The sequence below is a fragment of the Pseudomonas sp. Marseille-Q1929 genome, from assembly GCF_017316265.1.
In the GTDB taxonomy this organism is placed as follows: Bacteria; Pseudomonadota; Gammaproteobacteria; order Pseudomonadales; family Pseudomonadaceae; genus Aquipseudomonas.
Map to the genome: position 1 here is coordinate 1 of NZ_JAFLWU010000020.1, position 103921 is coordinate 103921.

Annotated in this window: 93 protein-coding genes, 1 tRNA gene and 3 pseudogenes; 52 read left to right on the forward strand and 45 right to left on the reverse strand. The window is 60.2% G+C overall.

Annotated features, from left to right (window positions below; translation table 11 throughout):
* Positions 1–112: 112 nt before the first annotated feature.
* Positions 113–1768, reverse strand: a pseudogene (locus J1G37_RS29045) (ATP-binding protein); the annotation flags it as partial.
* 109 nt (positions 1769–1877) lie between these two features.
* Positions 1878–2486 carry a LysE family translocator gene (locus J1G37_RS19970; RefSeq protein ID WP_207044820.1) on the reverse strand — a complete coding sequence of 203 codons (609 nt, stop codon included), beginning with the start codon at positions 2484–2486 and terminating at the stop codon, positions 1878–1880.
* 112 nt (positions 2487–2598) lie between these two features.
* Between J1G37_RS19970 and J1G37_RS19975 the strand changes: the two genes are divergently transcribed.
* The 5 genes from J1G37_RS19975 to solA all read left to right on the forward strand — a co-directional run bounded on the left by J1G37_RS19975 (position 2599) and on the right by solA (position 7488).
* Positions 2599–3462 (forward strand): LysR family transcriptional regulator, encoded by an 864-nt coding sequence (locus J1G37_RS19975; protein ID WP_207044822.1) that lies wholly within the window; start codon positions 2599–2601, stop codon positions 3460–3462.
* A gap of 126 nt (positions 3463–3588) precedes the next feature.
* Positions 3589–4068 (forward strand): DUF3757 domain-containing protein, encoded by a 480-nt coding sequence (locus J1G37_RS19980; RefSeq protein WP_207044824.1) that lies wholly within the window; start codon positions 3589–3591, stop codon positions 4066–4068.
* A gap of 533 nt (positions 4069–4601) precedes the next feature.
* On the forward strand, positions 4602–4964 hold the full coding sequence (locus J1G37_RS19985) for a hypothetical protein (protein WP_207044826.1): 363 nt from the start codon (positions 4602–4604) through the stop codon (positions 4962–4964).
* A 70-nt stretch (positions 4965–5034) separates the two neighbouring features.
* Positions 5035–6294 (forward strand): hypothetical protein, encoded by a 1260-nt coding sequence (locus J1G37_RS19990; protein ID WP_207044830.1) that lies wholly within the window; start codon positions 5035–5037, stop codon positions 6292–6294.
* Between the two features lie 30 nt (positions 6295–6324).
* Positions 6325–7488 carry an N-methyl-L-tryptophan oxidase gene (solA, locus tag J1G37_RS19995; protein WP_207044833.1) on the forward strand — a complete coding sequence of 388 codons (1164 nt, stop codon included), beginning with the start codon at positions 6325–6327 and terminating at the stop codon, positions 7486–7488.
* Positions 7489–7526: 38 nt separating this feature from the next.
* Here the strand turns inward: solA and J1G37_RS20000 are convergent, their stop codons facing one another.
* The 5 genes from J1G37_RS20000 to J1G37_RS20020 all read right to left on the reverse strand — a co-directional run bounded on the left by J1G37_RS20000 (position 7527) and on the right by J1G37_RS20020 (position 12507).
* Positions 7527–8153, reverse strand: coding sequence for a glutathione S-transferase (locus tag J1G37_RS20000; protein WP_207044835.1), 627 nt, complete (start codon positions 8151–8153; stop codon positions 7527–7529).
* Between the two features lie 188 nt (positions 8154–8341).
* Entirely contained in the window at positions 8342–10399 is a 2058-nt protein-coding gene (locus J1G37_RS20005) for a methyl-accepting chemotaxis protein (protein ID WP_207044838.1), read from the reverse strand.
* Between the two features lie 367 nt (positions 10400–10766).
* On the reverse strand, positions 10767–11066 hold the full coding sequence (locus J1G37_RS20010; protein ID WP_207044840.1) for a DUF3144 domain-containing protein: 300 nt from the start codon (positions 11064–11066) through the stop codon (positions 10767–10769).
* 11 nt (positions 11067–11077) lie between these two features.
* Positions 11078–11791: a tRNA (adenine(22)-N(1))-methyltransferase TrmK gene (locus J1G37_RS20015; protein ID WP_207044842.1), complete on the reverse strand. Its 714-nt coding sequence runs from the start codon at positions 11789–11791 to the stop codon at positions 11078–11080.
* A 5-nt stretch (positions 11792–11796) separates the two neighbouring features.
* Complete coding sequence (locus J1G37_RS20020) at positions 11797–12507, reverse strand: FadR/GntR family transcriptional regulator (protein ID WP_207044844.1); 711 nt, start codon at positions 12505–12507, stop codon at positions 11797–11799.
* 340 nt (positions 12508–12847) lie between these two features.
* Between J1G37_RS20020 and J1G37_RS20025 the strand changes: the two are divergent.
* The 3 genes and pseudogenes from J1G37_RS20025 to J1G37_RS20035 all read left to right on the forward strand — a co-directional run bounded on the left by J1G37_RS20025 (position 12848) and on the right by J1G37_RS20035 (position 16285).
* Positions 12848–14210: pseudogene (locus J1G37_RS20025) on the forward strand (MFS transporter).
* Between the two features lie 19 nt (positions 14211–14229).
* The gene (gudD, locus tag J1G37_RS20030) at positions 14230–15555 is read left to right on the forward strand and encodes a glucarate dehydratase (RefSeq protein WP_207044846.1); all 1326 of its coding nucleotides are present in this window, start codon (positions 14230–14232) and stop codon (positions 15553–15555) included.
* A gap of 214 nt (positions 15556–15769) precedes the next feature.
* Positions 15770–16285, forward strand: a complete 516-nt coding sequence (locus J1G37_RS20035; RefSeq protein ID WP_207044848.1) for a hypothetical protein — start codon at positions 15770–15772, stop codon at positions 16283–16285.
* Between the two features lie 24 nt (positions 16286–16309).
* Here J1G37_RS20035 and J1G37_RS20040 read toward each other — a convergent pair whose 3' ends face one another.
* Both J1G37_RS20040 and J1G37_RS20045 read right to left on the reverse strand, forming a co-directional pair.
* A complete protein-coding gene (locus tag J1G37_RS20040) occupies positions 16310–17632 on the reverse strand; it encodes a hypothetical protein (protein WP_207044850.1) in 1323 nt (440 codons plus the stop codon).
* Positions 17633–17719: 87 nt separating this feature from the next.
* Entirely contained in the window at positions 17720–18223 is a 504-nt protein-coding gene (locus J1G37_RS20045; protein ID WP_207044852.1) for a hypothetical protein, read from the reverse strand.
* Positions 18224–18471: 248 nt separating this feature from the next.
* On the opposite strand from J1G37_RS20045, the gene J1G37_RS20050 reads away from it, so the two are divergent.
* Together J1G37_RS20050 and J1G37_RS20055 are read left to right on the forward strand one after the other, a co-directional pair.
* On the forward strand, positions 18472–19497 hold the full coding sequence (locus J1G37_RS20050; protein ID WP_207044856.1) for an alpha/beta fold hydrolase: 1026 nt from the start codon (positions 18472–18474) through the stop codon (positions 19495–19497).
* Between the two features lie 31 nt (positions 19498–19528).
* Positions 19529–20923: a PLP-dependent aminotransferase family protein gene (locus J1G37_RS20055; RefSeq protein ID WP_207044860.1), complete on the forward strand. Its 1395-nt coding sequence runs from the start codon at positions 19529–19531 to the stop codon at positions 20921–20923.
* Here J1G37_RS20055 and panB read toward each other — a convergent pair.
* Entirely contained in the window at positions 20911–21726 is an 816-nt protein-coding gene (panB, locus tag J1G37_RS20060) for a 3-methyl-2-oxobutanoate hydroxymethyltransferase (protein ID WP_207044863.1), read from the reverse strand. The two genes, J1G37_RS20055 and panB, sit on opposite strands and share 13 nt — an antisense overlap.
* A 164-nt stretch (positions 21727–21890) precedes the next feature.
* Here panB and J1G37_RS20065 point away from each other — a divergent pair, with 164 nt between their 5' ends.
* From J1G37_RS20065 to J1G37_RS20080, 4 genes are all read left to right on the forward strand, one after another.
* Positions 21891–22043, forward strand: coding sequence for a DUF2986 domain-containing protein (locus tag J1G37_RS20065; protein WP_207044865.1), 153 nt, complete (start codon positions 21891–21893; stop codon positions 22041–22043).
* 82 nt (positions 22044–22125) lie between these two features.
* Positions 22126–22401 carry a metal/formaldehyde-sensitive transcriptional repressor gene (locus J1G37_RS20070; RefSeq protein ID WP_207044868.1) on the forward strand — a complete coding sequence of 92 codons (276 nt, stop codon included), beginning with the start codon at positions 22126–22128 and terminating at the stop codon, positions 22399–22401.
* Positions 22398–23300, forward strand: coding sequence for a CDF family Co(II)/Ni(II) efflux transporter DmeF (gene dmeF / locus J1G37_RS20075; protein WP_207044871.1), 903 nt, complete (start codon positions 22398–22400; stop codon positions 23298–23300). Before J1G37_RS20070 ends, dmeF begins: the two co-directional genes overlap by 4 nt.
* 33 nt (positions 23301–23333) lie before the next feature.
* Entirely contained in the window at positions 23334–23513 is a 180-nt protein-coding gene (locus J1G37_RS20080) for a DUF1289 domain-containing protein (RefSeq protein ID WP_207044874.1), read from the forward strand.
* Between the two features lie 3 nt (positions 23514–23516).
* Here J1G37_RS20080 and J1G37_RS20085 read toward each other — a convergent pair whose 3' ends face one another.
* A complete protein-coding gene (locus tag J1G37_RS20085; RefSeq protein ID WP_207044877.1) occupies positions 23517–24314 on the reverse strand; it encodes a DNA/RNA non-specific endonuclease in 798 nt (265 codons plus the stop codon).
* A 94-nt stretch (positions 24315–24408) separates the two neighbouring features.
* Positions 24409–25626, reverse strand: coding sequence for an MFS transporter (locus J1G37_RS20090; RefSeq protein WP_207044880.1), 1218 nt, complete (start codon positions 25624–25626; stop codon positions 24409–24411).
* A gap of 121 nt (positions 25627–25747) precedes the next feature.
* On the opposite strand from J1G37_RS20090, the gene J1G37_RS20095 reads away from it, so the two are divergent.
* From J1G37_RS20095 to J1G37_RS20135, 9 genes are all read left to right on the forward strand, one after another.
* Complete coding sequence (locus tag J1G37_RS20095; protein ID WP_207044883.1) at positions 25748–26386, forward strand: TetR/AcrR family transcriptional regulator; 639 nt, start codon at positions 25748–25750, stop codon at positions 26384–26386.
* 133 nt (positions 26387–26519) lie between these two features.
* Positions 26520–28382 (forward strand): DUF3857 and transglutaminase domain-containing protein, encoded by a 1863-nt coding sequence (locus tag J1G37_RS20100; protein WP_207044886.1) that lies wholly within the window; start codon positions 26520–26522, stop codon positions 28380–28382.
* Positions 28383–28483: 101 nt separating this feature from the next.
* Positions 28484–28723: a hypothetical protein gene (locus tag J1G37_RS20105; RefSeq protein WP_207044888.1), complete on the forward strand. Its 240-nt coding sequence runs from the start codon at positions 28484–28486 to the stop codon at positions 28721–28723.
* A 512-nt stretch (positions 28724–29235) separates the two neighbouring features.
* Positions 29236–29631, forward strand: coding sequence for a ParB N-terminal domain-containing protein (locus J1G37_RS20110; RefSeq protein ID WP_207044891.1), 396 nt, complete (start codon positions 29236–29238; stop codon positions 29629–29631).
* Positions 29632–29794: 163 nt separating this feature from the next.
* Positions 29795–30913, forward strand: coding sequence for a cysteine synthase family protein (locus J1G37_RS20115; protein ID WP_207044894.1), 1119 nt, complete (start codon positions 29795–29797; stop codon positions 30911–30913).
* Positions 30914–30917: 4 nt separating this feature from the next.
* Positions 30918–32087: an MFS transporter gene (locus J1G37_RS20120; protein ID WP_207044896.1), complete on the forward strand. Its 1170-nt coding sequence runs from the start codon at positions 30918–30920 to the stop codon at positions 32085–32087.
* 2 nt (positions 32088–32089) lie between these two features.
* Positions 32090–32992, forward strand: a complete 903-nt coding sequence (locus J1G37_RS20125; protein ID WP_207044899.1) for a hypothetical protein — start codon at positions 32090–32092, stop codon at positions 32990–32992.
* The gene (locus J1G37_RS20130) at positions 32982–33716 is read left to right on the forward strand and encodes a hypothetical protein (RefSeq protein ID WP_207044902.1); all 735 of its coding nucleotides are present in this window, start codon (positions 32982–32984) and stop codon (positions 33714–33716) included. Before J1G37_RS20125 ends, J1G37_RS20130 begins: the two co-directional genes overlap by 11 nt.
* Positions 33717–33731: 15 nt before the next feature.
* Positions 33732–34946 carry an ATP-grasp domain-containing protein gene (locus J1G37_RS20135; RefSeq protein WP_207044905.1) on the forward strand — a complete coding sequence of 405 codons (1215 nt, stop codon included), beginning with the start codon at positions 33732–33734 and terminating at the stop codon, positions 34944–34946.
* A 236-nt stretch (positions 34947–35182) separates the two neighbouring features.
* Here J1G37_RS20135 and J1G37_RS20140 read toward each other — a convergent pair.
* Together J1G37_RS20140 and J1G37_RS20145 are read right to left on the reverse strand one after the other, a co-directional pair.
* Positions 35183–35258: transfer RNA gene (locus tag J1G37_RS20140), tRNA-Asn, on the reverse strand.
* 50 nt (positions 35259–35308) lie between these two features.
* Entirely contained in the window at positions 35309–36205 is an 897-nt protein-coding gene (locus J1G37_RS20145; protein WP_207044908.1) for a LysR family transcriptional regulator, read from the reverse strand.
* A gap of 101 nt (positions 36206–36306) precedes the next feature.
* Here J1G37_RS20145 and lldD point away from each other — a divergent pair, with 101 nt between their 5' ends.
* A complete protein-coding gene (gene lldD / locus J1G37_RS20150) occupies positions 36307–37443 on the forward strand; it encodes an FMN-dependent L-lactate dehydrogenase LldD (protein WP_207044910.1) in 1137 nt (378 codons plus the stop codon).
* A gap of 291 nt (positions 37444–37734) precedes the next feature.
* The gene (locus J1G37_RS20155; protein WP_124525796.1) at positions 37735–38661 is read left to right on the forward strand and encodes a GGDEF domain-containing protein; all 927 of its coding nucleotides are present in this window, start codon (positions 37735–37737) and stop codon (positions 38659–38661) included.
* A 21-nt stretch (positions 38662–38682) separates the two neighbouring features.
* On the opposite strand, the gene J1G37_RS20160 is transcribed toward J1G37_RS20155, so the two are convergent.
* From J1G37_RS20160 to J1G37_RS20190, 7 genes are all read right to left on the reverse strand, one after another.
* Positions 38683–39483: an iron-containing redox enzyme family protein gene (locus J1G37_RS20160; RefSeq protein WP_207044914.1), complete on the reverse strand. Its 801-nt coding sequence runs from the start codon at positions 39481–39483 to the stop codon at positions 38683–38685.
* A 45-nt stretch (positions 39484–39528) separates the two neighbouring features.
* Positions 39529–41991: an EAL domain-containing protein gene (locus J1G37_RS20165; RefSeq protein WP_207044917.1), complete on the reverse strand. Its 2463-nt coding sequence runs from the start codon at positions 41989–41991 to the stop codon at positions 39529–39531.
* 71 nt (positions 41992–42062) lie between these two features.
* Complete coding sequence (locus tag J1G37_RS20170; RefSeq protein ID WP_207044920.1) at positions 42063–43865, reverse strand: ABC transporter ATP-binding protein; 1803 nt, start codon at positions 43863–43865, stop codon at positions 42063–42065.
* On the reverse strand, positions 43858–44460 hold the full coding sequence (locus J1G37_RS20175; protein WP_207045012.1) for a DsbA family protein: 603 nt from the start codon (positions 44458–44460) through the stop codon (positions 43858–43860). The genes J1G37_RS20170 and J1G37_RS20175 overlap by 8 nt, the downstream gene beginning before the upstream one ends.
* Before the next feature lie 36 nt (positions 44461–44496).
* The gene (locus tag J1G37_RS20180) at positions 44497–45438 is read right to left on the reverse strand and encodes a rhodanese-related sulfurtransferase (protein WP_124525801.1); all 942 of its coding nucleotides are present in this window, start codon (positions 45436–45438) and stop codon (positions 44497–44499) included.
* Positions 45439–45539: 101 nt separating this feature from the next.
* On the reverse strand, positions 45540–45833 hold the full coding sequence (locus tag J1G37_RS20185; RefSeq protein ID WP_200431301.1) for a BolA family protein: 294 nt from the start codon (positions 45831–45833) through the stop codon (positions 45540–45542).
* A gap of 6 nt (positions 45834–45839) precedes the next feature.
* Positions 45840–46358 carry a DUF2059 domain-containing protein gene (locus J1G37_RS20190; protein WP_124525803.1) on the reverse strand — a complete coding sequence of 173 codons (519 nt, stop codon included), beginning with the start codon at positions 46356–46358 and terminating at the stop codon, positions 45840–45842.
* Between the two features lie 182 nt (positions 46359–46540).
* On the opposite strand from J1G37_RS20190, the gene J1G37_RS20195 reads away from it, so the two are divergent.
* Positions 46541–47923 carry a class II fumarate hydratase gene (locus J1G37_RS20195; RefSeq protein WP_207044922.1) on the forward strand — a complete coding sequence of 461 codons (1383 nt, stop codon included), beginning with the start codon at positions 46541–46543 and terminating at the stop codon, positions 47921–47923.
* On the opposite strand, the gene J1G37_RS20200 is transcribed toward J1G37_RS20195, so the two are convergent.
* From J1G37_RS20200 to pap, 3 genes are all read right to left on the reverse strand, one after another.
* The gene (locus tag J1G37_RS20200) at positions 47920–48876 is read right to left on the reverse strand and encodes a DMT family transporter (RefSeq protein ID WP_207044924.1); all 957 of its coding nucleotides are present in this window, start codon (positions 48874–48876) and stop codon (positions 47920–47922) included. The two genes, J1G37_RS20195 and J1G37_RS20200, sit on opposite strands and share 4 nt — an antisense overlap.
* Before the next feature lie 207 nt (positions 48877–49083).
* Positions 49084–50268, reverse strand: coding sequence for a thiolase family protein (locus J1G37_RS20205; protein ID WP_207044926.1), 1185 nt, complete (start codon positions 50266–50268; stop codon positions 49084–49086).
* A 91-nt stretch (positions 50269–50359) separates the two neighbouring features.
* Positions 50360–51877, reverse strand: a complete 1518-nt coding sequence (gene pap, locus J1G37_RS20210) for a polyphosphate:AMP phosphotransferase (RefSeq protein WP_207044928.1) — start codon at positions 51875–51877, stop codon at positions 50360–50362.
* 141 nt (positions 51878–52018) lie between these two features.
* Here pap and mnmC point away from each other — a divergent pair, with 141 nt between their 5' ends.
* A complete protein-coding gene (mnmC, locus tag J1G37_RS20215; protein WP_207044930.1) occupies positions 52019–54007 on the forward strand; it encodes a bifunctional tRNA (5-methylaminomethyl-2-thiouridine)(34)-methyltransferase MnmD/FAD-dependent 5-carboxymethylaminomethyl-2-thiouridine(34) oxidoreductase MnmC in 1989 nt (662 codons plus the stop codon).
* On the opposite strand, the gene J1G37_RS20220 is transcribed toward mnmC, so the two are convergent.
* Positions 53990–58840: an NEL-type E3 ubiquitin ligase domain-containing protein gene (locus tag J1G37_RS20220; RefSeq protein ID WP_207044933.1), complete on the reverse strand. Its 4851-nt coding sequence runs from the start codon at positions 58838–58840 to the stop codon at positions 53990–53992. The two genes, mnmC and J1G37_RS20220, sit on opposite strands and share 18 nt — an antisense overlap.
* A 297-nt stretch (positions 58841–59137) precedes the next feature.
* On the opposite strand from J1G37_RS20220, the gene J1G37_RS20225 reads away from it, so the two are divergent.
* The 4 genes from J1G37_RS20225 to J1G37_RS20240 all read left to right on the forward strand — a co-directional run bounded on the left by J1G37_RS20225 (position 59138) and on the right by J1G37_RS20240 (position 64266).
* Positions 59138–60910: an N-acetylglutaminylglutamine amidotransferase gene (locus J1G37_RS20225; protein ID WP_207044936.1), complete on the forward strand. Its 1773-nt coding sequence runs from the start codon at positions 59138–59140 to the stop codon at positions 60908–60910.
* Positions 60911–60913: 3 nt separating this feature from the next.
* Positions 60914–62647 carry an N-acetylglutaminylglutamine synthetase gene (gene ngg / locus J1G37_RS20230; protein ID WP_207044938.1) on the forward strand — a complete coding sequence of 578 codons (1734 nt, stop codon included), beginning with the start codon at positions 60914–60916 and terminating at the stop codon, positions 62645–62647.
* A 147-nt stretch (positions 62648–62794) separates the two neighbouring features.
* Positions 62795–63979 carry an osmoprotectant NAGGN system M42 family peptidase gene (locus J1G37_RS20235; RefSeq protein WP_207044940.1) on the forward strand — a complete coding sequence of 395 codons (1185 nt, stop codon included), beginning with the start codon at positions 62795–62797 and terminating at the stop codon, positions 63977–63979.
* Positions 63980–64038: 59 nt separating this feature from the next.
* Positions 64039–64266, forward strand: a complete 228-nt coding sequence (locus tag J1G37_RS20240) for a YheU family protein (protein ID WP_003192759.1) — start codon at positions 64039–64041, stop codon at positions 64264–64266.
* A 5-nt stretch (positions 64267–64271) separates the two neighbouring features.
* Here the strand turns inward: J1G37_RS20240 and csrA are convergent, their stop codons facing one another.
* Positions 64272–64466, reverse strand: a complete 195-nt coding sequence (csrA, locus tag J1G37_RS20245) for a carbon storage regulator CsrA (RefSeq protein WP_207044942.1) — start codon at positions 64464–64466, stop codon at positions 64272–64274.
* 191 nt (positions 64467–64657) lie between these two features.
* The gene (locus tag J1G37_RS20250; RefSeq protein ID WP_207044944.1) at positions 64658–65473 is read right to left on the reverse strand and encodes an SDR family oxidoreductase; all 816 of its coding nucleotides are present in this window, start codon (positions 65471–65473) and stop codon (positions 64658–64660) included.
* A 299-nt stretch (positions 65474–65772) separates the two neighbouring features.
* Here J1G37_RS20250 and J1G37_RS20255 point away from each other — a divergent pair, with 299 nt between their 5' ends.
* Positions 65773–65925, forward strand: a complete 153-nt coding sequence (locus J1G37_RS20255) for a DUF3309 family protein (RefSeq protein WP_015885095.1) — start codon at positions 65773–65775, stop codon at positions 65923–65925.
* Between the two features lie 54 nt (positions 65926–65979).
* Here the strand turns inward: J1G37_RS20255 and J1G37_RS20260 are convergent, their stop codons facing one another.
* The 5 genes from J1G37_RS20260 to J1G37_RS20280 form a co-directional block, all read right to left on the reverse strand.
* Positions 65980–68067: an LTA synthase family protein gene (locus J1G37_RS20260; RefSeq protein ID WP_207044946.1), complete on the reverse strand. Its 2088-nt coding sequence runs from the start codon at positions 68065–68067 to the stop codon at positions 65980–65982.
* A gap of 428 nt (positions 68068–68495) precedes the next feature.
* The gene (locus J1G37_RS20265) at positions 68496–68687 is read right to left on the reverse strand and encodes a PLDc N-terminal domain-containing protein (protein ID WP_003172956.1); all 192 of its coding nucleotides are present in this window, start codon (positions 68685–68687) and stop codon (positions 68496–68498) included.
* A 67-nt stretch (positions 68688–68754) separates the two neighbouring features.
* Positions 68755–69285: a hypothetical protein gene (locus J1G37_RS20270; protein ID WP_207044947.1), complete on the reverse strand. Its 531-nt coding sequence runs from the start codon at positions 69283–69285 to the stop codon at positions 68755–68757.
* A 42-nt stretch (positions 69286–69327) separates the two neighbouring features.
* Positions 69328–69843 (reverse strand): ankyrin repeat domain-containing protein, encoded by a 516-nt coding sequence (locus J1G37_RS20275; RefSeq protein WP_207044949.1) that lies wholly within the window; start codon positions 69841–69843, stop codon positions 69328–69330.
* Positions 69844–69951: 108 nt separating this feature from the next.
* Positions 69952–71778 carry a long-chain-acyl-CoA synthetase gene (locus J1G37_RS20280; protein ID WP_207044952.1) on the reverse strand — a complete coding sequence of 609 codons (1827 nt, stop codon included), beginning with the start codon at positions 71776–71778 and terminating at the stop codon, positions 69952–69954.
* Between the two features lie 354 nt (positions 71779–72132).
* Between J1G37_RS20280 and J1G37_RS20285 the strand changes: the two genes are divergently transcribed.
* Positions 72133–72411 carry a DUF3509 domain-containing protein gene (locus J1G37_RS20285; RefSeq protein ID WP_010208870.1) on the forward strand — a complete coding sequence of 93 codons (279 nt, stop codon included), beginning with the start codon at positions 72133–72135 and terminating at the stop codon, positions 72409–72411.
* Positions 72412–72469: 58 nt separating this feature from the next.
* Here J1G37_RS20285 and J1G37_RS20290 read toward each other — a convergent pair whose 3' ends face one another.
* The 4 genes from J1G37_RS20290 to aroC form a co-directional block, all read right to left on the reverse strand.
* The gene (locus J1G37_RS20290) at positions 72470–72739 is read right to left on the reverse strand and encodes a helix-turn-helix transcriptional regulator (protein ID WP_207044956.1); all 270 of its coding nucleotides are present in this window, start codon (positions 72737–72739) and stop codon (positions 72470–72472) included.
* Positions 72740–72946: 207 nt separating this feature from the next.
* Positions 72947–73474, reverse strand: coding sequence for an acireductone dioxygenase (locus J1G37_RS20295; RefSeq protein WP_207044959.1), 528 nt, complete (start codon positions 73472–73474; stop codon positions 72947–72949).
* The gene (locus J1G37_RS20300; protein ID WP_207044961.1) at positions 73471–74631 is read right to left on the reverse strand and encodes an MFS transporter; all 1161 of its coding nucleotides are present in this window, start codon (positions 74629–74631) and stop codon (positions 73471–73473) included. Before J1G37_RS20300 ends, J1G37_RS20295 begins: the two co-directional genes overlap by 4 nt.
* A 10-nt stretch (positions 74632–74641) precedes the next feature.
* Complete coding sequence (aroC, locus tag J1G37_RS20305) at positions 74642–75733, reverse strand: chorismate synthase (RefSeq protein WP_016976377.1); 1092 nt, start codon at positions 75731–75733, stop codon at positions 74642–74644.
* A 142-nt stretch (positions 75734–75875) separates the two neighbouring features.
* Here aroC and J1G37_RS20310 point away from each other — a divergent pair, with 142 nt between their 5' ends.
* Together J1G37_RS20310 and J1G37_RS20315 are read left to right on the forward strand one after the other, a co-directional pair.
* The gene (locus J1G37_RS20310) at positions 75876–76838 is read left to right on the forward strand and encodes an alpha/beta fold hydrolase (RefSeq protein WP_207044963.1); all 963 of its coding nucleotides are present in this window, start codon (positions 75876–75878) and stop codon (positions 76836–76838) included.
* A 98-nt stretch (positions 76839–76936) separates the two neighbouring features.
* Positions 76937–77743: a hypothetical protein gene (locus J1G37_RS20315; protein WP_207044965.1), complete on the forward strand. Its 807-nt coding sequence runs from the start codon at positions 76937–76939 to the stop codon at positions 77741–77743.
* A gap of 64 nt (positions 77744–77807) precedes the next feature.
* On the opposite strand, the gene prmB is transcribed toward J1G37_RS20315, so the two are convergent.
* The gene (prmB, locus tag J1G37_RS20320) at positions 77808–78716 is read right to left on the reverse strand and encodes a 50S ribosomal protein L3 N(5)-glutamine methyltransferase (protein ID WP_207044967.1); all 909 of its coding nucleotides are present in this window, start codon (positions 78714–78716) and stop codon (positions 77808–77810) included.
* Positions 78717–78954: 238 nt separating this feature from the next.
* Here prmB and J1G37_RS20325 point away from each other — a divergent pair, with 238 nt between their 5' ends.
* From J1G37_RS20325 to J1G37_RS20345, 5 genes are all read left to right on the forward strand, one after another.
* Entirely contained in the window at positions 78955–79545 is a 591-nt protein-coding gene (locus J1G37_RS20325) for a cysteine hydrolase family protein (RefSeq protein ID WP_026136688.1), read from the forward strand.
* A 136-nt stretch (positions 79546–79681) separates the two neighbouring features.
* On the forward strand, positions 79682–80002 hold the full coding sequence (locus J1G37_RS20330; RefSeq protein ID WP_207044969.1) for a hypothetical protein: 321 nt from the start codon (positions 79682–79684) through the stop codon (positions 80000–80002).
* A 75-nt stretch (positions 80003–80077) separates the two neighbouring features.
* A complete protein-coding gene (locus J1G37_RS20335; RefSeq protein WP_032888029.1) occupies positions 80078–80635 on the forward strand; it encodes a Smr/MutS family protein in 558 nt (185 codons plus the stop codon).
* A gap of 77 nt (positions 80636–80712) precedes the next feature.
* Positions 80713–81258: a GTP cyclohydrolase I FolE gene (folE, locus tag J1G37_RS20340; protein WP_003442011.1), complete on the forward strand. Its 546-nt coding sequence runs from the start codon at positions 80713–80715 to the stop codon at positions 81256–81258.
* Between the two features lie 99 nt (positions 81259–81357).
* On the forward strand, positions 81358–81729 hold the full coding sequence (locus J1G37_RS20345; protein WP_207044970.1) for a glutathione S-transferase N-terminal domain-containing protein: 372 nt from the start codon (positions 81358–81360) through the stop codon (positions 81727–81729).
* 125 nt (positions 81730–81854) lie between these two features.
* On the opposite strand, the gene J1G37_RS20350 is transcribed toward J1G37_RS20345, so the two are convergent.
* Genes J1G37_RS20350 through J1G37_RS20360 form a run of 3 tightly spaced genes read right to left on the reverse strand, consistent with a single transcriptional unit; the run spans position 81855 to position 84782 of the window.
* On the reverse strand, positions 81855–82169 hold the full coding sequence (locus tag J1G37_RS20350; protein WP_207044972.1) for a hypothetical protein: 315 nt from the start codon (positions 82167–82169) through the stop codon (positions 81855–81857).
* Positions 82166–83488 (reverse strand): acyclic terpene utilization AtuA family protein, encoded by a 1323-nt coding sequence (locus J1G37_RS20355; protein WP_207044974.1) that lies wholly within the window; start codon positions 83486–83488, stop codon positions 82166–82168. Before J1G37_RS20355 ends, J1G37_RS20350 begins: the two co-directional genes overlap by 4 nt.
* A 1-nt stretch (position 83489) precedes the next feature.
* A complete protein-coding gene (locus J1G37_RS20360) occupies positions 83490–84782 on the reverse strand; it encodes a citrate:proton symporter (RefSeq protein WP_124529506.1) in 1293 nt (430 codons plus the stop codon).
* A 125-nt stretch (positions 84783–84907) separates the two neighbouring features.
* On the opposite strand from J1G37_RS20360, the gene J1G37_RS20365 reads away from it, so the two are divergent.
* Positions 84908–85804, forward strand: coding sequence for a LysR family transcriptional regulator (locus J1G37_RS20365; protein ID WP_207044978.1), 897 nt, complete (start codon positions 84908–84910; stop codon positions 85802–85804).
* Positions 85805–85911: 107 nt separating this feature from the next.
* On the opposite strand, the gene J1G37_RS20370 is transcribed toward J1G37_RS20365, so the two are convergent.
* Both J1G37_RS20370 and J1G37_RS20375 read right to left on the reverse strand, forming a co-directional pair.
* Positions 85912–86514, reverse strand: a complete 603-nt coding sequence (locus tag J1G37_RS20370; protein ID WP_207044981.1) for a glutathione S-transferase family protein — start codon at positions 86512–86514, stop codon at positions 85912–85914.
* Positions 86515–86524: 10 nt separating this feature from the next.
* Positions 86525–87691, reverse strand: a complete 1167-nt coding sequence (locus J1G37_RS20375; RefSeq protein WP_207044984.1) for a PLP-dependent aminotransferase family protein — start codon at positions 87689–87691, stop codon at positions 86525–86527.
* An 81-nt stretch (positions 87692–87772) separates the two neighbouring features.
* Between J1G37_RS20375 and J1G37_RS20380 the strand changes: the two genes are divergently transcribed.
* The 3 genes from J1G37_RS20380 to J1G37_RS20390 all read left to right on the forward strand — a co-directional run bounded on the left by J1G37_RS20380 (position 87773) and on the right by J1G37_RS20390 (position 90370).
* On the forward strand, positions 87773–88207 hold the full coding sequence (locus tag J1G37_RS20380) for a MarR family transcriptional regulator (protein ID WP_207044988.1): 435 nt from the start codon (positions 87773–87775) through the stop codon (positions 88205–88207).
* 177 nt (positions 88208–88384) lie between these two features.
* Positions 88385–89731 carry an NCS2 family permease gene (locus J1G37_RS20385; protein ID WP_207044991.1) on the forward strand — a complete coding sequence of 449 codons (1347 nt, stop codon included), beginning with the start codon at positions 88385–88387 and terminating at the stop codon, positions 89729–89731.
* Positions 89732–89743: 12 nt separating this feature from the next.
* On the forward strand, positions 89744–90370 hold the full coding sequence (locus tag J1G37_RS20390; RefSeq protein ID WP_207044994.1) for a LysE family translocator: 627 nt from the start codon (positions 89744–89746) through the stop codon (positions 90368–90370).
* Here the strand turns inward: J1G37_RS20390 and J1G37_RS20395 are convergent.
* Together J1G37_RS20395 and uraH are read right to left on the reverse strand one after the other, a co-directional pair.
* Entirely contained in the window at positions 90309–95546 is a 5238-nt protein-coding gene (locus J1G37_RS20395; protein WP_347402353.1) for a DUF6543 domain-containing protein, read from the reverse strand. The two genes, J1G37_RS20390 and J1G37_RS20395, sit on opposite strands and share 62 nt — an antisense overlap.
* A 145-nt stretch (positions 95547–95691) precedes the next feature.
* Entirely contained in the window at positions 95692–96045 is a 354-nt protein-coding gene (gene uraH / locus J1G37_RS20400) for a hydroxyisourate hydrolase (RefSeq protein WP_207044997.1), read from the reverse strand.
* A 386-nt stretch (positions 96046–96431) separates the two neighbouring features.
* On the opposite strand from uraH, the gene puuE reads away from it, so the two are divergent.
* The 8 genes from puuE to J1G37_RS20440 all read left to right on the forward strand — a co-directional run bounded on the left by puuE (position 96432) and on the right by J1G37_RS20440 (position 103672).
* Positions 96432–97358: an allantoinase PuuE gene (puuE, locus tag J1G37_RS20405; RefSeq protein WP_207044999.1), complete on the forward strand. Its 927-nt coding sequence runs from the start codon at positions 96432–96434 to the stop codon at positions 97356–97358.
* A complete protein-coding gene (uraD, locus tag J1G37_RS20410; protein WP_207045001.1) occupies positions 97355–97870 on the forward strand; it encodes a 2-oxo-4-hydroxy-4-carboxy-5-ureidoimidazoline decarboxylase in 516 nt (171 codons plus the stop codon). Before puuE ends, uraD begins: the two co-directional genes overlap by 4 nt.
* 41 nt (positions 97871–97911) lie before the next feature.
* A complete protein-coding gene (gene alc, locus J1G37_RS20415) occupies positions 97912–98907 on the forward strand; it encodes an allantoicase (protein ID WP_207045003.1) in 996 nt (331 codons plus the stop codon).
* Positions 98908–99034: 127 nt separating this feature from the next.
* On the forward strand, positions 99035–99538 hold the full coding sequence (locus J1G37_RS20420; RefSeq protein WP_207045004.1) for an ureidoglycolate lyase: 504 nt from the start codon (positions 99035–99037) through the stop codon (positions 99536–99538).
* A gap of 51 nt (positions 99539–99589) precedes the next feature.
* Positions 99590–100876 (forward strand): urate hydroxylase PuuD, encoded by a 1287-nt coding sequence (locus J1G37_RS20425; protein ID WP_124529482.1) that lies wholly within the window; start codon positions 99590–99592, stop codon positions 100874–100876.
* Between the two features lie 226 nt (positions 100877–101102).
* Positions 101103–102449, forward strand: coding sequence for a nucleobase:cation symporter-2 family protein (locus tag J1G37_RS20430; RefSeq protein ID WP_207045006.1), 1347 nt, complete (start codon positions 101103–101105; stop codon positions 102447–102449).
* A 45-nt stretch (positions 102450–102494) separates the two neighbouring features.
* Positions 102495–102890: a hypothetical protein gene (locus J1G37_RS20435; protein ID WP_207045009.1), complete on the forward strand. Its 396-nt coding sequence runs from the start codon at positions 102495–102497 to the stop codon at positions 102888–102890.
* Positions 102887–103672: an outer membrane protein OmpK gene (locus J1G37_RS20440; protein WP_124529478.1), complete on the forward strand. Its 786-nt coding sequence runs from the start codon at positions 102887–102889 to the stop codon at positions 103670–103672. The genes J1G37_RS20435 and J1G37_RS20440 overlap by 4 nt, the downstream gene beginning before the upstream one ends.
* Before the next feature lie 108 nt (positions 103673–103780).
* On the opposite strand, the pseudogene J1G37_RS29055 reads toward J1G37_RS20440, so the two are convergent.
* A pseudogene (locus J1G37_RS29055) lies at positions 103781–103921 on the reverse strand (patatin-like phospholipase family protein); the annotation flags it as partial.

Sequence of the window (103921 nt, forward strand, 5' to 3'; positions counted from 1 at the left end):
TACTTTCCCTACCACCGCACTGTTAATCTTTTTTTTTTTTACGCAACACACCCCCCTCCGACAACTCCGCTATCCCCTCCGCCGCCAGCGCCAAATGGGTAAAAAAAACAACATTCACCCCGCCCGGCAAGCCCACGTCCGTCACCAGCAGATCAATATGCACATCCGAGCGCAGCAGTTTCAGCCCCGCCGCGCTGTCCGCCGCTTCGATCACGGTGTAGCCCAATTCGCCGAGCACATCCGCCAGCAACATGCGTACGGTGGATTCGTCGTCCACCAACAATACGGTTTCGCCGTGTTGGGCGACTTCAATCGGGGCTTGCCCTGGCGTCAGTTCGTCCCCCGGCGCCGCGCCGTGGTGGCGTGGGAGGTAGAGGGACACGCAGGTGCCCTCGCCCACTGCGGACTGGATATGCACCTGCCCGCCCGACTGTTGGGCAAACCCGTAGATCATGGACAGGCCCAAGCCGGTGCCTTGGCCGATGGGTTTGGTGGTGAAGAAGGGTTCAAACACGTGGGCCATGACGTCTGGCGACATGCCGGTGCCGGTGTCGCTGACGCTCAGGCGCAGGTAGGGGCCTTCGGCAAGGTCGTGGGCGCGGGCGGTGTTGGCATCGAGCCAGTGGTTGCTGGTTTGCAGTTGGATGCGGCCGCCTTCGGGCATGGCGTCGCGGGCGTTGATGCACAGGTTGAGCAGGGCATTTTCCAGTTGGCTGACGTCGACGAAGGCGGTCCAGGTGTCAACGGCGCCCAGGGTTTCGATCTGGATGCCGGGGCCGGCCGTGCGTTGGATGAGTTCGGCCATGCCGTACATCAGGGTGTTGACGTTGGTGGCGCGCGGTTCCAGAGTTTGCCGGCGGGAGAAGGCCAGCAGGCGTTGGGTGAGGACGGCGGCGCGTTTGGCCGAGCCTTGGGCGGCGACCATGTATTTGTCGACGTCGCTGAGGCGGCCTTGGCTGATACGGCGGTTCATCAGTTCGAGCGCGCCGGAGATGCCGGCGAGCAGGTTGTTGAAGTCGTGGGCGAGGCCGCCGGTGAGTTGGCCGACGGCTTCCATTTTCTGTGATTGGCGCAGTTTTTCTTCGGCCTGCATCAGCATGGCGGTGCGTTCGGCCACACGCTGTTCGAGGGTTTCGTTGAGGGCGCGCAGTTGGGCTTCGGCGTCGCGCAGGGCTTCGTCGGCGATGGTGCGCTCCAGCAGGTCGGCGGCTTGGCGGGCGAGGATGTCGAGCAGGCGCAGGTCGCGTTCGGACGGTTGGTGCGGCGCGCTCCAGTGGGTGGAGATCATGCCGAGCAGGCGCCCGTCGCGCGAGCGCAAGGGGGTGGTCTGGGCCGAGCGGATGCCCGCGCGGCGGAAGGCGATCAAGTCTTCGGTGCCGGCGATGTCGGCCCATTCTTCGAAGTCGGGAATGATGGCGCGCTGGCCCAGTTGCAGGGCCATGGTGCAACTGCTGTAGGCCATTGGGCTCACCCATTGCCAGAATCCTACGGCCTCAGGCGGCAAGCCCCGCGAGCACAGCAGTTGCAGTTCGCCGCCATGGCCCGAGGGATGGCCTTGGGGACAGAGCAGCTGCATGGTGCCGAATTGCGAGCCGGTGATGGACACGGCGGCGTCGACGATCTTGCCATAGAGGGCTTCGAGGTCTTGCTCGCCGATCAGGTCCAGGCTGATGCGGTGCAGGAACTCGATGTCCGACAGCGCGGTTTCCGAGTCGCGGGAAGATCCACGGGGGAAGGCGGCCGGGAAGGCGGTGCGTAGGGTTTTCATGGGGGGGGCTCCGGGGAGCTGGCATTGAGCTATTAGCAGGTTATCAGCAAAGCTGTGACCACGCGAAACAGGGAGACGTTCGGTGGTGACAGCTTTCTTTTACCCCTCCTCAACTATGAATCGGCAACGCCAACCCAAACACCACAAAAAACCCACCACACGCCTTATTGAACCGCCGCCCGGTCCGCGCCAACCACGGCCGCACGCGGTGGGCAGCGCTGGCCACCATGTATTCAACGCAAAACTCCACCACGGCGTAGGTCAGCGCAATCGCCGCCGTCTGCGCGATAAGGTTCCTGTGGGGGTCGAGAAACGGCGGAATAAACGCCGTAAACAACAGCAACGCCTTGGGATTTGAAAGGGCCGACACCAACCCTTGGCGGAACAGCGACCAGCGCCGCAGGCTTGGCACGCCGGCCATCTCCAGGCTGACGGGCGCGGATCGCCACAGCCCGAAGCCCAACCACACCAGATACAGCCCGCCCCCAATCTTCAAGGCCGTGAACCAGCCGGCCGACGCCTGGATCAACGCGCCCAGGCCCAACGCACACAGCGACAGCACCAGGGCAAAGCCGAGCACGCCGCCGCTGATGGTGAACAGCGTCCGGCGCCGCCCGTGAATCGCGCCGTGGGTCAACGCCAACAAGGCGTTGGGCCCCGGCACGACCGCGATGCCGCAGCAGGTAATCAGGTACAGCAACCAGGTGTCGAAGGGCATTATCAGGTCCGGTAGCGGTTGATTTAAGCCTGCATATTGCGAGGGAACAACGACCCTGAAAAGCGCATAATTCACAGCACAGTCATTCGATTAACGAATAGAGGTCAGCGCGATGCCTTCCAGCGATTTGCAGATTGATTGGCTCAAGTGTTTTGTCGCGGTGGTGGACGCTGGTTCGCTGTCGGGTGCGGCCCATGAGGTCAACCGATCGCAGTCGGCCGTGAGCATGCAGATGAAAAAACTCGAAACGGCGCTGGGGCGGCCCTTGTTGAACCGAGGCCCACGCCACCTGCAACTGACCGATGACGGCCAGACGCTGCTGGGCTATGCGCGACGTATGCTGGCGCTGCATGCCGAGACCCAGGCGGCGTTTCATGGGGAGGCGTTGACGGGGCGCATCCGCCTGGGCGTGGCAGAGGACTACGCCGCCAAGTACCTCACGCCGCTGCTCAAACGCTTTGCGCCGCGCCACGCGGGGGTGGACATCGAACTGACCTGTGAACAATCGACCGCACTCATCCCACGGTTGCGCAGCGGCGATCTTGATCTGGCCCTGGTGTCCAGGGACTCGCCGCAAAGTGGCACGTTTCTGTTCCATGAGCCGATGGTCTGGGTGGGGTCGCCGCAGTTTGAACTATGGCGACGCGACCCGGTGCCCATCGCCGTGTACGAAAGCGCCAGCCTGGCGCGGCGCTATGCGGTGAACTCACTGGCCCAGCAGGGCCGCCAGTTCAAGGTGGTGTACAACAGCTCCAGCCTGGCTGGCCAAGTAGCAGCCGTTGAAGGCGGACTGGCGATTGCCGCGATCACACAGTGCACCGTGCAGGCATCGCTTCAGGTCTTGGGCAGTGAGCATGGTTTGGGAAATATCGAGCCTATGGAAGTGTCGATTCTACGCAGCCGAGCCTCGCGGGGGTCCAAGGCGGTCAATAGCCTGCATGCCTTCATCATCAGTGCGCTGAGGCAGCAGGCGTGAGGCGCAGGCCAGCGCTACAGCACCACAATGGTTATTCTGAATCCATCTATAGAACTGTCAGATGTGACAGTAGCCATCTCGGTCACCGCCGCTCAGAGTGAAGTGCCGTCAACCGAGGAACTTGCCATGCCCACCTTTCGCTCGTTCTCACCCTCCCTCGCCACAGCCGTCAGGGCTGCGCTGTATCCAGCGGTGTTGGCCGGCCTGGTCGCCTGCACGTCCAGCGACAATGCCCCCAGCGTCGCCAACATGTGCCCGGGCATAGGAAGCATCCATCAGACCAAGGAGGCGCAAGGCTATAGCTACTCTGCTATCGCGCCGGGCAGCGGATGGCACGGCGAGAACCCGCTTGCAGAAGAGCACTACCTCAAGGGGATGAAGTTTGAATCGGCAGCTATCCGTACGGGTCAGGCAAGCCCAGGCCAGCCAGAGTATTACTTCGTGGCCTGCGATTACGAAGGCCCGGAGCAATTTGCGTTTTTAAGGATGTCTCAGCGTTTCCCGGTACTCCCTCGTGGGACAGGGGCAAACTGGGACGAGGGCAACGTCTGCCGGAGAGCTTCGGTGACGGACTGCCCATTCACGGTTTTCGGCCCGGCGCCATGATTGACAGCGGCACGGTGCAGCCGCTGCGCTATTTCGGACAGTTCCCCGTAACAAGTACGCCGCCGCAATTATTCAATTCGCGCACCTTATCAATGGGCACGCTGTAGCTACCATCGGTTGCCTGGTTGTATTCAAAAACGCTGGGAAGTGTGTTGGTGTTCGCCGGTTTTGGGCTGCCGCCACCACAGGTTTGCCGAAGTGTGCACATATCGCCTTGCCGTTCCGTCCATCCCCACCCGGAGCATGTGGCGTAGGCCTGGCTTTTGGACCATGCGTCTTGGCACGCCTTATTGTGCGTCTCTCCAAACCCGAACGCCTGGGAGGTCATTAGCACCCAGGGTATTGCACCTGCTGCCAGCAAGCATTTTACGTTCTTCATAGCTATCCACTCCGCTAATTACGAGCAACGTCTTCCTGGTCAGGGTATTGATGATCCCTGCCGGCATCTCTACAACTAATTGGAAATTCGTCGCGGCTGAAACTGCCCCCATACCCTGCTAACCTGCGGCCCTTGCCTTCAACTGGAGCTTTCCGTGGCCCTATCAAAACGCGACAGCGCCCGCATCGAACGCGACTTGGTCGCCGCGCTCACCGACGCCTGCGAAACCGCCAAGGCGCAAATCCCGGGCTTCGATTGGCTGACCCACACCGTCAACTACGCCGACTTCCCCCAGAGCCTGGTCATCACCTGGGTCTTCGACACGCGGGCCAGCAAGGATCACGCCCTGGCCACAGGTTTGGATGCACACATCCGCGACCTCACTGCCATCGCGCTGCACGCCGCCGATATCCCGCCCGTGCCGCTGAAGCGTTGCGTGCAACTCGACTCGGAAGAGGCGTGCCACGCCCAGCACGGCGGCAACTGGCGCTTGCGCCTGACCCGCGCAGCCAACTAGAGCCCGCCGCCCAACTGCTGGATAATGCCCTGCCCTGTCTCTCGCCTTTTTGATACGGAAATCCCGCCCCATGAAGTTGCCGTTTTCCGCCGCTGCCCTGACCACCGCCCTGCTGCTGCCCACCCTCGCCCACGCCGCCGATGCCGTGCTGACCGACACGCTCAAGGCCTTCACCCGCTGCGATGCGAGTTTCTTCAGCAGCCTGAACACCCACCGTGACGCCTGGCAGGCCTATGCGCCGCTCAAGCAGGAGAAAAACTTCACCTGGATCGCCGTCAGAAACCGTACCGACCACAACGCCAATCGGGTGCCGATCAGCGCACCGCCCATCGCGGGTTTGAAGCTGTTGTCTTACAGCGACGAAGTCACCGACCTCGGGCCGCTGGGGCTGTTTTATTACTGGGGCTTTATTGTCGACGGCGGCGTGGACGAGGTCGCCAAGCGCCTCGCACCGCTGCTGGAACAGCCCGGGGCGCTGCAAAAAGGCGAAGGGGAATACACCCGCAGCGAGCTCAAGGTGGGCGACGGCTGGCAGCTCATCAAACCGCAACCGGGCAAGGCCCCCGGCATACGCCAGGTGGAACGTGTGCTGATCGTCGAGCCGGAGGGCAAACACGGCACGCAGTCGCGGGTGAGTTGCTCGGTACAGGGTGGCGTCAACGCCGGGCTGTTGGCGCGGTTGCGGCCAGACATCGCGCCGGTGGACTACCCGCGCACGCAGGCCGAGACGAATATCAGCGATGTCGAGGTGCCGACCAACGTGCGCCAGCAGCTTGGTGCACCGCTGCTGCAACCGAAATTCAAGACCCTGAGTTACACCTACCTGTCGAAGAAAGGCGACGGCAGCAAAGACCTGCCGACCTCGGTCACCTTCAAGGCCGAGGGTGGCTTGCTGGTGAAGAACGAGGTCTACGGCCAGACTTTCAACGTGGACCGCCTGACTCAGGCAGACCTGATCCAGTTGAAATCGAAAATGAACGGCGTCGGCGATGGCCGGGTGCTGCAAACCCGTGAAGCCGAGCTGAAGGTACCGGCCAGTTGGGCGCCGGGGCAGACGCTGACAGCTCGTTTGCGCATGGTCAACCTGCCCGCCCGCGCCACCGACAAGCCCATCGAGACGTCGCTGACCTGCACCGTCGGCGCGCGCATTCCGGCACGCCAGGTGTTTGCCGCGCTGACCGGCGACGCGATCAAACTGGCCTGCGACCAGGGTGACTACACGACCGCACGGGTGTTTATCGAAGACCTGGGCGTTGCCCTGACGCTGGAATCGACGTCGAGCCAGACGCACTATGTGAACGAATACACCGCGTTTGACGTGGTTCGCTAGTCAACCCAGCCTCTGAAGCGAGTATCAACCTTGGAACGATATGAAGCGCTCGTCATCGGCCTTGGCGCCATGGGTGCCGCCACGGTGTACCAACTGGCCAAAGCCGGCGTAAAGGTCGCCGGCATCGACCGTCATCACCCGCCCCACACGCTAGGCTCAAGCCATGGCGACACGCGCATCACCCGCCTGTCGGTGGGCGAAGGCGCGCAGTACGTGCCGATCGTGCGCAACTCACACCGCATCTGGCGCGAGCTGGAGGCGTTGTCGGGGGAGGCCTTGTTCGAGCAGTCGGGGCTGTTGGTGTTGACGTCCCACGCGGATTTCGACCCCAGCGATGCCAGCGACTTCACCCTGCGCACCATTGGCCTGGCGCAAACCTACGGGATCGCCCATGAGGTGCTGGACGCCCAGCAGATCCGCCAGCGCTTCCCGCAATTTGCCCAGGTCGCGGACAACGCCATCGGCTACTACGAGCCCGAAGGCGGTTTTGTGCGGCCCGAGCGGTGTATCGAGGTGCAACTGCGGCTGGCCGAGCAACACGGCGCAACGCTGTACAAGGGCGAAACCGTGACCGATATCCGCTCGGATGCGCACGGCGTCACGGTGACCACTGACCAGCGCACCTTGCAGGCCGACAAGTTGGTGGTGAGTGCGGGCAACTGGGCCGGCGGTTTGCTCGGGGCGCCGTTTGACCGGCTGCTCAGCGTGTATCGCCAACAATTGTTCTGGTTCGCGACCGAGCCCGACGCGCAACTGGTGGGGGCCTCACCGACGTTTATCCTCACCCATGGCCCGGACCAGACCAACTACGGTTTCCCGGCCTTGCCTGGCGAGGGCAGCTTGAAAGTGGCTACGGCGCAATATCACACCGCTTCGACCCCCGAGACGCTGGACCGCAGCGTCTCACCCGCGCAGCAGCGGGAGATGTATGAGCAACAGGTTCAAGGGCGAATTGCCGGGCTCACGGCCGAGGTGGTCAAGTCGGCGGTGTGCGCCTACACAGTGACGCCGGATCATCACTTCATCATCGACGCGCACCCAACCTTGCAGCACACGCTGGTGGTGTCGCCCTGCTCGGGGCATGGCTTCAAGCATTCGGCGGCGCTGGGCGAGGCGTTTGCGCAGTGGTGCATGCGCGGGGAGAGTGACCTGGATCTATCGTCGTTTTCGTTGCAGCGTTTCGAAGGGCAGTAATTGCGGGGAATGGGGGCACACTTGCCCCCTGAACGGCCTTACTTGGCGAACGCGTACTCACCGCCCTGCTCTACCGCTTTGCGATAAGCCGGCCGCGCCTGGAATTTCTGCACCCACGCCGCCAGGTTCGGATACGCCTGCAACTTGCCCTGGGCCCCGGCGACTTCGCCGATAAAGCTCATCTGGATATCTGCACCACTCAACTCATCCCCAACCAGATACGGCGTCTGTCCCAGCACGTCGTTCAAGTAACCCAGGTAGTTGGCCACTTCCGACTCGATCCGCGGATGCAGCGGCGCACCTGCGTCACCCAGGCGGCCGACGTAGAGGTTGAGCATCAACGGCAGCATGGCCGAACCTTCGGCGAAGTGCAGCCATTGCACGTACTGATCGTAAGTGGCGGTGGCCGGATCGGGTTGCAGACGACCTGCGCCATGGCGGCGGATCAGATAGTCGATGATCGCAGCAGACTCGATCAGCACCTGGCCGCCGTCCTCAATCACCGGGGACTTGCCCAGCGGGTGGATGGCCTTGAGTTCCGGCGGGGCGAGGTTGGTTTTCGGGTCGCGCTGGTAACGCTTGATCTGGTACGGCAGGCCGAGTTCTTCGAGCAGCCAGAGGATGCGTTGCGAGCGGGAATTGTTGAGGTGATGGACGGTGATCATGGCAGGGCTCCGCAGGGCGAATGAAAGGGAGTGCAGCAGGAGACTACGCTATCTACCGGCCATTGAAGATCTAAATGTGGGAGCTGGCTTGTGTGGGAGCGGGCTTGCTCGCGAATGCGGTGTGTCAGTCAATACATCGGGTGACTGAACCACCGCCTTCGCGAGCAAGCCCGCTCCCACAGGAGATCTCAGCCCAGCCGGAATCGTGCGGTGTTGTCACTTAGGGCCTGGCTGCCCTTGCTCAGGGTGTCCGCCGCACGGTTCACCGCTCGCGCACCATCGAGCAAACGCCCCGCCGCCTGGTCCACTTGCTGGATATTGCCGCTCACTTCGTCCGCCGTCGCGGCCTGTTCTTCGACCGCTGTGGCGATTTGCGCCAGGGTGTCGGTGACGTTCTGCACCGCGCCGGCGATCTCGCCCAGGCGTGTGCCGAGCCCGGTGACCGACGCCGCGTCCGTCAGCGCTTGTTCGCACGCGGCGCCCATCAGGGTGACCGCCTGGCTCACCGTCGCACGCAGGCTGTCCACCGTGCCGGCGATCTGTGCGGTGGAGGCCTGGGTGCGTTGCGACAGGCTGCGCACTTCATCCGCCACCACGGCGAAGCCGCGCCCCTGCTCGCCGGCGCGGGCGGCTTCGATGGCCGCGTTGAGCGCCAGCAGGTTGGTCTGCTCGGCGATGCCGCGAATGGTGTCCACCACCGATTGAATCTGCTGGCCCTGCTGGCTGACTTGCTCCAGGGCGTTGGCGGTGTCCGTCAGGCGCCCGTTGAGTTGCTGGATGCTGGCCGTGGTGCGTTGGCTGTCACGGCTGCTGTCTTCGGCGATGCGCCGGGTCTGCTGGGCGCTGCCCGACGCTTGTTCGCAGCTACGGGCGACGCCCAGGGAGGTCGCGGCCAGTTGGGTGGCAGCGGCGGCAATCTGGCTGATTTGCTGTTGCTGGTCTTCGACTTCGTTGAGAGTGCTGCCCGATTGCGCATTGAGGGTGAGCACCGCCGAGCCCAACTGCTGCGTCTCGTGATTGACCCCCAGCAGGCTGGTGCGCAACTGCACCACGGCGACGTTCAGCGCGGTGCTGATGGCCGCCAGTTCGTCACGCCCCTGCACCGCCACTTCCACGCAGAGGTTGCCGTCACGCAGCGACTCCGCCAGCGTGGTGATGCCACTGGCGCTGCGGCGGATCGAGGCTTGCAGGCACATGAACAGGTACAGCGCCGCCAACGCCAGCAGGCTGAACGTCGCGGCCACGGGCACGATCTGCTGGAGGGAACGATCGTGGTAGTGGCCGAGGCGCGCGTCCAGGGACGTCAGCGACTGGTTGCGCAGGGCACCCAGGCTGCCGAGCATGGCATCGACACTGCCTTCGAAGGCGGCCGTGTCGAGCTTGATGGTGCCGCCGAACACGCCGTCATCAAGGACCTTGAGCTGGTTGTCGAGGGTTTGCAGGCTGTTGTCATATTGCGCGGTCCATACCTCCATGCCCGCGTACTGCTTGGCCTTGAGCGACGCGGCGGCCTTGACCAACTGGTCGCGCGCGTCGCCGATGCGGCCGCGCAGGTCGCGCATCTGCAAGCGGCTTTGCAAGGTGAACTGCCCGGACGCGATAGACGATTGCCCCACACTGGCCATGCGCCCGACACGCTCGATCAGGTCAGGGGTGTGCTGGGTGGAAATCTGCATCAGCAGGTAGGTTTCCAGCCAGGGATCGAGGATCAGGCCAGTGTCCAGGGTCACCTGCTCGCGCAGGGTTTGCATGGCCGTCAGGGCCGAGGTGAAGCGGTCATAGCCGTCCGGCCACCAGCCCACGGTGCGCAGGGATTGGGAATCCATGCCTTTGACGGTGGCCTGCAACGCCTCGAAGCGCGCGAGGATGTCGGCGCTGGCGTGCTGGGCTTTCAGCGACTCGCCCAGGGTTTGCAGGTTTTGCAACAGCAGCGGGTAATTGGCATCGACCTTGTCCATCGCCGCCTTCGCCGCCGGGGTGGGTGCGTGCAGGATGTCGGCGGCTTTCCAGCGCGCGGCCAGGTTGCGCTGGGCGGTCAATTGGCCGTCCAGCGCATCCAGGGCCAGCAGTTGGCGAACGCCGGACTGCTCGCTGGAGATCACGCTCAATTTGGCGCGATAGTCCTGCCCGATCATCCACAGGCTGCCAGCCAGGGGCAGCATGAACAGGAGGAACAGGATCTGGAACTTGCGCGCAAAACCAAAACGGCCGAGCAGGCGGATACCGGGTGATAAAAGGCTGTGCATGTCCGACCACTCCCCAAAAACGACCCAGGCGGTGCACCGCTGGGCAAAGCCTTGAAATGACTAACGGCAAAACGCCATGTCATTGATTAGCTTGGCTCTAGCAAGATACGGGCCGTGGGTAGAGAGGCAGGAGATAGGCGGGGCTGCACGCTGATAGCGCACGGAACACGCCCTGAAATGGGGCAAAAGCACTCAACACTGCGGGCCAACCTGTAACCATTTGGCGCCGCTCGGACAAACACCACAAATCTAGATGTGGGAGCGGGCTTGCTCGCGAAAGCGGTGGATCAGTCAGCACACCTGCAACTGACACACCGCGTTCGCGAGCAAGCCCGCTCCCACATTTTTTGGACTTCATCAGGCCCGCTTACTCTGGTGTCTTGGCGAGCATGTACCGGTCGAAATTGTTGATGTGATCATCCAGATTATCCTCAAGCATCATCCGGTACTGATCGCAGAAATACTTCAACATCGCCTCCCGCGCCTCGGCCATTTCCGCGCCGGACTTGAAGTTGCGCGCACTGGCCCAGGCATTGAAGCGGGTGGTGCCAAACATCATCGAGGCGCTGATCTGGCCAAGGTTTTCCTCAGCCTTGAGTTGCTCGTTGGAGAGTTCGATATGCGCGTCTGCGCGGTCATAAAAAGCTGGGTCGGTGGCGTCTGCCATTGCGGGAATCCTTATTGAATAACGGTCTGTTCGGCCAGCAGCGCGGTGATCCAGCGGGCCTGTTGGGCGATCTCTTGTAGCGTCGTCTCGGGTACTGCCTGGCGCGCCTGTTCAAGGCTGGCGAGGGTCTTCTGTTTCTGGCGCAGCATGCGTTGCCACTTGGCCAAAAATGCCGGGCTGCGCGCCTGCATTTGCAGCGGGCCAAAGTACAGTTGCTCGGCACTGTACTGCACCTGCTCGCTGCGCTCGGCAACGATGATTTCGTAGTAGAAACGGTTTTCGTGCAGCAACTCTTCAGTGAGGATGGCGTAGCCGTTGTCCATCAACCATTGGCGCAGCGGTTGCTCGCCGCCATTGGGTTGCAGGATCAACCGCTCGTGGCTGCTGAGATGCGCCTTGCCACTGTCGAGGATGTCGCGGATGGTCTCACCGCCCATGCCGCAAATACTGATTGCAGTGATGCGGTCTTGCGCTTCGATGGCCGCCAGGCCGTTGGCCAGGCGCACCGTGACGTGCTGCTCCAGGCCGTTGTCACGCACCGTGCGTTGGGCGGCATGAAACGGCGTGGTCGCCACTTCGCCGGCCACCGCCGCGCTGATCGCACCCCGGCGCAGCAAGGCCACCGGCAAGTAGCCATGGTCGGAGCCGATATCGGCCAGGCGCGCGCCCAAGGGCACGTTTGCCGCCACGCGCTCCAGGCGCGCGGATAAAGTGTGTTGGTTCAACTGCCCTACTCTCCCGAAAAACGATCGCGGCTATTGGTCAAGTGCAGCACCATCGCGGCGCGTGCAGCGTCCGGGTCCTGGCGCTTGATCGCGTTGAAGATCGCCTCATGCTCCAGGTGCGCCAATTGCCCCAATTGGGCGAAGTCCGCGCCACCGCGTTCGGCGGCCTTGACCTGAGTGCGCGGAATCATCGCATTGCCCAGGTGCAGCATGATTTCACTGAAGAAGGTATTGCCGGTGGCTTCGGCGATCAATTGGTGGAAGCGTTTGTCCTCTTCCACACAGCTGTCGTTGTTGGCCAGGGAAGCCTGGTAGTCGCTCAGCACTTCGCGCATGCGCGCCAGTTGCTCGTCGCTGCGGCGCTGGGCGGCCAGCGCCACGGCTTGCACCTCCAGGCCCAGGCGCAACTCCAGCATGCTACGCACGCTGGCCAGCGTGTCCACATGCAGGCGCAGCCCGGACTGCGCTTGCGGCGCCAAGACAAAGGTGCCGATGCCGTGGCGCGTCTCCACCAACCCCGACGCCTGCAACTTGGACAGTGCCTCGCGCACCACGGTGCGGCTGACACCATGCTCGGCCACGATGGTGGATTCGGACGGCAGTTTTTCACCGGGCTGCAACTGCCCGAGCAGGATGCGCTGGGTCAGCGCTTCAACCACACCTTGGGCGAGGTTGCTGGAGCGTTTACGCACAGTAGGCGCGCTTTCAATGGGCATCGTGACGGGTCCACGGGGTTGGGCTGGGAGGGAGCTTAACACCCTGCCCGGAGGTGACGCTGGGTTGATTGAAAAGGCGATCAACTTGTATGACAACCAATCTGACAACCCACCCTTTCGATTTTCAGGCTCATTGCTTTCCCGCGAATCATCTACCTGCTGAAAACCCATAAAACCCCATTAAAAACAGCGTAAATAACCAAAATAGGCAATCATCTTCTGGCCTTATAAGAACAAAATCGCCTACCACCGCATTGCAGACCGCAGAAAACCACTTGTATGATGTCTATCAACAAAACACGCAAACCCGCATAAAAATAATCAGGGGGAGTTTTGAATTGTGAACAATTCAAACCATGCATCTGCCGCACCAGACAATGATTCCACCCCTCACGCGCGCCGTGAGCAAAGTGAAGAGCCATGTGCTCCCACTGTTCGTGATCATGTTCATCCTCAACTACATCGACCGGGTCAATATCGGCTTTGTGCGCACGCACATGGAACACGACCTGGGCATCGGCGCGGCGGCGTACGGCTTTGGTGCCGGGCTGTTTTTCATTGGCTACGCGCTCTTCGAAGTCCCCTCCAATATGTTGCTGCAAAAGGTCGGCGCACGGATCTGGCTGACCCGCATCATGTTCACCTGGGGCATCGTCGCCACGCTGATGGCGTTCATCCAGAACGAAACCCACTTCTACATCCTGCGCTTCCTGCTGGGCGTGGCCGAGGCGGGTTTCTTCCCCGGCGTGATCTACTACTTCACCCGTTGGCTGCCCGCTGCCGAGCGCGGAAAGGCCATCGCGATTTTCCTCAGCGGCTCGGCGGTTGCGTCGCTGATTTCCGGGCCGTTGTCGGGCGCGCTGTTGCAGATCGAGGGCTTCGGCTTCCACGGCTGGCAGTGGATGTTTGCCATCGAAGGTTTGGCCTCTGTGGCGCTGGGGTTCTTTGTGTGGTTCTGGCTAGACTCCAAACCCCACGACGCCAAATGGATGACCCGCGAGGAACAGGACGCGCTGGTCAACGCCATCGACCGCGAACAGCGCGAGCGTGAGGCGCTGACGACGGTCAAGCCGACCCTCGGCAAGCTGCTCAAGGATCGCCAGATCCTGCTGTTCTGCGCCCTGTACTTCTGCATCCAATTGACGATCTACGCCGCCACCTTCTGGCTGCCGAGCATCATCAAGAAGATGGGCGACCTGAGTGATGTGCAGGTGGGGTTCTTCAACTCGATCCCGTGGCTGATCTCGATCATCGCCATGTACGCTTTCGCATCGCTGTCGAGCAAGTTCAAGTTCCAGCAGGCCTGGGTCGCGGCGGCGTTATTGATTGCGGCGGCGGGCATGTTCATGTCCACCACCGGCGGGCCGGTGTTTGCCTTTGTGGCGATCTGCTTTGCGGCCATCGGCTTCAAGTCGGCGTCGTCGCTGTTCTGGCCGATCCCCCAGGGCTACCTGGATGTGCGCATCGCGGCGGCGGTGATCGCGCTGATCAACTCCATCGGCAACCTCGGCGGCTTTGTCGCGCCGACCACCTTTGGCTTCCTGGAACAAACCACCGGCTCGATCCAGGGCGGCCTCTACGGCCTGGCCGGCACCTCGGTGCTCGCCGCGATCCTGGTGTTTTTTGCCAAGACTTCGCCCTCTGCCGTGCTGGCGGCGCCAAGCGCCGTGCCCACCGGCGCTGCCATCAGCAAACCTCTCTGAGCCTCACTAGGAACCTGCCATGAACACGCCCGTCGTCACACACTTTCAAGTCATTCCCGTCGCCGGCCACGACAGCATGCTGCTCAATCTCAGCGGCGCCCACGGCCCGTATTTCACGCGCAATATCGTCATTCTCAAGGACAGCAGCGGCCACACCGGCGTCGGCGAAGTGCCCGGCGGCGAACGCATCCGCGAAACCCTGGAAGACGCGCGCAGCCTGGTGATCGGCCAACCCATCGGCCAGTACCAGCGCATCCTCAACCAGATGCGCAGCACCTTTGCCTCGCGGGACTCGGCCGGGCGCGGCCTGCAGACCTTTGACCTGCGCATCACCATTCATGCCGTCACCGCCATGGAGGCGGCGCTGCTCGACCTGCTGGGGCAGTTCCTCGAAGTACCGGTGGCCGCCTTGCTCGGCGAAGGGCAGCAGCGCGATGCGGTGAAAATGCTCGGTTACCTGTTCTACGTCGGCGACCGCAACGCCACCGACCTGGCCTACCGCAACGAGGCGGATGCCGATGACGACTGGTTCCGCCTGCGCCACGAGAAGGCACTCACCGCCGACGCGGTGGTGCGCCTGGCCGAAGCCGCCAAGGCCAAGTACGGCTTCAACGACTTCAAACTCAAAGGCGGCGTGTTGAGCGGCGACGCCGAAATCGAAGCCGTCACCGCCCTGGCCGAACGCTTCCCCGATGCGCGCATCACCCTCGACCCGAACGGTGCCTGGTCATTGAAAGAAGCCATCCGCCTGTGCCGCGATCAGCACCATGTGCTCGCCTACGCCGAAGACCCGTGCGGTGCGGAGAACGGTTATTCCGGCCGCGAAGTCATGGCCGAATTCCGCCGTGCCACCGGCCTTAAAACCGCCACCAACATGATCGCCACCGACTGGCGCGAAATGGGCCACGCGATCCAGCTGCAATCGGTGGACATCCCCCTGGCCGACCCGCACTTCTGGACCATGCAAGGCTCGGTGCGTGTCGCGCAGATGTGCCATGAGTGGGGCCTGACCTGGGGCTCGCACTCCAACAACCACTTCGATATTTCCCTGGCGATGTTCACCCAGGTCGCCGCTGCCGCGCCGGGCGACATCACCGCCATCGACACCCACTGGATCTGGCAGGACGGCCAGCGCCTGACCCGGGAACCGCTGAAAATCGAAGGGGGTTACGTGCAGGTGCCGAGCAAGCCCGGACTGGGAGTGGACATCGACATGGACGCCGTGGCCAAGGCGCACGAGCTGTACAAAGGCATGGGCCTCGGTGCGCGGGATGACAGTGTGGCGATGCAGTTTCTGGTTCCGGGGTGGACGTTCAACAACAAGCAGCCTTGTCTGGTGCGGTAACCCCCCTGAGAACACCGCTGCACGCTGTGGGAGCGGGATTGTGTGGGAGCTGGCTTGCCTGCGATGCGGGCACCTCGGTATGTCGGCAATACAGAGGTGATGCTATCGCAGGCAAGCCAGCTCCCACAGTTGATCTTCGTATGATCACACCCTCGCTTTGCGTAGAATGCGACGCCTCGTCATCAGGACCGTCTCATCCCAGGAGGGGTAACGCATGCAACCCGACACCACGATCAAAAAACTCAAGCTCAAGGACCAACTGCGCAGCGAGCCTTCCAAGGCCTGGGCGCCAGTCGAACAAGCCCTCGCTTATCTTGTGCTGATGACCCCCATCCTGTTGTTTGCCGAGTACTTTGGCATCACCGACACGTTCAAGATGAATTTGCTCGTTGGCGGCGCCATAGGTGCAGTCATAGGCTCGACTTTCAACTTCTTCAGCAGCATGGCACTGTCCCAATGGACCGTGCCCGGCCAGGTCGATCCAGAGGCCGTGCGCAGCGCCATGCCTGCCCTGAAATACGTCGAAAGACAGCCGGGGGTGTACCAGCCGAAGAGGCCGCTGTTCAGCCTGTTTCATCGTTACCAGTCCGAGCGCATCACCCTGCAAGCCATGGGCGCTAGCACGCTGATCAGCGGCCCTTACAAGCAGTTGAAACAGCTCTCGGCATTGGCCCTCGATGGCGCACAATCCCCAGCATCCGATCACACGCCGCCTACTGTGCAAGGCTGATGGTTTGTCGAAGATCAACAGCGCTCAGGACATGAAATTTCGCATCAACTTGAACAGATTGCCAGGCATGAGCCAGCGTGTGCCTGGCGGGTCACGGCGTTCCGCGCTGAAGTCCATGACGGCTTCACGGGCAAGAGACTGCGACGCCTGATCATCAGAGGGAGCAGCGGGCTTGATCAGGCGGCCGGTTGATGGCTCAAGCATATAGCCCTCGGCCTTGCCTAGTTCGGTGAGTGACCAGACGCCGTTGGTTATCACCCGGAGCGCCATGGAGGGCGCAAGTCTTATGTCCTTGTGTGTGGTGCGAATGACATGTTCGTCGATCACAGCGTGTTGGAAGGTGGAGAACTCGCTGCCAAGTGGTGGTTGATCTGCGCCCTCATTGGAGAATTTGTTCACCATCCGCTCCAGAAAGGGTATGCCGCCGACATTCATGAACGTGCCGTGACCGGGGTCCAGAACGTATCGTAAAAAGCCCTGATCGATACGAGTACTGCTCATTGCCGAACTATTCAGTATGCGTGAGGCGACTTCACCGCCCTCTGGTTTGAAATCGTATGTCACCTTATAGCCGTCCGAGTCATAGCTGCCAGTGTTGGAACTCCCGAGCTGACGACCATCGCTGTAACTGCGATAGGTCGCGAGAGCCCTCATCAGCCGGTCGACGTACTGAAGATCCGCACCTTCAGCTTGGGCATAAGCATACATATCCGCGATCAACGCACGATCATCGCGGTTGAGAAACTCGCTGGCACTTTGCAGGGTATTAAAAATCGTCGCAGGCGGAAGGGCCACCGGCGGCTCGCTGCCGCCAAACACGCGTGAAATCAGGATTTCATGGCCGCCAACGGGTACAACCTTCAAACTCGAACCTGCTGGAGCGCCCTTCGGCTGCATCGTTTCCCAGGCTGCACGTCGCTCATTGATGGTGAAGGGGCCGCCATCGTCGTGAGCAATCAGATTGAGTTGATCGCGCGTCAGACCGTTAAAGGGGTTGCTGTCAAAGCCGTTGACAAAGTCCGTCGCTTGCCGTGCCCGCTTCAGGAGTTCATGGTTATTGGTATCCGGGATCTCCGCATCGTGTTGCGCCTTGTTGGCGAAATACTTGCCGTCTGTTATCGGCTCAAGCAACTCACCACTCTTGTGACCCACACGCGTTTCAGCCCGCGTTGCCGCATCACTTAATTGACGAGCCAGGATAGAGACGGTGGAGGTATCGCTATTGTGGGTAGACGTGGTCGCACCAACCTTGCTTTCATAAACCGTGGCAATGGGTGACGCAGCACTGATGGAACCACTTTGCGCGTGATTGTTAGATACCAGAGTATTTGCATTGATATTGACCATAAACATCCACCTTGCAAAAGCGCACGGGTGATTGGGCGACATGAAAGACACTCGCGATCAAATCGACCGCGAGCGCTCTACACTTCACTAATAGCGATATCGATACGTCACTGAATCGACGCCAGCAGGGCGGGCATAAGGGGGCGAGCCACCCAGTACATGGTGCCGGATATCAACAATCGAACCATGACCGAAAGGCTGATCGTTAAAATCCGTCAATTCCCCCGACGAATTCGGGCGAATCTCCCTGCAGTCGCGATCAGAGCTAAAAGGGCGGTAGTAGCAAAGTTCTACCCTCTCGTTGAGCGTTTGAGGGTAGTAAGTTGTACTCCATCGAATCCCCAACAACTGTCTGGGCACCAAGCGTGCTTCTGCGGGAATATCCTGGGCAAGAATGCTGAACCTGGAGAATCCGACGCTCGGCGAAACATTGGCATTAGACAATATAAGCACTTGGCCAGGCGCTATCGTTTTCGAAACAACGCCGTCGGCGGCAAAACTTGAATCATTGTTAACAACCATTAAAACAACAAAACAGGAAAGCAGAGGCCTTCCAACCTTGTTAACGCGGGAAACTATGAAGTCATTCATAATCATCACCAATAATTAACGGGCTGAACACCCAAGGATCAAATCAATCAACCTGTAAGAACCACGCCACCACTCTTGCATGAATTAACAACCCCCAACACCCACCCACTTCCTAAAATAACGAACGACAACTCCGTCATACTTAAAAGTAGGAATACGCCAGAAACGTCCTAGTCCCCCGCCCCCTCTACCAAAACCGTTGATTTCCAGTCATCATCCGCGCCTCACTTTCAAGGACGATAACAACAGTGAAAAACGCCCTTTGCGCCTTGCTCTTGATTGGCCTCGCCACACCCGTATTCGCCGACAACACCGCCATCGGTTTCCAGAACATCACCCTCCCCGACGCGCAGAACAACCGCTCGTTGCAGATGGTCGTCTGGTACCCGGCCACCACCAAAGCCACACCGGAATTGATCCGCGACGATGCCGTGTTCTACGGCGCCCTCGCCGTACCCGACGCTCCCCCGGCCCGTGGCAAACATCCGCTGGTGGTGATGTCCCACGGCAATGGCGGCAATTGGGGCAACCAGGTGTGGCTGGCCAGTGCACTGGCTCACAAGGGCTACATCGTCGCGGCGGTCAACCACCCCGGCACCACCAGCAAAGACCGCAGCCCTGAAGCCGCCGCGCAGTTGTGGCAGCGGCCCAAGGACCTGAGCCGGGCCATCGATGCGGTGCTCGCACAGCCGCAGCAGTTTGGCGCGGTCGCCCCGCAGCGGATTGCCGCTATCGGGCACTCCCTCGGTGGCTGGACCGTGCTGGAGATCGCCGGCGCGCGCTTCGACCCCGCGCTGTTCGCTAAGGATTGCGCGGCCCACGTGCTGCTGTCCGGCTGCATCGCCTATCAGAAGATGAACCCTGACAGCATCCAGATGGCGGCGGACTTGCGCGACAAGCGCGTCACCGCCGTGGTGTCCCTGGACCTGGGCCTGTCACGCGGCATGACCGACGCCAGCCTCGCCGCACTGCCGGTGAAGGTGCTGGTGCTGGCGGCAGCGGCGAACGGGCCGGACCTGCCCGCTGAATTGGAGTCTACGGACCTGGCCAAGCGTCTGCCCAAAGCAACGACACAGTATTTGAAGATCGACGACGCCACCCATTTCAGCTTTATGGCGATCTGCAAACCCACGGGCGAGGCGCTGATCGAAGAGAGCTCGCCCGGTGACGGGATGATTTGTCACGATGCCAAGGGCGCGCGGCCACGGGAAGTAATCCAGCAGCAGGTTGTTGGGTTGATTACCGACTTTCTGGCACAGCCTGCTGGCAAGTAGCAACGGATCGGCTTGACCAGCGCGAGGCCCCATGGACAAGACCAACAAAGCGCCCTTCGCCTACCAAGCCGTCTACCGCTACCTCGTCGAGTTGATCGAGACGGCCCCGGCGCAAGGCGTGCAAAAGCTGCCATCCCTGCGCCAACTGGCCCAGCGCCTGGGGGTGTCGGTCTCGACCACCAAGTACGCCTATGCATTGCTCGAAGATGAAGGGCGCATCTGCGCCAGACCCAAGCAGGGTTATTTCACTCGGTTGGCGCCAATTGTTGCAGTGAATGAACGCTTACCCAGCCTGCTAGACCAGGTGTTCGCCAGCGCCCGTCAACCGGGCATGCTGGCCCTGAGCAGCGACGCACCGGCCATGTTGCTGTCGCTGGAGAACCCATTGCTGATGATCGAGCGCGAACTGGCTCGCCACTACCCGCGCTCACCCACCCCGCTCTTCCTGCCGTTCGGTGAAGCCGAATTACGCGCGGCGCTGGCCGAACGCTACACCCGTTCCACTGACGACTATTGGCAGGCGGATCAGGTGTACATCGGCGCGGACCTGCACAGTGTGCTGGCATTGTCCCTTCGCGCGCTGAACCTGGAGGGCAGCGTGGCGCTGGTGGAATCACCTTGTTCGTGGGCGATCCTGCGCCAGTTGCAGGCGGCCCGGATTCGTGTGATCGAAATGCCGCTCGACGCCGACGGGCGCTTTGACCTCGGCGCACTGGATGACGCGCTCAACCACGAACCCATCCGCCTAGCCGTGCTGTCCTCGACGGTGAACACGCCCCACGGCAGCGTGACACCGGCCGAAGAAAAACAACAGATCTGTCACTGGCTGGCGCAACGGGCGATCTGGCTGTTCGAAAACGACACGTACGGTGAGCTGTACTTCGCCGCACAACCGGCCCGTTACCGCGACTTTGCCGACCCACAGAAGCTGCTGGTGTTCTCCACCTTCGACAAGGTCATCGGCGCGGAAGCGCCCTACGGTTACGTGCTGTGTCGCGGCCACGCGGCGCCGTTGCAGCAGCAGTTCCGGGAGCGCGCATTCCGCCTCTCGCCGAGCCGCCAGAAAGCCATCGCCAAACTGTTCAGTACCCGGCGTTTCGACCTGCATCTACAGGCCCTGCGCGCCCTGCTGATGGAACGCATGACGCGCTTGTGCAGCCTGCTGGATGAACACGGCGCGGGCCAGTTCCATGTGATCCCGCCGCAAGGGGGCGCGTGTTTCTGGTTGAAGGCCACGCATCCGGTCGACATGCGCCACGTGTTCGAACGCCTGCTGGCCCAGCAGATCGTCATCGCCCCGGGGGAACTGTTCAGCCAGCAAGGCGCCTGGACACATCACCTGCGCCTGAGCTTCACCCTCGACTGGAGCAAGGATATTACCCGCGCCGTGCAGCACCTGGCGCAGGCCATCCATCACAGCCCATAGCAGTGCCGCGCCTCGGGGAAACGACCGTGGCGCACGTCGTCGGCATATCGCGCGCAGGCATCGCGGATCACCGCGCCCACGTCGGCGTACTGCTTGACGAAGCGCGGCAGATGCTCACCGCCCAGGCCCAGCAGATCTTCAGTGACCAGCACCTGGCCGTCGCAAGCCGGTGAAGCACCGATGCCAACGGTGGGCATTGGCGAGTCCAGGGTGATCTGCCGCGCCACGCCTTCGGCAACCCCTTCCAGCAGCAGGCTGAAGGCCCCGGCTTGCAGATTCGCGCGCGCATCCGCGGCAATCACCGCGCCGGTCTCAGCCGTGAGGCCCTGGGCCTTGAACCCGCCCATCACGTTGACGAACTGCGGCATCAACCCCACATGCGCCATCACCGGAATGCCGCGTGCCACCAGAAACTCGACGGTGCCCGCCAACGCCTGGTTGGCTTCCAGCTTGACCGCATCGCAACCCGTGCGCGCCAGCACCTGGGCGCAATTGCGAAAGGCTTGCTCGTTGGATTCCTGGTAACTGCCAAACGGCATGTCGGCGATGACACAGGCCAGGCGCGTGCTATCGACCACCGCACGGGTGTGGCCGATGATTTCTTCGAGCTGCATGCTCAAGGTCGATGGCCGGCCGTAACCGACCATGGCCGTGGAGTCGCCGATCAGGATGAAGTCCACCAGCGGGTCGATCAGCGCGGCGATGGCACTGGAATAGGCGGTCAAGGACACGATTTTCTGCTGGCCCTTCATCGCCACCAGTTGCGGGACGGTCATGCGTTTGGTGCGGGTGTGGATGCTCATCGGTGTCTTCCGTTAGCGCAGGGATTCAGGCGTTACGGGGCCCGATTATTGGCAAAACCAGAGGCGATTCAATGCACAGATCGGCGCTAAAAAGCGACCCAGGGAAACGGCCACGGTTTTTTAAGCTGGTATCATTCGCGCCTTCACCCGCCGGATAAAACCCCATGAATCGTCAGAAAAAACTGCAGCAACTGTTCAAGGCCAAAGCAAAGAAGGCCAACGCCAAACTGGCGCCCAAATCCAAGGACAAATACATCAGCAAAGCCGACCGCCTGAAGCTGGCTGAAGAAGCAGCGCCGGCAGCGGAACAAGAGTGACCCAAGCCGCTTCGCCGCACCTTGTGATAGGGGGGAGGGGTATGCAATGATCGCCTCCTTCATAGGTAGGGGGGGTATATCCATGGGCCACGTATCCGCAAACAAAGACAGCCTGATCAAGCGGGTAAAACGTATCGCCGGGCAGATCCAGGCCCTTGAACGCGAGCTGGAAGCAGACGCCGACTGCGCCAAGACCCTGCACCTGGTCGCCGCCACACGCGGCGCGATCAACGGCCTGATGGAAGAAATCATCGAAGACCACGCCAGGGCGCACGTGGCCGACCCGAGCCTCTCCGAGGAAGCACGCAGCAAGGGCGTCGAAGAGTTGCTTGAAGCCATCCGGCGCTACTCCAAATGAGCCTCGCCAATAGCCATACCCACGAACACGTGTTCCTCGGCTCATCCCACGATGAAAACGCCCGGCGCACCTTGTGGGTCGTGTTGCTGACAGTGGCGATGATGGTGGTGGAAATCGCTGCCGGTGCAATCACCGGTTCCATGGCCCTGCTCGCCGACGGTTTTCACATGGCCACCCATGCCGGCGCCTTGGGTATTGCTGCCGCTGCGTACGCCTATGCCAAACGGCATGCGAACAGTCCGCGCTACAGCTTTGGCACAGGCAAGGTCGGCGATCTCGGTGGCTTTGCCTCGGCGTTGATCCTGGCGTTGGTGTCGCTGGGAATTGGCGTGGAGTCGGTGATGCGCCTGCTCGACCCTGCCGAGGTGCAGTTCGGCACCGCCACCCTGATCGCCGTGGTCGGTCTGGTGGTCAATATCGTCAGTGCGCTGCTCTTGGGCCACGGCCATAGCCACGATCATGATCACGATCACCACCACAGCCACGACAACAACCTGCGCTCTGCCTACGTACACGTCATCGCCGACGCACTGACCTCCGTACTCGCCATTGCCGCGTTGCTGGCCGGGCGTTACCTGGGCTGGGTGTGGCTGGACCCGGTGATGGGCATTGTCGGCGCCATCGTCATTGCGCGTTGGGCCTGGAGCTTGATGGGCGTGACCGCTGGCGTGCTGCTGGACCGCACCGATGAGCACGTCGCCGCCGAGATCCGCGAATTGGTTGAACAGCCTGGCGACGCGCGGATCACCGACTTGCACGTCTGGCGTGTCGGGCCAGACGCCCATGCGGCAATTGTCAGCGTGGTGGGCAGTGCGACGACAGATGCCGAGTGCATCCGCGAACGCCTCAAGCCGGTTCACGAAGTGAGCCACCTCACCGTCGAGTTTCGCGCCGTGTAACAACGGCTACTTATTCCAACCCCAGGTGAAACCTTGGCTAAAGATATCGAAAACCCCTGTATCTCCATCTGTCAGCTCAGCGGCGATCTTTGCGTCAGTTGCGGGCGCACCAAGGATGACATCCGTAAATGGAAAAAGATGAAACGCCCGGAGAAAATGGCCGCCGTGCAACGGGCGACCCAGCGTTTGAAGGCGCTGAAAAAGGCCAAGTAACCGTCAGCTACGGCCTACCGAACCCGACACCGGAAGGTTGCCGAGCAACTTGAGCCCGGTGTTTTTCACAAAGGTGTCGTAGTCCATCGGCTTCTGGATGCGGGTTTCGGCGTTGGGCAGCACGTAGGCCCAGGCGCGCTGGGACGAGGCGTCGTACACCAGCTTGAACAACCGCGTCGGCACCCACACCCGGTTGTCGCCGATGGTGCTGTAGCCGGCGTCGAACAGCGGGCCGGTGAACACATACACATCGCCGCCGGCACGCACGGCAAACTTGCGCACATCCGCCTCAACCTTGCTCCAGATCTTGCGGTTGTTGGTGGGGTCCTGCGGCACCATGTTCGACAACGCAAACGACTGGGCCATGGCATTGGCGTTGGGCGCGTCGGCGGCCGGGGATTGGTGGCCACGGTCCACGGCCGGGTGCTGGCTGCGGTAGTCGCTCAACTCGGCGCGGCCACTTTTGGGAATGCGCGGGTCGGCGTAGAACTGGTTGGTGCGCTCCTCGCCCTTGGCGTCTTTCAATTGCGCGGCATTCAGGCGTTCGACTACCACCAGCGGAGTCTTGCTGGCCTGCGAATAGAGCACTGCAAAATGATCGGAGCACAGCGCCAGGGGCTTCATGGCGGCAGGCACCGTGGCGGTGTTGATCGGTTTTGCGGCGGGGAACAACTCTGTGCAACTGTCGAATGACAGCTGTTTTTGTTGCTGGGTATAGAGGTCTGACTGACTGCGGGCATTCGCCCCGGCGGAAAGCAAAACAAGGGCTGACAGCCCAACGGCAATTTTGCGTAGGTACATGGGTTAAATCTTCAGAAGAGAGTCAAGCGGCAGGCTCCGGCGAGCGGAGCCAAGTGGATGATATTGCAGGGATTACTGACTACAGGATGTCAGATTAGTGCCCGACGGCTGCAGGTTTTCCCGCACCCCGCGCGCCCGGCTTGAATCCATGGCTGCGAGCGCCCCAGGCCAGTGCAAATGACAGCACGATCAATAGCAACATCGCCCACGGAAACGACGTCGCGCCCCAGGTCTCCAGCAACACCCCACCCGCCACGCCACTGGCGGCAATCGCGCTGTTCCACGCCACCACATTCAGCGACAGCGCGACGTCAGCGCCCTCTCCCGCCGCGTCGGCCAGGGCGGTTTGCAACAGTGTCGCGGCGCCGCCGAAGCTCAGGCCCCACACGGCGACACCGAGGTAAATCACCTGGGGCAGGTTTCCGAGTAGACCCAACGCCACGCTGACCGCCGCAAACGTCACCAGGCTGACCAACACCGTGTTGCGTAACAATGGCTCGACTAGCCGCGCAGTCAGCCAAATCCCCGCCAACGCGGCCACCCCAAACACCAGCAGCACCCCATCCACTCGCGCCGCCAGGCCTGCTTGCGCCACAAACGGGGCGATGTAGGTGTACAGAATGTTGTGCGCCAGCATCCAACTGATCACCACCGCCAGCACCGGCCGCACGCCCGGCGTGGTCAGCACCTGACCCAGGGACACACGCTGATGCGCGGCCTGCGGTGGATAGTCCGGGACCTTCACCAACACCCAGACGATCAGCCCCAGCGTCAACGCCGACATCAAGCCGAATGTGGTGCGCCAACCCATCAACCCACCCAGCCACGTGCCCAGCGGCACACCCAGCGACAGCGCGATCGGCGTGCCGACCATCGCCAGTGCCAGCGCCCTGCCCTGCTGATGCGGCGCGACCATGCGCCGGGCGTAACCGGCCAACAGGCTCCAGGCCAATCCGGCCGCGACACCGGCAAAAAAACGCGCGACCAGGGTCACGCCATAGTGGGACGACAGCGCCGTAATGGAGTTGAACAACAGGAAACCGACGATGGTCAGCAGCAGCACATTACGCCGGCGCCAACCACGGGTCGCAATGGTCATGGGGATCACCGCGAGCACCGAACCCAGCGCATACGCGGTGACCATCTGCCCAGCCATCGACGGCGAGACCGCCAAACCCTCGCTGATCAATGGCAGCAGGCCCGCAGGCAAGGTTTCGGTGACGATGCAAATAAAACCGGTCATGGCCAGGGCGAGCAAGGCGCCGATGGGCAGGCGTTCGGATGACGCGGATAAGCTGAGTGAGGGGGTCACGGGAAACTCCTTGGAGGAACTTAGATACTGATCGATACAAATGTTGCAGGCGCCGACAGCACGTTGTCAACGACTTATGTATCGACTAGTATTTATCTCGCTTCCCCACCGGAGACCGCAAATGGCACAAATGGGCCGCCCCCGTAACTTCGACCGCGACCACGCCGTGGAACAGGCCATGCACCTGTTCTGGCAACACGGTTACGACGCCACTTCCCTCGCCCAGCTCAAGGCTGGCCTGGGTGGTGGCATCTCCGCGCCGAGTTTTTACGCCGCGTTCGGCTCCAAGGAAGCCTTGTTCGACGAATGCGTGCAGCGCTACCTGGCGACCTACGCCCAAGTCACCGAATGCCTGTGGGACGAAACCCTGCTACCGCGCCAAGCCATCGAGACCGCATTGCGCCAGTCGGCGCGCATGCAGTGTGAAGACGGGCATCCCAAGGGCTGCATGGTGGCGCTTGGCGTCATGACTGCACCAAGCCCCGAGAATGCGCGGGTGGCGGATGCGCTGACGCAATCCCGGGTGCGCACGCGGGCGGGAATAGTGACCTGTGTTGAGCGTGCGATCCGCGACGGGCAATTGCCCGATATGCCGAGCGGCGCAGCGATGGCGGCGGTGTTCGACAGCTTTTTGCAGGGCGTTTCGATCCTGACGCGCGATAACGTGCCCCATGCCGTCATTGACGCGGCGATTACCCAACTGCTGTTGACCTGGGACGTCGCAGCCGCGGTTGTAGCGCCACGCATCAAGCAGTCCTGATGGGCTGACAACCCGTAAAAAACCAGCAGGCCCTTTGCCACCCCTATATAGTAACGCTTCGCATTAAGCGGATTACCCAAGGAGCGCGCGCCCTCTTATCAGACGGCACGCGTCACCGTTCAGAAGGATCTTTATGCAAGGCTTTACTCTCTTCCCGGCACGCCTGTTCGGCGCGCTGGCCGTGGTCGTTTGCGGGCTGTTCACTGCACAGGTGCAGGCCGACGACACCGACCACTCGCTCACCATTGAAAAAAACACCCAGTCTTATGTGGTCAACGCCGATGGCAGCTTTGTGCTCGACGTGGAAATGATCGCCAAGGTCAATGAAGAGCGCGCAATCAAATTGCACGCCCAGCGCCCCCTGGCCTTCAACCGTACGCTGGAAACCCTGAAGGTAGTCGAGGCCTACACCCAGAAAGCCAACGGCCGTAAAATCCGCGTGCAACCCAAACAGATCAAGGAACAGCAGGAGCAGGCTTCGGCGGATGCGCCGATGTTCCAGGATTCGCGGGTCAAAGTCGTGATCTTCCCGGATGTGGCCGTGGGCGACCGCCTGGTCTTGCGTTATCAGCGCCAGCGCAACAAGCCGTTGTTTCCCAAGCAGTTCGAAGACATGAACGCGCCGGATTTCTACCACACCGAGCAAACCAGCTTTTCCTACGATATGCCGGCGAACCTGCCGCTGTACGCGGACGCCAAAGGCTACAAGGCATCCACGCCTGCAGCGGCGCCCGGGCGCAAGATCTATCGCTGGGACCTACAACCCACCGAGAAATCCCGCATAGAAAACGGCGCTGTTGCCTACACCGACTACGGGCAATTCATGGCCGTATCGACGTTCGCAGACTACAAGCAATTTGCCCAAGCCTACGCGGCCCGGGCCCAGGTTGAAGTGACGCCAGCCATCACACAACTGGCCAAGGAGCTCACCGCCCAACTCGACACGCCCCGCAGCAAAGCCCTCGCGCTAAGTGACTGGGTGCGCAAGAACATTCGCTACGTCGCCGTGTACGTCGGCGCCGGCGGCGTGGTGCCACACCCGGCGCAGGCCGTGCTGGACAACCGTTACGGCGACTGCAAAGACCATGTCGCCCTGCTCGAAGCCCTGCTCAAGGCCGTAGCCATCGAAAGCTCGCCCGCCCTGATCAACTTCGGCAATGCCTATGCCCTGCCAACCGTGCCGACACTGGGGCTGCTCAACCATGCCATCACCTACGTGCCAAGCCTGGACCTGTACCTGGACTCCACCGCCACACCGCTTGCGGCCGGCTACCTGCCGATCCCGGAACTGGGCAAACCGGTGCTGCTGACCCAGACCGGGGTACTGGAACGCACGCCGATCAGCCAACTGAACAAGGTCGATAACACGCTGACATTCAACGTCGCCGACAGTGGTGCCGCCGACTTCAACAACAGCTCCACCGTGGAAGGCTGGGGCGCTGAGTTCAATCGCTTCGTGTTCAAATCGATGCCCCCAGCCGACATGAAACAACTGACGCAGCAAATCCTCAGCATGTACGGCCAGTCCGGTGGTGGCGAGGTCGAAAGCGACTCGCTGGAAGGCAACGCGCCGACCTTCAAGTCCGTGATCAAGGGCCACACCGACAACCTGGTCAATCTCCCTGGACCCACCGGCGTACCGACCCTCTCCAGCCTCGCCGGCGGCATCTCCCAGAACGTGTTTGCGTTTATGGCCGAGAAGGAACGCACCCAGAACTTCACGTGCCTCTCAGGGGAAATCTCGGAGCAGGCGCGCTTCGACTTCCCCAAGACGGTAAACATTCTGGCAGTACCCAAGGCGGTATCACTCAAGCAAGGCGGCTTCGATTACCAGGCCACCTACGCCCAGGATGGCAACGGCGTGGTGGTCACCCGCCACTACCAGTTCAACCACACCGACGCGCAATGCAGCCCGCAGGACTTCATCGCGATGAAGCCGGCGATTGAAGGGATGGTGAATGATCTGAAAAGTCATGTGATTGTGCAAACACTGTAGGAAAGGTTACAGCCCCTGCCTAAGTGATGCTTAACAGTGAGGGGATCGGCGTCACCGGTTGCACGTTCAGGCGCCGGGGTCGCCCAGTCACGATCATTGAGATGGATATCAAATTGATCGATACCCTACGCGCCTCGCGCGAGGGCCACCATTTCCACGAAGCCTGGGCTGCGCGCCTAGCCCTGACATTGCTGGTCCCAAAGGGTGGCTTGATTGGCATTGCCGTCGAGAGACTATCACCCGTCGATCAAGCGGGCGACGACGATGCCACAGCCAAAATCGCTGACTGCGAAAGCACGGCAGCCATATTTAATATTTCAATAATATTGAATTACCTGTAGACATGGAACGTTAATTTGAAGACATTTAATCTCTGATATATAGCACCTGACATGGACGTCGGAAAATGACCGCATCAACTATAAATTCTCTCTCCCAGCTTCATATCCCCTTACGAGGAAACAGATCTTGTTTGCCTCTCCTTCTTTGCAGCAAGAAGGCTTCGTTGCCTTATTTACGCGCCATAAATTCTTAGCAGCGACTTGTCTCGCTTTTGCTTTGTAATATCTTAGCGGATCCGAAACACGCAACTTTTCCGCGCAGGCGACTTATTTCCACACACATCAACACTTTTAAATCTATTGCAGTCATGGTTATTTCATGGCGTGAAATCCAATTGACAGATGGGTAGCATAGGACGCTAAGAGAGAAGCGTCTGTCGATACCCAGTATCACTCTCTGCTCCAAGCCAAAGCCAGTTGAGGTAGGCCTGAGAATATCCATCGCACTGACACATGTGCGAAAGGCTCGTAAAAATTATTTACAATGGATGCTAGCGAAAGGAGATCATGGAATGATTGTTACAGATGTAAAACTCGTGGATATACATTTTTTACGCCCGCATGAAGGCATCGACGAAGCTAACCTCACATCGCTTACAGAGAAGATCCATAAAAATGGCGCCTGGGATACTCCTATAATCATTGACAAGGAAAGTGGGATAATTATGGATGGGCATCATCGCTATAATTTCGCTCTTACGTCAGGTTTGTCCCGAGTTCCATGTTATGAGATGTCATACTCGTCAGAAAAGGTAAGGGTCTATGACTGGAAAACCGGCCTCCCTTTTGCATACCAACAAATCTTCAAATCTGTCGAGTCTGGAAAAATCTTTCCTCCTAAAACCACTCGCCACGATTTTTCTGAACAATTTGCCACCGTGAACATCGAACTAACTCGGCTTTATTAGGCATCGGCTGACGCAGAAAGGAAGGCGTAATGACCACTGCCCGAGCGCAACAACTTAGCAACTATAAATACTTACCATAAATAATCAGGTCATTCGACACTATGATTATTGAACCGTCTAGACTTTAAAAACCCCGAAGCATATGGAAATCACGAGGTGTTTTATGTCGTTTGCTAAAAAGAACATTATTGATGGACTAACCGTTACTCCGCTCGTCACACTCTCAAAAATCAACAAAGCAATGGGTACAAACGTCATTGTCAAACTGGAAAAAAACAACCCTGGTGGAAGCATCAAGGATAGAGCCGCTGCTTACATTATCGAGGAGGCCGAGAAAAAGGGCCAACTCAAGCCTGGCGGCACGATCATTGAATCGTCTTCAGGTAACTTTGCAATCAGCCTGGCTATGATCGGTGCGGTGAGTGGATATCGGGTTATTGCACTTGTAGACCCTAAGGCCACCGAAACCAATAAAGCACTCATGAAAGCCTACGGCGCTGAGGTCATTACTGTAACGGAAAAAGACGATACCGGCTCTTATCATAAAACCAGAATCAAATTAGCCAATGAATTATCAAGGGAAATCCCTGGCAGCTATCGACCTGACCAGTGTTTTAATGTCCTCAGTTCGTTAGCGCATTACCACTCAACTGCAAAAGAGATCCATGAACAAACTTACGGGCAAATCGGAGGCGTGGTGTGCGCCGTCAGTACAGGAGGCCAGATTGGAGGCATATCCGAGTACTTCAACGAGTGCCTTCCTGACGTCAAGGTTACCTGTGTGGACGCATATGGTTCCGCCGTATTCGGCGGGCCATGCCATGCTTATAAAATCCCTGGAGTTGGACTTGGCTGGACACCAAGGAACATAAACGACGTTTCAAAAATCGATTACTTCTATCGTGCAAAAGACGAGTCCTCCTACATGGCTGCCCGCCTACTGTGCCGCCATGAAGGGATTTTGGTCGGCGTCTCCTCGGGTGCCGTTCTTCTGGCAGCACTTAGTTTATCTTTACGCATCGGGAGCCATAAACCTGTTGTGGCCATTCTGGGCGATAGCGGGGAAAGATATTTGGATACTCTTTACAATGACGCCTGGCTTAAAGACAATAACATTGATACAGGGCTTGAACTTCATAAATTACAGGCGCTCGTTGAAACCATGGACAGCCCTGTAGAATCACCTGATATAGAGAGCAATTACAGGGATGATTTGATCAGCATCCTGGAAGTCCCTGACACGACGATCACTCACTTTAACATGCTGGAAGGCCGACATTGAACACATGAACAATCATATTGTCTTCGCCGTGAGCTTTATCCTGTCCTTTGTTAACTTTATGATTTTCTACAGCTACCCTTTCAAGCTAGAGGAACTAGGCATAGAAAATGGGGTGGTCGGGTTAATTGTGGGAGGCGCGACTGTCCTTACCCTGATAATGAGGCTCGTGTCAGGTGTACTCATAGATCGCATTAGACCGAGATGGGCATTATTTATTACTGCGCTTCTATACTGTGGCTCTTTACTTCTCATAAATTTTAACTGGGCCTCATCGGTTATCATGGGGCGGTTGGCGCAGGGGGCTCTCTTGGGAGGGATGTCTACACTACTCATGTATTATTCAATTGCATTCAGTAATAATGCAGTTGAGAAATCAAAAAACGTTTCAATGATCACGTTTTTCAACGTTCTACCTACGTGCCTTGCACCATTTGTAGCGCTTAAAATCACCCAGACCTGGGGTGGGGGGAGCGTTGCACTGGCCGCATTAGTGCTATTTCTGACCTGCCTGCTGTTTACATTTTTGTTGGATATTCAACAGGCCTATGTTGGCGTGCCATCAGCCGCTGACAGCACCCTACCAGCAAAAGGAATAGCACATGTCATTGCAGACCCAAACATAAGAACAGCAATTATAATATTGGCACTGGTATACGTTATAAGCGGAACCACGGTTACTTTTTTGCCATTCTTTCTTATTAAAAAAGGCATGAAAGATCCCTCTTGGTATTTTCTAGCGTTCACCATCTGCATGATGTTACCTAGACTTTTGTTGAATAAATATCTACCAAAGGACAGCCGATTCCCAACGCAAATTCTAACGGTTTGCGTGGCTTCTGCCATATTCGGAACGCTTTCGAATTACCTGTTGGCAGGCAACAGTCTTGTGTACATCGGGGCAGTTTGTTGTGGAGTGGCTCTTGGGCTTATCTACCCTGCAGTCATGTCATACGTTGTCTGTAGCGTAGATCAGCCGCTGATGGGAACCTCATCCTCCGTCGTTGCTGCCTCTGCAGATATTGGTGTTATTGCTGCTAATGTTGGCTTGGGCATTGCCAGTGTTGCCTTCGGTGAAGACACTGCGATGATATTGCCAATTTGTACATCCTGTATAGCCTTAGCATTTATTGCCTCCAGGGTTTGGGCGCAGAATTCCATTCAAAGGGAAGCTTAACTATGAAAACTGTTGTATTTTTGTCCGACTACGAAGACGAAATTGAATATCAAGCGGTATTTGAAATCCTCTCGAAATGGGACATCAGAGGCATTACAGCTAAGCCACGTGAAGTCTGCATAACAAATGGAGCCGAAGGGTCTTCTTTTCTTTTTCGCGGCGCCCCCCTGCTACCAGACCTCGTGGTCGGGTACGCGTATGAAGATGATTTGATTACAGCCATGAAGTTAATGAAATTATGGCAGATGATGGGCGTTACAGTCCTAAACGATGGCGAAACACTATTTTGCGGGCAAAACAAGGATTTATCTTCGGCAATGCTTAATAGCAACGCAGAAGTGCGGCACTTGCCATATTATAAATTCCTCGAATTACCTTCGGAAAAAACACTTCATTCTATTGGCTTTCCATTGGTTGCCAAACCTGTGAACGGCGCCTGCGGCCGTGGATTATTTAAGCTTGATTCATATGCAGAATTTTGCGATTGGTTCAAGGAGCATGAACACCTTATAAAGGACTACTATGTTCAGCCCTACATTCAAAAGAAAAACAACGAAGACTTTAGAGTTGTAGTTGTTAACCATGTCGCTAAATATGCATACTCGCGACGTGGTGCAAACGGCAGCTGGATTACTAATCTCATGAAGGACGGTACTGGCAAGACGTTCACTATTGACACATTGCCTCAGGAGCTTGTTCTGATGGCGGAGAAAAGCTCTATCGCAGCGAAGTCACTGTTTTGTGGTGTTGATATAGCGATGGACACGTCAGGAGCCCCTTTCATCATTGAAATAAATACCTGCCCCGCGATTAAAATTAGTCGATATATTCCAGGCGCCGATACGCTTGTTGAACAAGCATACGCCGAGTTTATTCGCCAAGTGTTGATTGATCATGACATTTGAGACTTTTCAAAGTAACCCGGAACGTGATGCAATCATGCACGCCCTTATCACAGGGTGGGCTAAATCTCGGGGAGGATCGCATGTTTCGGTCACGCACGGGAGTGGAATATCTCATTGCATCTTTAAATACCCTATAGGCAAAAGAGCCCGTGACAGAGAGACATTTTGTTGGGGAGGGCTTGAACTTGTCGACTCTGTTACTGAATTTCACCAGAGCAAACATCATTTCCTGAGTGTTTTCGCTGTTGACGTTAAAACCCATGAGCGCCTCCTGAAGAATGGATATGATATCGTTGCACGGGAAACGCATATGTATAAGCCGATCTCGAAGAATGCGCCCTCCCCTTGCGGTGCGGTCAATCGAGTACTCAGCCAGGAGGAGGCTGACTGGTATAACGTTCAAAAAGGATCGACATTTATCCAGCCTGAGCATATTGCTGATCCGGACGTATACGACTTTTATACCCGTGAACGGGGCATTATGACATCCCATGCGAGAGCGATTCGTGTCGGAACTTTCTTGGTTGTTGATGACGTTCAAACACACCCGGACTTTCGCAGAAAAGGACTTGCCTCCGATTTACTGGCAACCATCACTTCTGTCGCTCAACAGAACCAAATGTGCGCGCTAACCCTTATTTCAAGCGATGAGGGGCTACCGTTATATTCCCGTGACAATTATGAAAAAGGTCTTTCTCTAACCGTTTACAGCTCATCGCATTAACAGAAGGAGACAGTGATGAATATCATAGCACTTGAAGCATTAACTTTTGGCCTCGGCCGCTTGGCTGAGGCCTCACAAAAACATGGCTGTTCGCTCACGCTTTTCACACGTGACAAAACAGTATATGACTATGAGCTATCCTTGCTCGACGAGCGTAATATCAAGGTTGTTGAAATCGACACATTCGATGATCATGCCGTCATTGAAATGATCAGAAATGAGAAGGACGTCGTCGCATTACTCAGCTCAACGGACACTTGGAGTTTGCACTGCCTTGACGTGAGTAAAAGTCTAGGATTACCCACTCAGAACGCAGAGGCAGTCCGAATAGCCCGAGACAAATACCAGCTGCGTAATCGCCTCTATGAAGCTGGCCTGTCTTCTGCCAAAAGCCAGTTGGTGGATCCTGGAAAATTTGATAATGAGTCAGTCAATAAAAACATCAGCTATCCGTGCATAGTTAAAGATACTGCTGGAACTGGCAGCCAGAACGTATGGATCGCTTATAACAAGGAGGACCTGCTAAAAACTCTTGATAAGGCTGCTCAAGAAGTCCTTCGTGGCCAGATCGCCATTGAACCCTTCTTTTCGGGTACGCTCTATAGTCTTGAAACGCTTAGTTGGAAGGGTGAGACACGTGTAATTGCGTTGACGAGCCGGATCACCTCTCAAGAACCTTATTTCCGTGAGGAGGCTTTCTCATCACCTGTCACTATCAACCCTTTGATAAGCGCTGCGCTGGAGAGATGGATTGATAATGTCCTGAGAAGTATCGGATATGGTAATGGCTTTGCGCATACGGAGTTCATGATAACCGACACGGGTTTTGAGGTAATCGAAATCAATCCTCGCCTGGGCGGCGTGCAAATCGGTGAGGCGCTGTGTCAATCTTTTGATATTAATATTTATGAAGCTTGGATTGAGATGGCGCTGAATAAAAGACCCGCTCTTATGGATGCACCACTTAATATTCACAAGGGGATTGGCCAGTTAATTATTTATGCCACGAAAACGGGCGAGTTTTCCCATATCGAAGGACTCGACAGATTGAGTGCTCATCCCGGAAGCCCACGCTTTTATCCAACAGCTTACCGTGGAAAGTCAATAAGCACCGTTGTCGACCAACGAGCCAGTATCGGAATACTTTTGGCTGAAGGTGAAACTTCAGAAATTGCGTTGCTTAATGTATTCGCAGCAAGGAACAAAATACGAGTCGTTATGAAGAGTTAAAATCCGATTTCAGACCATGTAGAAACTCAGACTTAATCTGACAGTTATGGAGTTTGCGGTCGTGACTGTCAGGTCAAATTCACAAGATCTACCTGCAACTGCTCGATGCTTTGGTAGGCGAGGTTTATGCCTCGATCTCAGCATACGGCTTCATGCTGTTCACGCTGTGCGCTTCGATCACCCCGGCCAAATCCAAGGCAAAAAAAAGCCTGCATCTCTGCAGGCTTTTCTCTATCTGGCTCCACGACCTGGACTCGAACCAGGGACCCAATGATTAACAGTCATTTGCTCTACCAACTGAGCTATCGCGGAATTCGCCGTATGTTACTGATTAAAAAGAAGAAGTCAAGCTTCTTAAGCCATTAGAGCGGATGAGCGGTCAGAAGGGCCTGCTCTTTGGCCAAATCCAGCCAGGCCCGCGCTGCTGGCGGCAGGTGGGCGCTGGCGCGCCAGGCCAGGGCGATGTGCCAGTCGGTGTGGGGCTCGTCGAGGGGGATCAAGGCGATGCCATCGTGTTGATGCTTGTAGGCCAGCATGCGCGGCAGGAAGGCGACGCCCAGGCCTGCGGAGACCAAATCGACGATAAAGTCGATCTGCCCGCTGCGGGCGGCGACGCGTGGGGTCACGCCTTTGCGCTCGCAGGCGGCGAGGATCTTGGCATTCAGGGCGAAGCCGGCCTCGAACAGGATGAACGGTGAATCGGAAAGGTCAGTGAAATCGATGCGTGTGCGTTGCGCCAGCGGGTGGCCCACGGGCAACACGGCCATCAAGGGTTCGTTTCGCACCGGCTGGTAATCAAAGCCTTCATCCACCGGTAACAGCAGGGCCGCCAGGTCCACCTCCCCCGCCTCCAGGCATTCGCGCAGTTTTTTGCTGCCGTATTCGGTGAGCTCTATCTCGATGTCCGGGTAGCGGCGGCGGTAGGTCGCAAACATCGCGGCGAACAGCACGCCGCAACCGACCGGGGGCAAGCCGATGCGCAGCACGCCACGCTTGAGGCCGCGCAAGTCGTTGATCTCGGCCAGCAGATCGTTGTGTTCGGCGAGCAACACCAGGGCGCGGCGGTAGGTCATTTCACCGGCGGCGGTCAGTTCGTTGCGGTGCCCAAGACGATTGAGCAGCGGCATGCCCAGTTCGTCTTCCAAGGTCTTGACCGCCTTGCTGACCGTGGATTGGGTCAGGGACACCACCTCAGCCGCCTGGGAAAAACCGCCCTGGCGCACCACTTCGACAAAGGTACGCAGCGTTCTGAGGTTCATCGGTATTCCTTTAGCGACTGGGTGCTAGTTGAAAAAGTTGTTTTTATCATGCCAGAGCTTTGCTTATCGTGAACCCCCTTTTACCTGTGGAGTTCAGGCTGATGATTATTTCGTCCGCTTCCGATTACCGTGAAGCCGCCCGACGCAAGCTGCCGCGCTTTCTGTTCGATTACATCGACGGTGGCGCCAACGCTGAGCACACGATGCGCGCCAACGGTTCGGACCTGGCAAATATCAGCCTGCGTCAACGCATCCTGCGCAATGTCGACAACCTGAGCCTCAAGACCACGCTGTTTGGCCAGGAGCTGGCGTTGCCGGTGATCCTCAGCCCGGTGGGCCTGACGGGCATGTATGCGCGTCGCGGCGAAGTGCAAGCGGCCAAGGCGGCGGCAAACAAGGGGATTCCCTTCTGCCTGTCCACGGTGTCGGTGTGCCCGATTGAAGAGGTCGCAGCGCAAAGCCCGCAGGCGATCTGGTTCCAACTCTATGTGCTCAAGGACCGCGGCTTCATGCGCAACGCCCTGGAGCGGGCGCAAGCCGCCGGGGTCACCACGCTGGTGTTCACCGTGGACATGCCCACCCCTGGGTCACGCTACCGGGATGCGCACTCGGGCATGTCCGGCCCCTTCGCCGCCTCGCGGCGCATGCTGCAGGCAGTGACCAAGCCGCAATGGGCGGTGGATGTGGGGTTGCTGGGCCGCCCCCATGACTTGGGCAACATCTCCAAGTACCTGGGCAAACCCACCCATCTGGAAGACTACATCGGCTGGCTGGCCAACAATTTCGACCCATCGATCAGCTGGAACGACTTGGAGTGGATCCGCGATTTCTGGAAGGGCCCGATGATCATCAAGGGCATCCTCGACCCGCAGGACGCCAAGGACGCCGTGAGTTTCGGCGCGGATGGCATCGTGGTCTCCAACCATGGCGGCCGGCAACTGGACGGCGTGCTGTCCACCGCCAAGGCGTTGCCGCCGATTGCCGCGGCCGTCGGTGATGACCTGACCGTATTGGTGGACTCGGGCGTGCGCTCCGGGCTCGACGTGGTACGCATGCTCGCCCTTGGGGCCAAGGCGTGCCTGCTGGGGCGTTCTACTGTCTACGCACTGGCCGCCGACGGCCAGCACGGGGTGGAGAACCTGCTGGATATCTTCGCCAAGGAAATGCGCGTAGCCATGACACTGACCGGCGTGACCTCGATCGATCAGATCGACCACACGACGTTGGTGGGTCAGTAGCCAAATAACCGGCGCCACTCTTTAAATCTGCACTGAAGTGCCAAATACAGCTGATTGATTTAAAAGGAGTTTTATAAAAATAAAACATTTGGCATGAATATCGCTCTAACGTTCTTCAAGCAGGTTAGGCGATGACAAGACGTGTGGCAGTGCCCAGGGGTTATAACCCTCTGCAAAGCGGTTTAAACTGTTTCCCAATGTTTTACAGAACTGAGGGAACAGTACAACGCATGGCACTCGCCACTCTTATCGAGCCTGTAAGACAGTTAAGTGCTTAGAGGCTGATCGTTTATGAAAACACCGACCCAGACCCACGCCATCGACTTCGACAGTGCCAAGTTGCAACGCCTGGGTTTTGGTCAACCGTCCGTTCTGGCACGCCGCCCCACCACGGTCGCCCAGCTGCGCCAGCAGTTGAGCATGCACTTGCAGACCAGCCTGGAGCCCGAACGCATCCTCGGCCTGTTCTTCCGCGAGATCCAGCGCCTGGTGCCCCTCGACGCTCTCCAGTACCGCCACGAAGCCAGCGACCTGCGCCTGGAGTTCGGCCATCGCGGCCATCATTCGGTGAGCTACGCGTTGAGCCATGAAGGTGAGCACCTGGGTGAGCTGGTGTTCCGCCGCAACCAGCGCTTGCAGGAAGAAGAACTGAGCCAGCTCGAATCCCTGCTGGCCACCCTGCTCTACCCGATGCGCAACGCCTTGCTCTATCGCGCAGCCACCCGCAGCGCCCTGCTCGATCCCCTGACGGAAACCGGTAACCGCATTGCCATGGACCAGACCCTGCAACGGGAAATCGACATGGCACGCCGGCACCTGACCCCGCTGTCATTGCTGATGCTGGACATCGATCACTTCAAGGTCATCAACGATACCCACGGCCATACCGCCGGCGACAGCGTGCTGCGCGCCGTGGCCCAGGCCATCAAGAACCAGCTGCGCAACGTCGATATGGTGTTCAGGTTTGGCGGGGAAGAGTTTCTGATCCTGCTGTCCAACACTGGCCGGGATGCGGCAGCGATGGTCGGCGAGCGCCTACGCCAGGCGACACAAGCCCAGGATTATTGGGCGGATGGGGAAAGAATCGAATTGACCGTCAGCCTTGGCTGCTCGACCCTGCTCGCCGCAGAATCGGCCGAAAGCCTGTTGCGCCGGGCCGACAGCGCCTTGTACGTAGCCAAGCGCGAAGGCCGCAACCGCTTGGCAATGGCGGGGTAAACCCCGCCATCACGGGTCACATCACGCTTCGCTGGCGACGCGCACCTGGCGCTCACGCACCGCCGCTGGCGCTTTCTCTTTCTCCAGGCGCATGCAGCTTTCCAGGAACAGGTACATGTAGTCGTAGCTCTTGCACACCGCCTGGCGCAGCTCTGCCTGCAAGGCCTTGGTCGGGTTCATGCCGGCCAGGGTGCAGATGATTTCCAGCGCTTCCCACGGGTGGGCGTCATCGTACTGGGCATGCATCTTCAGCCACTTCATGGCGCGCTTGCGCTCTTCCTCGGGGAAGGCGGCCGCGTAGACACCGGTAGAACACACCACGGCAGACCACTCCCCGGTCGCCCCCTCAATGGCGTAGTTGGTCGCGGCCACGGCCACGATCAGCGAGTCGGCGGAGCTGGTGTGCCAGCACCAGTGGCTCAAGGCGTGCAGTTCCGGCGGGACGTTCTGCGCCTGCAACTCCTCGAGGCTGACGCCATGGGCACGGGCCCAATGCACCCAATAATCGGCGTGGTTCAACTCCACGCGAATATTGCGCATCAGCCAACGCCGCGCCATATCCTCCCCAGGATGGCGGGCAAACTTGGTCTTGGTGAGGTTCTGTGCCATGTACAAGGCAAACTGTTCAACAACGGGCCAGCCACCGATCAGGTAGTGACGCATGGTCTTGGCGCTGAGCGTGTTATCGCGCATGCGCTGGTACAGTTCGTGTTCGACAACGCGACGCTTGCTCTCGCTACAGTCCTGGATCAATTGCTGCGCCCAGGCGGGGTAACTCGAGGCTTCCATTAGCGGGCCGGTTCTGTTGAATGTGTCGATCACTATAAGGCTCCTTTTTAAGTGTGATAGTACAGACCAGCAGAGGTTTCAGCGGAATGTGCCGGGCGCCTTGAACAGCAAAGGCTGCGGCCGCACAGGTCGACACTGCAAGCTGTCAAAGGTAAACAATTGCGGGCGCTCGATCAGATAGCCCTGAGCGTAGTCCACACCTATCTCAAGTAGAGCCTGTTCGATATGCGGTGTTTCAACAAATTCGGCAATTGTGCGCTTACCCATGACGTGGCCGATGTGGTTGATCACTTCGACCATGGCGCGGTTAATCGGGTCGTCCAGCATATCCTTTACGAAACTTCCATCGATCTTCAGGAAGTCTACAGGTAAATGTTTGAGATAAGCGAATGAGGACATTCCGGCACAAAAGTCGTCGAGCGAGAAGTGACAACCTAACGCTTTGAGTTCATTAATAAAGCGAATAGCGCTGCCCAGATTGGCAATAGCGCTGGTTTCGGTTATTTCAAAACAGATCATCGCTGGCGGAATACTGTAAGCCGCGAATTTCTCACGTAAAAAGCCGAGAAAGTCGTCATCGCCAATCGTAATGCCTGACAGGTTGATCGCACACATCGCCATCGGCCGCCCCGGACGCTCGCGCATGCAGTTGGCGATGATCTTGAACACGTTCTCCACCACCCAACGGTCCAGCGACGTCATCAGGCCGTAACGCTCAGCGGCCGGAATAAAGCTGTCGGGCAGAATAATGCGGCCCGCCTCATCGTGCAGGCGCAGGAGGATTTCAACATCGCCAGTGCCCCCATCGGTATGCCCCAGGGGTGAGATTTCCTGGGCGTACAGGCAAAAGCGGTTTTCTTCCAGGGCCATATGCAGGCGTTGCACCCAAGCCATCTCGCCAAAACGCAGGGACAGCTCCGAGTCATCGGCATGGTAGACCTGCACCCGGTTACGCCCCTTCTCCTTGGCCATGTAGCAGGCCATGTCCGCCGCCCGCAGCGAGGTCTCCAGGGTGGTCGGCACGTGCGAAATATGCACCAGGCCAATGCTCACGGTGGTCATGAACGGCCGGCCCTTCCACACAAAATGCAGGCTTTGCACGGTATGGCGCAGGCTCTCGGCGATTTTTTCCGCCACGGGCGCCGGGCAGTTTTCCAACAGGATGCCGAACTCATCGCCCCCCAGCCTGGCCAACGTGTCGCCTTCGCGCAGGTCCGATTGCAGCAGCGCACAGATATGCCGCAGCAATTCATCACCGGCCGCATGCCCGCAGGTGTCGTTGACCAGCTTGAATTGGTCCAGGTCGAGGAACATCAACGCGTGCCGTGGGTTTTGCTGACGGCCAACGTGGTGCAACACCTGCTCCAGGCGGAACTCGAACTCACGGCGGTTGGCCAGGCCAGTCAAGGCGTCGTGGGTGGCCTGCCATGAAAGGTTGGCGATGTACTGGCGTTCCTGCGTCATGTCGTGCAGCACCAGCACCGCACCGCTGACCTTGCCGGCGCTGCGGATCGGTGCGCCGACCAGCGTCACCGAGACCGTGCTGCCGTCCAGGCGCTGGATCAGCTTGGAATGCTCGCTGCCGCCACTGAGCTGGCCCTTGATGATGTGTTCGATCAGGGTAAAACCATCGGGCTCGGCGTTTTCATCGAGCAGATTGAACAGCGCAGCCAGGGGCAGGCCTTGGGCCTGGGCCGACTTCCAGTGGGTCAACGCCTCGGCTGCCGGGTTCATGTAGGCGATGGCGCCGTCAACGTCGGTGGTGATCACGCCATCGCCAATCGACTCCAGCGTAATCTGCGCCCGCTCTTTTTCCGCCTGCAACGCGTCGGCGAACGCATGGCGCTGGGTCAGCAGTTTGCGCGTGCGCAACAGCGCCAGCGCGATCAGGCCCAAGGCGGTGGCCAGGTTGGTGGTCAACAGCAGCCGCAGGATCATCCGCGAGCCTTCGCCCAAGGCATCGCTGAAAGCCTTGGCGGCCGGGGTCACGCCGTCATTGATCGCAATGATGCGCGCCTTCCATTGCCGCACGTCATTGGCGCTGACGTGATCGGAGCGGATCGAGCGGTGCATCTCCTGGGCCAGGTCATCCAGTTGCACCAGGTAACCGTCGCCCACGGTCCACAGTTCGATGGCTTTTTCCAGGTAGCTGAAATGGCGGAAGTTGAGGTACAGCCAGATCAGGCTGGAGACATCGTCGGGGTGGTTGCCGCCCTTGAGGATGCCCTGGCGGGCCGCGGCGATATCCGGGGTGGAGTGGTCGAGGGCGATGCGCAACTCATGCCCGCCCTGGGGCACGGCGATGGCCTGCTGGTACTTGAGGAACGTGGCTTCGTCGCGGTTATCGGCGTAGAGGGTCAGGTAGTAGATGGCGTCCTTCTGGCCCTTGGACCACAAGCTTTCGCCTGCTACGTAGCCGCGCACTGCTGAAAGCACGTAGAGACTGACGCAGCCCAACAATGCCTGGAACAGCACGACGGCGATAAAGGGCCACACAATGCCCAACAGCCGAGGCGTTCCGAGAGTCCGCTTTTGCTTCATGAAGTCCCTTGCACATGCACTGCTTGATACGCACGCGAACATCCGCTTCCGTTAGCACAGCCCAGTTCAAATCAACGTACTTGTTGCAAATGCCCATAGAGCTTGGCGTACAACCCACCCTCGGCAATCAGCTGCTGATGGTCGCCGTCCTCGGCAATGTGACCGCCGTCAAACACTAAAACTCGATCTGCCTGCTTAACCGCCGACAAGCGGTGGGCGATGATCAGTGTAGTACGCCCACTGAGAAACCGCGCCAGCGCCTGGTGCAGGTTGTACTCGGTGGCCGCATCGAGGGCCGAGGTCGCCTCATCGAGGATCACCACTTTCGGCTCCGCCAACACCATGCGCGCAATCGCCAGGCGTTGCCGCTGCCCACCGGAAAAACGCACCCCGGAACGCCCCACCACACTGTCCAAACCCATCGGCAGAGCCTTGACGGTAGCATCCAGCTGGGCAATTTCCAGTGCCTGCCAGCAGGCTTGATCGCTGCGGGTACGGCCCATGGTCAGGTTGGCGCGCACGGTGTCGTTGAACAAGGCCGGGTGTTGCAGCACCACGGCGACGTTCTCGCGAATCGTCTCCAGGCCGATTTCCTGCTGGGTTGCACCGCCAAAACGGATGCTGCCGGCCTGCGGCGTGTAAAGCCCGAGCAACAGTTGCACCAGGGTACTTTTGCCGCCACCGCTGGCACCGACAATCGCGACCTTCTCCCCCGGCGCAATGGCCAGGTTCAACTGGTCGAGCACCAGGTCTTCGCCATAGCCGAAATCCAGGCCGCGTACTTCGATGCCGACGGTTTCATGCCCGGTGAACGGGTCTTCACCCCCGGCGTATTGTGGCTCGTCGGCCCGCGCCAGCAGCTCGTTGATCCGCGTCAGCGCACCGCCCGCCGCGTAGTAGGCGTATTGCAGGTTGAGCAGCTGTTCCACCGGGCCGATCATGAACCACAGGTAGCTGAACACCGCGAGCATCTGGCCGATGGACAGGTCGGAAAACAACACCGTGAGCATTGCCGCCGCACGGAAGATGTCGATGCCGAACTGGAACAGCAAGCCGCTGGCACGGCTGGAGGCGTCGGTTTTCCATTGCGAATGGATCGCGTAGTCACGCACTTCCTGGGCTCGCTGGCCCAGGCGCCCGAGGAAAAAGCCCTGGCGGTTGCCCGCGCGCACTTCCTGGATGGCATCGAGGGTTTCGGTCAGCGCCTGGGTAAACCGCGAGGTGCTGTCGTTCTCCAGCTTCTTCAGGTGTTTGACGCGCTTGCCCAACTGCACGGTGGCGTAGATCACCAACGGGTTGAACAACAGGATCAGCAGCGCCAACTGCCAATGCATCCACACCAGGATCGCCGAGGTGCCGACCAGGGTGAGCATGGCCACCAGGAAGCGGCTGAGGGTTTCGCCGACGAACTTGTCGAGGGTGTCCAGGTCGGTGACCAGGTGCGTGGTGACCGTGCCGCTGCCCAGGCTTTCGTATTCACCGAGGGAAATACGCTTGAGCCGTTCGATCAAGCGCACCCGGATGCGATACACGATGTCCTTGGCCAGCCGCGCAAACAGCCGGGCCTGCACCACGTTGAACACCAGTGCGCCGCAGCGCAGGCACAAGGTCACCAACAGCATCAGGCCGATATACCCAGCGGCTTTCTGCCAACCCAGCGGCAGCGCGTGGTTCATCACCTTCAGCGCGGCATCGCCATGGCCCAGCAGTACTTCGTCCACCAGCAAGGGCAATAACAGCGGAATGGGCACGCTGCACAGCGTCGCCAGCACGGCAACGCCATTGGCGATCCACAGGGATTTCTTGTGACGCAGGGCCAGGCGGCGAATTTCCGCCCAGGTCAGTCGATCAGTGCGTTGAGCGGGTTCATGCACAGGCTGCTCGCTCCAGCCATCGACCCAACAGCGGCGAGAGCTCCGACAGCGGCTGATAACCGTTGGTCAGCAAGGCCAGTTGACCATTGCGCTCAGCCAGCAGCGTCGGGAAACCGGCGATGCCCAAGTCCTGCACCCAGGTGAAATCGGCGGCGGTCGCGGCGTGCTGCTCGGCACGGTCGAACGCGCCGGCAAACTCGATACGCGGGATGCCCGCCTGCTCGGCCAGCTCCACCAGCACGCTGGCGACGGTCACGTCGCGGCCCTCGACATAAAACGCGCGCTGGATCAGCCCCAGCAAGGTCCACGCACAATCCGGCGCCAGGCTGCGCGCGGTGACAATGGCGCGGCACGCAGGCTCGGTGTCGTAGACAAAACCGTCGGGCAGCGCGCCTTCGCGCTTGAACGGCTGGCCGGTGGCGTCGGTGACGGCCTGCCAGTGTTCAAGGATATAGCGTCGAGTCGTCGGCTCCAGTGCCGCACCGCTGCCAGTGCGCAAACCGCCCACCACCAGGTGCACGTCCACACCGCCAGCGCGGGCCTGCTCCACCAGCGCTTCGGCCACCGGGGCAAACCCCCAGCACCAGGAACACATCGGGTCCATTACATAGAGCAGGCGCGCGGACATGGCTCAGGCCTCGGAAGGTGATTGCTTATAGTTGAAGCCAATCGGGTGCGGCATATTGCGGGCCTTGGCCAGTTCAATCTGCTTCTGCCGGTCGATTGCGCTACGGCGGGTCTTCTCCGGCAGCTTATCCCAGCAATGTGGACAGCTGATGCCAGCGGCGTAGTGTTCGGATGCGCGGTCTTCGGCGCTGATCGGTGTGCGGCAGGCATGACATTGATCGTAGTCGCCTTCACTCAAGTCGTGGCGCACGGTCACGCGATTGTCGAAAACAAAGCAGTCGCCCTGCCACTTGGTTTCTTCCTGCGGCACCTCTTCGAGGTACTTCAGGATGCCGCCCTTGAGGTGGTAGACCTCATCGAAGCCTTCGCTGAGCATGTAGCTCGACGCTTTTTCGCAACGAATGCCACCGGTGCAGAACATGGCGACTTTCTTGTGCTTGGCCGGGTCGAAGTTGGCTTTGATATAGTCGGGAAATTCGCGAAAACTGGTGGTTTTCGGATCAATCGCCCCTTCAAAGGTGCCGATCGATACTTCGTAGTCGTTGCGGGTGTCGATCAACAGCACTTCCGGGTCGCTGATCAACGCGTTCCAATCCTGCGGATCAACGTAGGTGCCGACTTTTTTGTTGGGATCGACGCCTTCGACGCCCAGGGTCACGATTTCTTTCTTCAGCTTGACCTTGGTGCGGTAGAACGGCTGGTCGTCGCAATACGACTCTTTGTGGTCGATATCGACCATGCGTGGGTCGTTCTTCAGCCAGGCCATCAGGCCATCAATGCCTTCGCGGCTACCGGAAACGGTGCCGTTGATGCCTTCTTCGGCGATCAGCAAGGTGCCTTTGATGCCGTTATCGACCATCGCCTGCAGCAGGGGCTCGCGCAGGGCGACGTAATCTTCGAGGGTGACGAACTTATACAGTGCCGCCACGACAATCGGTTGAGTCATGGGTGTTCTCTCCAGGTGGCTACCCTCGTAAAGGGTGAACCGGATGCAAAAAAAACGCGCCGGCTAAGCGGCGCGTTGCGGATTCTATCAGGGATAACCCGTCAATGTCCGCCAGCGCAGGTCGGCGAGGCCGGGGCTGCGTCGATTTTCGCCCATTCTTCAGGCGTGTAGGTATGCAGCGCCAGCGCATGAAACTCGCTCATCAGGTCACCCAGGGTGGCGTAGACCGTCTGGTGGCGCTTGACGCGATTAAGCCCTTCGAACTGCGGGCTGACCAGCACGGCCTTGAAGTGGGTCTGCAACCCACGGCTGTGCATGTGGCTTTCGTCCAGCACGCTCAAATGCTGCGGGCTCAAGGCGGCGAGCGCCGTTTCGATACGCTGTTGCATGGTCATTCCTGCTTACTTCTTCTTGGCCGGTGCGGCGGCTTTTGGCGCCAGCTCGTTGGTCATATCGTCCAACAGCTTGTTCACCACCGGCACGGCGCTTTCCAGCTTTTGCTGGGTCATCTGGGCCGATTGCTGGGTCAGTTGCGGCATTTTTTCCAGGACTTTCTTGCCCAGTGGCGACTGGTAGAAGGCAACCAGGTCCTTGAGTTCGGATTCGCTGAAATTGGTGGTGTAGAGCTTGACCATGTCCGGCTTCAGCTTTGGCCAGCCGATCGCCTGGTCCAGGGCAGCGTTGGCCTTGGCCTGGTAGCTGTCCAGTACGGACTGCTTGGCGGCAGGCGCCTTGGTCTGTTCGAAACGCTGGGCGAACATTTGCTGCACTTGCATGTACACCGGGGTACCCAGCTTGTCGGCATGGGCCAGGGTAAGGAAGGCTTCGGCACTGGCGTTGTGGCTGGCGGTATCGGCAAGAACCTGGCCGCTGGCGCAAACCAGAGCAACCGCGGTACAGATGGCACGAAGACGAGTCATCGAGTTTCCTTTTCTAGCAGGCGAGGTAAGACCCCAAGGGCGCCCATTCTGCGCCTAAAAAACCTCGCGGCTCAACCCCGGGGCTTGCCGGGCAAAGATTGACCGATGAAAAGTCTTTCTAGGGAACCCAGCAGGCCAATCACGACCTAAACTGCGCAAACCGCTATCAAGGAGAGTGCCCGATGAGCCGTATCGAAACCGACAGCCTGGGAGAAGTCCAAGTCCCGGATGACGCTTACTGGGGCGCACAGACCCAACGTTCGCTGGTGAATTTCGCCATCGGCGAGCAACGCATGCCCCTGGCGGTATTGCACGCCCTGGCCCTGATCAAAAAGGCCGCCGCGCGGGTCAACAGCCGCAACGGCGACTTGCCCGCCGATATCGCCCGCCTGATCGAACAGGCCGCCAACGAAGTGCTTGCAGGCCAGCATGACGACCAGTTCCCGCTGGTGGTGTGGCAGACCGGCAGCGGCACCCAGAGCAACATGAACGCCAATGAAGTGATTGCCGGCCGCGCCAACGAGCTGTCGGGTAAACCCCGCGGTGGCAAGAGCCCGGTACACCCCAACGACCATGTGAACCGCTCCCAGAGCTCCAACGACTGCTTTCCCACCGCCATGAGCATTGCCGCCGTGCAAGCGGTGCACCAGCGCCTGTTGCCGGCGATTGCCACACTGTCCGGCGGCCTCGCCGAACAGGCAGCGCAGCACATGAAGCTGGTGAAGACCGGCCGCACCCACATGATGGACGCCACGCCGATCACCTTCGGCCAGGAACTCTCGGCGTTTATCGCCCAGCTCGACTACGCCGAACGTGCCGTGCGCAGCGCCTTGCCCGCCGTGTGCGAGCTGGCCCAGGGCGGAACGGCGGTAGGTACCGGGCTGAATGCACCCCATGGCTTTGGCGAGGCGATTGCCTCCGAGCTGGCGGCGTTGTCGGGTTTTCCTTTCGTCACCGCGCCAAACAAGTTCGCCGCCCTCTCCGGCCATGAGCCGCTGGTAACGCTGCACGGCGCGCTGAAAACCCTGGCGGTGGCGCTGATGAAAATCGCCAACGACCTGCGCCTGCTAGGTTCTGGCCCGCGAGCCGGGTTCGCCGAGGTCAAGTTGCCGGCCAACGAGCCCGGCAGTTCGATCATGCCGGGCAAGGTCAACCCGACCCAATGCGAAGCGCTATCGATGCTGGCCTGCCAGGTGTTGGGCAATGACGTGACCATCGGCATCGCCGCCAGCCAGGGGCATTTGCAGTTGAACGTGTACAAGCCGGTGATCATCCACAACTTGCTGGAATCGATCCGCCTGCTTGCCGACGGTTGCAACAACTTCCAGGAACATTGCATCGCCGGGCTTGAGCCCGACGCCACGCAAATGGCCGAGCACCTGGAGCGCGGGCTGATGCTGGTGACGGCGCTCAACCCGCATATCGGCTACGACAAATCCGCCGAGATCGCCAAAAAAGCCTACGCCGAAGGGCTGACGCTGCGTGAAGCAGCGCTGGCGCTGGGCTACCTCACCGATGCCGAGTTCGACCAGTGGGTACGCCCGGAAAACATGCTGGGTGCTTAAGACGCCATGCGTAACCGCCGGGCCTTGAGCCCGGCCATCAACGACGGCGCCAGCGCCACGGTCGCCGACCCCAGCACCACCACCAACGCCCCGGCATAGCCCAGGGCGTTGATGTCTTCGGCCTGCACAAAGTCTGGCCACCACCAGGCTGCCAAGGCCACCGCGACAAAAGTCACCAACGGTGTGAGCGCCAGGGTCGCGCTGACCCGCGAGGCTTCCCAATGCGCCAGTGCCTCGGCAAACGCGCCATAGGCCACCAGCGTATTCATGCAGCAGGCCAGCAACAGCCAGCCTTGCAGCGGGCTCAGGTCCAGGGCTTCCAGCGGATGTGCCCACGGCGTCAGCAGCACCGCGCAACACAGGTAGATCACCATCATCACTTGCAGCGAGTTCCACACCGTCAGCAACTGCTTCTGGCCGAGGGCGTAGAACACCCAAATGGTAGTGGCCAGCAGAATGGTCAGCACGCCAGCGGTGTAAGCGCCAAGGGACGTCAGCAACTCCTCCAACCGCTGATTGAAGAACAAGCCAAAGCCACAGATCAGCACGATCAGGCCGACCACCTGCCCCAGGCTGAAACGCTCCTTGAACACAAACACGCTGGCGATCATCAGAAAGATCGGGCCCATCTGCACCACCAGTTGCGCGGTGCCGGGGCTGAGCATTTTCAGGCCCACCAGGTACAACACATAGTTGCCCACCAGGCCGCACACGGCCATGCCCACCAGCCAGCCGCCCTTGGGCCCCAGCACGTTGAGACGGGGCAAGCGTTTGCTCAGCGCCAGGTAGACGAACAGGCAACCGCCGGCGACGGTCAGGCGAAACCAGGTGACGGTGATCGGGTCCATCACCTGCAGCACCTGCTTGAGTTTGATCGGCAGGATGCCCCAGAGCAGCGCGGTCAACAGGGTCAGGAGAAAACCATAGACCCAGCGGCCGGAAGAGATGTGCATGAGTGCCCCAGAAGCCAGAGGAAGTGGAGCGGGCATTCTAGGTGGACGAAGGGGTACCTTGGCGAGCGATTTTTTCCAGCACACCACAAATCAAATGTGGGAGCTGGCTTGCCTGCGATAGCATCACCTCGGTACATCTGACTCACCGAGGTGTCTGCATCGCAGGCAAGCCAGCTCCCACACTGACCTCATTTTCCCCAGTGGGGTTTAGCGTACCGCTTCGAACAGGCCCGTAGCGCCCATGCCGCCGCCCACACACATGGTGACGATCCCGTAACGCAACTTGCGCCGCTGCAGTTCCCGCACCAAATGCCCCACCTGCCGCGAACCGGTCATGCCGAACGGGTGCCCGATGGAGATCGAGCCACCGTTGACGTTGTACTTCGCGTTATCGATCTCCAGGCGATTACGCGCATACAGGCACTGGGACGCAAACGCTTCATTCAATTCCCACAGGTCAATATCCGCCACCTGCAAGCCCTTGGCCTTGAGCAACTTGGGCACCGAGAACACCGGGCCGATGCCCATCTCGTCCGGCTCACAACCGGCGACGGTAAAGCCACGGAAAAACGCCTTGGGCTTGAGGCCCAGTTCCAGGGCTTTTTCCAGGCTCATCACCAGGGTCATCGAGGCGCCGTCGGACAATTGCGACGAGTTGCCCGCCGTCACCGAACCGTCTTCGGCGAACACCGGCTTCAAGCCCTGCAGGCTGGCCAGGGTGGTGTCCGGGCGGTTGCAGTCGTCGCGATCCACCACCCCGTCAAGGATCTGCACCGCGCCGGTGTTTTTGTCCTCGACCTTGTACTTGACCGCCATCGGCACGATTTCATCGTCGAACAAGCCATCGGCCTGAGCCTGGGCGGTGCGCTGCTGGCTTTGCAGGGCGTACAGGTCCTGTTCTTCGCGGCTGACGCTGTAGCGGCGGGCGACAATTTCGGCGGTCTGCCCCATCGGGAAATAAATACCCGGCACCTGCTCCTTGAGCAGCGGGTTGATCAGGTTGTCGGTGTTGACACTTTTCATGGTCAGGCTGATGGATTCCACACCACCCGCGACAATGATGTCGCTGCACCCCGAGGCAATCTGGTTGGCCGCAATCGCAATCGCCTGCAAGCCCGATGAGCAGAAACGGTTGAGGGTCATGCCGGCCGTGCCGGTGCCCAGTTGCGACAACACCGCCACATTGCGCCCGATGTTGTAGCCTTGGGCGCCTTCGTTGGAGCCAGCGCCGACGATGCAATCCTCCACCGTCGCCGGGTCGATGCCGTTGCGGCTGAGCAGCGCGTTGACGCAATGGGCCGCCATGTCATCCGGGCGAGTCTGGTTGAACTTGCCGCGAAAGGATTTGGCCAGGCCGGTTCGCACGCTGTCGACGATCACTACTTCACGCATGGGCTACCTCGATCTTGTCATGGTTGGGAGATGGATCGAGCATAGATCCAGCTGATTCCAACCGCGACGATCATTCACCCCATAGATAGCCCTACTTCTTCTTGCCTTTCTTATCGTGCTTGTCGGACTTCTCGAACGCCTCCTCCAGCGCCAGGTTGATGGTGCGCAACACCTTGACTCGCGCCCAGCGCTTGTCGTTGGCCTCCACCAACGTCCACGGCGCGATCTCAGTGCTGGTGCGGTCAACCATATCGCCGACCGCCGCACGGTAGTCGTCCCACTTGTCGCGGTTGCGCCAGTCGTCTTCGGTGATCTTGAAGCGCTTGAACGGGATGTCCTCGCGGGCCTGGAAGCGTTCCAGTTGGGTCTGCTTGTCGATGGCCAGCCAGAACTTGACCACAATCACACCGGCGTCGCGCAGCTGTTCTTCGAAATCATTGATCTCGCCATAGGCGCGCATCCAGTCGGCCGGCGTGCAGAAGCCTTCGATACGCTCCACCAGCACGCGACCGTACCAGGAACGGTCGAACACAGTGAACATGCCCCGCGCCGGGATCTTCTGCCAGAAGCGCCACAGGTACGGCTGGGCGCGCTCGTCTTCACTCGGCGCGGCAATCGGCACGATGTGGTACTGACGCGGGTCCAGCGCCGCCGCCACCCGGCGGATCGCACCGCCCTTGCCCGCCGCATCGTTGCCTTCAAACACCGTGACCAGCGCGTGCTTTCGCATGCGCTTGTCGCGCATCAGGCCGGACAAGCGCGCCTGCTCGGTAATCAGTTGTTCTTCGTAATCATCCTTTTCCAGGCGCTGGTTCAGGTCGAGGCTGTCGAGCAGGCTTTTCTTGTCCACCGACGCAATCAGCGGCGCCGGGTTCATCCCGCTGGCCTTGCCCTTGGGTAGCTTCAGGGCATTCTGGATGCCTTCCAGCAGCAGCTTGCCCACGGTAAGGCTGCGGTAGTGCGCATCCACGCCTTCGATCACATGCCACGGCGCATAGTCGCGGCTGGTGCGGCGCAGCACACGCTCGCCAAAATGCACAAACTTGTCGTAGGTCTCGGACTGCTGCCAGTCCAGCGGGCTGATGCGCCAGCTGTGCAACGGGTCGTCGGCCAACGCCTTGAGCCGCGCCTTCATTTGCTTTTTGGAAAGGTGGAACCAGAACTTGAAAATCAGCGCGCCTTCATCGCAGAGCATCTTTTCCAGGCGCTCGGCACCGGCAATGGCCTGGTCCAGGCGCGCGTCCTTGATCTGCCCATGTACGCGGGCTTGCAGCATCTGGCTGTACCAGTTGCCGAAGAACACCCCCATGCGGCCCTTGGCGGGCAACTGGCGCCAGTAACGCCAGGCCGGTGGCCGCGCCAATTCTTCGTCGGTCTGCTGGTCGAAGGTGCGCACTTCGATCAGGCGCGGGTCCATCCATTCATTGAGCAGCTTGACGGTCTCGCCCTTGCCGGCGCCTTCGATGCCGTTGATCAGGATAATCACCGGGAAGCGCTTCTGCTGTTGCAGCTCGTATTGCACTTCCAGCAGGGCCTCGCGCAGGGCGGGCACCTCGGCGTCGTAGGTGTCTTTGTCGATGGCGTGACCGATTTCGGCGGATTCGAACATGGGCAGCTCCGTTTCAAGATGGCTCAAGACTAGCGGATTGGGCCGCAACACGCGGCAGGAAATTCCACCGGCGCTTGCCGTGGGTCAATTCATTCCCCATTGATCGGCTAGAATGGCCGCCTTGCCTTTACCGAGCCGCCCATGAACCCCGTATCCCACGCCCAGCTCGACTGGGACGACCAAGGCCGCCCGCACTCGCGGGTGTTCGACGATGTGTACTTCTCCGACCAGTCGGGCCTTGAAGAAACCCGCTACGTGTTCCTCGAACAGAACCGTTTGCAGGAGCGCTTTGCCGCACTGCCAGTGGGCGGGCGCCTGGTGATCGGTGAAACGGGGTTTGGTACCGGCTTGAATTTCCTCTGTGCCTGGCAACTGTTCGAGCAGCACGCGGCGCGCGGTGCGCGGCTGCATTTTGTCAGCGTGGAAAAGTACCCGCTGAGCCACGCCGACCTGCAACGCGCCCTCGCCCTCTGGCCCGAGCTGCAACCGTTCGCCGAGCAGTTGCTGGCGCAGTACATCGCCATCCACCAAGGCTTTCAACGCCTGGTGCTGGACAACGGCCGCGTCACCCTGACCCTGTTGATCGGCGACGCCCTGGAGCAGTTGCCGCAACTGGATGCACAAATCGATGCGTGGTTCCTCGACGGGTTTGCCCCGGCCAAAAACCCCGACATGTGGACCGCCGAACTGTTCGCCGAACTGGCGCGCCTGGCCGCCCCCGGTTCGACCATCAGCACCTTTACCAGCACCGGCTGGGTACGCCGCCTGATCAACGCTGCCGGGTTCAAGATGAAACGCACGCCGGGCATCGGTCACAAATGGGAGATCCTGCGCGGTGAGTTCCTCGGCTGGCCCTCGGACGCCCCCGCGCCGCTCGCTGCAAAACCTTGGTTTGCAAGGCCTGCAGCGACTGAAGGCGAACGCCACGCGATCGTCATCGGCGGTGGCCTCGCCGGTTGCGCTACCGCCGCCAGTCTCGCCGCCCGAGGCTGGCGCGTCAGTGTGTTGGAGCGGCATGCACAGTTGGCCCAGGAAGCTTCCGGCAACCCCCAGGGCGTGTTGTACCTCAAGTTGTCAGCCCACGGCACGGCGTTATCACAGTTGATCCTGAGCGGTTTCGGCCACACCCGGCGCCTGCTGGAGCACCTGCATCGCGGTATCGATTGGGATGGCTGCGGTGTGCTGCAACTGGCGTTCGATGCCAAGGAAGCCGAGCGCCAGGCCCGGTTGGCCGAGGCCTTTGCGCCAGAGTTATTGCACCTGCTGGACCGCGACCAGGCCCAGCAACAAGCCGGCATCCAGCTGGAACAGGGCGGCTTGTTTTTCCCTGAGGGCGGTTGGGTCCACCCGCCTGCCCTGTGCCAATGGCAAGCGGCGCACCCGTCGATCGACGTGCTCACGCACCACAATGCGGTTGAGCTGCAACGGGTCGATCAGCAGTGGCAGGCCCGTGACGGCGACACCTTGCTCGCCAGCGCCAGTGTCGTCGTGCTGGCCGGCGCCGCCGACATCAAGCACTTTGCCCCCAGCGCCGATTTGCCCCTCAAGCGCATTCGCGGGCAGATCACCCGGCTACTGCAAACCCCGGCGAGCCAGGCACTGGCCACAGTGGTCTGTGCCGAAGGTTATGTCGCCCCGGCGCGCCTGGGGGAACACACCCTCGGCGCCAGCTTCGACTTCAAAAGCGACGACCTCACGCCCACCGCTGCCGAGCACGCGGGCAACCTGGAGATGCTGCGGGAAATCTCCGAGGATTTGCTGCACCGCCTGGGCGCCGACGCACTGGCTCCCGAGCAGTTGCAAGGCCGCGCCGCCTTCCGTTGCACCAGCCCCGACTACCTGCCCATCGTCGGGCCGCTGGCCGCGCGCGAGGCGTTCGATCATGCCTACGCCGTGCTGCGCAAAGACGCCCGCCAAGTACCGGACGCGCCCTGCCCCTGGCTGCCCGGGCTGTATATCAACAGCGGCCACGGCTCACGCGGGTTGATCACCGCTGCGCTGTGCGGCGAGCTGCTCGCGGCCTGGCTGGAAAACGAGCCGTTGCCGCTGCCGCGCAGCGTGGCCGAAGCCTGTCACCCCAACCGCTTTGCCTTGCGTGCATTGGTTCGCGGCTCACCGCCCGCGCGTTGAGCAGGACGGGAGACGCACCTCGGATCGGCTTATTTCCTCCTCCGTAAGGCGCCGGATCTCTGCCGCTTCGACTTTGTCCTTTTCTTCCATGATCGTGTTCGCCTGCCTGATCATATCGGCATCAGAGAAGGGTGGGTCTTGGCTCTCCAGCACGTCCAAACGGTCATGGAACGGCTCGAACAGGGTTTCAAACCGAGCCGCAAAGGTTTGCTTCAAATACGCTTTCCAGTAGGGCAACCGAGTGATGTACGTCAACAGCTCCGGAGAGAGCTCGGCGCGCCTCACGGCGGCGTCAGCGGCGGCCAAGTCTGACGGCTCCACTCCCGCCAGTGCCTTCTGATGCAGATCCTTGGGTTGGCCCGGCAGCTGCAGGCTGCTCGCCAGGCGTGTGCGAAAGAAAAGACTGACCTGCACGCTGTCCAACAGGGGATTTTTACGGCTGTGGGCCAAGGCAAAGCTCTCGACTTGGCTCAAGCGAAAGAACTTTTTGGCTGTCTCGAGCAACTGTCTCGCATTGACCTGCCCCCCCGTAGCCAAATGCGAGCCTTCGTGGATTTCGACCAGTACTTCAAGGTCACTGAAAATGGCAGCAGCGGCGTCATCACAATTTATCGGCATTGCCGCCCGGTAGAACACCTTGTCACGCAAGTCAGCATCTGCCGCCGTGGCATTGAGCACCCGCCAGACGCGCCGTTCAAGGTCGGCACGAACCTGGGCGGCGTCTGCCGTGTCCTTCAATCTGGCCAGTAGCGTGAAGAACGCATCACGGTATGGCTCTTCGTTCAAGGCTCTCCAAGTGGCCTCCCTTTGCGCGTACTGGGTGCTCGTGCCCCCCTTGGCAGTCAACCAGGTTTCACGCGCCACCTGTTCATTCATACGATCAATATCATCTGCCAGGTACCCCATACCCTGGCCTGTACGCTTGCGGTAAGCCTCCAACAAGCTTTGGCTGGCCGTCGATAGCGGGTTGTTGCCCAGGTTGATCGCCTGGCCATAGCGGCGAGGCATTTCGGCTAGCCACTCGGGCAACTCCTTTATCTCGTTGCCGCGCAAATCAAGACGCTCCAGATACGGCAGACGCCTGACGCCCTCGGGGAACCCGCTCAGGCGGCAATCGCTGAGCAACAACTCGCGCAGCTCGAACAGATGGCTGACATCAGGGGGGTCGATCAAGGGGTTGCCGGCCAGGTTGAGAGACGTCAACGTGCGCATCTGCGCGAGCGTCTTGCTCATCGTCTCGGTCATTTGCAAGGTGTTCCGAGCCAGGTTCAAGTGTTCCAATGCAGGCATCGAGGACAACGCGTCTGGCGCTTGCGAAAGCAGGTTGTCTGCCAACTCAAGCCCCTTCAAGGTGTTGAAGTGTTTCAGAAAGGGCGTCGGGTCACGGCTCAGCTCCATGTTTCGTAAGGACAGCCACTGCATACGGTCAAAGTTCACCTGCGCGGGCAATACAGGGAAGTCGCCGAACACCATGCGATCCAGCTTGAGGCCAGGCACATTACGACCTTGATCATCCTGCAACTGCGACTGCCCATGCCAGGCACGCTTGAGCGCAGCCATTACCTGGGAGCGGCTCAGGCGCAACTGCGTCGGTGGCAGGCCATCGGCAAGTGGGGCGACGCGTGCCGTGCCCCACGGTCGCAAAGCCTTACGCAACGCTGCGAACTGTTGCTGCCATGCCTTGACCGCCCTGGCCCGGCTGATAGGGCCCATTCCCGCACCCTCCAGCACCGCCGACACGTGTGCATCATCCAATAAGGGATAGAGCCTCTTCACCTTGCGCACCAGCGTCCGGGCAAACTCAGTGGTGGTCTGCGACACACCCAACTGGGCCTGTACGCAACTCGGCGTCTCCTCGGGACTGCTGCGCTCGGGCCATAGGTAACGCGCAACGCGACCCCGCTCATCCTGTGACTTGAAGCGCAACTGACTGCGCAAATGGCCAACCGCCTGTTCGCCCTTGAGGTTCATCGCCTGGCGTTGCGCCGGCGACAAGCAATCCACGACCGCCTGCAACAAACCGTCTGCCCCAGTCACCTGTGTGTTCAGGCTGGCGCCCTTCTCATCGAAGGCTTGGAAGCCTTTGTCGCTACGAACAATGCTGCGGCGCACCGACGCCGTCGAGGGCCCGACCTGTTCCAAGACCTTACCGGTCAAGCTGCCCTCGTAGACATGCAACAACAAGTCCGGCGGCCATTGACTCAAGCGAGCAAGCATGCCGAAGATCAACCGCCGGGTCGAAGCACCGGCCAAGGGAGGCCAATACAACCCCATCAGCGCCTGATCTTCGGCCATTCGGTCCAGTACCTCACGCGCACTCTGCTCCAGCGACAGCGACATACGCTGTTGCTGGATCAAGTATCGACGGTCCAGGGAGGACGCATCGGCCCTCAGCTCCCTGGCGACACGCAGGGGCAGTTGCGAAAATCGGGCACGCAACGGTGCCATCTCATCATCAATGGTGCCCTTGTATTCGTCATACAACTTGTCATACAGCCGGCGGTGTCGGTCGTTGACCGTGTCCAACAGCCGGCGCTTGAGCAATGCCGGGGCCTCTTCGAGGGTGCTGGTTTCACCCAGCAAGGTGCTGCGCTCATCGTCCGACAAGGCCGCCAGCAGGGTGTCGAATACCTGGCCATCCCTGAGCTGTTGTTCGGTGATATGGATGCTTTGGTCTTCGTAGTCGAAAGGCGCGAGGTCGGGGTGGCTTTCCAGCAGGTTGTCGCGACTGTCCAGCAATTCGAAAAAGCGCTCCTTGGGCCAGCCCGGCATCAGCGGCAAGGCCAGGATCTGGGTACGCGCGGTTCGCGGGTCGAGTGCGTCCTCCTTGGCCAAGGCATCGGCGAAGTCGAGGACTTTCTGGTGCAGCTTGAAACGCGCCACGGTGTCCTGGAAGCGCTCCGGTAATGGCGCATGCTCCAGCGCCAGGCGCTGCAAGTCGGCCAGGTCGGTCTCGTGGATGGCCGCGATATATTGCAGCGCCTCGGACGGTACATCCTCCAGGGCTGGATCGATCCGACGCAAGGCATAAATCGGGTCTGTCCATTCCTCCGGGCGCTCGAAGACATGCTGCCAGCCCCCCTTGAGGTTGTGCCTCAGCGGTGGCCGATAAGCCGTCGAGCGCGTGGGGTGTTTCAGGCGCCACTCAGCCAGGCTGGCGTCATAGCCAATGGCATACGCCGCGCCGTTGATCCGGATATAGGAATGGCCATTCACCTGATGCACACCGCGAGCGTTGGCGACCCACGGCTCAGGCAGCCCGCCCGGTCGGCGGTAATAACTGAGCTCGGGCCGCCATAAACGGGAACGATCACCCGACAGCTCCACCGCCTCGAACTTGTCAAAATACGCACTCGACGACGTCTGGCTATGCGTGAGCGAGCCCACCACACGCCCCCCCACCGCAAACGCGATAAAGCTGGCGATATTCTGCGCTACCGCGATCAAATGCTTGAGCGCATCCGCATGATCACCGTGGCTCCAGTCCTCCAGGCCGTCGTACACGTCCCCCAGCAGTTGGCCGACAGCCACGCCCAACATCAATTGACCCAGCACGGGTACGAAAAAACCTGCGGCATTCAAGACCTCCAGGCCGGCGCCGAAGTAATCCAACAAGCGTTGATAGCGCGCGTCCTCATCCACCTGCGCGGTCGGCACGGCCAGCACCCGAACGTCGAGCTGAATTTTGCCGAGACAACTGCAAAAGAAAAAATCGTTTAGGTTTCCCTCGGGTTTTATGGCCTGTAACGACCCCAGCCTCGGATCCTGTTTGAAGTTGCTGAGAAAATTCGCACGCTCCAACTCGTCCAGGTAGCATTCAAAAAACTTCAGGTAGGACGCCTGCTTCAAGCTCGACGTCAGATACGTCTTGAAATCCTCGAGGGATTTATACTCGTACCAGCGCCGCTGAGGTTCGTTGGGCATATAGACCATGAACTCGTCGGCAGCGAACTCCTCCAGCGTGTCCTTGGAGAACACCAACACGCCCCATATGCAAGCCTTGGATATTTTCAAGCCTTGCCAAATCAGGGGTTTAGTATCGGACTTGGCGTTGACGAGCGACTCTACCGTCGGGGTGTTCCTGATCAGTTTGAGCAGGCCGGCGTAGTTCGCTGGTTTAATGTGGTTCTTGGCCCGAGCGATGTGCAAGTCAATCAACATATCGGCTCGCATGCCGTGGCCCACATCAACCTCCGCCTGGGAGTGGCCATCCGCGGGCGAAATCAGATCGAAGGCCGTCAAGTCGAAGGTTTCGAGAATATGTTTTTGGTAGGCCCCCCCCAGGTCCAGGTCCCGGCAATACCCGACAAATTGCTCCGCGGTAATGCCGCTGGCGACGGACTTATCCTTTGCGTAGTAAATGGCGGCATCCTCTGACAAACCATCAGGCCCAGCCTCGTCCTCGGAAAAATTCTGCATGGCCGCCAACACCAGGCTGGACTTTTCCACAGAGGCCGACTTTATCGGCAGGCCCGTGATGTGCATTGACCCAATCGTTTGGACTCGGGTCCACTGCAGGTAATCGTGGCGCACATCCAAGCCCTTGTGCCCTTTCTGGGCCAGGTACTCATTCAGCTTGTCGATGCAGAACGTGTCCAACGGCTCGAGTCGCTTCAAGCGACTCTCGAGATTACGCCGAGCGGCTTCGCTGCGCCGGTAATCCTCTTCAAGGGCGTCGAGCACTGATGACGGCGCTTTTACCAGCCAATGCGCCAGCGTCTTGTGTAGCACCTGTGCCTTGTCCAGGTCGCCGGTCAAATCCAGTAGGGCGCCGTCCAATTCGTCCCGGGTCATCGGGGCGGTCAGCGTATATAAATCCGGTGTAGCGGTCATCGCAACCATCCTTAATGCAGTGAGTGATGACTCACTACGTTAAGCGCACAGCCCATAAATTCAGATTCGAATAACGGGGCAATCCAACCCTTGAACGCCGCAAAATTCGCATTGAACCCACACCGGATTACCGCCACTGCCCTACAGCACGCGCCACTTGCTAAGGGCCTGCGGCCATTTGCCTTATAACTTATCGGTCTAAAACTCCCCGGATAGCCCCGTGTCAGTTTCTGGGTACGCGCCCTTTGGGCGTATTGAGTGTTACCCCTCCCCAACGGAAAAACCGGTAAGGAATTTATGTGCGGATTAGCTGGAGAATTACGTTTCGATGCCCAACCTGCCGACCTGGCTGCGATTGAGCGCATCACCCATCACCTGGCCCCCCGTGGCCCCGACGCCTGGGGTTTCCATGCCCAAGGGCCGGTTGCATTGGGCCACCGGCGCCTGAAAATCATGGACCTGTCGGACGGCTCGGCCCAACCGATGGTTGATGCGCATCTGGGCCTGTCGTTGGCCTTCAACGGTGCGATCTACAACTTTCCGGAATTGAGAGAAGAGCTGGAAGCCCTGGGCTACGCCTTCTACTCCGGCGGCGACACCGAAGTGCTGCTCAAGGGTTATCACGCCTGGGGCGAGGCGCTGCTGCCCAAGCTCAACGGTATGTTTGCGTTTGCGATCTGGGAGCGTGATGCCCAGCGCCTGTTTATCGCCCGTGACCGACTGGGCGTAAAACCGTTGTACCTGTCGCGCACCGGCCAGCGATTACGCTTTGCCTCAGCGTTGCCAGCGCTGCTCAAGGGCGGCGATATCAACCCGCTCCTCGACCCGGTCGCCCTCAACCACTACCTGAACTTCCACGCCGTGGTGCCTGCACCGCGCACCTTGCTGGCAGGCATCGAAAAACTGCCACCGGCGAGCTGGATGCGCATCGACGCCAGCGGCAAGACCGAGCAGAAAACCTGGTGGACCCTGCCCTACGGCCCACATGAGGATGAGAAAAACCTCACGCTGGAAGACTGGACCGACCGCGTCCTCGACAGCACCCGCGAAGCGGTGGCCATCCGCCAACGTGCGGCAGTGGATGTGGGCGTGCTGCTCTCCGGTGGCGTCGACTCAAGCATGCTCGTCGGCCTGCTGCGGGAAGCCGGCGTGCAAGACCTGTCGACCTTCTCCATCGGTTTTGAAGATGCCGGCGGCGAGGCCGGCAACGAGTTCCAATACTCCGACCTGATCGCCAAGCACTACGGCACCCGTCACCACCAATTACGCATCGCCGAAAGCGAGATCATCGAGCAACTGCCGGCGGCGTTCCGTGCCATGAGCGAGCCGATGGTCAGCCACGACTGCATCGCCTTCTACCTGCTGTCGCGGGAAGTGGCCAAGCATTGCAAGGTGGTACAGAGCGGCCAGGGCGCCGATGAACTGTTCGCCGGTTATCACTGGTACCCGCAGGTGGACGGCGCCAGTGATCCGTACGCGTCTTATCGTGAGGCGTTTTTCGACCGCAGCTACGACGACTACGCCGCCACGGTCGCGCCGAAATGGCTGACGGCCAATGACGCCGCCGGTGACTTCGTGCGCGAACATTTCGCCATGCCCGGCGCCGACGCTGCCGTGGACAAGGCCCTGCGCCTGGACAGCACGGTGATGCTGGTGGATGACCCGGTCAAACGGGTGGACAACATGACCATGGCCTGGGGCCTGGAAGCACGCACGCCGTTCCTCGACTACCGCCTGGTGGAACTGTCGGCCCGTGTGCCGGGCAAATTCAAATTGCCCGACGGTGGCAAGCAAGTCTTGAAAGAGGCCGCGCGGCGCGTGATTCCCAGCGAAGTCATCGACCGCAAGAAAGGCTACTTCCCGGTGCCGGGCCTCAAGCACTTGCAGGGCGATACCCTGAACTGGGTGCGCGACCTGCTGCTGGACCCGAGCCAGGATCGCGGCCTGTTCAACCCCACCATGCTCGACCGCCTGCTCACCGACCCGCAAGGCCAACTGACCCCGCTGCGTGGCTCTAAATTGTGGCAACTGGCGGCGCTGAACCTATGGCTCAGCGAACAAGGAATCTGATCGATGAAACCTCTCGCAGCGGCCTACAGCCAACGCTTGCTCAAGGGTCAGGCGCCGTCCTACGAGCGCCTGCAAGCCCGGCTGGCCGAAGATGGCAGCCCGTTGAGCGCAGACCCCATTGCCGTGCACTGCGGCTGGGGGCGGTTACTGATCGGGCATACTTTCCCAGACCCGGCGAGCCTGGCCCAGGAACTGCTCAACGAGCAGCCCGGGGAACGGGATATCGCGCTGTATGTGGCGGCGCCCCAACAGATCCTGGGCATCGACCCGCAGCAACTGTTTCTCGACCCCTCCGACACCTTGCGCCTGTGGTTCACCGACTATCGCCCGGCGACCCGCGTGTTTCGCGGCTTTCGTATCCGCCGGGTGCAAAGCGAGGCCGATTGGCTGGCCGTGAACCAGCTCTATCAGGGGCGCGGCATGCTGCCTGTGGACGCCGAACGCCTGACGCCGCGCCATCAAGGTGGTCCGGTGTACTGGCTGGCGGAAGACGAAGACAGCGGCGCGGTGATCGGCAGCGTAATGGGCCTCAATCACCAGAAAGCCTTTCACGACCCAGAAAACGGTTGCAGCCTGTGGTGCCTGGCGGTCGATCCGCAATGCACGCGCCCCGGTGTGGGCGAAGTGCTGGTGCGTCACCTGGTGGAACACTTCATGAGCCGTGGCTTGAGCTACCTGGACCTGTCGGTGCTGCACGACAACCGCCAGGCCAAGAACCTTTACGCCAAGCTCGGTTTTCGTGCACTGACCACCTTTGCCATCAAGCGCAAGAACGGCATCAACCAACCGCTGTTCCTCGGCCCTGGCCCGCAAGCGGGGTTCAATCCCTATGCGCGGATCATTGTCGAAGAAGCCCATCGGCGCGGCATTGATGTGCAGGTAGATGATGCCGACGCGGGTCTGTTCACCCTCAGCCACGGCGGGCGCCGCGTACGTTGCCGCGAATCGTTGAGCGACCTGACCAGCGCCATCAGCATGACCCTGTGCCAGGACAAGAGCCTGACCCACAAAGCGCTCAAAGCGGCTGGCTTGAAACTGCCGTCGCAGCAATTGGCGGCCAGCGCCGATGACAACCTGGAATTTCTCGACGAACACCAGCGCATCGTCGTCAAGCCGCTGGATGGCGAGCAAGGCCAAGGCGTCGCGGTGGATTTACAGAGCATCGAAGAGGTGCAGCAAGCGATCGAGGCGGCTCGGCAGTTCGATAACCGCGTGTTATTGGAAAGCTTTCACGAGGGGCTGGACCTGCGCATCCTGGTGATCGGTTTTGAGGTGGTCGCCGCGGCGATCCGGCGCCCAGCCGAAGTGACCGGCGATGGTCATCACTCCATCGGCGCGTTGATCGAAGCCCAAAGCCGTCGCCGCCAGGCCGCGACCGACGGCGAAAGCAAAATCCCCCTGGATGCCGAAACCGAACGCACCCTGCACGCGGCGGGCTACGACTACAGCAGCATCCTGCCACGCGGCCAGACCCTGGCCGTGCGCCGCACCGCCAACCTGCACACCGGCGGCTGCCTGGAAGACGTCACCGCGATCCTGCACCCCACGCTGGTGGACGCCGCGGTGCGCGCCGCCCGCGCCCTGGACATCCCCATGGTGGGCCTGGACCTGATGGTGCCCGCTGCCGACAGACCCGAGTATGTGTTTATCGAAGCCAACGAACGGGCCGGACTGGCCAACCATGAACCGCAGCCGACGGCTGAGCGGTTTGTGGATTTGTTGTTTCCTCACAGTTAAGCCACTGCTTGAGAGGTGGGTTGCCTGACCTGGCCTCATCGCGGGCAAGCCCGCTCCCACAGGTTGATCGCATTCCCATGTGGGAGCGGGCTTGCCCGCGATGAGGCCTTTGAAGACACCACCCCCTTAAAGCCAACAGGAGTCTTTATGAGCCAAACCATCCCCGAACCCGACCTCAACTACCTGCAAAAAGTCCTCCTGGAAATGCTCGCCATTCCCAGCCCCACCGGGTTTACCGACACCATCGTGCGCTACGTCGCCGAGCGCCTGGAAGAACTCGGCATCCCCTTCGAAATGACCCGGCGCGGCACCATTCGCGCCACCCTCAAGGGCCAGAAAAACAGCCCCGACCGCGCCGTGTCCGCCCACCTCGACACCATCGGCGCCGCCGTGCGCGCGATCAAGGACAACGGCCGCCTGACCCTGGCGCCGGTGGGCTGCTGGTCCAGCCGTTTCGCCGAAGGCAGCCGCGTCAGCCTGTTTACCGACAACGGCGTGATCCGTGGCAGCGTGCTGCCGTTGATGGCCTCCGGGCATGCGTTCAACACCGCCGTGGATGAAATGCCGGTGAGCTGGGACCACGTGGAACTGCGCCTGGACGCCTACTGCGCAACCCGCGCCGATTGCGATTCCCTGGGGATCAGCGTCGGTGACTACGTGGCCTTCGACCCGTTGCCCGAGTTCACCGACAGCGGGCACATCAGTGCCCGTCACCTCGACGACAAGGCCGGCGTGGCCGCCCTGCTCGCGGCGCTCAAAGCCATCGTCGACAGCGGTGCGCCGTTGCTGATCGATTGCCACCCGCTGTTCACCATCACCGAAGAAACCGGCAGCGGCGCTGCGGCCGCCCTGCCCTGGGATGTCAGCGAATTTGTCGGCATCGATATCGCCCCGGTCGCCCCCGGCCAGCACTCCAGCGAGCATGCGGTGAGCGTGGCGATGCAGGATTCCGGTGGGCCGTATGACTATCACCTGTCCCGGCACTTGCTGCGCCTGGCGGCGGACAACGAACTGCCGGTGCGCCGCGACCTGTTCCGTTACTACTTCAGTGACGCGCACTCGGCCGTGACCGCCGGCCACGATATCCGCACCGCACTGCTGGCGTTTGGTTGTGATGCGACCCATGGCTACGAGCGCACCCATATCGACAGCCTTGCGGCCTTGAGTCGTCTGTTGGGGGCGTACATTCTCAGCCCGCCAGTGTTCGCCAGCGATGCGCAACCGGCCCAGGGCTCATTGGACCGCTTCAGCCATCAGCTGGAGCACGAGACGCAGATGGAGAGCGACACACGGGTGCCGTCCGTGGACAGCCTGGTCGGTCAAAAAACCTGAGGCTGGCAACCTGGAGCCCGGCGCAGTAGCATCGCCGGGATTCTAAAGCCGAGGCTTGTATGCTGATTCCCTACGACGCACTTGAAGTCGACACCCTGACCCGCCTCATTGAAGATTTCGTCACCCGCGACGGCACCGACAATGGCGACGACACGCCCCTGGAAACCCGCGTGCTGCGCGTACGCCAGGCGCTGACCAAAGGCCAGGCACTGATCGTGTTCGACCCCGAAAGCGAGCAGTGCCAGTTGATGCTCAAGCACGACGTGCCCAAGCATCTGTTCGATTGAATGGTTTACGGGTTGGTGGCGGGGGCTTCGGCGGCTTGGCGTTCGAGGATTTTCTGATACACCTCGGCGCGGTGCACATTCACCCCCGCCGGGGCCTCGACACCGAATTTCACTTGGGAGCCGTTCAGCTCGATGATGTGCAAGGCGATGTCATCGCCGATGGAAATGGTTTCGCCTATAGCGCGGCTAAGTACCAGCATGGCGGTTGTCCTTTAAGAGTGACAGGACCTTGACCATGCGCGATTGCGCGGGAGTACAGCAATGGCTTGCGGCAAAATCAGGCCGGACCTACATCACCCGGTAATTTCCCTGACAGACCACACCCCAGCCTGCGGGCGCGGTTTTGTGTGGGAGCGGGCTTGCTCGCTCCCACACAAGCCCGCGCCGACCTTCAGACTTTGGTCGCCTGCGCCTTGGCCCGCATCTTATCGGCCATGGTGGTCATTTCGTCATACAGCAGCTGCGGATTCTTCTGCTTCAACGCCCACGCCATCCGCCCCTGCTCATGGGGCAGAATCATGAATTCGCCTTCAGCCACTCGCTGGTAGATGTAGTCGGCAATATCCGCCGCCGAAATCGGTGAGCTTTCCAGCAGCTTGCCGACCTGCGCCTTCATCGCGGGCGTCGGCCCACGGAACGAATCCAACAGGTTGGTCTGGAAAAACGACGGGCACACCACGTGCACCCCGACTTCCTGTTGCTTGAGCTCCACCAGCAGGCTTTCCGACAGGGCCACCACGCCGGCCTTGGCCACGTTGTAGTTGCTCATGGCCGGTCCTTGCATCAGCGCGGCCATCGAGGCGATGTTAATGATGCGGCCCTTGCTCTTTTCCAGCAGCGGCAGGAACGCCTTGCAACCCTTGACCACGCCCATCAGGTTGATCGCGATCTGCCAGTCCCAATCCTCCAGGGACAGTTCGGCGAAGAAACCGCCCGAGGCCACGCCGGCATTGTTGACGATCACATCGATACCGCCGAGCTTCACTTCGCAGGCCTGGGCAAACGCCGTGAGCTGGCTGTAGTCGCGTACGTCGCAACGCTGGACGAAGCCATCGCCACCCGCCTCGCGCACAAGCTTGAGGGTTTCTTGCAGGCCGGGCTCGCTGACGTCCGACAAGGCCAACTGCCAACCCTCGCGGGCCCAGCGCAGAGCGATTTCGCGACCCAGGCCGGACCCGGCGCCAGTGATCATCATGCGATTTTGCATAGGAAGTTGCCTTGTGGTTCACGGAAGAGGTGATCGGCAGTGTAGCGAAGGTTTTTCCCACACCCACGCCCCATAAAGTTGCTGAATGCCCCAGGCAAACCCGCGGCCGGGTCGGAGCATGGCGCACTGCACAAGTTCAATAACTTTCAACTAAGGCAGCGGATTAAAAGAAATAAGCCCGTGTGCAAAAAGCTTTAAAAAAACTTGGAATTTTCTCCCAAGGGCACCAGTCGGAGTTATTAAGCCGTCTGTGATTAAACCTGCAGACCTATTGCTCAATAACCAGAAGGTACAAAACCATGAGCCTCATTCTGATCATTATCCTGATCCTCCTGCTGGTCGGTGGCCTGCCCGTCTTCCCACACTCACGCAATTGGGGTTATGGCCCGTCGGGTATCCTTGGTGTGGTTCTGGTGGTCTTGCTGGTGCTGTTGTTGCTCGGCCGGATATAAACGGCAGGCAAAAAAAGAGGCCCTCTAGAGGGCCTCTTTTTTATTACCGGTTAGTTAGTCCGGCTTGCCATCTACCACGCCAGCGGTGTTATCCAGCAGGCTCTTGGTAGCGGTCTGCAGGAACGACTCAAGTTTCTGCTTGAGTGCCGCCTCGTCCGGCGAATCCGCGATCACTTTACCGCTCGGGTTGGCACCCAGTTCGTACTGCCACAACTTCGGTGGCATTTCCTTGGGCAGTACCAGGATGCGGTCGTCGGTGACCAGCGCCACAGTCTGGTCGCTGCCCGACGGCTTGATCACGCCAAAACCCTTGTCGCCTTCCGGCAGGTTCAGCAGGTCACGACCCCAGCACTGGTGCAGGGTGTCGCCACCGAGGCGGCCCATGATGGTCGGCACGATGTCGATCTGGGTGCCCACGGTGTGGTCACGCTCGCCGAACTTCTCCTGCACGCCCGGTGCAATCATCAGCATCGGCACGTTGAAGCGGCCCAAGTCCATCTCGGTGATCTGCTGTTCGTTGCCAAAGCCGTGGTCGCCCACGATGACGAACAGGGTTTCCTTGAAGTACGGCTCTTTGCGGGCCTTTTCAAAGAACTGGCCCAGGGCCCAGTCGGAGTAGCGCATGGCGGTCAAATGCTCGTTGAGGCTGCCACGGTCAGTGACTTTCTCCACCGGCAATGGCGTCGGCAACGCGTACGGCGTGTGGTTGGACAGGGTTTGCAGCAGCGCGTAGAACGGCTTGCCGCCTTCGCGGGCTTTCAACTCTTCCAGGCCACGGTTGAACATATCCTGGTCAGACACGCCCCACGTCGGGTCGGAGAACACCGGATCGACGAAATCGTTACGCCCGATGAAGTTGGTCATGCCCTGGTTGCTGAAGAAGCCCGACTGGTTGTCCCAGGCGAAGTCGCCGTTGTAGACATATACGTCGTCAAACTTGCGCGCGCTGAGCAACTGCGGCAGGCCCGACAGCTTGTGGCTGCCTTCCGGCGTCTGCATCAAGTACTCGAAGGCCGGCAGGTTCGGGAAGCAAGCCATGGTGGCAAACATCCCTTGGTGGGTGTGGGTGCCGTTGGAGAAGAAACGGTCGAACAGCAAACCTTCCTTGGAAAGCTTGTCGAAGTACGGCGTGATATCGCCCGGACGTCCCAGGGCGCCCACCGAGTGACCGGCGAAGCTTTCCATCAGGATCACGACCACGTTCTTGATCGGCAGGGTTTTCTCGGCCGGCGGCGTGAACTCGCGGCGCACGGCGGCGGTGTCGGTATCCACCAGTTTCTCGGTCGGCAGCACCAGCATGTCGCGCACGACCTGGGTTGCCAGCGGTTGTTCCAAGGTGGCTTTCCAGGTGTTGTCACGGTGCTCGGAGAAACGAGCCTTGGCTGCGCCGATCAACGACAACGTGCCATTAAGGCCCAGTTGGTTGGCGAAGTTGGAGTCGGTGGTGTACACGTCACCCCAACGCAGCGGCGGGCCCTGGCGCAGGGTGCCACGGGCGGCGACCACGGCGATCAACAGGCAGACCACAAACACCGCGATGCGCGAATACCACGGTGCCACTTGGCGGGTGCTGATGGTGCCACCGCTGAACGGGCCACGCGGGCGCGTCGCACGGTCGGCGCCTTTGAATGCGATGCTCAGGATCAGCGTGCCCACGGCCCAGGCCAGCAGGTAGCGCACCACCGGGAAACCGTACCAGAGCATGCTCATCACGGTTTTCGGGTCTTCCTTCACATACTGAAAGACCAGGCCGTTGAGGCGCTGGTGGAACTCACGGTAGAAGTCCATCTCCATCAGGCCGAGGAACAGCGCGATGCTGGACGCAACGGTCAGCCAGACACGGAAGAACCCGCGCGCCGCCATGGCCCGTACGCTGAACAATGCCAGCAGCAACGGGATCAGCAGGTAGACCACCAGGCGAATATCCAGGCGCAGGCCATTGCCGAACGCTTCCAGGAAGGTCGAGGCCGGCGTGTCGAGGATCATTTCACGGTTGTAAACCAGCAGCGCCAGGCGCAGCAGGGAGAACATCACCATCATGACCAGTGCGCAAAGCAGCGTGTACGCCAGATGGGATTTGACGGTCGGTTGCAGCAGGCGATTTGAAGCTCGCTGCTGATTCAGGGCGTCCGGGTTTGCCATGTCGTTTTAGGACCCATTGGAAGTTTAAGTTGCGAAATATTGCAGCGGCATCCTGCCCACGCCCAAGCGTGTAGGAACAGGGGGTCAGCGCGTTGGCGCAAATGGTGCCCGAGGAATGCCATCAGCGCTATTGATTACTGAGGAAAAAACCTTCTTTGTGGTGGTTTTCTCGGCCCGAGACAGAGCCTTCTTACGTGGAAGTAAAGCGAGGGAATTGTCCGAGATGGTGTGTGAAAATTCCGTGTAGCGAATATTTCGACACACAAATCTTATGGCTGCACACAAACCAGTGTGGGAGCCGGACTTGTGTGGGAGCTGGCTTGCCTGCGATGCGGGCACCTCGGTCTATCAGTTACACCGAGGTGATGCCATCGCAGGCAAGCCAGCTCCCACATTAACGGTGGTCACATCAGATTGATGTGGACGGCTCAGATCCGCACGTTACCTCGTGGCCCGGCGATGGCCCAGATGATCAAGCCCAACACCGGCAACAACAGGATCAGCAGAATCCACAGCACTTTGGCGCCCGTGCTCGCGCCGCTTTTGAACACGTTGATGATCGCCCAGATATCCAGCGCGAGGATGATCAGCCCGATCAAGCCATTAAAAGTGGAACCCATGGTGTCGCTCCTAAGTGAGGGCATGCACTTGTAGGATAGTCAGCCCTGACCGGGGTTCCTTTTTATTTCAGACGTGTAGGGCGATTCGCAGCGCTTCCAGCGATGGCTCGGCGTTGATGCCCAGTTCAGCGCACAATTCCAGCACGCGCGGCAGGTCTTTGCCGTAGACCAGCACGGCCTGAATCTCGTCATCCAGCAACTGGCTGAAGTTGAGCAACGTGTAGCCGCCGTCTTCAGGGCTGAGAGCGCTCATCTGGATCTGGATGCGGTTCAACGCGGTGAGGTCTTCGGTCTTGGCCAGTTGCTTGGGCTTGAGGTTGAACGCCACGCCGGGGCCGAAAGAAGCGACAATCTGCGCAAACAGGTCGCCGTAGGTGTCGGCCTGGAACAGCACGGTGTCCGGCAGGCTGCCGACCACGACCCACTCACCCAGTGGAATCGGGAACGTGTCGTCGTAGTTGATATCCGGGTTGCCCACCAGAAACGCCGCCGGGTCCGCGTAGGCCTGGGCCGCTTCATCGGCGATGCGCGCCACTTCGTCCTCGCCCATGACGCCGGCGCTGATTTTGCTGATGAGTTCGACGAGGGCGGTTTTCATGGGGGATGGTCCTGTGGCGGGCGGTTTTTAAGGGCGCGTAGCCTACACCAGTTTCTGCAACTGCGCCGTCGTATCCGCCGCGCCCATGGTCAATGCCGCGGCCAGTGCCGTGGCACCCTGGGCATCGGCGGCCTTGAGATTGGCGCCCTGGCCGAGCAAGTAATCGACCATCTCGACACGGTTGAACATCGCCGCCAGCATCAAGGCAGTACGCCCATCGGAAGATGCGGCATCCACCGGCGTGCCGCCTTCGATCAGGGCCTTGACCACGTCCAGGGTGCCTTTGAATGCAGCGCCGGCAATCGGCAGTTGGTTCTTGTCATTGGCGATCAACGGATCGGCCTTGAATTCCAGCAGTACTTTTACCGCTTCGGCATGGCCGTGGTAGGCGGTGAGCATCAGCAAGGTGTCGCCATTGTGGTTGCGCAGGTTGACCGGCAAGCCTTTGGCCAGCAGTGCGGCGAGCATAGCGGCGTCGCCCCGGCGCGCAACGTCAAAGACCTGCTCGGCAAACTCGGCGGCTTCGTCTTCGGTCATTTGTTTGGCTTGGTCTGACATGTGGGGGCTCCTTGGCGATGGCTATATAGGCGCCTAGTGTCGCGATGGAGTTCCCCACTGTCATGGCTTTTTTGCCAAAAGCGGCCATAGGCAGAATCAATAACGCGACTAATAGCGGAACTGGCCGCCCTGGATCTGCGCCAATAACTGCCCCGTCACCGGCACATAGCAGTCCGAGCCCGGCAACCAGGCGTAGACCGGGTCATTCCCGGCTTTCTCCGGGTCGAACGCCTCTTCCTTAAGCTTGACCTTCTGGTACTTGAAGGTGCCCGTGGTCTCCATTTTCACCTTGATCCGCAGGAACAGCGGCACCGCATAGTGCGGCAACTGGCCGTGGGCGAACTGCAACAGTTCACGCATGTCCAGCGAAGCCAGGGACTCACTCGGGGTGATCGCGACCATGCCGGCGCGGCCGTTGGTGTTTTCGATTTCCACCCCGTAGGCCACCACTTCGGCGATCTGCGGGTGTTGCATCAGGATGTTCTCGACCTCGGTGGTGGACACGTTTTCACCCTTCCAGCGATAGGTGTCCCCCAAACGGTCGACGAATTGCGCGTGGCCAAAGCCGATACTGCGCAACAAGTCGCCGGTGTTGAAGTAACGATCGCCCTTTTCGAACACGTCGGTGAGGATCACCTTGCGGTTCTTTTCCGGGTCGGTGTAGCCGTCGAACGGGGATTTTTCGTCGATTCGCGCCAGCAACAGGCCCTGACCGCCCGTCTGCACTTTGCGCATAAAGCCATCACTGCCACGGATCGGCTCGCCGTTGTCGTGGGCGTAGTCCACCAGTGCCCAGTGTTGCAGGCAAAAGCCGATGGTGTTGTCGAAATTCAGTACGTTGGTGAAGCCGATATTGCCGTCGCTGGCGGCATACAGCTCGCAGATATGGTCAACGCCATAGCGCTGCTTGAACTGCGCCCACACCCCGGGGCGCAGGCCATTGCCAACCATCTTCGTCACGCGGTTGTCACGGTCGCTGGCGCTGGGCGGCTGGTCGAGCAGGTAACGGCACAATTCGCCGACATAACCCAGGGTGGTCGCGTTGAACTTGCGCGCATCGTCCCAGAACTGGCTGGCGCTGAACTTGCGCCGGATGGCAAACCCCGACGCGCCGACAATCGCCGAGCCCCAGCACACACACAGGCCGGTGGCGTGATAGAGCGGCAAGGTGCAATAAAGGACGTCGTCCGGGCCCATGTCCAGGGCGATGCTGCCGAAGCTGACGGCGGTCTTGGTCCAGCGCCCGTGTTTCATGATGCCGGCCTTGGGCAGGCCTGTGGTGCCGGAGGTGTAGATATAGAAGCACGGGTCATTGAAGAAGATCTGCGCGGTGCTGGCCGGGTTGTCCACCGGGCATTCGGCACTGGCGGCGATCAGGTCGGTGTAACCCGCAGGCACCTCACTGGCCTGCTGTTCGGCAACGAACCACGTGCGTTCGGCCGGAATCGCCACCTGATCGCGCACGGCCTCGTAGGACGCCACCAATTCCGAGCCCACCACAATCGCCACCGGGTTCACCAGGTTCAGGCTGTGCACCAGGGTGCCCTGGGTCTGCGAGGTGTTGACCATGGCGCAGATGCCACCGAGCTTGGCCACCGCCAATACATTCAGCAGCAGTTCAGGGCGGTTTTCGATAAACATCGCCACCACATCACCTTTGCGCACGCCCTGGGCCTGCAGGTAATGGGCGATGCGGTTCGCGCGCTCATTGGCTTCGCGGTAGCTGAGCACACGGTCAGCGTATAAAAGCGCGGTGCCATCAGGGTTGCGCAGGGTGGCCTGCTCGAAGTGCCAGCCCAGCCCGCAAGGCTGGGCCGGGTCGGTGACGTTGGCAGCACGCATGCCGCGCACCACCCGTGGCAGGGCGCGAACAATGGCGGGCACCTTACGCAGCAGCATGCGCCAGGTGATCATGTCGTTTTGCAGATGGCTCATGGAGGAACGTCCTTTTTCTTATTCTTCGTTATGCCTTGCAGGAAATTACGTCAGCCCTTGTTCACCTGTACACGCGGGATTTGAAAAGTTTTGTATCCCGATGGACTGCCGCAGAAAAACGGAATTTAGCCGTTCCAAGGCAGTCTGCATGTGTAGCGGCGCGGCAAACCACTTGGCTGAACAGCGCAAAATGCAGGATGCATGATGGCCATTCATGCAATTTGCACGAAAATGAAAATCTAATAATTTTATAAGCAATTGATTTATAAGGTTATTTTTATAATCGACTAGATGGCACAATCACTGCACCTATCACTCCATGCTTGCCAACTTGAGCCAACGGAGCTGATAGACATGAGCCTGATCCAAGATAAATTCGCCTCAGTATTCTCCAACTACGATGTCACCACCCAGCCTCGCCCAGACGGCGGCATCCTGTTGACCCTGCGCAACAGCGAAGGCAAACAGGTCAAGCGCTCGATCTCTTACCAGCAACTGCATACCGCCGACCAACTGACGTGGGTGATCAGCGCCATCCGCCGCGACCTGGCCGAGCAAGCCAGCGACCTGCCACAAATTTCGATGCTGCAAAGCCAAAACCGCTTTGCCCTGCCGACTTATCATTCGGCTTAAACACCGCACACAAAAAAGGGCCGCAACGCCATCAAGCGTTGCGGCCCTTTTTTATGGGTCAACAGAGTCCCTGGCGCGCCGCTTCATTCATCGCCTGCACACGGTTGCTCACCTCCAACTTGCCGTAGATATTGCGCAGGTGGAATTTCACCGTGGCCTCGGACGTCGCGCGAATCTGGCTGATCTCCCAGACAGTCTTGCCATTCGACGCCCAACGCAGGATCTCCAGCTCTGTCGGCGTCAGGGACTTGCCCGCCAAGCTCAGGCGTCTTCTGATAGCGTTGGGCACGGTATACAGCGGCGGGTGCAACTCCTCTGCGCCTCTCATTACTTCTCTCCTTATATCGGCGGATGCCATGACACCTTCGGATTTTTCCGATTGACAGGTGATATAAACATTGGCGCCGGAAAGAGTTGCATAACGAATGGTATTAAGGAGTAAGGCCCGCAATAAACAGCTGAGCCCTACAGTCAAATAGGGATCTTCCCACAACAACTTCCAACTCGCCGGGATTGAACATCCAAGAACTTGTGCTTAATCGTCCAAACCAGGAAAACCAAGGGCAATTACGTCGTCGGTGAGCGCAGCATCCCCTGTAGCCGTATTAAACAGGTGCAGCGTAACAAAGTGCGGGTTCTCACCGATATCGATCCAATGGGGCAAGCCCGCCGGGATCAGCAACACATCGTTTTTCTCACAACGTACGGCATACACATAGTCCTCCACGTGCAAGGCAATCAACCCCTGCCCGGCGATAAAGAAGCGCGCATGGTCCTCGCTGTAGCGCCGCTCTTTGAGGAGTTGCGCACGCGCGTGGTCTTTTTGCAGATCAGCGCCCGTGACGCTGAACACGTCTACGTTGTCGTAACCGAGACTATCGATCTGCACCTGGTACGCGGCGATCATGTCAGCAGCGCTGGCGCCCTTCTCGATCGGGCTCGGCTGCCAGCGCTCGAAGCGCACGCCATGCTCAGCCAGGGTCGCGACGATGTCGTCGAGATGGGTCAGGACCTTGTTCGGAGTGTCCGGTGTGGCCACGTGGTAGACAGCGACATAACTCATTGCACGGTTCCTTTATTGGGCTCTTGCAATCGAAGGCCAATGATAATGGCGGCGGCGAGTGCCGCGATGCTGGCGATACTGAAGGTCAGGGTCGGCCCCAACAGGTTCCAGCTGTAACCGGCGTACAGCGCGCCCAACGCCCCGCCGGTGCCGGCCAGTGCGGCGTACAGGGCTTGGCCCTGGCCCTGTTGTTTATCGCCGAAACTGCGTTGCACAAAGGCAATCGCCGCTGCATGAAAACTGCCAAAGGTGGCGGCGTGCATCACCTGCGCCAACAGCAGCACCCAGAAAAATTCGGCAAACGAACCCAGCAACAACCAACGCACAGCCGCCAGCAGGAAGCTCGCCAGCAGCACCCGGCGTATCGAAAAGCGCGTGAGGATGCGGCTCATGCCCAAAAACATCAGCACTTCCGCCACCACCCCCAGCGCCCACAACAGACCGATCAGGCCACGGCTGTAGCCCAGGTGTTCAAGATGCAGGGTGAGAAAGGTGTAATACGGGCCATGGCTCATTTGCATCAGTGCCACGCAGGCATAAAACGCCAGCACGCCGGGGCTGCGCAGTTGCTTGAGAAAGCCATCACCCGCCAGGCGGTTGCCGTGGGTGGCGGGTTGCGCATTCGGCACCCACAGGCTGGCACCGATGATGCCGGCCATGATCACCACAACCACCACCGGGTAGATATCCAGGCTCAGCCAGTCGAACAGGCGCCCCATGATCACCACGGTGAGGATAAAACCGATGGATCCCCACAGGCGGATCTGGCTGTAGCGCGACGTCTGTTTTTGCAGGTGCGCCAGGGTGATCACTTCAAACTGCGGCAGTACCGCGTGCCAGAAGAAGGCGTGCAGGGCCATCACCAGGGCCAGCCAGGCGTAGGTCTGGCTGACGAAGATCAGCGAGAAACTCGCCAAGGTACACACCGCGCCAAAGCGCACGATGACCAGGCGCCGGCCGGTGTAGTCGCCGAGCCAGCCCCACAGGTTGGGCGCCACGCAGCGCATCAGCATGGGGATGGCCACCAGTTCGCCGATGCGCGCGCTGGAGAACCCCAGGTGGTCGAAGTACAGGGCCAGGAACGGCGCCGTCGCCCCGAGCAGGGCGAAGTAGAACAGGTAGAAGCTGGAGAGGCGCCAGTATGGAAGGGCTGTCACCGCCGCGCCGTCACAGCTGGCCCAGCACCGGAGTACTCACACGCACATCGGCGTTTTGCCCACGGTTGCGCAGCAGGTGGTCCATCAGCACGATGGCCATCATCGCCTCGGCAATCGGCGTGGCACGGATGCCGACGCACGGGTCATGGCGGCCTTTGGTGATCACATCCACCGGGTTGCCATGCACGTCGATCGAACGGCCCGGCGTGGTGATGCTCGACGTGGCCTTGAGCGCCAGGTGCGCCACGATCGGCTGGCCGGAGGAAATACCGCCAAGAATGCCGCCCGCGTTGTTGCTGAGGAAACCTTCCGGCGTCAGTTCATCGCGGTGCTCGGTACCGCGCTGGGAGACACAAGCGAAGCCGGCGCCAATTTCCACACCTTTCACCGCGTTGATGCTCATCAGCGCATGGGCCAGTTCGGCGTCCAGGCGGTCGAAGATCGGCTCGCCCAGGCCCGGCTTCACGCCCTCGGCCACCACGGTGATCTTGGCGCCGACGGAATCCTGGTCGCGGCGCAACTGGTCCATGTAGGCTTCCAGTTCCGGCACTTTGTCCGGGTCGGGGCTGAAGAAGGCGTTGTCTTCCACGCTGTCCCAGGTCTTGAACGGGATCTCGATCGGCCCCAGCTGGCTCATGTAGCCACGGATCACGATGCCCTGGGTGGCCAGGTATTTCTTGGCGATGGCACCGGCGGCCACGCGCATCGCGGTTTCGCGGGCCGAGCTGCGGCCACCGCCACGGTAGTCGCGTTCACCGTATTTGTGGTGGTAGGTGTAGTCGGCGTGGGCCGGGCGGAACAGGTCCTTGATCGCCGAGTAGTCCTTGGACTTCTGGTCGGTGTTGCGGATCAACAGGCCGATGGCGCACCCGGTGGTGCGGCCTTCGAACACGCCGGAGAGGATCTCGACTTCGTCGGGTTCCTGGCGCTGGGTGGTGTGGCGGCTGGTGCCGGGCTTGCGGCGGTCGAGGTCACGCTGCAGGTCTTCCAGGGACAGCTCGAGGCCGGGCGGGCAGCCGTCGACAATGGCGACCAACGCCGGGCCATGGCTTTCGCCCGCGGTGGTGACAGTGAACAGCTTGCCGAAGGTATTGCCGGACATGCAGGGCGCTCCGTGAAATCAGTTGTAATCACTCAGGGGTGATAACCAAGCGCGCCAGTATACGCGGGCCAACCGACTAGTTCATCCTCGAAACCTTCCGGGTAGACATTGGTCGAACCGGCACCTCCCTGATGATGGCGCGATGATGCTTCGAGTTTTACTGCTGGCCCTCACCCTGTTTACCGCCGTGGCCCACGCCGCCTCCCCCGTGGTGCTGCAACGGCCCATCAGCCTGGACACCGGCAGCGGCGAGCTGTTTGGCTCGCTGCTGCTGCCCCAATCCGACAAACCGGTGCCGGTGGTGCTGATCATCGCCGGCTCCGGGCCCACCGACCGCAACGGCAACAGTGCCGACGGCGCGCGCAACGACAGCCTCAAGCGCCTGGCGTGGGTACTGGCCCGGCACAACATCGCCAGCGTGCGCTACGACAAGCGCGGCGTGGCCGCCAGCCTTGCAGCCACGCCCGATGAGCGCAACCTCACGCTCGACGCCTACGTTGCCGACGCCGTGGCCTGGGGCAAACTGCTCAAGGCTGACAAACGCATGGGCCCGCTGGTGGTGCTCGGCCACAGTGAAGGTGCGCTGGTGGCGGCCCTCGCCGCGCCGCAACTGCAACCGGCCGGGGTGATTTCCCTGTCCGGCAGTGCACGCCCGGTCGATCAGGTCATCCGCCAGCAACTGGCGGGTCACCTGCCCCCTGCCCTGTTGCTGCGCAGCAATCAGATCCTCGATCACCTCAAGGCCGGTCAAGTGGATGCGGATGTACCTGGCCCGCTGCTGGGTATTTTCCGACCAAGCGTGCAGCCGTATCTGATCAGCCTGTTCCGTGCCGACCCCTCGGCGGCCTTTGCCAAGCTGGATATGCCGGCGCTGATTATCCAGGGCACCAACGATATTCAAGTGGGCGTAGGCGATGCGCAGCAACTGAAGCAGGCCAAACCCGATGCACAATTAGCGCTGATTGAGGGCATGAACCACGTCATGCGCATCGTGCCCAAGGATGTGCAACAGCAATTGGCGTCCTACAACGACCCGCAATTGCCCCTCGCTGCCGAGTTGGGCAGCCGCGTGGTGCGCTTTATCGACGGACTTCAGCCCCGTTAAGCGACAATTTGTCTCTAGTCCTGCGCAAAGCGGCCGATAAGCCCAGTGTCGCAGCAAAAAAGCTGTCGGCTTGCTGGGCTAGGACAGGATCGCGCCGCATGACAACCACAGAAGCAACACCGGAACCCACCGCCGACACCCCGGCTGAAAAAACCGAGGCCGTCGACGCGGCGCCCCTTCCGTGGGCGGAGGTCCAGCCCGAGCATTTCAAGATGCTGCGCCTGGCGCCCCTGGCCACCGACCGCGCCACCGGTGTGCGACCGCTGCGGTTCGTGCAATTCGGCTATGCCGAGCGCAATGACAGCCACCACAGCCTGCTGCGCATGGTCATCCAGTTGCCAGGGCAGCGCGTGCGGCGCGAACAGAACCACTTGGACGTGTGGGTCGATCACGATAAACACCGCGTGCATTTCGGCCCGGGCAACAGCCTGGAAATCGAGCCGGCCAACCGCGGCATCGGGCGTTTCCTCGTGGCCCAAGGGGCGGCGTGGGCGAAGAAAAAGTGGGCCAGCTACCGCATCGACGGCGTGGACCTGTCCAACAAAGACGCCCTGAACGAAGCCACGCGCCTGCGCCGCGATCACTTCTTGCGGGTCCACGGCTTTGATGTGGCCTACGCCGACGTGCAGCACCTCAAGGGCAACGTGCAGCCGGGCAAGGTCGGGGATGTGCTGGAAAACTGGAACACCGAAAAGGTGCAGTTTGTCGAGATCCTGGAAGCGGCGCAGATGCTCCAACAGGCCGAGCAGAACCTGGCGGAACAGGAAGTGAAGCTGCGCAAGGAAGAGGAAAAGGTCACCAAGTTCAAACGCGAGGACAGCGGGCTGCGCTTTACCATTACCTGCCTGGTGGCGTTTACGGTGTTTCAGGCAGGGTTGTTGATCTGGATTGCTACACACAGATAACAGGTTGAATGCAGTCAATGTGGGAGCTGGCTTGCCAGCTCCCACACTGACCCAGTTCCTACCGTTACACCTTCGCCGCAAATACCGCCTGGTGCTGGCGACACTGCTCCGCCGTCAACATGAACACCCCGTGCCCACCGCGCTGGAAGTCCAGCCAGGCAAAATCCACCTCTGGGTACAACGCCTCGACGTGCACCTGGCTGTTGCCCACTTCCACAATCAGCAAACCCTTCTCGGTCAGATGGTCCGCCGCCTCGGCCAGCATGCGCCGTACCAGGTTCAAGCCATCATCACCGCAGGCTAGGCCCAACTCGGGTTCGTGCTGGTATTCGTCCGGCATGTCGGCAAAATCTTCGGCATCCACATACGGCGGGTTGGACACGATCAAATCGAAGCGCTGGCCCGGCAGGCCGTCGAAGCCATCGCCCTGCACGGTGTAGACGCGTTCATCGACGCCATGACGCTCGATGTTCTGGTTGGCCACTTCCAACGCTTCAAAGGACAAGTCCCCCAGCACCACTTCGGCGTCCGGGAACTCATAAGCGCAGGCAATACCGATGCAACCCGAGCCAGTGCACAGGTCGAGAATGCGCGCCGGCGGCTGGGCCAGCCAAGGTTCGAAGCGGTTTTCGATCAGTTCGCCAATCGGTGAACGCGGGATCAGCACGCGCTCGTCAACGATAAACGACATGCCGCAGAACCACGCTTCTTTCAACAAGTAGGCGGTCGGAACACGCTCATGGATGCGCCGGTGCAACAAACGCTGCACGTGGGAGATTTCTTCTTCTTCCAGGTTGCAGTCCAGGTAGCTATCAGCAATTTCCCACGGCAGGTGCAAGGCACCGAGCACCAATTGGCGGGCTTCATCCCAGGCATTGTCGGTACCATGGCCAAAAAACAGGTCTTCCCCATGGAAACGGCTGACAGCCCAACGGATGTGGTCGCGCAAGGTGCGCAGGCGGGAAGTGATCACGGGGGCAGACTCCTGAAAAAACGACCGGCGATTCTAACAGCCTTCGCCTGTACCGACGATGTACGAAACTTCGTCGCCACCCGTCGGATTTCATCCAAATTGCCAGCATTCGGTTAAACGCGGCGCCCACTTGACAAGGCTGCACGCCAACAACGGCGTACCTTACGATAGTAGCGATTCACAGAACCGCTCAGCCAGTGGACAATGTCGCAAAAGCCCCCCTCACAGGAGCCCCAGAATGTCCGTTCCAAAGACGATGTTTCAACTCAGCGGTCGCGGTTACGCAGCAGCCAACCTCAGCCATGCGACCCTCGTGATCATCGACGCCCAGAAGGAATACCTCAGCGGTCCACTCGCCCTCTCGGGCATGGACGCGGCGGTAGACAACATCAAGCAGTTGGTTGCAGCGGCCCGCAACGCCGGGCGCCCGATCGTCCACGTGCGCCACCTGGGCACCGTCGGCGGCCTGTTCGACCCGCAAGGCGAGCGCGGCGAGTTCATTTCCGGCCTTGAGCCAAGCGGTGACGAAACCATCATCGGCAAACTGCTACCCAGCGCCTTCCACGGCACCGGCCTGGAAAAACACCTGCAAGACCTTGGCTCCCTGGACCTGATCGTGGCCGGCTTCATGAGCCACTCCAGCGTCAGCACCACGGTGCGTGCGGCGAAGAACCTGGGTTTTCGCTGCACCCTGGTGGAAGACGCCTGCGCCACGCGCGACCTGCCTTACAAAGGCGGCATCCTGAGTGCCGAGCACGTGCAGCAGACCGAAATGGCCATCATGGCCGACAACTTCGCCACCCTCGCCTTGACCAAAGATCTGATCTGATCGTACCGGGGATGAGCGGCGTGTTTACGGCCCCGCTCATCCCCAATGCCTTCTCATTTGGCGCATTTACCCCTCTCCCCGGAACAACCCGTGTATCTTCCGGTCGAAGGGCCGATACCCTGGAGGAAAGGTCGGGATGAAGATATCCGATGGTTTTGATGCTCGTCGCTTGCGCCCCAAGGGCCCGAGCAATTGGCGTCTGCGCCTGGTAGCCGGCTTTGCCGCGTTGCTGGCAATAATAGGTCTGCTGCTGGCGGGTGCTGGTGGCGCTGGTTTGTCTGGTCATTCACCGGCCCTTGGCGAGCTGAATGCCAGCCCTGGCGGTTCGGCAATCCTGCTGGTCAGCGGGTTGCTGGTGCTGTGGCTGGGCGTGTGGTTGTGGCGTCGTAGCCGTAGGAAGATGCGCCAGCCGTTGTCACTAAATATCGCCTCGCACCTGATGAAAAAGCACGACTGATGGCGCTTGAATAGCGTTTCCTGCGCCCCGGCCGCCGCGATTTAGGTAAACTGCCCGCCCTTCGCGGAGGCTGATATGCAAGACGACGATTTTTCCCTGTTCAAAAACGAGCTGCGCGGCGTCAAGCCGATCAAGCACGACCGCGCCGACACCGGCAAACCCAAGGCCGACCGCGCGCAGATCGCCAAGCTGCGCCAGGCCGCGACCGTGCGCACCGACGCCACCACCGTGGATGGCCTGTCGGACCAGTTCGTGATCGACGTCGGCCCCGAAGACGAGCTGATGTGGGCCCGCGACGGCGTGCAGGAAAGCCAGATGCGCAAGCTCAAGGTCGGCCAGATCCCCTTCGAAGGCAGCCTCGACCTGCACGGCATGACCGTGGAAAAAGCCCGCGAAACCCTGTGGGCCTTCCTCGCCGAAGCGACCAAATTCGAAATCCGCTGCGTGCGCGTCACCCACGGCAAGGCCGTGCGGCTGGACGGCAAGCGCCCGATGATCAAAAGCCACGTCAACACCTGGCTGCGCCAGCATGCACAAGTGCTCGGCTTTACCTCATGCCAGGCCCGCCACGGCGGCGCGGGAGCGGTGTATGTGATGCTCAAGCGCACCATGATGGAAGGGCGTGACGAGTAACAAGAGCCTCTTCAGGCTTGCAGCGATGTGTCCGCCACCGTAACCTTGCGCTTTGCGAAAATCCCACAGGTAGTTTCATGTCCCTGGAACAGAATTACACCGCGATCCTCGGCCAACTCGGCGAGGACGTTTCCCGCGAGGGTCTGCTGGACACGCCAAAGCGTGCCGCCAAGGCGATGCAGTACCTCTGCCGCGGTTATGAGCAGACCCTGGAAGAAGTCACCAACGGTGCCTTGTTCAGCTCTGACAACAGCGAAATGGTGCTGGTCAAGGACATCGAGTTGTACTCGTTGTGCGAACACCACCTGCTGCCGTTTATCGGCAAGGCCCATGTCGCGTATATCCCAAGCGGCAAAGTGCTGGGCCTGTCGAAGGTCGCGCGGATTGTCGATATGTACGCGCGCCGCCTGCAGATCCAGGAAAACCTCAGCCGCCAGATCGCCGATGCGGTGATGCAGGTGACGGGTGCCCTGGGCGTGGCCGTGGTGATCGAGGCCAAGCACATGTGCATGATGATGCGCGGTGTGGAGAAACAGAATTCGTCGATGATTACCTCGGTGATGCTGGGTGAGTTCCGCGAAAACGCGGCAACCCGCAGCGAATTCCTCAGCCTTATCAAGTAATCGGCTGCATAAAAAAACCGGCGTTCATCGCCGGTTTTTTTTCGTCCGTGAAAATCAAGTAAGATGCGCCCCCTCAGTCATGGGCAAGAGGTTTCAGCCATGTTCGTCAAAGCACTTCGTGTGGGCCTCGGCCAAATCATCATCGCCGGCGATTTCCTGACGCGCCCGCGTAAAAAGCAGCGTTCCGCCGAGCAGCAGGCCCAGGTCAACGCCGCAGCCAAGGACCTGACGCTGTATCAGTTCCACGCCTGCCCGTTCTGCGTGAAGACCCGCCGCACCCTGCACCGCCTGAATGTGCCGGTAGCGTTGAAGGACGCGAAGAACAACGAGCAGGACCGCCAGACCCTGCTGGAGCAAGGTGGCAAGATCAAGGTGCCGTGCCTGCGTATTGAAGAGAATGGCCAGGTCACCTGGATGTATGATTCCAAGGTGATTATTGATTACCTCGACAAGCGGTTTGCCGCGATCTGACATGCGCGGATAACCCCCTATGGGAGCTGGCTTGCCTGCGATGGCGGTGTATCAGTAGCAGAAATGCCAACTGACCCACCGCCATCGCAGGCAAGCCAGCTCCCACATTTGTTTTGTGCCAGTCTCTAACCTTGTATTTCCACATCCAACAAGGCCGAACCCAGGCACTTGCCATGGGCATCCAGCGCCAGTGAACGAGTCACGCCGCCACGCAAGATCCCCGGCAGCACAAAGTTCAGCGCCTGCACATTGGGCAACGCGTAGCGCCGCACCGGCGCCGCACCCGGCTCCAGCAACCCGGCAAAGAATTCAGCCACGCGCTCGGCAGTCAGTTGCTCACACAGCAACGGGTAGTCTTCCGCGCGATAGGCAATGATCGAGATGTTCGACGTATCGCCCTTATCCCCAGTGCGGGAATGGGCCAGCGTGTGCAACTTCATGCTTCGATCCTCGGGTTGACCGCATCACGCGGCAGCAGCAACGATGCCACCGCCACCACTTGCCGCACGCTTTTGCTCGCGCCGCCGCCGCCGGACGGGCCGTTGGTGTAGAGGGTTTCCACTTCATTGCCAACCCGCACCGCCTCAAGCCGGTCCTCGCAGCGAGCCGCCACGCGCAGGCGTACTTCCCAGGGCTCGACGGTGCTGCGCGGGCCGTGGAGCGCGTCCATGCCGATCAGTTCGGCGCGCACGTCCTGCATCTTCACGCCCATCAACTCCAGGCGCTTGAGGACGACAGCCCGCGCCAACTCTGCCCGTGCGACAGCCCCCGGCCCGCCGTAGGACATTTGCCCTTCGCCAATCCAACCGTCCAGATAACCGACGCTGACTTTCAACTGCTCGGGCCGCGCGCGGCCGCCGGCGCCTTGGGCACGCACGCAATCAACGGCCTCTTCAACAAAGCCCACCCGGGAAAAGTCCGCCGTGACATCCGGCGTGAGGTACGCCGCAGGGTCATGCACTTCGTAGATCAATTGCTCAGTGCAGGTGGCGCGGCTGACCCGCCCGCCCGAGCCCGCAACCTTGGTGATCAAGGCTTCACCGTCAGCATCGATTTCGGCCAAGGGGAAGCCCAGGCGCGCGAGGTCATCCACGTCCTTGAAGCCAGGATCAGCAAAATAGCCGCCGCTGACTTGCCCGGCACATTCCAGCAAATGCCCGACCAGCGTACCGCGCCCGAGGCGCTGCCAATCGTCCGCCGCCCAGCCGAATTCAAACATCTGCGGCGCGAGGAACAGCGAAGGGTCGGCCACCCGCCCGGTGATGACCACATCGGCGTCGGCGTGCAGCGCCTCCAGGATGCCCTCGACCCCCAGGTAGGCATTCGCCGAGATCAGCCGTTCGCCCAGGGACCCGACGGTCTGGCCGTTATCCAGCAGAAAATCGCCTTGCAACACGTCCAGCACATCGTCGCCAACCACGGCGACCACCTTGAGCTCCAGGCCCAGTTCGCTGGCAATCCGCCGTACTTCAACCGCCGCCGACACGGGGTTGGCCGCGCCCATATTGGTGATCACCCGCAGGCGACGCCCAGTTTTATCGCCCACGAACGGCAACACGCGGCGCATGCGCTCACTCAACAGCGGGTCGTAGCCGCCCGCTGGATCAGTGATCCGCGCCTGTTGGGCCAACGCAATGGTGCGTTCCGCCAGGCATTCGAACACCAGGTAATCCAGGTCGCCACGCTCGGCCAATTCGACGGCAGGTTCGATACGGTCGCCGGAATAGCCGGCGCCAGAACCGATGCGCAAGGTTTTCATCTCAAATCACTCCCAAGAGCAACGCGGTCAGGGTCATCAACACCGACGCGGCAAACAGAAAAGGGATGGTGAAGCGCTGGTGATCGGCCAATTCGATCTTGCACAGGCCCACCAACAGGAAGGTCGCGGGGGTCAGCGGGCTGACCGGGAAACCGGTGGTATGCACGCCCAACAGCGAGGCCTGGGCCACTTGCAGTGGGTCCACGCCCAGGGCCTTGCCGACTTCGGCGATCACCGGCATCACGCCGAAATAGTAGGAATCGGGATCAAACAGCATGCTCAGGGGCATGGAAATAAAGCCCACCACCGCCGGGATCAGCTTGCCGTGGCCGGCCGGGATCTGCGCCACCGCCACTTCGGCAATCGCCTTGAGCATGCCGGTGCCTTGCATGATGCCGGTGAACACGCCGGCGGCGAGCAGGATGCTGGCCATGGTCAGGGCGGTCTTGGCATGCGCATCGATACGGGCACGCTGGGCGTCCACGTTCGGGTAGTTGATGCACAGCGCCACCACGGTGCCGAGCATAAACATCACCACCGGGTCGACCCAGCCGGCAATCATCACCACCATCACCAACACCGTCAGAATCAGGTTGACCCAGAACAGACGCGGGCGGCGCAACTTGATGTCGTCATCGCTGAGCACCCGTTGCGGCATGGCATCCACCGTGGAACCGGCACCCAGGCCCAGGCGTTTTTCTTCACGGCGGCCGAGCCACCAGGCACAGGCGAAGACAAAGATCAGGCCGACGATCTGCACCGGGATCAGCGGTTGGAACAGGTCCGCCACCGGCACATGCAAGGCTGCGGACGAGCGCAGCACGGGGCCGGTCCACGGCAGGAAGTTGACCCCGGCCGCCATCGCACACACGCAGGCAAGGATGCGTTTATCAATGCCCAACCGCGTATACAACGGCAGCATCGCCGGCACCGTCACCAGAAAGGTCACCGCACCGGAGCCGTCCAAGTGCACCAGCAGCGCCAGGGTCGCAGTGCCCACGACAATCCGAGTAGGACGCGTGCCGACGGTGCGCAGGATGCGGTCGATGATCGGGTCGAGCATGCCGGCATCGGTCATGATCCCGAAAAACAGGATCGCAAACACAAACATGCCCACCACAGGGGCGACGTTCTTGATACCGGTAATGATGAAGGCACTGGTTTGCAGGCCGAAACCGCCGAGCAGTGCGGCGATGATCGGCAAGGCGATCAGGGCCACCAGTGGCGAGAGGCGTTTGCTCATGACGGCAGCGAGCAGGCACAGGATGGTAATGACACCCAGGGTAGCGAGCATGGGTTACTCCAGAGCGGCCTTGTTGGCCGGTTATTGTTTTCCCTGGAGTATTGGAAGCGGGTTAGTCTTTGTAAATTGGAATATTCACCCGCTAGCGTTCGGAAAAACAAAATGAAGCTGCTCTTATGAAAAATAGCATCCAACACATCCAAGCCTTTCTTGCCGTCGCCCGCACCGGCAGTTTCACCAAGGCCGCCAACGAGCTGCACCTGTCGCCCTCGGCGCTGACCGTACAGGTGCAACAACTGGAAGACTGGCTCGGCGTCAGCCTGCTCGACCGCAGCCCGCGTCACGTCAGCATCACCGCCGCCGGCCAGGACGCGCGCGGGCCGATGGAAAAACTGCTGCTGGACCTGGACAACATCGTCACCGGCTCCCGCGACCTCGCCGCCTTGCGCCGGGGCGTGGTCACCATCGCCGCCCTGCCCTCGGTCTGTGCCGGCGCCCTGCCCCCGGCCTTGCGCCTGTTTCGCGAGCACTTTGCCGGGATCGAAGTGCGCCTGCATGACCTGGTGGCCCACCGCATTCATGCCCAGGTGCGTTCCGGTGAAGTGGATTTCGGCATTGGCGTGCGCGCGCGGCTCAGCCATGGCCTGGCGTTTGTCCCGGTGCTCAATGACCGGCTGTGTGCGTTTGTGCCACTGAATCATCCCCTCACTCGCCATCGCCAGTTGACCCTGGAACAGCTGGCGGATCAGCCGATCATCCTCACCGGCCGTGACAGCAGCGTGCGCGAGCAGGTAGACGCGTTGTTCGATGAAACGCGGCTGACGATGAACGCAGGAATGGAGGCCAACTACATGTCGACGGTGTTGGCGCTGGTGCGCCAGGGGTTGGGGATCAGTGTGTTGCCGGAATCGGCGGCGGACAGTTTGGAGGGGCTGAAACGGATTGCGATTGATCATCCGGGAGTGAGCCGGGAGATCGGCTTGATTACACGGAGCGGGATGAGCTTGAGCCCGGCAGCACAGCGCTGTTTCGACCTGCTCAGTGAAGAATTATCTGGCACAACATCGAACTAAAATGTGGGAGCGGGCTTGCTCGCGAAAGCGGTGTATCAGTCACAGCATCTGATACTGACACACCGCTTTCGCGAGCAAGCCCGCTCCCACATTTTTGAACCGAGTTATCAGTCCAGCATCGGCACATGCTTGGGATGGCTGGCAACCCGCGCCAACCACGCCTGCACCGCCGGATACGGCGCCAAATCAAACCCACCCTCATGCGCCACATGCGTATAGGCATACAACGCAATATCGGCAATCGAATACTGCTCGCCCACCAGGTACGGCGTGGCCTGCAACTGGCGCTCCATCACCTTCAGCGCCTTGTGGCCGCGCTTGTGGCAGGTCTTGTATTCCTCCAGGCGATCTTCCGGCATGTTCAGGTAGAACTGGATAAACCGCGCCACCGCAATGTACGGCTCATGGCTGTACTGCTCGAAGAACTGCCATTGCAGCACTTGGGTGCGCAAACGCGGTTCAGTCGGCAAAAACTCACTGCCATCGGCCAGGAAGTTGAGGATCGCGTTGGATTCCCACAGGCAGGTGCCGTCTTCGAGTTCCAGCACCGGGATCTTGCCGTTGGGGTTCTTGGCGAGGAACTCGGCGGTCTGGGTGTCACCTTTGAGGATGTCCACATCAATCCACTGGTAGGGAATGCCCAGCAGGTTGAGCATCAGTTTGATCTTGTAGCAGTTGCCCGACTTGTAATCGCCATAAACCTTGTACATGGGGCTCCCCTTATGCCGCTTGCGCGTGCTGTGCTTGACGGACCACCGTGGCCAGGCGCTTGAGGCCTTCGTCCAGGCGGGCCGGGTCGATGTGGCTGAAATTGAGGCGCAACGAGCCCAAGTGTTGGTCCGGCTCGGAAAAGAACGGTTCACCGGGCATGAACGCGACGTCCTGATCCAGCGCTTGCGCCAATAAAGTGCGGGTGTCGAGCGGCTGTTTCAAGGTCAGCCAGAAGAATAATCCGCCTTGGGGCACTTGCCAGTCGGCCAGGTCGGCGAAGTGATATTCCAGTGCTGCCTGGAAAGCGTCGCGGCGTTCGCGGTAAAAGCTGCGCAGTTCCCCTAAGTGGTCCTGGTATTGCTGCGTGCCGACCCACTGCATGGCCTGCCATTGGCCGACGCGGTTGGTGTGCAAATCCGCCGATTGCTTGAGCTTGAGCAGGTGCGGGAACAGGTCCGGGCTGGCGATCAGGTAGCCGACGCGCAGGCCCGGCAACAAGGTCTTGGACACGGTGCCGGTGTAGATCCAGCTGGCGTTCTTTAGCCGCCCGACGATGGGTTTGGCGCTGCCACCGTCAAAAGTCAGCTCGCGGTAGGGTTCGTCTTCGATCAGGGTCACGCCGAACTCATCGAGCAACGCGGCGACGGCTTCACGCTTGGCCTCGCTGTAGCGTACGGCCGAGGGGTTCTGGAAGGTCGGGATCAAGTAGATGAAGGCAGGGCGATAGCGCTCAAGGTTGACGCGCAATGCGCCAAGGTCGGGCCCGTCGGCCTCCAACTGAACGGTGAGGCACTCGGCGCCAAACAGTTGGAAGATCTGCAACGCCGCGAGATAGGTCGGGCCTTCCAGCAAAATCTGCGTGCCTTTGTCGATGTACAGCTTGGCCGCCAGGTCCAGGGTTTGCTGGGAACCGCTGACCACCAGCACCTGGCTGGCCTGGCACGGTATGCCCAACGCGCGGGCCTCGGCGGCGAGCAATTCACGCAACTGCGGTTCGCCTTCGCTCATGCCGTATTGACCGATGTTGAGTGGCATATCGTCCCAGTTCAACGCCGGCAGCATGGCCTCTGCCGGAAGGCCACCGGCGAACGACATCACTTCCGGGCGCTGTGCCGCCGCGAGGATTTCACGGATCAGGGAGCTTTTGAGGCGCGTAACACGTTCAGAGAAGGCCATGGGGTCACCGGTAGCGAAGACTGTGGGAAATACGTCAAACTTGTTGACCGAAATTACGACAACCTCCACGGATACGTCAATATGCTTGACCTTAAAAACCCAGCCGCCCAGCAAGAGGCCATGCAAGCTTTCTTCTTCGGCTACCAGGCATTTACCGCCAAGGCCGACGAAATGCTGGAGCGCCGGGGCCTGAGCCGAGTGCACCAGCGCATCGTGTTTTTTATCGCGCGCTACCCCGCGCTAAGCGTAAAGGAACTGCTGGAATTGCTCGGCGTGAGCAAACAGGCGTTGAACATGCCGTTGCGCCAATTGCAGGAAATGCATTTGGTCAACAGCGTCGCCTCCGAGGCCGACAAGCGCAAACGCCTGTTGGAGTTGAGCGAAGAAGGCCTGCGTTTCGAGCAGTCGCTGCGCCGTGAACAGGTGAAACTGTTGCAACGGGCGTTCAGCGAAGCCGGGGAAGCAGCAGTGGCCGGATGGTTGGCCGTAAACCAGGCATTGAGTGCGGCGAACTAGCCCGGCGCAAAGCTATTCGAAAACATTATTTGCTTTATTTGTATACAAAAGCATAATTCGCCTCGTGCGAGTTCCTGACCTATTGGTCAACAAAACCCGCCAGTACCTCAAAGCGCTGTTGCCCACATCTGTGACCGGCGCTGGAAATAACAATAAAACTCTTGAGGAGTACTCGCTGTGGATAGCCGCAAATCCGAAGCCCCTACGCTGGACATCGCCCCGCCCAATAACAGCTGGCTCGAACGCCTGTTCAAACTCAGCTTGCACGGCACCACAGTGAAGACCGAGTTGATCGCCGGCCTCACCACCTTCATCACCATGGCCTACATCATCTTCGTCAACCCCAACATCATGGCCGACGCCGGCATCGACCACGGCGCGGCGTTCGTCGCCACCTGCATCGCGGCGGCGCTGGGCTGCCTGTTGATGGGGCTCTACGCCAACTGGCCGGTGGGCCTGGCGCCGGGCATGGGCCTCAACGCGTTTTTCACCTACACCGTGGTTGGCACCATGGGCTACACCTGGGAAACCGCGCTGGGTGCGGTGTTTATCTCAGGCGTGCTGTTCATGGGCCTGACCCTCTCGCGGGTGCGCGAATGGCTGCTCAACAGCATTCCAGTGAGCCTGCGCCATGCCATGGGTGCGGGGGTCGGCTTGTTCCTCGGGGTGATCGGTTTGAAAACCGCCGGCATCATCGTCGACAGCCCGGCAACGTTGATCAAGCTCGGTTCGCTGCATGAGCCCGCGCCCTTGCTGGCGGCCGTGTGCTTCTTGCTGATCGCCATCCTCAGTTACCACCGCGTGTTCGGCGCGATCCTGATCAGCATCATCGCCGTGACCCTGGCCGGCTGGGGCCTGGGGCTGGTGCACTACAACGGCATGGTCTCCACCCCACCGAGCCTGGCGCCAACTTGGATGGCCATGGATGTAAAAGGTGTATTCAATGTCAGCATGATAAGCGTGGTATTCGCGTTTCTTTTTGTACACATGTTTGACACTGCAGGTACACTGATGGGCGTCGCGCAACGGGCCGGACTGGTCAACGCCGACGGCAAGATCGATAACCTGTCCCGCGCCCTGAAGGCAGACAGTGCCTCCAGCGTGTTCGGGGCCATGGTCGGCGTGCCACCGGTGACCAGCTATGTGGAAAGTGCCGCCGGTGTGGCTGCGGGCGGGCGTACCGGGCTGACGGCGGTGACCGTGGGCGTGCTGTTTGTGGCGGCGATGTTCTTCGCCCCTTTGGCCGGCATGATCCCGGCGTATGCCACCGCTGGCGCGCTGATCTACGTGGCGATGCTGATGATGGCGAGCATGGCCCATATCAATTGGGACGAAGCCACCGACAGCATTCCGGCGATTGTCACGGCGATCATGATGCCACTGACCTTTTCGGTGGCCGACGGCATCGCCCTGGGTTTCATCACGTATGTGGCGCTCAAGGCAGGCACCGGTAAGTACCGGGAAATCTCGGTAAGCCTGTGGGTGCTGTGCGCGATCTTTATCGCCAAATTCATATTTCTATAAAAGGAGTAACAGATGAACCTGGAAACCTGGCTACTGTTCAGCGGCGCAGCATTGGTGGTGATCCTGATCCCTGGGCCGCTCTCTCTGTTGATGATCAGCAACAGTCTGAACTACGGCCTGCGCCGTTCGTACCCAGCGTTTCTTGGTGGGGTGTTTGCCTCCATCTGCCTGCTCAGCGCCTCGGCCCTCGGCCTGGGCGCACTGCTGATGGCGTCGGAAAAGCTGTTCAGCGCCCTCAAGATGGTTGGCGCGGTGTATCTGTTCTACCTCGCCTGGCAGAGCTGGCAGCAATCGCGGCAGCCGGCCAAGGCGGCAGAGGTACCGTACAGCGCGCCGGTGCCGCGCTTTCGCGCGCTGTTTGGCCGGGCATTTGTACTGGGCGCCAGCAACCCCAAGGACATCCTGTTCTTTGCCGCCTTCCTCCCGCAATTTCTCAACAGCCAGCAGGCGTTTTTGCCGCAGTTGCTGGTGATGATCGCGACGTGGACCGTGCTCGACTTGCTGTGCAAGCTGGCCTACGGCCTCAGTGCCCACGGCGCTGCGCGATACCTGCGCAGCGGCAACGGCCAGAGCTGGTTCAATCGAGTAAGCGCGGCTTTTTTTGGCGCGGCCGGCGCGGCTTCATTACTCCGGGCTTGAGGCTGCCGAACTTGATGAAGAACACCGAGGGCTCACCTGAACGTGTCCATTGAATGCCTGCGATAATCCTCACCAGGCGCCCCTGGGCAGAGGCCTGTTGAATGCGGCTGATCACGGTCGCGTCATTCCAGTCCCGACGGCTTTTGAACCAGTCGTCGCTCAAGGTTTGCGGTTGCCCCGTGCTGAATTTGATATTGGATTCGTCGGCCCATCGCACTCGCACAAAATAAAGGTTACTGGAGCGTGGGTGTGTGCAAACGAAATCCCGTGTGAGCTCTGCACCCATAACGTTAGGCACCGCAAGCACATCAAACCCCTGCTGAAGCAACAGGCGTCTGATCTCGCCCTGCATGTAAACCGCCCTGTCCGTCTTGTTCTGTGTGGCGGAGGCCCGATAGCTCGGCCTCGGCGGGTTATGCGGGATAAAGTCCACGCGATCAAACCCAGGGTTGGTAGCCTCATGGCCGATGTAAATTCTGGAATGACTTTGGCTGTCATTGCGCCGCAGGAGCTTGAACAGGTCGTCGGTACTGCCCGCGGCACCGGGCTGTAGCCACTCGTCCAAGGTAGCCTTGAGCCTGAGCAGATGCGAAGCGGTGAGTGGAACACTCGGATCAGACAGTTCGAGCACGCGCCTTATCAAATGTGTACGACTGTTAGCCGTCATGGAGGGAAAAGCGCGCACCAGAGAGACGCGCAATGACTCGTCGAATAACCCACGATGGAACACCCATTGGCCCGTGGCGTTGAAGGTTGCCGGCCTGGGCTGCTCGGCCCTGCCCACCTCCAGCCAATACGCTAAGTCCAGTGAGGCCACATGCTCCAAGGGCTGGTCACGGGTGATGAAAATCAGTTCCCGAGAAGACACACTCGAACCGGATTGCAGCACACGGTAATGACGACCTTGATGATGAACCACGCTGTAGCTTCGCTGCGCCGATGCGGCGCTCACGGTATAGATACCGCGCTCGGGAACCGACGCGACCAGCACCATGGGCCGGGAAACGGCCCAGGCTTCAAACCCTGCGGGCTCGACCACGGCATTACGCATCACCCGTTCAATCGCGGTAGGTGCCGGAGGTGTCCAATCGAGTACCGGCTGGTGCACAAAGGGCCGCCAGATCCCCGAACTCGGGCCCGGTTGCGGCGACGGTGGCGCATCGGCGCCCAGCAACCAGTCACGGTCTTCACGGATGTACAAGCTCAGCTCGCCTTCGGTTTCGCCACCCTCGCTTTTAACCCTTAGTATCTGTTCATCACGACGTCGGTACACCGGGTAGCTCCGTTCGCCGTCGACCACAAACTGCTCGCCGTTTTTTACGTAAGCGCCCTTTTCACCCGGCCCCTGCAAGGCCACCGCGCCGTCGGTCGAAAAGGGCTTTTTGAAGCGCTCCAGAGTTTTGAGCGGATGCGCCTTCGGTTGCGGCAGTATCCGCGCATTGCCGGCCAGGGCCTGGCGTCGATGCAACTGGCGCAGCCCTGCGCGGATCGCGACACGGCCCACCGCCGAGCCGGCCTTGGCATGTTTGGCGCTCGGTGTCAGGGAGGTGACCACGTCCACCAGCGTCATCAGCGTGATAAAGGCCACATCCACCGCATCCTCAGGCCGGCCGCTGAGATGAACACGACGGGCGGCGAGCAGCATTTCATACAAGCTGACGCCAACGCCGATCACTGGAATAAAGGATAAAAGCCCACGCACGGTGGTCTCCCACTGTTCCCCCAAGCGTTGCTCGCGGTACCGAGTCAAAGTGACGGCCGTGTTTGCGCGGGCGTGGGCGCGGTGCTGGACCTCCAACATGCGCCCATGGGCAAGCAGCGCCAGCGCATCGCAGCACGGGCTGTTAACGATATCCAGCCAGCCCGTGGGCTGGGCTGCGATCTGCTCCTCGATTTGCGTCTCGATGACCTGCGGCTCGGCCGCCGCGACGGCGTGCTTGATATTGAACGTGCGTACAAAACGGCGGATCGCTTCGTAAACCCTTAACACACCAAAGCTGGCCACTTGCGCTGCGGTAAATTTGATCGGTTGAGTGTCGGTTTTTGGCAGCGGAGCCAAGTAGCCCGGATAACTCGACAGGGCATCGACTTCCCAGCCGGGAGCAACCAGGTTGGACAGCATCTTGACACTCTGAGGTGCTGCGCCCTGCCGATTCAAGGCTTCCCTGGCCTGCGTCCAATGCGAGTATTCACTTAGCGCCGGGAAGCCCACGGCGGTCGGCCAATACACCAGGCACAGCGGCGACAGGCGATCGGTGATCACCAGCACGCCGCTGATATGCCGATCATGCAGAAGCGTATGGCCGCGCAACCTTAGAAAACCAAGGCTCGCCTGCTTGCCATTGCAGCGCGAATCGGCATCGGTACGCGCGCTCATAACCGTGCTGAACAGTTGCTGGGCCTTCGCCGAGAGCCCTTGCCTGACCGCCGAATACAGATGCTGATGCGCGAGTTGCTCGGTCGCCCTGTCAATCAATGCTCGTGACACCCCGCTATGGGGCGAGTGAAAAACCTGCTGGATCAGTTGTTGGTACTGGCCACCGATGTCCAGCGCAGCCAATGTTTTGATCAGGTAACGCGGGTTCAAACGCGCCTTCCAGGCCGGCTCCCGATAATTGGCTCGGTTTAACCGCCATTCGGTCCACGGCGCCTGGGGGTCGAGGTTGTGCAGGGCAAGGTCCAACAGGCTAAAGGTGGTGCGCTCAGGGCTGACGGTTTTTTTGATGTGCCGATCGCCCACCGTACAATGGCTTGACCAGCCGCAGAGCTGGCTACTGACGTCGTCCGGCATATCCAGAAAAGGCGTGTCGATATCCACGCCAGGATAAAAGCCGTCCTTTGTCAGTTGCGCAATCAATCGCCCTCGGGCAAACCCCTGCAACGGCGGCAGCACTTGCCACAGGCGTTCTTCCAGCACCAGGGCGCTGGACAGGTAGCGACGTTGCAGACGCCGATAGCTTTTGCGCTGGGCCAGCGTGGCGTCGGCGATCCAGGCCGGCTTCGTGTGCGCCTGCGCCTGGGCGAAACGCATGAACTCAAGATTGGCCATGGCCAGCGTGCGGGCGTCGTTGACGGGTATCTGCAGGTGCTCGCGCAATTCCTCAACCAACAGGCGGCGAGCCAGGCTCGAGTCGCTCACTTCGCTGAACAGGCGGGGGTAGGTGGCGAGGTTTTTTTCCAGCGTCATGAAGTGTTCGAGCTGCGCCTTGAAATCTTCGTAAAACCCATCGCGCTCGACGACGTGGTAATCCACCTGCACCGACGCCGCTAGCGCCTCGCGTGCAGCGCCGCGTAGATCGCGGCCGATGCAGCGCCACAGTACCGAATCGTCGCGGCTGCCCAGGCTGGCCCGCAGCCCAGCGGATGCGTCATCGAGAGTGTCAAACACGGCCAGACCGCCAAACGCACCATTGAGCAACAACAGCACCGGCTGGCGCGAGCCCGGCTCGATCAAGGCTGGCACCGTGGTGACGACAAACAGCCCCATCAGCCCATAGCGACGGGTTTGCGTGGCGCCCACCGACACCTGCAACACACGCGTGTCGCTGCCGGTTCGCGCGGCCGCCAAGGGGGTATTGAGCACCTCCAGCAACCGGTCCAAGTGTGTCTGCTCGATCAACCCGAGTCGCTGCTGAAGCTGTGCGTCCAAGCGCCAGGCTTGCAGTTTGGCACTCAACACCAGGGCAGCACGCTTGCGGGTGGCGTCGGGGCGTTGCATCCAGAATGCCTTCTGGAACAGTTGCGCATCCTCGCCTTGTGCCCACTGGCCAATGCGCTGCGCTAGCTGCTGGCGCTGTTCTTCCTGCGTCGAAAAAGCCTGATACGCCTCAACGTGGCTGCCCGGCTCCTGGCGATCAAGCAGCGTTGACAACCCATCTTCGTAGCGGCGCAACTGCAGCTCGCGGGTTCTGAAGGGCAAGTCGGGGGCGAGGCTGGCGAACATGATCTGTGCTTGTCGGCGTTGGCCGTCCCATTCAAGCAAGGTATCCAGGGTGGTTTCGAAGGGCATGACTTCAGTAAGGCGTCTACGGCCCTTTTCGATGTACCTGAGCAGTTGCGCGGCCCTGCGGCTCGGCAGTTGAGCGCCTGGTTCAAGAGGCGCCGCATAATCGAGCGACAGCACACACCCCCACTCGTTGGCCCATTGCCCCTCCAATAAGCTCTGCGCGCTATGCTCCAAGGCATCTGTGCTCAACGCCTGACTGGGTTGCAGACGGTGTGGCGCTGTCGGCCGTCGCAAAAACGGCTGGTATTGCCAAAGCACGCTGAATACTGCGCTGTCGATCAGCGCGGGCAACGCCTGCTGTAACTGCAACAGGGATGCGAACTCATGAAATTCACGCCGCAGCCCCGGCAGGTAAATGACCTGGGTAGCTTCCACCGCGTGGCTTCGGTAGAGGTGCAGTGCGCCAGGAATCTCCAGCATCCCCTGCGCAGCGTGCGGCCACAACACGCGACCCACGCGCAGGCTGGCCCATTCGCCGCCGGCCTGTTGCCGCGCTGAAGCGGTGGGTGCGTCGACCAGTTGTTTGGCCATTGCGTAGCCGGTCGCCGACAGTTGAAACAACTGTTGCGCCAAAAACGCCTGGTCGGCAAACACAGCCTTGCGCAGCTGCGCCCAACGTGCCTGGCGCGATAAGGCCGAGGCTTGAGCCAGTTGCTGCCAATAACTGGAAACGGCCTGGGTAATGCGCGTCATCACGCCCGCCTTTGCAACACGCTCCATCGCCTCCCACGCATTGAATGTCAGTTTGCAGCCCGGATCATCCCGCAGGCTCAAGCCGGTGAAGTGATGAATATTGATCGGCACGCTCGGGTCGCGAAACAACGCCAAAGCCCTGTCGGTCAAGCTGTTGACCTGCTGCGCCGGCTGCGGTGGCAGGGGTTCGCTGAACAACAAGTGGTCGGGGTCCAGGGCAAATGATTCGCTCAAGGTTTGGCGAATCTGCGCGAGTATCCGCGGGGAGCGCTCCAGCAGCTCGCGCTGGCGCCTGGACGCTTCGGCACAGCGTTGATGCGCGGCATACAGCTGGTTGATGGTATGACTGGGCCGAGCCACGGCATTGATGCGCCGCGTCAACAGTGCACGAATTGAGGCCAGACGCTCGTCTTGCGTCGTGGCTGGGGCGTCGAAATCCACGGTAAGCGTGCTGGCGTCGGGCGTATCGGGGTGCATGGCGACATCTTCTGTACTGGAAAACCCGAGCCTAGGCACTCGACGCTTACACAATGCGCTACATAGTTGCCAGACGAAAAAAAGCCCGCAGTGTGGGCGGGCGAAAAACCAACGAAGAGCTTTGGGGGTGTGAAGCGAGGTGACGCTAGCTACCGCGATAGGTGGAGTAGCTGTAAGGCGAAATCAGTAGGGGCACATGGTAATGATCCTGTTCGGCGCTGATGCCGAAGCGCAGCACCACCACGTCGAGGAAAGCCGGCTCCGGCAGTTGCACGCCACGGGCGCGGTAGTAGTCACCGGCGCTGAATTGCAGTTGGTAGACACCACTGCGGTAGTCGTCGCCTTGCAACAGTGGCGCGTCGCAGCGGCCGTCACCGTTGGTCAGCGTGGTGGCAACCAGTTCAAGTTGCGCGCCTTCGACCCGATACAGCTCAACCTTGATCGCGCTGCCGGGGCAGCCGTGTGCGGCGTCCAAAACGTGTGTGGTCAAACGTCCCATGGCGTCTACGCGCCTCCCGAAGTCAGTAGAAGATAGGTCCGCACTTTTTCAGGGCAGTGAAAAAGCCGGCGATGGCTGATTAAGACACTTTTTAAAAAAATTGTACACAATAAAAATCACAAACCTTTTGATCACCCCACCCATATTGCCTGAGAAGCCAATCGGCGAGTAATCCTTGCTTTTAAACGACCTTTTGTCCATTAGCTGACCAACCAGGCAAGTTTCTTGCTACACCCTTTACACAGAGACCTGCGGAAAAAATGCAGAAATGTAGGCTTACAAAGTGAGCGATAAGTTGTATACAATCACTCATCGCTGTGACGCCACCCAGTCATTTCACTGCCCGGCCGCCACATGAATGATCACGAACAAGAAGGAAGACTGCAGTGAGCGCTGACTACCCACGCGACCTGATCGGTTACGGCAGTAACCCTCCTCACCCCCACTGGCCGGGCAAGGCGCGCATTGCGTTGTCGTTTGTACTCAATTACGAGGAAGGCGGCGAGCGCAACATCTTGCACGGTGACAAAGAGTCCGAAGCGTTCCTTTCGGAAATGGTCTCGGCCCAGCCGCTGCAGGGCGCGCGCAACATGAGCATGGAGTCGCTGTATGAATACGGCAGCCGTGCCGGCGTGTGGCGCATCCTCAAGCTCTTTAAAGAATTCGATATCCCGCTGACCATCTTCGCCGTGGCCATGGCCGCCCAGCGCCACCCGGATGTGATCCGCGCGATGGTCGAGGCCGGCCACGAGATCTGCAGCCACGGCTACCGCTGGATCGACTACCAATACATGGACGAGGCCCAGGAACGCGAGCACATGCTCGAAGCGATCCGCATCCTCACCGAGCTGACCGGCGAACGCCCACTGGGCTGGTACACCGGGCGCACCGGCCCGAACACGCGGCGGCTGGTAATGGAGGAAGGCGGCTTCCTCTATGACTGCGACACCTACGACGACGACCTGCCCTACTGGGAACCCAACAATCCCACCGGCAAACCGCACTTGGTGATCCCTTACACCCTGGACACCAACGACATGCGTTTCACCCAGGTGCAGGGTTTCAACAAGGGCGATGACTTCTTCGACTACTTGAAAGACGCGTTCGATGTGCTCTACGCCGAAGGTGCCGAGGCACCGAAAATGCTCTCCATCGGCCTGCACTGCCGCCTGATTGGCCGCCCTGCACGCTTGGCCTCATTGAAGCGTTTTATCGAGTACGCCAAAAGCCACGAACAGGTGTGGTTCACCCGTCGTGTCGACATTGCCCGTCACTGGCACGACACCCACCCGTTCCAGGGAGCCGCCAAATGACCGCCTTCAAGACCCTCAAACCCTCGACCTTGAGCCGCGACGAATTCGTCGCCGCCTTCGCCGACATCTACGAACATTCGCCATGGGTGGCCGAAAAGGCCTACGACCTGGGCCAGGACCCTTCGATCGACGAGATCGAAACCCTGCACCAGCGCATGAGCGACATCCTGTTGAGCGCCGATCATGCCAGCCAGCTGGCCCTGATCAACGCTCACCCGGACCTGGCCGGCAAAGCTGCCGTCCAGGGCCAACTGACCCAAGCCAGCACTGATGAACAGGCTGGCGCGGGGATTCACCAATGCACGGCCGAAGAGTTTTCTCGCTTCACCGAGCTGAACGATGCCTACAAGGCCAAGTTCAAGTTTCCCTTCATCATGGCGGTAAAAGGCAGCAACCGGCATCAGATCCTGGCCGCGTTCGAAACGCGCATCCACAACTCGGTGGACACCGAGTTCAAATGCGCACTGGCCGAGATCAACAAGATCGCGTTGTTCCGTTTACTGACCCTCTAAACGACCATCCCCAGCCACTCTATCTAAGGCAGACAAGAAGAATGAAAGCTTACGCCGTACCTTTCGAGAAGTTCGTCAACCTGGCCGACGCCCGCCTGGGCACCAAGATTCTTTCGGTGACCGACGACTGGTTCGCCGACGCCAACCGCCTGTTCCAGCCGACCCCGGCCGTATGGAAGGAGGGCGTTTTCGATGACAACGGCAAGTGGATGGACGGCTGGGAATCACGCCGCAAGCGCTTCGAAGGCTACGACAGCGCGGTGATCCGCCTGGGCGTACCCGGTTCGATCAAAGGCGTGGACATCGACACTTCATTCTTCACCGGCAACTTCCCGCCGTCGGCCTCGCTGGAAGCCTGCTTCCTGGCCTCGGGCGACCCTGATGAAAACACCCAGTGGGTGGAAGTGCTGTCGGCCGTCGAGCTGCAAGGCAACAGCCACCACTACCACGAGATCAACAACGACAAGGCCTTCAGCCACCTGCGCTTCAACATCTACCCGGATGGCGGCGTGGCCCGTCTGCGCGTGTACGGCATTCCGTTCCGCGACTGGTCCTCGATTGGCGACAACGAACAAGTCGACCTGGCCTCGGCCCTCAACGGCGGCCGCGCACTGGCCTGCTCCGATGAACACTTCGGGCGCATGAGCAACATCCTCAACCCGGGCCGTGGCATCAACATGGGCGACGGCTGGGAAACCGCGCGTCGCCGTACACCGGGCAATGACTGGGTGATCGTCGCGCTGGGCCACCCTGGCGAGATCGAGAAGATCATCGTCGACACCCTGCACTTCAAGGGCAACTACCCGGACACCTGCTCGATCCAGGGCGCGTTCGTGAAAGGCGGCACCGACAGCCAGATCGAAACCCAATCGCTGTTCTGGCGCGAACTGTTGCCGGCGCAGAAGCTGGAAATGCACGCTGAACACAGCTTCGCCGAGCAGATCAAGGCACTGGGGCCGATTACCCACATCCGCCTGAATGTGTTCCCGGATGGTGGTGTGAGCCGCCTGCGCGTTCTCGGCAAGGTCGCTAAATAAGCGGTGAACCCAATCGCGGGCAAGCCTGCTCCCATATTTTGACTTGTGAATACATTCAAGTGTGGGAGCTGGCTTGCCTGCGATGGCGGCAGAACAAACAACACAACATTCGGATAAGAAGACAGCCATGCGCACACTAGTGATCGAACCCCTGACCAAAGAAGCCTTCGCCCCCTTCGGAGACGTTATCGAAACCGACGGCAGCGATCACTTCATGATCAACAACGGGTCGACCATGCGCTTTCACAAATTGGCCACGGTCGAAACCGCTAAACCGGAAGACCACGCCATCATCAGCATCTTCCGCGCCGACGCGCAGGACATGCCGCTGACCGTGTGCATGCTGGAGAGACACCCGCTGGGCAGCCAGGCTTTCATACCGCTGCTCGGCAACCCCTTTCTGATCGTGGTCGCGCCACTTGGCGATAGACCTGTATCAGGCTTGGTCCGCGCCTTCGTCACCAACGGCAGGCAGGGCATTAATTACCATCGCGGCGTCTGGCACCACCCGGTGCTGACGATCGAAAAGCGGGATGACTTCCTGGTGGTTGATCGCAGTGGCACAGGCAATAACTGCGATGAGCATTTTTTTGAAGAGGATGAGCGGTTGATCCTCGCCCCCCACCAATAAGAGAAGGTCTGATCACCCGACAACAAGGGTGACAGGCGAGAGGTAAAGACTGTGGAAGCACATCTGTTGGAATGGCTGAACCTTAGCGTGCGCTGGGTTCACATGATCACTGGCGTCGCGTGGATCGGCGCTTCTTTCTACTTTGTCTGGCTGGAAAACAACCTCAATCGCGTCAACCCCAAGAGCGGCCTCGCCGGTGACTTGTGGGCGATCCACGGTGGCGGTATCTACCACCTGGAAAAATACAAACTGGCCCCACCGACCATGCCGGACAACCTGCACTGGTTCAAATGGGAAGCCTATTTCACCTGGATGTCGGGCGTCGCGCTGCTGTGCGTGGTGTTCTACCTCAACCCGACGCTGTACCTGCTCGCCCCCGGCAGCAGCCTCAGCGGCACCGAAGGCGTATTGCTGGGCATCGGCTCACTGTTCGCCGGCTGGTTCATCTACTCCTTCCTCTGCGACTCGGCCCTGGGCAAACGCCCTGCCCTGCTCGGCTTCATCCTGTTCGTGCTGTTGATTGCCGCCGCGTACGGTTTCAGCAAAGTGTTCAGCGGCCGTGGCGCCTACCTGCACGTGGGTGCGGTGATCGGCACCATCATGGTCGGCAACGTGTTCCGCATCATCATGCCGGCGCAACGCGCACTGGTGGCGGCGATTGCCGAGAACCGCACGCCTGATCCGGCGCTGCCAGCCAAGGGTTTGCTGCGTTCACGCCACAACAACTACTTCACCTTGCCGGTGCTGTTCATCATGATCAGCAACCACTTCCCAAGCACCTACGGCAGCCAATACAACTGGCTGATCCTGGCCGGTATCGCCGTGGCCGCCGTGTTGGTCCGTCACTACTTCAACACTCGGCATAACAGCCAGAAGTATGCGTGGACCTTGCCGGTGGGCGCCTTGGCGATGATCAGCCTGGCCTATGTGACCGGTCCCAAGCCGGTGGCCGAAGTGGCCAAGGCTCCTGCGGCCATCGAGTATCAACCGTTGCCGGAAACCGCGTTGGGTGGTGGCTTGAAACCGGCTGCACCCGCCGCTGCTCCGGCTGCCGAACCTGCACCTGCGCAGGCGTCGATTGATTTCGACAAAGTCCATGGGGTGATCCAGGAACGCTGCGCCGTGTGCCATTCGGCCAAGCCCACCAGCCCGCTGTTCAGCACCGCACCGGGTGGAGTGATGTTTGATACCCCGGCGCAGATCCAGCAGCAGGCGGCACGTATTCAGGCGCAGGCCGTGGCGACCCAGATCATGCCGTTGGGCAACATCACCCAGATGACCCAGCAGGAGCGGGATTTGATTGGCACCTGGATCAACCAGGGGGCCCGTACCAACTAACTGATCCACACAAATCCAACTGTGGGAGAGGACTTGTGTGGGAGCTGGCTTGCCTGCGATGCAGACACCTCGGTGCATCAGATCTACCGAGGTGATGCTATCGCAGGCAAGCCAGCTCCCACTTAAAACAGCTTCCACAGTTGGCACCGTGCAAGTTTGCAGATTGAGTTCCACCCGGCAATTGAATGCCAAACAACACAACAATAAAAAAGATCCGAGGTGTTGCATGACCGAGTTAGCCGAACCGCAGATTCCTGCCGCACCCGCCATGGTGCGGCTGCCCCTCTTGCAACTGATTCTGGTAGGCCTGCAACACGTCTTGCTGATGTACGGCGGCGCCGTCGCCGTGCCCCTGATCATTGGCCAGGCCGCGGGCCTGAGCCGTGAAGAAATCGCCTTTCTGATCAACGCCGACCTGCTGGTGGCCGGTATCGCCACCATGGTGCAGTCGTTTGGCATCGGCCCGGTGGGCATTCGCATGCCGGTGATGATGGGCGCCAGTTTCGCCGCCGTCGGCAGCATGGTCGCCATGGCCGGCATGCCCGGTATCGGCTTGCAGGGGATCTTCGGCGCGACCATCGCCGCCGGGTTCTTTGGCATGATCATCGCGCCGTTCATGTCCAAGGTCGTGCGCTTCTTCCCGCCCCTGGTCACCGGCACCGTGATTACGGCCATCGGCCTGTCGCTGTTTCCAGTCGCCGTGAACTGGGCCGGCGGCGGCAGCGCGGCGGCCACCTTCGGCTCGCCGATCTACCTGGCGATTGCTGCGCTGGTACTGGGCACCATCTTGCTGATCAACCGTTTCATGCGCGGCTTCTGGGTAAACATCTCGGTGCTGATCGGCATGGGCCTGGGCTACGTGCTGTGCGGCCTGCTCGGCATGGTCGACCTCAGCGGCCTGGCCCAGGCGCCGTGGGTGCAGGTAGTGACACCGCTGCACTTCGGCATGCCCAAGTTCGAGTTGGCGCCCATCCTGTCGATGTGCCTGGTGGTGGTGATCATCTTTGTCGAGTCCACCGGGATGTTTCTCGCGCTGGGCAAGATCACCGGCCAGGACGTCACCCCGAAAATGCTCCGCCGTGGCCTGTTGTGTGATGCCGGCGCGTCATTTTTCGCCGGGTTCTTCAACACCTTTACCCACTCCTCCTTCGCACAGAATATCGGCCTGGTGCAGATGACCGGCGTGCGTTGCCGCTCCGTCACGATCATGGCCGGCGCGTTTTTGATCGTGCTCAGCCTGCTACCAAAAGCCGCATACCTGGTGGCGTCGATTCCGCCGGCAGTGCTCGGCGGTGCGGCGATTGCCATGTTCGGCATGGTGGCGGCGACGGGGATCAAGATCCTCCAGGAAGCCGACATCGCCGACCGCCGCAACCAGTTGCTGGTGGCGGTGAGTATCGGCATGGGCCTGATCCCGGTGGTACGCCCGGAGTTCTTCGCGCAGCTGCCGCTATGGATGAGCCCGATTACCCACAGCGGCATTGCCATGGCCACCCTCAGCGCGTTGTCGCTGAATGTGCTGTTCAACATCCTCGGCGGCGCGGAACGCCCGGAAGTCGCCCACTCGCATTGATTCCTTCGTTAATTACAAAAACAAAAACGAACAGGGAACACCGACATGCACGCCATTCACCCGGGGCCGGCCACAAGCCGTGCCCCATTCTCGCCCCACGCGCTCTTTAACAGCGCACTTGAGCCAAGGCTTTGGAGCCAGTATTCTCCGCGCCCGCTCGAATCGACTCAAAAAAAAACAGCGAATGTAAAAGCTGACTGCAAGGCCAACTTATCCCGGCCTAATGTCTGCTGCCAAAGTGCGCAAATGTCCTCTGAATTCGACTGCATCTCATGCAGCCGACGGGGATTTTTTGGCTTTTTAAACACCTTGGCGCAGGTCTTGCTAAACGCATTAAAGCTGACCGAACAGACGATTTTTGCAGCGAACCAAAAGGCGCCACACCAGAGCGCCTGCGTAGAAGAAAAACCACAAAACTTTAACTCGGGAGCAACCGAATGAAACCTATGTTCAAAGGCCTGATGCTGGCGGGATCCCTGCTGGCCGGTGGCCAAGCCGTGGCCGGTGACCTGCTGCAATGGCAAAACAACAGCCTGACTTACTTGTGGGGCAAGAACTTCACCGTCAACCCACAGATCCAGCAAACCGTCACGTTCGAACATGCTGATGCCTGGAAATACGGCGACAACTTCCTGTTTGTCGACCGCATCTTTTACAACGGCAAGGAAGACGGCAACGTCGGCCCAAGTACTTACTACGGCGAAATCAGCCCACGTCTGTCGTTCGGCAAGATCTTTAATCAAGACCTGTCCTTTGGCCCGATCAAGGACGTGCTGCTGGCCTTCACTTACGAGTTCGGCGAAGGCGACAACGAGTCGTACCTGTTCGGCCCTGGCTTTGACTTGAACGTACCGGGCTTCGACTACTTCCAGCTGAACTTCTACCAGCGTCAGACCGAAGGCAACCGCCCGGGTGATGGCGTTTGGCAAATCACCCCGGTATGGGCCTACACCCTGCCAGTGGGCAACTCCGACATCCTGATCGACGGCTTTATGGATTGGGTGGTGGACAACGACAAGAACGCCCGTGGCACTTACCACGCCAACCTGCACTTCAACCCGCAGGTCAAATATGACCTGGGCAAGGCGATGAACTGGGGCGCGAAGCAGTTGTATGTCGGTTTTGAATACGACTACTGGAAGAACAAGTACGGGATCGAAGATTCCGGTGCGTTCAAGACCAACCAGGACACGGCGAGCTTCCTGGTCAAGTACCACTTCTAACTGTTAGCCGCGATCCCCTGTGGGAGCTGGCTTGCCTGCGATAGCAACCTGTCTGTGCCAAATCTGTTGGCAGGCATACCGCTATCGCAGGCAAGCCAGCTCCCACATTTAGTTTGGTGTGAGGCCCAAAAATTTCGACAATTCTTCGCGCTTGGCCAACGCATCCCGCCGTCCCAACTCGATCAACTCGCTGCAATACCCCGCCTCGAACAGCAAGTAACTCAACACCCCCGCCCCGCTCGTCTTGGT

Excerpts from the sequence above, each read along its gene's own strand:
- J1G37_RS19970 (WP_207044820.1), bottom strand. The coding sequence starts at position 2,486 with ATGCCCTTCGACACCTGGTTGCTGTACCTGATTACCTGCTGCGGCATC.
- J1G37_RS19975 (WP_207044822.1), top strand. The coding sequence starts at position 2,599 with ATGCCTTCCAGCGATTTGCAGATTGATTGGCTCAAGTGTTTTGTCGCG.
- J1G37_RS19980 (WP_207044824.1), top strand. The coding sequence starts at position 3,589 with ATGCCCACCTTTCGCTCGTTCTCACCCTCCCTCGCCACAGCCGTCAGG.
- J1G37_RS19990 (WP_207044830.1), top strand. The coding sequence starts at position 5,035 with ATGAAGTTGCCGTTTTCCGCCGCTGCCCTGACCACCGCCCTGCTGCTG.
- J1G37_RS20000 (WP_207044835.1), bottom strand. The coding sequence starts at position 8,153 with ATGATCACCGTCCATCACCTCAACAATTCCCGCTCGCAACGCATCCTC.
- J1G37_RS20005 (WP_207044838.1), bottom strand. The coding sequence starts at position 10,399 with ATGCACAGCCTTTTATCACCCGGTATCCGCCTGCTCGGCCGTTTTGGT.
- J1G37_RS20010 (WP_207044840.1), bottom strand. The coding sequence starts at position 11,066 with ATGGCAGACGCCACCGACCCAGCTTTTTATGACCGCGCAGACGCGCAT.
- J1G37_RS20020 (WP_207044844.1), bottom strand. The coding sequence starts at position 12,507 with ATGCCCATTGAAAGCGCGCCTACTGTGCGTAAACGCTCCAGCAACCTC.
- gudD (WP_207044846.1), top strand. The coding sequence starts at position 14,230 with ATGAACACGCCCGTCGTCACACACTTTCAAGTCATTCCCGTCGCCGGC.
- J1G37_RS20035 (WP_207044848.1), top strand. The coding sequence starts at position 15,770 with ATGCAACCCGACACCACGATCAAAAAACTCAAGCTCAAGGACCAACTG.
- J1G37_RS20040 (WP_207044850.1), bottom strand. The coding sequence starts at position 17,632 with ATGGTCAATATCAATGCAAATACTCTGGTATCTAACAATCACGCGCAA.
- J1G37_RS20045 (WP_207044852.1), bottom strand. The coding sequence starts at position 18,223 with ATGAATGACTTCATAGTTTCCCGCGTTAACAAGGTTGGAAGGCCTCTG.
- J1G37_RS20055 (WP_207044860.1), top strand. The coding sequence starts at position 19,529 with ATGGACAAGACCAACAAAGCGCCCTTCGCCTACCAAGCCGTCTACCGC.
- panB (WP_207044863.1), bottom strand. The coding sequence starts at position 21,726 with ATGAGCATCCACACCCGCACCAAACGCATGACCGTCCCGCAACTGGTG.
- J1G37_RS20065 (WP_207044865.1), top strand. The coding sequence starts at position 21,891 with ATGAATCGTCAGAAAAAACTGCAGCAACTGTTCAAGGCCAAAGCAAAG.
- J1G37_RS20070 (WP_207044868.1), top strand. The coding sequence starts at position 22,126 with ATGGGCCACGTATCCGCAAACAAAGACAGCCTGATCAAGCGGGTAAAA.
- dmeF (WP_207044871.1), top strand. The coding sequence starts at position 22,398 with ATGAGCCTCGCCAATAGCCATACCCACGAACACGTGTTCCTCGGCTCA.
- J1G37_RS20085 (WP_207044877.1), bottom strand. The coding sequence starts at position 24,314 with ATGTACCTACGCAAAATTGCCGTTGGGCTGTCAGCCCTTGTTTTGCTT.
- J1G37_RS20095 (WP_207044883.1), top strand. The coding sequence starts at position 25,748 with ATGGCACAAATGGGCCGCCCCCGTAACTTCGACCGCGACCACGCCGTG.
- J1G37_RS20100 (WP_207044886.1), top strand. The coding sequence starts at position 26,520 with ATGCAAGGCTTTACTCTCTTCCCGGCACGCCTGTTCGGCGCGCTGGCC.
- J1G37_RS20105 (WP_207044888.1), top strand. The coding sequence starts at position 28,484 with ATGGATATCAAATTGATCGATACCCTACGCGCCTCGCGCGAGGGCCAC.
- J1G37_RS20110 (WP_207044891.1), top strand. The coding sequence starts at position 29,236 with ATGATTGTTACAGATGTAAAACTCGTGGATATACATTTTTTACGCCCG.
- J1G37_RS20115 (WP_207044894.1), top strand. The coding sequence starts at position 29,795 with ATGTCGTTTGCTAAAAAGAACATTATTGATGGACTAACCGTTACTCCG.
- J1G37_RS20120 (WP_207044896.1), top strand. The coding sequence starts at position 30,918 with ATGAACAATCATATTGTCTTCGCCGTGAGCTTTATCCTGTCCTTTGTT.
- J1G37_RS20125 (WP_207044899.1), top strand. The coding sequence starts at position 32,090 with ATGAAAACTGTTGTATTTTTGTCCGACTACGAAGACGAAATTGAATAT.
- J1G37_RS20130 (WP_207044902.1), top strand. The coding sequence starts at position 32,982 with ATGACATTTGAGACTTTTCAAAGTAACCCGGAACGTGATGCAATCATG.
- J1G37_RS20135 (WP_207044905.1), top strand. The coding sequence starts at position 33,732 with ATGAATATCATAGCACTTGAAGCATTAACTTTTGGCCTCGGCCGCTTG.
- J1G37_RS20145 (WP_207044908.1), bottom strand. The coding sequence starts at position 36,205 with ATGAACCTCAGAACGCTGCGTACCTTTGTCGAAGTGGTGCGCCAGGGC.
- lldD (WP_207044910.1), top strand. The coding sequence starts at position 36,307 with ATGATTATTTCGTCCGCTTCCGATTACCGTGAAGCCGCCCGACGCAAG.
- J1G37_RS20155 (WP_124525796.1), top strand. The coding sequence starts at position 37,735 with ATGAAAACACCGACCCAGACCCACGCCATCGACTTCGACAGTGCCAAG.
- J1G37_RS20165 (WP_207044917.1), bottom strand. The coding sequence starts at position 41,991 with ATGAAGCAAAAGCGGACTCTCGGAACGCCTCGGCTGTTGGGCATTGTG.
- J1G37_RS20175 (WP_207045012.1), bottom strand. The coding sequence starts at position 44,460 with ATGTGTTCCTGGTGCTGGGGGTTTGCCCCGGTGGCCGAAGCGCTGGTG.
- J1G37_RS20180 (WP_124525801.1), bottom strand. The coding sequence starts at position 45,438 with ATGACTCAACCGATTGTCGTGGCGGCACTGTATAAGTTCGTCACCCTC.
- J1G37_RS20185 (WP_200431301.1), bottom strand. The coding sequence starts at position 45,833 with ATGACCATGCAACAGCGTATCGAAACGGCGCTCGCCGCCTTGAGCCCG.
- J1G37_RS20190 (WP_124525803.1), bottom strand. The coding sequence starts at position 46,358 with ATGACTCGTCTTCGTGCCATCTGTACCGCGGTTGCTCTGGTTTGCGCC.
- J1G37_RS20195 (WP_207044922.1), top strand. The coding sequence starts at position 46,541 with ATGAGCCGTATCGAAACCGACAGCCTGGGAGAAGTCCAAGTCCCGGAT.
- J1G37_RS20200 (WP_207044924.1), bottom strand. The coding sequence starts at position 48,876 with ATGCACATCTCTTCCGGCCGCTGGGTCTATGGTTTTCTCCTGACCCTG.
- J1G37_RS20205 (WP_207044926.1), bottom strand. The coding sequence starts at position 50,268 with ATGCGTGAAGTAGTGATCGTCGACAGCGTGCGAACCGGCCTGGCCAAA.
- pap (WP_207044928.1), bottom strand. The coding sequence starts at position 51,877 with ATGTTCGAATCCGCCGAAATCGGTCACGCCATCGACAAAGACACCTAC.
- mnmC (WP_207044930.1), top strand. The coding sequence starts at position 52,019 with ATGAACCCCGTATCCCACGCCCAGCTCGACTGGGACGACCAAGGCCGC.
- J1G37_RS20220 (WP_207044933.1), bottom strand. The coding sequence starts at position 58,840 with ATGACCGCTACACCGGATTTATATACGCTGACCGCCCCGATGACCCGG.
- J1G37_RS20225 (WP_207044936.1), top strand. The coding sequence starts at position 59,138 with ATGTGCGGATTAGCTGGAGAATTACGTTTCGATGCCCAACCTGCCGAC.
- ngg (WP_207044938.1), top strand. The coding sequence starts at position 60,914 with ATGAAACCTCTCGCAGCGGCCTACAGCCAACGCTTGCTCAAGGGTCAG.
- J1G37_RS20235 (WP_207044940.1), top strand. The coding sequence starts at position 62,795 with ATGAGCCAAACCATCCCCGAACCCGACCTCAACTACCTGCAAAAAGTC.
- J1G37_RS20240 (WP_003192759.1), top strand. The coding sequence starts at position 64,039 with ATGCTGATTCCCTACGACGCACTTGAAGTCGACACCCTGACCCGCCTC.
- csrA (WP_207044942.1), bottom strand. The coding sequence starts at position 64,466 with ATGCTGGTACTTAGCCGCGCTATAGGCGAAACCATTTCCATCGGCGAT.
- J1G37_RS20250 (WP_207044944.1), bottom strand. The coding sequence starts at position 65,473 with ATGCAAAATCGCATGATGATCACTGGCGCCGGGTCCGGCCTGGGTCGC.
- J1G37_RS20255 (WP_015885095.1), top strand. The coding sequence starts at position 65,773 with ATGAGCCTCATTCTGATCATTATCCTGATCCTCCTGCTGGTCGGTGGC.
- J1G37_RS20260 (WP_207044946.1), bottom strand. The coding sequence starts at position 68,067 with ATGGCAAACCCGGACGCCCTGAATCAGCAGCGAGCTTCAAATCGCCTG.
- J1G37_RS20265 (WP_003172956.1), bottom strand. The coding sequence starts at position 68,687 with ATGGGTTCCACTTTTAATGGCTTGATCGGGCTGATCATCCTCGCGCTG.
- J1G37_RS20270 (WP_207044947.1), bottom strand. The coding sequence starts at position 69,285 with ATGAAAACCGCCCTCGTCGAACTCATCAGCAAAATCAGCGCCGGCGTC.
- J1G37_RS20275 (WP_207044949.1), bottom strand. The coding sequence starts at position 69,843 with ATGTCAGACCAAGCCAAACAAATGACCGAAGACGAAGCCGCCGAGTTT.
- J1G37_RS20280 (WP_207044952.1), bottom strand. The coding sequence starts at position 71,778 with ATGAGCCATCTGCAAAACGACATGATCACCTGGCGCATGCTGCTGCGT.
- J1G37_RS20285 (WP_010208870.1), top strand. The coding sequence starts at position 72,133 with ATGAGCCTGATCCAAGATAAATTCGCCTCAGTATTCTCCAACTACGAT.
- J1G37_RS20290 (WP_207044956.1), bottom strand. The coding sequence starts at position 72,739 with ATGAGAGGCGCAGAGGAGTTGCACCCGCCGCTGTATACCGTGCCCAAC.
- J1G37_RS20295 (WP_207044959.1), bottom strand. The coding sequence starts at position 73,474 with ATGAGTTATGTCGCTGTCTACCACGTGGCCACACCGGACACTCCGAAC.
- aroC (WP_016976377.1), bottom strand. The coding sequence starts at position 75,733 with ATGTCCGGCAATACCTTCGGCAAGCTGTTCACTGTCACCACCGCGGGC.
- J1G37_RS20310 (WP_207044963.1), top strand. The coding sequence starts at position 75,876 with ATGATGCTTCGAGTTTTACTGCTGGCCCTCACCCTGTTTACCGCCGTG.
- J1G37_RS20315 (WP_207044965.1), top strand. The coding sequence starts at position 76,937 with ATGACAACCACAGAAGCAACACCGGAACCCACCGCCGACACCCCGGCT.
- J1G37_RS20325 (WP_026136688.1), top strand. The coding sequence starts at position 78,955 with ATGTCCGTTCCAAAGACGATGTTTCAACTCAGCGGTCGCGGTTACGCA.
- J1G37_RS20330 (WP_207044969.1), top strand. The coding sequence starts at position 79,682 with ATGAAGATATCCGATGGTTTTGATGCTCGTCGCTTGCGCCCCAAGGGC.
- J1G37_RS20335 (WP_032888029.1), top strand. The coding sequence starts at position 80,078 with ATGCAAGACGACGATTTTTCCCTGTTCAAAAACGAGCTGCGCGGCGTC.
- folE (WP_003442011.1), top strand. The coding sequence starts at position 80,713 with ATGTCCCTGGAACAGAATTACACCGCGATCCTCGGCCAACTCGGCGAG.
- J1G37_RS20345 (WP_207044970.1), top strand. The coding sequence starts at position 81,358 with ATGTTCGTCAAAGCACTTCGTGTGGGCCTCGGCCAAATCATCATCGCC.
- J1G37_RS20350 (WP_207044972.1), bottom strand. The coding sequence starts at position 82,169 with ATGAAGTTGCACACGCTGGCCCATTCCCGCACTGGGGATAAGGGCGAT.
- J1G37_RS20355 (WP_207044974.1), bottom strand. The coding sequence starts at position 83,488 with ATGAAAACCTTGCGCATCGGTTCTGGCGCCGGCTATTCCGGCGACCGT.
- J1G37_RS20360 (WP_124529506.1), bottom strand. The coding sequence starts at position 84,782 with ATGCTCGCTACCCTGGGTGTCATTACCATCCTGTGCCTGCTCGCTGCC.
- J1G37_RS20365 (WP_207044978.1), top strand. The coding sequence starts at position 84,908 with ATGAAAAATAGCATCCAACACATCCAAGCCTTTCTTGCCGTCGCCCGC.
- J1G37_RS20370 (WP_207044981.1), bottom strand. The coding sequence starts at position 86,514 with ATGTACAAGGTTTATGGCGATTACAAGTCGGGCAACTGCTACAAGATC.
- J1G37_RS20375 (WP_207044984.1), bottom strand. The coding sequence starts at position 87,691 with ATGGCCTTCTCTGAACGTGTTACGCGCCTCAAAAGCTCCCTGATCCGT.
- J1G37_RS20380 (WP_207044988.1), top strand. The coding sequence starts at position 87,773 with ATGCTTGACCTTAAAAACCCAGCCGCCCAGCAAGAGGCCATGCAAGCT.
- J1G37_RS20390 (WP_207044994.1), top strand. The coding sequence starts at position 89,744 with ATGAACCTGGAAACCTGGCTACTGTTCAGCGGCGCAGCATTGGTGGTG.
- J1G37_RS20395 (WP_347402353.1), bottom strand. The coding sequence starts at position 95,546 with ATGCACCCCGATACGCCCGACGCCAGCACGCTTACCGTGGATTTCGAC.
- uraH (WP_207044997.1), bottom strand. The coding sequence starts at position 96,045 with ATGGGACGTTTGACCACACACGTTTTGGACGCCGCACACGGCTGCCCC.
- uraD (WP_207045001.1), top strand. The coding sequence starts at position 97,355 with ATGACCGCCTTCAAGACCCTCAAACCCTCGACCTTGAGCCGCGACGAA.
- alc (WP_207045003.1), top strand. The coding sequence starts at position 97,912 with ATGAAAGCTTACGCCGTACCTTTCGAGAAGTTCGTCAACCTGGCCGAC.
- J1G37_RS20420 (WP_207045004.1), top strand. The coding sequence starts at position 99,035 with ATGCGCACACTAGTGATCGAACCCCTGACCAAAGAAGCCTTCGCCCCC.
- J1G37_RS20430 (WP_207045006.1), top strand. The coding sequence starts at position 101,103 with ATGACCGAGTTAGCCGAACCGCAGATTCCTGCCGCACCCGCCATGGTG.
- J1G37_RS20435 (WP_207045009.1), top strand. The coding sequence starts at position 102,495 with ATGCACGCCATTCACCCGGGGCCGGCCACAAGCCGTGCCCCATTCTCG.
- J1G37_RS20440 (WP_124529478.1), top strand. The coding sequence starts at position 102,887 with ATGAAACCTATGTTCAAAGGCCTGATGCTGGCGGGATCCCTGCTGGCC.